The sequence below is a fragment of the Rhodococcus sp. 14-2470-1a genome, from assembly GCF_002259425.1.
Lineage (GTDB): Bacteria > Actinomycetota > Actinomycetes > Mycobacteriales > Mycobacteriaceae > Rhodococcoides > Rhodococcoides fascians_E.
This window is the reverse complement of record NZ_NPFZ01000031.1, coordinates 1-115,343: the sequence shown is the minus strand read 5'-3', so window position 1 is coordinate 115,343 and position 115,343 is coordinate 1. Positions and strand designations below refer to the sequence as shown.

Sequence of the window (115,343 nt, the reverse complement as noted above, 5' to 3'; positions counted from 1 at the left end):
GTAGCTGCAGCCGGCGACGACACCGCGACCGCCTGCTCCGCCGACCAGAACGGGGCGTCCGCGCAAGGTGGGCCGGGTGAGCTGCTCGACCGACGCGAAGAACGCGTCCATGTCGAGATGCAGCACCCATCGCCTACTGCGAGCGTCGGTCACGACCGAAAGATACTCCGGAACGCAGACATCACAGTCCGTGCCTCATGGGATGCCGACACGACGGTCGAAGGCCATGTCACGACGCGTCGCCTCGGCCGGTACCGAGGTCGAAGCCGAGCGCTGCAGCCGCGTGCTCGGGCGTCGGATCGGCCCACAGATCCGCGTACACGTCGTTCGCGGACAGCGACCGCGTCACCGCTCTGTCGATGTACACCGTCCCGTCGAGGTGATCGGTCTCGTGCGCCACGATCCGCGCGGGCCATCCACCGAACTCCTCGTCGACCACGGCGCCGTGCAGGTCGGTGCACCGAAGCCGCACCGACGCCGCCCGAGGGACGACCGCCTGGTAGCCGGGCATGCTCAGGCATCCCTCGTAGAAGCTTCGCCGAGCCGACCCGACGTCGTCGTAGCGCGGGTTGACGATCACTCGGAACGGCAACGGCGTGCGCTCCCGCTGCGTCGCGACCTCCTCGGACACCGGGTACATGTCCTCGATCACCGCGATTCGCAGCGGGACGCCGATCTGCGGCGCAGCGAGACCGACACCGGGCGCGTCGTGCATCGTGGCCCGCATGACCTCGACGAGGTGTTCGAGCGTGCGCGGCTCGAGCTGATCGGTCAACGCGGCTGCCGCTGTGCGCAGCACCGGATCACCGACCGTGACGATCGGAAGGACGCCGTCGTGCGCGTGCGACAGCAGCTCACGGACGGCGCCTTCCATCACCGCGTCGCGGGTCATCGCGAACGGGTGACCGATACGCGGGTACCTTCCCCGAGTTCGACGGCGTCGTCGCCCGGATCACCGTCGACCAAGCTCAGGGCCAGAACCTCGCCGGCGATCAACGAGCGGTGCGTGTCGAGCCATTCGCGGCGTTCGGGCGGAACCTCGATGACGATGTCGATCCGATCGGACACCTCGAGGCCCAGTGTTCGGCGGGCCTCCTGGAGCTCACGGATTCGGTCTTTCGCCCACCCCTCGGCCTCCAGCTCCGCGGTCACCTTGGAATCGAGCACGACCAGACCGGCGTTGCCCGGCAGAGCGGCAGTGGAGTCCGGTTCGGCCGCAACCAGCTTGCGGGTGTACTCCGTCGGGAGCAGTTCGATGCCTGCGGCACTGACCGTGCCCGATGCATCCTCGCTCCACTCCCCTGCTTTGACCGCCTTGATGACCTTCTGGACGTCCTTGCCGATCCGAGGACCTGCCGCACGCGCGTTGACGACCAGTTCGAATTTGCCGTGCACGGCAACATCGTCGGTGAGGTCGACCTTCTTGACGTTGACCTCGTCGGCGATGATGTCGGCGTACGGACGCAGTCGTTCCGCGTCCTCGGCGGCGACGGTCACCTCGGGGAGCGGCAACCGCACCCGAAGGTTCTGGGCCTTCCGAAGTCCGAGTACCGCGCCGCACACCGAACGCACCTCGTCCATCGACTCGACCAACTCCGGATCGGCAGGCAAGTCTGCTGTCGCCGGCCAGTCCGCGAGGTGGACCGACCGTCCACCGGTCACACCGCGCCACACCACTTCGCTGACCAACGGCAACAGCGGCGCAGCAAGTCGCGTCACGACCTCGAGCACCGTGTGCAACGTGTCGATCGCGTCGGAGTCCTCGCTCCAGAACCGCGAACGTGACCGTCGCACATACCAGTTGGTGAGCGCGTCGCAGAACGTACGCAGCTCGTCGCACGCCCCTGCGATGTCGTGGACCTCGAGCGCTTCGGTGATCGCGTCCCGCGTCGCCGCCAGCTTGGCCAGAACGTACCTGTCCAGCACGTTCGGCGAATCCGTTCGCCACGTACCCGGCTTGCCTGCGTACAACTGCAGGAAACTCCACGCATTCCAGATCGGCAGCAACGCCTGGCGGACGCCCTCACGGATGCCTTGCTCGGTGACGATCAGGTTGCCACCGCGCAGGATCGGCGACGACATCAGGAACCAGCGCATCGCATCGCTGCCGTCTCGGTCGAACACCTCCTTGACGTCCGGGTAGTTGCCCTTGGACTTGCTCATCTTGAGACCGTCGTCGCCCAGCACGATGCCGTGCGCCGCAACGGTCTTGAACGCAGGACGATCGAACAACGCGGTCGCGAGCACGTGCAACGTGTAGAACCAGCCACGAGTCTGGCCGTTGTACTCGACGATGAAATCGCCCGGGTTGTGTGCTGTGGCATCCCCCGTCGTTCCGCTCGCCCCGGAAAACCACTCTGCATTCTCGAACGGGAAATGCACCTGCGCGTACGGCATCGACCCGGACTCGAACCAGCAGTCCAGGACCTCGGGAACCCGTCGCATCGTGGACTTGCCCGTCGGATCGTCCGGGTTGGGACGCGTCAGATCGTCGATGTACGGACGGTGGAGATCGTTCGGACGCACGCCGAAGTCACGCTCGAGCTCGTCGAGGCTGCCGTACACGTCGATACGTGGGTACTCGGGATCGTCGGACGTCCACACCGGGATCGGGCTGCCCCAGTATCGGTTTCGACTGATGTTCCAATCGCGTGCGCCTTCGAGCCACTTGCCGAACTGCCCGTCCTTGATGTGCTCGGGCACCCAGGTGATCTCTTGGTTGAGCTCCACCATGCGATCGCGGAACTTCGTCACCGCCACGAACCACGACGGGACCGCCATGTAGATCAGCGGCTGCCCGCTGCGCCAACTGTGCGGGTAGGAGTGCTCGATGGTCTCGTGACGTAGCAACCGACCGGACGCCTTCAGATCCTTGATGATGACGGGGTTGGCGTCGAACACCATCAGGCCCTGGTACGGCGGCACAAGTGCCGTGAACTTGCCACCGGGGTCGAGCGGCTGAACGACCTCGATGCCGTTCGCCGTCGCGACGTCCATGTCCTCTTCACCGAATGCCGGTGCGAGGTGCACGATTCCGGTACCCGAGTCGGTGGTGACGTAGTCCGCCTGCAGAACACGATGCGAATTGGCGTGCCCCAGAAAGAAATCGAACGGCGGAGTGTAAGTGAGGCCGACGAGTTCCGCGCCGGTGTGCTCGGACAACACCTCGGGCTCGTCGCCGAGTTCGCGGGCGTAGTGCGCGAGACGTTCCGCGGCCAACACGTAGCGTTCGCCGTCGGTTCCGCGGACCTGCACATAGCGAACATCGGGATGCACTGCGATCGCCAGGTTCGACGGCAGAGTCCAGGGCGTCGTCGTCCAGATCAGTGCACCTGCACCGTCGAGAGGCGACGCGGGTGCCGTCAGCGGCATCGTGACGGTGACCGCCGGGTCCTGACGCATCTTGTAGGCGTCGTCGAGCCGAGTTTCCTGGTTGGACAACGGGGTCTGTTCGTACCAGGAATACGGAAGGACTCGATAACCCTGATAGATCAGGCCCTTGTCGTACAACTCCTTGAACGCCCACATGACCGATTCCATGAAGTCGACGTCGAGCGTCTTGTAGTCGTTGTCGAAATCCACCCAGCGGGCTTGACGGGTGACGTAGTCGCGCCACTCGTCCGTGTACCGCAGAACCGACTGCCTGCAGTAATCGTTGAACTTGGCGAGACCCATCTCGTCGATCTCGGATTTGTCCTTGATCCCCAACTGCTTCTCGGCTTCGAGCTCCGCGGGCAACCCGTGGCAGTCCCACCCGAACCGACGCTCCACCTTCTTACCGCGCATCGTCTGAAAGCGCGGAACGAGGTCTTTGACGTACCCGGTCAGCAGGTGACCGTAATGGGGAAGACCGTTGGCGAACGGCGGGCCGTCGTAGAAGACGAACTCGTCCGCACCCTCGCGACGGTCGACGCTGGCACGGAACGTTCCGTCCTCGGCCCAGAAATCGAGCACTCTGCGCTCGAGGTCTGGAAACGACACACCCGCGGCTTTCGGACCAACCATGTCGACCAACGGGTACTTGTCACCGTCGGTCCTCGCGACATCGCCGCTCTTCGAATCTTCGGTACTCATGACGGACGCTCCTGCCGTGCCGACGCCGTCGCTTCTGCGACGGCGATAGTTTCCTCGGCACGGGGACGACGATCGACGTGTGGGACGTCGACTACCGCGGTACCACCCCGCTTGCTTCATCGACGCCGGAAAACGATCCCTCGTCGACGAAGCCACTCGCACTGCTGTGACGGGCTTACCCGTTCGGTTCTACTGAGCCGACCCGACCTCGACGGTCGATTCGGCCGTTCTTCCGAATGCTCCCCGGGGATGACCGGATCATCGCGTTTTTCTCGACAGTCGTTGTTCTCGACAGTCGTTGTTCTGTTCTCGATGTTCGTGATGACGACATCGGACACCTCGAGGGTAACCGAAACGTCCACACAATCGATTCTCGGGTGGCGACTACTTCTCGGGTGGCGACCTGCGGCCGGTCAGCGCGCCTGCCAGCAACAAAATCGCGCCGACGATGCAGACACCGATGCACCCGTACGCCCAGACGACCGATCCGGTCGTCAGGGCGATGACCAGCAGCGCGAACCCGACACCCGCTGCGCACAGCGTCAAGACGAGCACTACGCGCCTCGTTCCGCACGAGCCGGCTCACGCCGGGCGGGTTTCACGTCCGCAGCCATGCCGAACAGGCTGGGCGAGAATGCGTCAGTTGTTGCCCTTGGCATACGACTGGCTGTAGCCCGACGACTGCTCGTTCTGGTTGAAGCTGTCCGACCCGTTGTCCACCGGCAGAGCCGAGGAACGGTTCTCGAGCTCTTCGAGCTGGGATTCCAGGTAGGACTTGAGACGGACACGGTACTCGCGCTCGAACGTCTTGAGCTGCTCGATACGACCCTCGAGCACCGAACGCTGCTCGTTGATCGTCGCCATGATCTCGGTGTGCTTGCGCTCGGCGTCCGCCTGAAGAGCATCGGCCTTCTCCTTGGCCTGACGAAGCTGTGTCTCGGACCTCGTCTGAGCGTCGGACAACAGCGATTCCGACTTCTGACGAGCGTCGGTGACCATCGCCTCGGAGCGGGTCCGTGCGTCGGTGACGAGACGCTCTGCATTGGTGCGAGCGTTCCCCAGGAGCTGCTCGGACTCGGTCTTGGCGTCGCTGGTGAGCCTGTCGGCCATCTCCTGCGCGAGTCCGAGAATCTTCGCGGCTTGCATGTTGGAGTCGCCACCCTGCGCCGGCGCAGCCGCAGCCACGGGAGCAGGCGCCACCACCGGGGCGGGCTTGGGTGGCTCGACGGGGCGCTGAGGCTCCGGAGCCTTCTGCTGAACCGGAGCGGGCTGAGCCGGACCGGACTGTCGAGCCGACTTGGCATCCGACAGTTCCTGATCGAGCTCGCCCACGCGCTGGCGCAGGTCTGCATTCTCCTCGATCAGTCGCGACAGCTCTTGCTCGACGAGATCGAGGAAAGCATCCACCTCGTCTTCGTTGTAACCGCGCTTACCGATAGGCGGCTTGCTGAAAGCGACATTGTGCACATCAGCTGGAGTCAGCGGCATGGAAGGATCCCTTCACGCGTCTTGAGGCGGTAGAGCAAGCATTCAGTTATATCCCATTCCGCACTTGCCGGAACAATCAAACTGTAACTGGCGTCCATTCTGTCACATCGGTTGCGCAGGTCGCGCCTGTCCCCGATGTCTTTCATCAAAGTTCGATCAGTTCACGATCCCAGACTCCGCACGACGGACATCAGGATGAAAACGCCGAACAACAACACCATGATCGACAAGTCCAGTCGAACTCCCCCGAGATTCACGGGGGGAATCACTCTTCTCAGCAGCTTGACCGGTGGATCGGTCACGGTGAATATCGCCTCGAGCAAGACAACGACGATTCCCGACGGCCGCCAATCCCTGGCGAACGTCCTGATGAATTCGACGATGATGCGGCCGATGAGAAGAAGCCAGAAAATGAACAGTATGAAGTAGATCACCGCGAACAAGGCCACAGGTCATACTCTGCCCGAAAAGGTCGACTCGATCAAAGCGAGCAGGTCAGAGACCTGTTCGAATCGATCGAGCCGAAGGAACGCACCAGTGCTGTCGATTGTCATTGCTGACTGTAGAAGCCCGTCTCGGCGATGCGACGCCGTTCCTGGGGGGACACGTCGATATCTGCCGGCGAGAGAAGAAATACTTTCGTTGCGACCTTGTCGAACGAGCCGCGAAGGGCGAAGGCGAGCCCTGCGGCGAAATCGACCAGACGCTTGGCGTCGGCATTGCTCATCTCGACGAGATCCATGATGACCGGAGTTCCGTCACGGAAACGCTCGCCGATCGTCCTGGCTTCGCTGTAATCGCGGGGACGCAGGGTGGTGATCTTCGACAACGCGCTGCCGTCGTCCGCCACCGGGCTACGGCGGGTCTCCGCGCGCGTCATCGGCTCACTGCGCAGGCTGCGCTCCTGCGCGTCCATACGGGTGTCCACCGCGAGGTTGCCACGAGTGGACACGCCTCGTCCGGCCCCGGCCGACCGCGACGAGCGACCGCCGATGGGGGCAAGTGTCGGCGCGGAGCGAGGTGCCTCGTACTCGTCGTAGTCGTCGTCGAGGTCCTCGATCTCGGCACGGGACGAGCGCCGCGAGGAGAACGACGGCTTCGCGAACTCCCGGTCGTCGTCCGCGTAGGGATCGCGGCCGCGGACGGAGTGCCGCGATTCCGGCTCGTCGAGGTAGTCGTCTTCGTAGTCCGCAAGAGGAACCATGCCGAAGTACGCCTTGAACTTGTGCAGGGTACTCATTGATGCAGCCTTCCGTGCCGGGTACTTCGTTGCCGGTCTCCAGGTTCGCAAGTGTCAGGTGTGACTGATGTGATCCGTGGACTGTACTGGCGAGGTTATCGGCCGAGGGCCGAGTATTGCGGTACCGACACGCACGCACGTCGATCCGTGTAGAACAGCAGCCTCCAGATCGCCCGTCATCCCCGCGGACAGCTCGACTGCATCCGGGTGCTGCTCGAGCAACTGCTGGTGTACGGCCGACAGATCGGCGAATGCGTGATCCGGATCCGAGTCCAACGGCGGAACGGCCATCACTCCGGACAGGGTGAGCCCGTCGGTGTCGGCCACCTGATCGGCCAGCTCGAGTAGATGCTCTCGCTCGACTCCACCGCGATGGACGTCTCCGTCCAGACTCACCTGAATCAGGACCTCGAGCGGAGTGGACCTGGCCCCGTCGGACTGTGCTGCGTCCACCGCCTTGCCGAGAGCGGACACCAAGCGATCACTGTCGACCGAGTGGATCGACGTGGCCCATCTCGCGACGGATTTGGCCTTGTTACGTTGCAGATGCCCGATCATGTGCCACCGGGCCGGTTCGGTACCGAACGCTCCGGCCAATTCGTCGACCTTCGCCGACGCGTCCTGCTCGCGTGACTCGCCGAAGTCGCGGCATCCGAGACCGTGGAGAATCTCGATGTCCGACGCCGGGAAGAACTTGGTGACCGGAAGCAACATCACGTCGTCCACCGAACGGCCGGCGGCGGCGCACGCGGCGGCGAGCCGAGCCTCCACCGAGCGAAGTGCCTCCGAGATCTCGGATTCTCTGGTCGTCGTCATATCGACAGTCAAGCAGGACCGTCGGTGCGGCCGGCCGAGGTGTCCATCCAGATCACGCTTGCCGATCGTCCCGTCGGCGACCCGCGCCGATGGCTGAACAGGGTTCGGTCTTCGATGGTGCACCGAGGATCGACGGCGATCGACGTCACGCCGAGTCCGTGAAGTTGCCGTCTGATTCCGTCGCGGATGTCGAGGCCGGGCGTCTTTCTGACGGTGGTCGTGGCGCTACCGGGAAGGTGCTTCTCCACGTCGGCCTGCATGTGCGCGGGTACCTCGTACTGACGCCCGCTCGCGGCCGGACCGAGGAAGGCACCGATTCGACGTGTATCGGCTCCGAGCGCCACCATCGCCTCGACCACACGGGGAACGATGCCGATGCGCGCTCCGACCCTTCCGGCGTGTACAGCCGCGATCACACCGGCCTCGTCGTCGGAGAGCAGGACCGGCACGCAGTCCGCGGTGAGGACGACGAGTGCTAGATCACGGCTGGTCGTGACCAACGCGTCGGTGACCGGAACGGGCTCGGGGGTCGGACCGTCGACGACAGTGACGGTCCGTCCGTGGACCTGTTCCATCCACACCAGTCGACCAGCGCCCATGCCGAGCTCACTACCGAGCCGCTCGCGGTTGGCGGCCACGGCCGACGGTTCGTCGCCGACGTGGTCGCCGAGGTTGAAGCTGTCGTACGGCGGCGCCGACACCCCGCCTGCCCGCGAGGTGGTGACCCTACGAACCTTGAAGTCGTTCTCCGCCATCGGCGATCAACGACGCATGAACGACGGCACGTCCACATCGTCTTCGCCGTCGTCCTCGGTGACGGGCACACGCCGACCCGAGTTGTTCGACCCTGACGATCCCGAGTTCGAGGACTGAAGCGGAGGCAGGCTGCTGCCGTTACCTGCACTGCCTGCACCGACCGGGTCACGGAACACGGCACCGGATTCGGTGGAGTCGGACCGAGACGACACCTCGCCGGATCGTGCGGATCCGATGGTGCTGCGTGAGGCGCCCGGAGCTGCTTCGACGGGACGTCTCGTCGGCGTCCCTCCATCGAAACCGGCTGCGATGACGGTGACGCGCACCTCGTCGCCGAGGGAATCGTCGATGACGGTTCCGAAGATGATGTTGGCGTCGATGTGTGCCGCTTCCTGGACGAGCGACGCAGCTTCGTTGATCTCGAAGAGTCCGAGGTCCGAGCCTCCCGCGATCGACAGCAGCACGCCGCGCGCACCTTCCATCGACGCTTCGAGCAACGGCGAGTTGATGGCGGACTCGGCTGCCTTGATGGCGCGACCCTCGCCGCGCGACGAACCGATTCCCATCAGCGCGCTACCTGCCCCCGACATGACGCCCTTGACGTCGGCGAAGTCGACGTTGATCAGGCCAGGCGTGGTGATGAGGTCGGTGATGCCCTGAACGCCGTTCAGAAGCACCTCGTCGGCGCTGCGGAACGCGTCCATCAGGCTGACGGCTGCGTCACCGAGCTGGAGCAGTCGGTCGTTGGGGATGACGATGAGGGTGTCGCAGGACTCGCGCAGTTGCTGGATCCCGGTATCGGCCTGCCCTCCGCGCCGCTTGCCCTCGAAGGAGAACGGGCGCGTGACGACGCCAACGGTGAGAGCGCCGAGCTTGCGAGCGATGTTGGCGACGACGGGTGCGCCACCGGTACCGGTGCCACCTCCCTCGCCTGCGGTGACGAAGACCATGTCGGCGCCCTTGAGCACCTCTTCGATCTCGTCCTTGTGATCGTCGGCTGCCTTGCGGCCGACTTCGGGATCGGCGCCTGCGCCGAGACCACGGGTGAGCTCACGGCCGACATCGAGCTTGACGTCGGCGTCGCTCATCAGCAGCGCTTGAGCATCGGTGTTGACCGCGATGAACTCGACTCCCTTGAGTCCCTGTTCGATCATGCGGTTGACCGCGTTAACGCCGCCGCCGCCGATGCCGACGACCTTGATTACGGCGAGGTAGTTGTGCGGGGGCGTCATTGGCTCTCGCCTTCCGTGGTTGTGTACTGGTCCGTCTTCGTACTCGGCTGATGCGCTTCGACAAAACCCTCAACCTAAACCATAGGCTTAAGGTTATGTCAAGTACTCGACGCTCGGAACGCTATTCACCGCAACGGAGATACGCCATTAGGCGCGCCGAGAAGTCGAGAAAAGAATTTGGGTTTCGTGAAAGTCACTTGGTGGTGGGCAGGTCCGGACTCGACACATCCAGGATTTGCCCCGGTTGAGACAATAGCGCAAGAGCCACAGCGGATTTCCGCTCGGATCTGTCGCGGTCTCCCCACACCACCGTCCTACCGTCGAACAGGATCACGGACACGTCCGACGCCGAACCCGCCCGAATCTCCCCGACCTGCACCCGCAGCGGTTCGGGCAACGAATCGAGCACTGCGAGAGCACTTTCCGTCGGCGGATCGCCTGTCACCGGGTTGTCGGTGACCAGACGAATCACTCCGGGAGGCGGCGGGGCGACGGCGAAATCCACGGCATCGGCGTCGAGCAGGTGGGTTCCGTCCGGTCGGTCGACGAACACGACCGGTACCCGCTCGGTGACGGTGACCCGGATGGTCGACGGGTACATCCGTTGCACCCGAACCGAAGCCAACGACGGAATCGACGCGACGCGCCGAGCGGCCGCGCCGGTGTCGACTCGAACGAGCTTCTCCCCCATCGGCACCGCCAGATCGGCGATCACCTCATCCTCGGAGACCGACACCGCACCGCGTACGTCGATGGTCCGCACCGTCAGCACAGGTGAGAAGTACACGACGGCAAACCCCGCAAGTACGACGGCGACCACGGCGGCCGCGATCGTTCCAGCGCGTCGACGCGATCGCGACACCTTCGCGCGTTCGTCCTCGCGAGCCCGACGACGATCTGCTCGTTCCTGGGATTCGGCGCTCGGACGGGTGGTGTCGCGGTTGTCCCGGCGTGCGTACGCGCCCCGGTCCCGAGCTCCGCCCTTCGATGCACTGCCCGTGTCGACCTTGCCCGGGCCGCTCGGCGTTCCGGTGTCGGTCCGAGCGGCGTCCTCGCCGGAGGACGTGTCCTCGGTCGGACGCTTCGGACGAGACGTCACTGCGACGCCCGGCCGTGCCCGATCCGGAAACTCGTCCTCGAACGCAGCGCGTCGAGGATCGGCCCGGCCAGCATGGTGACGTCCCCGGCACCCATGGTGATGACGACGTCGCCGGGCTCGGCAAGAGACGCCACCTGCTTCGCCACCAGCGACAGGTCCGGTTGATAGATGACGGGCTTGGTCACTGCAGACGCGACGAGAGCTCCCGTCACGCCGGGAAGCGGTTCCTCACGGGCACCGTAGACGTCGAGGACGACCACCTCGTCGGCGATGGACAGAGCCTCACCGAACTCCGCTGCGAACGTCTCCGTACGGGAGTACAGGTGCGGTTGGAACACGACGACGACCCGGCCGCGTTCGCCCGCCCCTGCGGCGCTCGTGACGAGTTGCTGAGCTGCGCCCAGCACGGCACGCACCTCGGTGGGATGGTGCGCATAGTCGTCGAACACGCGGATGCCGTGTTCGCGCCCGCGAATCTGAAAACGTCGGTGCACACCGCCGAAGCCCGCAAGACCTTCCAGCAGATCCGTCGCTGCGGCGCCTGCCTGGGTTCCGGCTGTGAACGCGGCCAGTGCGTTCAGTGCCGTGTGTCGTCCGGGAACGCCGAGTCTCAACGTCCGCGGGCTCTCCTCCCCCGCGATCAACAGTTGGGCGACGCCTCCGACGTCCTCGGGTTCCCACTTCAGCAACCGAACCGCCATGTCCACGTCGCCCGCGTCGGTGTCCTCGGATCCGTATCCCAGCACGCGTACGCCCGGGAGCGCTCGTTCGTGGACGCGCCGAGCCAGAGCGGCCGATCCTGGATCGTCCATGCAGGCAACGAGCACTCCACCCGGTCCGAGCAACGCCGCGAAATCGTCGAAGACCTGCGTGTACGCCTCGGGAGTACCGAAGTAGTCGAGGTGATCGGCCTCGATGTTGGTGACGATGACGACGTTCGGGCTGTACTGCAGGAGCGAACCGTCGCTCTCGTCTGCCTCGGCGACGAACACGTCACCACTGCCGTGGTGCGCGTTGGTGCCGGCCTCGTTCAGTTCTCCACCCACCGCGAACGACGGATCGAAGCCACAGTGCTGCAGCGCGACGATCAACATCGACGTGGTCGAGGTCTTGCCGTGCGTGCCGGACACCAGCAGTGCCCGATAACCCTCCATCAGCGATGCCAACACCGTCGGCCGGAGCACGACGGGAATTCCTCGGCGCCCGGCTTCGACCAGTTCGGGGTTGGTCTTGGGTATCGCGGCGTGCGTGGTGACCACCACCGTCGGACCACCGGAGATCAAGTCGAGAGCCGAGGCATCATGACCGACACGAACCTGTGCACCACGAGCGCGCAGTGCCAGAACCCCCCGGCTTTCCTTCGCATCGGAGCCGGAGACTTCGCCGCCACGAGCGAGCAGAATCCTGGCGATGCCGGACATGCCGGCACCCCCGATTCCGACCATGTGAACCCGTCGGAGATCCTCCGGCAGTTCGGCGGGTAACTCGGGCATGTCCGTCCTTTCGGTACCACCTTGTCGTGCCACGACCGTCACACGCCTCGTCGACGCTGGGAGGCGACGTCGAGCACGATTTTCGCCACGGTCGCCGCGGCGTCGCGGTGGCCCGCGCTCGCGGCGCTCTTCGACATCGCTTCCACTCGTGCAGAGTCTGTGATCAGGTCGATCACCTCAGCGGCGATGTATTCCGGAGTCACCGATCCGTCGGCCACGAGTATGCCTCCCCCGGCGTCGACGACGGGGCGTGCGTTGAGTTCCTGTTCACCGTTCCCGTGCGGCAACGGAACGTACACCGCGGGCAGACCCGTCGCCGACACTTCGGCAACCGTCATGGCGCCCGATCGACAGATGGCCAGGTCCGCAGCGGCGTACGCCAGGTCCATGCGGTCGATGTACGGAACGGCGACGTACGGTGCTGGCGCATCGGCCGTCGGTACCTCGATCGAATTCTTGGGTCCAACGGCATGCAGTACCGACACTCCGGCTTCGGCCAATCGGTCCGCGGCGCCCGACACGGCGTCGTTGAGCGACCTGGCACCCTGCGATCCGCCGAACACCAGCAGTACGGGGCCGCTCCCCGGCAACCCGAAGTACTCGCGAGCCTCGGCGCGCATCGCCGCTCGGTCCAGCCCGGTGATGGTCGGTCGCACTGGAATTCCGACGATGTCCGCGTCCGAGCGGCCACGAGCGGACACGCCGGATCCGGCCACCGCGGCGAGGACACACGTCGCGACCTTCGCACCGACCTTGTTCGCGATCCCGGCACTGGCATTGGCCTCGTGGACGATGACCGGAATCGACCGGCTGCGTCCGAAGGTTCGCCGTGCAGCAAGGTAGGCGGGCAGGGCCACGTAGCCACCGAACCCGATCAGTACGTCGGCGTCGACGGCCGCGAAGACCGCCCGGGTGGCCCGTACCGACCGAATCACACGCCCCGGCAGCCGGACCAGATCCAGGGTGGGCTTACGCGGAAGCGGGACCGGAGGAATCAACTCGAGCTGGTAGCCCCGCGCCGGTACGAGCGTGGTCTCGAGTCCACGCTCGGTTCCCAGAGCGGTGATCCGTACCGAGTCGTCGAGCGCGCGCAGTGCGTCCGCGACAGCCAATGCCGGCTCGATGTGTCCCGCGGTCCCACCGCCCGCGACGACGACGGACAAGTGTGTGGGAGATGCATTCACCGTCGATATCCTCGCGTATCCGAGTGTCCGTGCGCACCGCGGGGTTGAGCGCCTGCGCGCGGTGCTGCGCTGCGGCCTCCAACTGCACCGCTGCGGCCTCCAACTGCACCGCCACGGGGAAGTGCCGCGCCGGTTCTGCGTGGTTCGGAACGACGAGGGGGCTCGCCCGCTCGAGCTCGACCCGCCCTGCCACCGGCGTCCGGTGCACGACGCTGCGACGAACCGCTCTCGATCCGACGGCGAATTTCGCGATCGAGCGCAGGCCGGGTCGACTTGGATCTGGCCGCGGCGGCACGCAACGGAGAGAACGATGCGGGCATCGGGAGTCGCAGCACACGGTCCAACCGCGAGTCCTGCCCGGAGTGCAGAGCCGCGATGGCTTCCGGTTCGTGCCGGGCGGCGTTGGCGATGATGCCGAACATCATCAGCGTGATCGCCGTCGACGAGCCGCCGTAGGACACGAGCGGAAGCTGAAGCCCGGTGACCGGAAGCAGCCCGACCACGTACCCGATGTTGATCATCGCCTGGGCGAAGATCCAGGTCGTCGAACCCGCCGCGAGCAGACGCAGGAACGGATCCACCGAACGCATCGCGATGCGCAGACCGGTGTAGACGAACAACGCGAACAGGCCCAGTACCGCGAGGCAACCGATGAAACCCAGTTCCTCGCCGATGATCGCGAAGATGAAGTCGTTGTGCGCGTTGGGCAGGTAGCTCCACTTGGCGCGACTCTGCCCGAGACCGACACCGAACGGCCCACCGTCGGCGAGCGAGAACTTGGCCTGGTTCGACTGGTAACCAAGACCCTGCGGATCGTCGCCGGGGTTCAGCCAGGCCTTGATTCGGTTCGAGCGATATCCCGCGGTGAACGCGAGCACCGTCGCCGCGGCGATACCGCCGCCGACGATGATCGCGAAGAGCCTGGCGTCGAGACCGGCGAACCACAGCAGCGACACGAGAATGATGCCGATCGCGATGGCGGTACTGAGATTCGGCTGCAGAACGACTAGTCCCGCCATCAGCAGCGCTGCGGGCACGAGCGGAATGAGAAGTGATTTGAGGCTGGCGTGCTCGCTACGGCGCGATGCCAGCAGATGAGCACCCCACAGAACGAGCGTGACTTTCGCCAGCTCCGACGGCTGGAACGAGACGCCGGCGACATTGAACCATCGGCGCGCGCCGTCGGCGCCCTCCGATCCGATACCGGGAATGAGCACCATCATGAGCATGACGACGGAAAGGCAGAACAGCGGGAACGAGACCTTCCGCAGCACGCGCACGGACGTACGCAGCGCGACGTAGAACGCCACGACGCCGAGACCGACACCGATCAGCTGCTGTGTGAACAGGGTGTACGCCGATCCGTCGGTGGCGTACGCCTCGGCTGCCGACGACGACAGCACCATCACCAGGCCGAGAATCGTGAGCAGAGCGGCAACGGTGACGATCAGGTGGAACGACGCCAAAGGACGGCCGAGCCACAATCCGATCCTGGTGCGCGGCGAGTTCGCCGGGGCATTCTCAGGACGGGCCATCAGGATTGCCCGCCCGACCGTGTAGTGCCGAGCGCGTGCACGGCGTCCGCGAAGCTGCGGCCACGGTGGCCGTAGTCGACGAACATGTCGAGCGACGCGGCGGCGGGGGCGAGAAGCACCGTGTCTCCCGGTCCGGCTCGCCGGGCGGCCTCGTCGACCGCGGCGCGCATCACGACTTCAGCATCTTCCGCCACATGAGTCACACCAGCATCGTCTCTCAGCGGGAACTCGACAACGGGAACATCCGGTGCGTGTCGCGCCAAAGCCTCTGCGATCTGCGTCCCATCACGCCCGATCAGCACCGCAGCGACGAGTCTGGGCGCCACTTCGGCCACGAGCTCGTCGACCGATGCTCCCTTGAGGAGACCACCGGCGATCCAGACGACGTGCTCGTGCGCGAGCAACGACGACCTTGCTGCGTGCGGGTTGGTCGCCTTGGAATCGTCGACGAACGTCACACCCCCCACGGTGCGGACGACCGACGCACGGTGTGGCCCCACGTCGTAGGTGCGAATCCCCTCCGCCACGGCCTCTGCCGGGGCGCCGATCGCGCGGGCGAGCGCCGACGCCGCCAACGCGTCCATCGTCCCGGCCGGACCGGACGGGCTGACATCGTCCACCGACATCAAGTGCAGACGCTCGCCGAAAGCGTTGTCCACCAACTGCCCGTCGATCACGCCGAGTTCCCCGGGCGCGGGGTCTCCGAGGCGGAATCCGACCACTCGATCGGCGCGAGCCGAGCCTGCCAGGGCCGCTGCCCGCGCATCGTCGAGACCCACCACCCCGACATCGCCGACGAGCGCTCGTGCTTTGGCGTCGACGTAGCCGTCCATACCACCGTGCCAGTCCAGATGATCCTCGGCGATGTTGAGGACGACACCCGCCGCGGGCCGGACGGACGGAGCCCAGAACAACTGGAACGACGACAACTCGACGGCGAGGACCTCCGGATGCGGGTCCGACTGCAGAGCGTCGAGCACCGGCAGACCGATGTTTCCGCACGCCGCACTCGCCATGCCGGCCGATTCGAGGATGGACGCCAACATCGAGGTGGTCGTGGTCTTCCCGTTCGTTCCCGTGACCACCAGCCATGTCGTCGGCGGGCCGTACACACCCGCGCGGTCGACGTGCCAGGACAGCTCGATGTCTCCCCAGATCGGAATACCGAGTGCGGCGGCACGCGCGAGCACCGGCGCGTCCGGGCGAAAGCCCGGACTGGTGACGACGAGCGCGATCGAATCGAATGCGGAACCGTCCGCGAGAAGGTCGTCCTGCAGGATGCCGTCGGCACCGGCTGCATGCGCCTTGTCCACCGCGGCCGGGTCGGTATCGGTGACGAGTACTCGCGCACCGAGGGCGCGGAGCGGCCCGACGGTCGCCAACCCGGATACCCGTCCCCCGGCGACCAGCACGGTCTTGTCCCTCAGCCACGCCACGTCGTCGGACATCGCACTCCCCTTCACCGGATTCGAGCTCTATCCACCGACAGCGGCGAGGTACTCGCTGTAGAACAAGGCAAGGCCGACGGCCGACGCGATGGCCGCCAGTAGCCAGAACCTGATGATCACCGTGGTTTCTGCCCAGCCTGCGAGCTCGAAGTGGTGATGGAACGGCGCCATACGGAACACACGCCGTCGACTCGATCGGAACACCGCGACCTGGATCACGACGGAGGCTGCCTCGGCGACGAACAGTGCCGCGATGACGACCATGATCAGTTCGGTACGCGTCACGATGGACAAGCCGGCGATGAGTCCACCGAGGGCCAACGACCCGGTGTCGCCCATGAAGATCTTTGCTGGAGCTGCGTTCCACCACAGGAAACCGATGCAGGCACCGGCAGCGGCCGCGCAGATGAGCGCCAGGTCCAGAGGGTCACGCACGTCGTAGCATCCGGGGCCTGGATTGGTGGAGCAGGACTGGCGGTACTGCCAGAAGGTGATGACGGTGTAGGCGCCGAGGACGAGCGTCATCGAACCGGCCGCAAGACCGTCGAGTCCGTCCGTGAGGTTCACGGCATTGGACCATGCCGTGACGAGGAAGTAGCACCACACGATGAACACGAGTGGGCCCAGGCTGACCGTCGCGATATCGCGCACGTAGGAGAGCTGCATGCTAGCTGGAGTGAGCCCGTTCTCACCCTTGAACTGCAGTGCGAGGATGCCGAACAGAACTGCGGCGAACAGCTGGCCGACCAGTTTCGCTGTCTTGTTCAGACCCAGATTGCGCTGCTTGCGAATCTTGATGAAGTCGTCGAGGAAACCGACGAGACCCAGGACCGTGGTCAACCCGAGAACCAGCAACGCGGACGCCGACGGCCCGTCGGCGTCGTAGCCGATTCCGATCAGGTGCGAGCCCCAGTAACCAGCCCAGAGACCGGCGAGGATCGCGACTCCGCCCATCGTCGGCGTGCCACGTTTGGATTGATGACTTGCCGGGCCTTCGACGCGGATCTCCTGGCCGAAGCCTTGTTTGGAGAACGCCTTGATCAGCACCGGTGTCAGCAGAATCGCCACAGCGAGCGCGATGCCTCCGGCGAAGAGGATCTGTCTCACTGCGGTGCCTCCCCGTTGGTTGTCGTGTTCTCCCCGGCGTCCTCGCCGTCCTGCAGCAGTGTGTCGGCGACGGTCCACAGTGCGACGGACTGCGATGCCTTCACCAGCACGATGTCATCCGGTCGAAGTTCTTCCCTCAACACCGCGACGGCAGATTCCCGATCGGGAACCAACATCGATTCGTCGCCCCAGGAGCCTTCCATGACTGCGCCCTGGTGCATGGCTCTGGTCGGGCGGCCCGACTCGACGATGATCAACCTGGACACGTCGAGCCGTACCGCAAGGCGTCCGATCGCGTCGTGTTCGACGACGGAATCCGGCCCCAGCTCGCCCATCTCCCCCAGAACCGCCCATGTTCGACGCGGTGGCCCGGTTCCCGACCTCGACATCGTGACGAGAGCCTTGAGCGCTGCGCGCATGGAGTCGGGGTTGGCGTTGTAGGAGTCGTTGACGACGGTGACGCCGTCCGGTCTCGTCCGAACGTCCATGCGCCGGACGGAAGCCGCGGTGGAACCGGCGAGTGCATCGGCGATCCCGGTGAGGGTGCCGCCGCATTCGAGAGCGACGGCGGCGGCTGCGAGGGCGTTGCCGACCTGGTGCTCACCGTGGACGGCCAATACCACGTCGACGGTTCCGGCCGGGGTGACCATGGTGAAACGGGCTCGCGCTTCGGCGTCGAGTGTGACGTTCTCGGCCCTGATGTCCGCGTCCGGAGACATCCCGACGGTCACCACCCGAGCCGACGTGCGCGTGCGCATGGCCGACACGAGTCGGTCGTCGGCGTTGAGGATGGCCACGCCGCCGTCCGCGGCACTCGGAAGCGCTTCGACCAGTTCACCTTTGGCGACGGCGATGATGTCTCGGGAACCGAATTCACCGAGGTGGGCTGTGCCTACGTTGAGTACGACGCCGATGCGAGGAGGGGCAGCGTGGGCAAGGGCGGCAATATGTCCGACACCCCGCGCGGACAGTTCGAGCACGAGGAAGTCCGAGGACTCGTCGGCGCGCAGGACTGTCCAGGGATGGCCCAGTTCGTTGTTGAACGAGCCCGGCGGCGCGACGACGGATCCGAGTGGTCGCAGCACCGCGGCCAGTAAGTCCTTCGTCGAGGTCTTTCCGGACGAACCCGTCACTCCGACGATCGTCAGCCCGGTATCAGCGGTCAGTTCCACCGCCGAGGCGCGGGCGAGCGCGCTGAGCGCCGCCAGAACCGCGGCACCGGACCCGTCGGAGTCGTGTTCCAGTGCCATCGCCTTGCCATCGTGCGGCTTCGGTGCGACGACGACGGCCGGGACGCCGACCGGCCGCGCCGCCAGCACCACGGCAGCGCCTGCCGCGACTGCTGCAGCCGCATGGTCGTGGCCGTCGACGCGCGCACCGGGGAGCGCCAGGAACAGCCCGCCTGGGCCGATCTTGCGTGAATCGAACTCGACCGAACCGGTGACCAGCACGGACGGGTCTTCCACGTCGTGCATGTCACCCCCGACGATGTCGGCGATCTGTGCGATGGTCAGGTCTTTCACGAACTGGCTCCTGCGTGTTCATCGGTCGCGCGATCGAGGGCATCGGCGAGCACGACGCGGTCGTCGAACGGATACTTCACCCCATCGATCTCCTGACCTGTTTCGTGGCCCTTACCCGCGATCAGCACGACGTCGCCTTCACGCGCCCAGTTCACCGCGTCGGCGATCGCAGCGCCGCGGCCGGCAATGTTCCTGACCTCACCCCGGGCCGACTCGTCGACCGAGAGGGCACCCGCCATCACCGCATCACGAATGAGTGCAGGATCTTCGGATCGCGGATTGTCGTCGGTGATGACGAGAAGATCGGCGCCTCGGGCACCCGCGGCACCCATCAACGGACGTTTGGCGGTGTCACGGTCGCCGCCTGCACCGAGGACAACCGCGATTCTGCCCTGAGTCTGTTCGCGCAGTGTCTCGATCACGGCTTCGACGGCAGCAGGCTTGTGTGCGTAGTCGACGACGGCGAGGAACTTCTGGCCGCGGGAGATGCGCTGCACTCTGCCCGGGACGTCGACGTCGGCCATTCCGGCGACAGCCCGACGCACGTCGACGCCGGCAGCCGCACAGACCGCGGCCGCCAGTGCGGCGTTGGCGACGTTGTATCTGCCCGGTAGTCGGATCGATGCAGCGTGTCGGTCGCCGGCAGTGTCGACGAGGGTGAATCGTTGAGTTCCCGTCGGTTCCTTCGACCACCCGTCGACAGTCCAGTCGGCGTCGCCGAGGACGGACACGGTGAGCAGGGTCGAGCCCGCCGATCGCGCGATGTCGGCCATGCGCTGGCCCCAGGCGTCGTCGACGCACACGGCAGCCGACCGCGTGTGGACGCGCGACTCGGCGGCGAACAGTCTGCTCTTGGCGAGGAAGTACTCCTCCAGCGTGTCGTGGAAGTCGAGGTGATCCTGCGAGAGGTTGGTGAACGCCCCGACCGAGAAGACCGTGCCGTCGACCCGCCCGAGAGACAGTGCGTGGCTGGACACTTCCATGACCACGGTGTCGAGGCCTTGCTCGACCATCGCCGCGAACAGCGCGTGCAGATGCGGCGCCTCCGGTGTGGTGAGGGCACTCGGCACTCGGGTGCCGGCGATCTTGGTCTCGATGGTGCCGATCAGGCCGGTTCGCCGGCCTGCGGCCGACAGTGCCGCTTCCAACAGATACGACGTGGTCGTCTTACCGGACGTCCCGGTGATGCCGATGACGGTCATCTTCTCCGACGGATTGCCGTAGACGAGCGCCGACACGTGTCCCAGCACCTCCCTCGGCCGGTCACGCACGAGGACGGGCACCGGTAGCTGTGGATACTGCGCCGAGACGAGCGCCAGACCTTCGGAGTCGGTGAGGATCGCGGCTGCTCCCCTGTCGATCGCTGTCGCGACGAAGGAGGCGCCGTGCGCGGCGGATCCGGGCAGTGCCGCGAAGAGATCGCCTGCGACGACTCCCTGCGCTCGAAGATCGACTCCCGTGACGAACGGCGACGGCAGCTCGGAGCCGTCTGCTGTGGCCGCGTGAACCAGCCTGGCTTCCGCCGCAGCTGCGATGTCCTCGACCGCGGTACGCGGTGGGTTCGACGGTCTGAGCGACGACGGAGCATCGGTCGACTCTGCTGGCACGGACACTGCGCTCCTTTCTGCTCGACGTACTACTTCAGGCCCACCCGCAGGCCGTGGTGCTGCGCCGAGCGCTGCAGGACGGACTTTCGGTTTCGGGCCGACGAGTCAGGTTACCGGCGCGGCTCGGCCACGCTGACCCCCGACCCTTTCAGCCGAACCACACGCGAGGTGCGCGTCACTGTCAGTCGGCTTGCAGCACCAATTTCGGTCCGGAAGCAGACAGTGGAACGCTGTCGCGCTGGAGCATCCAACTGGCGATGTTGTGGAACAGCGGCGCTGCAGACTGTCCGCCTGATCCGTCTGCACTCCTGGTCGGGGCGTCCAGCATGATGCCGATGACGTACCGGGGGTCGTCGGCCGGGGCGATGCCGGCGAACGTGATCCAGTAGTTCGAGTTGGAGTAGCAGCCGCATTCCGGATCGACCTGCTGCGCAGTGCCGGTCTTCCCGCTGATCTGGTACCCGGGGATCCCCGCTGCGACACCGGTTCCTCGTTGGTTCCCGGTGTCGTCCTGCGTGACGGAACGGAACATGTCGCGAACGGTCGTCGCGGTCTGTGGGCTCACCACATAGACGCCTTCGGGCCTGTCGGTGTCCGTACGATTTCCGTCCGGGTCGACCGTCGACTTGACGATCCGGGGTGGAATCCGCATCCCGTCGTTGGCGATCGCCTGGTACATAGCCGTCATCTGCAGCAACGACATGGACAGACCCTGACCGATGGGGAGGTTGGCGAACGTGCCGCCGGACCACTGATCTCGACTCGGCACGCTGCCTGCACTCTCTCCTGGAAGCCCGACATCGGTGCGTTGACCTAGCCCGAACCTGGAGAGCATGTCTGCGAAGCGATCTTCGCCGACGCGCTGAGCGAGCATGAGTGTGCCGACATTCGAGGACTTTCCGAATACACCGGTCGACGTGTAGGGAACCACGCCGTGATCCCACGCGTCCTTCACCGACACACCGGACATGAAGATGTTGCCGGGAACTTGCAACACCTCGTCGGGCGTCGTGAGGCCGTATTCGATTGCGGCGGCGGCAGTGATGATCTTGTTGACCGAACCGGGCTCGAACGGAGTGGAGACGGCGAGGTTGCCCATCTCCTTGTTGCGGTCGTTGTTGCCGACGCCGATACCCGGGTTGAACGTGTTGTCGTTGGACATCGCCAGAACCTCGCCGGTGTGTGCGTCCTGCACGACTGCGGACGCATTCTTCGCACCGGACAGGTCTTTTGCGAGCTGCACCTGTTGTTGGACGTAGTACTGCAGATCCGCGTCGATGGTCAGCTCCACTCCCGAGCCGTTCACCGCGGTCTGCTTGTCGCGCCAGCTGCCGGGTATGACGGCGCCGTCCGACCCGCGGTCGTAGGTCTGCGATCCGTCGGTTCCGGCCAGCGTCGCGTCGAGCGAATCCTCCAGTCCCAGAAGGCCGTGGCCGTCCCATCCTGTCGCGCCCACCATGTTGGCGGCGAGTGATCCACCCGGGTACTCGCGAATGTCCTGCCGCTCGAGGCCGACTTCTTCGAATTCTTCGCTGATCCGTGTCGCCACGGTCGAGTCGACTCCGCGGACTAGGTAGGCGAACGTGTCGTTGCTCTTCAGCTTGGCGAGAATGTCCTTCTCGTTCGCGATGTCACCCAGTTCGTCGTGGATGCCTGCGGCGATCTCGGCCAGCCTGTCGTCGGTTTGGGGCGCAGAGGGATCCTTGGCGCGTGCCTCGTCCAACTCCTGCCGGACGCGCACGGGTTGGAACGTCAGGGCCTTGGCCTCCATCGTGAATGCGATGGGCTTGCCGTTCCTGTCCGTGATGGAGCCTCGTGCTGCTGCGTCCACCAGGGTGGTGGTGCGCTGCGACGCGGCTTCGACGGACAGGCGAGTTCCGTTGACCCCCATGATCCAGACCAACTGCAGTACGACGACACCGAGAATGCCGAACATGACGATGCGGCCGAAGCCGTTGCGGAAGGTGAACGACGAGGCGTCGAAGCGACTGCCCGCTCTGGGATGCGGGCGACGTGGAGGCACCCCGCCTCGCGCCGGGGCGGGCCTTCGGTCGGACGCAGTGCCGCCGGATGCGTTCCGCCTGGAATCATTCCGCCGGCTCCGCTCGTGCGGCGCTGGTGTACGACGAGTGTTCCCGGATGTCGGCCTGGTCACTGCCGACTACCCGAAGGACTCGCCGACGGGATGCTCATAGGAACCAATTGTTCACCCATGGCTTCGGTTCCCGCGCCATTCGCCGTGTTCGGCGTGGCGGATGTGGCTGATGGTGCGACGCCGGACGGTGTACCTGCGTCGTCGGATGCCGCCCGCGTGCCCGACGGGTCGGAGGCCGAGCGTGGAGCAGTCGAGTCCGATGCCGATCGCGGCGCGGTCGTCTGCGGCTGATTGCGCACCTGCAACGGGTTACGGGCCTCGGAATCGGCCGATTGCGACGTGCCCTGCGAGGTGGGTGGATCGAGTGGTGCAACCGGGTTGCCCTGTGCGGGAGCGGGAGTGCCGACGACTTGAACCGAACCGTCTTCCGCCACCACGATGCGCGCAGCGCCCGCGGCAGGGACCATCCCCAACTCCGCGGCTTTGCGCGCGAGTTCCGGTGCGGAATCCGCCAATTCGACATCACGCTGCAGCGACGCACGTTCCTGAACGAGACGCTCGTTGTGAGCCTTCGCATCGCTCAGTACATAGGAGTCACCGGCAGATCTCGTCGTCAACAGCAGCGTCAAACCGAGACCGAGGGACAGGAGTCCGATCACCAACGCGACGAACGGAACTCGCGCACCGATGGACGCGGACATCGTCCTCGCTGCCGCATGTCCGCTCGATGCAAGCTCCACCCCGCGCGAGGACGCGCGTTGTTGACGACGCTCGTACGCCCGCGATGCCGCGCCGGAGCGACCCGAGCCGGCGCCGCGGCGCTGGCGCCGTGTGGTCGGTGACGAAGTCGAGGTAATGGTCATCTACGATCTCCTCGCAATTCGCTCGGCCGCGCGCAGGCGCACCGGGGCCGAGCGCGGGTTCTCCTCGATTTCTTCTTCCGACGCGCGTTCCGCTCCCTTGGTCAGGAGACGAAACTCGGGTCCCATCCCGGGTAGCTCGACGGGAAGCCCCTCGGGGCTTCGTGATTTCACGCGGGGCGTGAGCTCTTTCTTCACCACGCGATCCTCGAGCGACTGGTAGGACATGAACACGACACGTCCTCCGACGGCCAATGCATCGAGTCCGGCGGGTACGGCAGTCTCGAGCGAATCCAACTCGCCGTTCACCTCGACCCGTAGCGCCTGGAAGGTGCGCTTGGCGGGATGACCTCCCGTTCGCCGCGTCGCGGCCGGAATTGCCGAGTAGAGCAGTTCGACGAGGGCCGCGCTCGTGGTGAACGGGGTGGTTTCGCGACGTTTGACGACAGCCGACGCGATGCGTCCGGCAAATCGTTCTTCACCGTACGTGCTGAGCACGCGGGCGATGTCACCGTGCGAGTAGGTGTTCAAAACGTCCGCCGCAGTCAGCCCGACCGTCGGATCCATCCGCATGTCGAGTGGGGCGTCCACCGAGTAGGCGAATCCGCGGTCCGCTTCGTCGAGCTGCATCGACGACACTCCGAGGTCGAACAGAATGGCGTGGACCGAGTCCTGCGGCGCGAAGCCGGACTGCTCGAGGGCGTCGGCAATTCCGTCGTATGTGGTGTGCACGAACGATGTTCGATCCGAGAACTCCTCCAGCCGCCGGCCGGCACGCGCGAGCGCGTCCGGGTCTCGGTCGAGGCCGATCAGATGCAGCGTCGGATAAGTACGCAGGAAGTGTTCGGAATGTCCGCCGAGGCCGAGCGTCGCATCGATCATCACAGGTGTGAGACCTGACGCGTGAGCTGCGGTGAGGGCGGGTCCCAGAAGTTCGTCCGCGCGTTCGAGGCGAACGGGGATGTGTTTCGGCTGAGGTCGGTCGACGGATTCGTCGCCCTCGGGAGCGCTGTCAGTGGCGGCTGACGATTCGCCTTCCACGATGATTCCTCCCGGTTCGTGCGTCTGCGCGGTGGTGGGTCGAGATCGCGCATCGATCGATGGTGTGGACGAATGCCTCGAGGTCCCTGTCCGATAGGAACCTGACGTCGGGGAAGTACGTCAGGGTCCTGATCTTCGAAACCTGGCGTTGGGGAAGAACGTCAGGGTTCTGATCGGGCAGAGGCCTCGCGGCACTCGGCGGTTGATCCGGGCGGTTACAAGATTCCTGCGGTTACAAGATTCCTGCGGTTACAAGATTCCTGCGGTTACAAGATTCCTTCCAGGGACGCATCCACTGCATCCGAGAAACTCTGCTCACCCTCGGACGAGTAGCGAGCCCAGGCTTCTTCGTTCCAGATCTCGATGAACTCGATGGATCCGTTCACGACGACATTGCGTTCCAGACTCGCGTAACGCCTGTGGTCCGAGCTGAGCATGATGCGGCCCTGACCATCGAGCTTCTGCTCGTCCGTGCCCGCACCGAGCTGCCTGATGTACGAGCGGGCAACCGGATTGGAACGAGATGCTTCGGTGAGCTTTCTTACCTTTTCCGCGAACGCCTCCTGGGTGTAGATCGCAAGGCTGTGGTCTTGACCTTTGCTCACCATCACACCCTCCTTCAGCGCATCCCGGAACTTCGCCGGCAACGTGAGCCGGCCCTTCTCGTCGAGCTTGGGCGTGTAGGTACCGAGGAACACTCGACACCTCCCGCTCTCGCTGCTGCCACCACATTACCCCACTTTCCTCCACTTTCAATCCATCGGGAGGAATATTTTTGGGATGTACCCCAATTACCGCAGGTCAACTTGGTGGTTGATTGTGGGGAAGCGTATCGGCACCGATCGACGATTGTCGACCTACACAGAGCCCCGAACGAGACGATCGAACAAAAGTCCAGGTCAGAAGGTCGCACCCGACAATGGATCGGTCATCGACGATGGTGGTGGTTGAAAGTGGGGATTGCGCAGTTCGCTCCCCCACGCGGTGGGGGGAAGTGGGTGACGAGGTTCTGGTTCGTCCTCGACAGGGCCGGATCGCACCCCCATGCGGGGTGCGGGCCATACACAACCGGGACATACGAAAGCGGTGCCCACCCATTCGGGTGAGCACCGCTTCTGTGGTGTTCCGTTGCCTCTGAATCTATGGCTTTTCCGGCTTCACTGCATCCGACTCCACTGCGTCCGGCTTCACTGCATCCGGCTCAGTGGCGCAGCGCCTGCGACATGGAGACGGAGAGAACTAGTCCTGTTCGAATCGCTTCCGGAAACGATCTTCCATACGGGAAGTGAAACCGCCGCCGCTCTTGCGGCCGGACTTGGGTTTCGGCCCCGAACTCTTGGGTCCGCCCGAGCCAGTCGCTTCGGACTCCTCCTGTGACGCAGCAGCGCCCTTACGAGACCCACCGAGTAGGAACAGCACACCGGCGCCGAACATGAAGACGAAGCCGACGAGACTGATCACCGGGAAACCACCGGGCTTGAACGGCAGCGCCAGCCCGGCGATGAGCAAAACAAGCCCCAAGACGAACAAAGCGGCCGCTTGGAAGCGACGTTTGCTCGAAGCCGTACGCATACGGCCGCTTCTCACGTGAGAAGCGAACTTGGGATCCTCGGCGTAGAGAGCGCTCTCGATCTGATCGAGCATGCGCTGCTCGTGCTCGGAGAGTGGCACGGTACCTCCCCCTGCACAGATATTAGAAGTCATTTCGGGTGCGAAACGACGGGAAGCTGACTCTGGCGGCTACCTGCTATTGATAATACGAGGTGAATCGACTGCTTACCACCTACTCGGTCCATGTGTTCCTGAGAATGTCCGAAGTTTCCCTGCGCAGACCCCCGACAAGTCGCATGCGGACTCGGCAACTCGACTCCTCCGGCGCACCGAACTCCGGCGAACGACACCACGACCGCAACAGAATCAGCCTTCACGCCGACATCGATCGGGGCGGGAGGAGTGCACGATCGAGACGTGAATCCGCACCGATGAAATCCTCCACCACATGCAGGAAACGGCCGACTTCGCGATAGAACGTGTCCGCGGCGTCCTGGTCGATGGAGCGAGACACACCGGCCTGGAGAGCGGCCCGCAACGATGAGTAGCTCGCGAAGTACTCCGCCCAGGCTTCGAGCTCCGGCTCGGCTTTTGCCAGCAGCACCCATGCGCTGCGTGATCTTGCTCGCGTCGCGGGCGCGACTTCCAGGATGGCAGCCGCTCCACGGAGGGCTGCCATGTAGCAGTCCAGAAATTGGTCGGCGACCGACTCGGCGCCGAGGGAACCCGACAGCAAGGCATCTGCCCGGCCCAGTAGTACACGAGCACGCGGCGACACCGGCGGACGCACATCACCACGGAGAACCTTCGTAGCCATACTCGAACACCTCCCGATTTCGTTCGCCGTTCGTGACCGCAATTTCCGAAACGACCGGACGTCGACGACGATCTAAGGTCAGGGATCCAGCGAGCCCCGCTTCCCTCGGGGTCATCGCCGGATCACCGACATCGAACATCCGTTCGACATATTCAATATAGCTGTGCCCACCGACAAGTCGTCAAGGAAAGGTTGAGAACAGTCGCTACCGACGCGGAACCGACCCCGTACCTGGTCGATCTGTCCGCCCGAGAACTCCGTCGTCGCCTTCCCGAAGCGCTGGCGATCTACGTCGAGGCAATGGGTTACCCGCAAGGCACGGAGTATCACCGCGCCCCGATGTGGTCCGAGCACGTCCTCCGACCCGGATGGTGCGCTGTCGGTGCAGTCCTGCCCACGCCCGACTCCCCTCTCGTCGCCGTCGCGTACGGGTACAGGGGTGCTCGGCATCAGTGGTGGCACCAGCAGGTCAGGGACGGTCTGCGCAGATCCGGCGCCGATGACGAGTACGTCGACTCGGTCCTCTCGGACTACTTCGAACTGACCGAGCTGCACGTGTCCCCGCGTGCGCAGGGTCACGGACTGGGCCGTGCCCTGACACGCAGACTCCTTCGCGACCGCCCCGAGCGCACCGTGCTGCTGTCCACTCCGGAAGTGGAGAACGAGAACAACCGCGCATGGCGCCTGTACCGAAGCCTCGGCTTCGGAGACGTACTCCGCGATTTCACCTTCGCGGGCGACCGTCGACCGTTCGCAGTTCTCGGTCACGCACTGCCGTTCGAAATGGACGAACCGCCCAATCGGTGACGATCTATACGCTGGTGCCGTGATCGATGTTCTCGTAGTGGGCTCAGGCCACAATGCCTTGACTTCCGCGTGTTACCTGGCCGACGCCGGCCTGTCCGTCGAAGTCGTGGAGAAGGACACGATCGCAGGTGGTGGTGTGTCGTCCGCCGAGCGCTTTCCCGGACACCGAGTCGACCGTGGCTCGTCTGCTCACATCATGGTTCGGCATACCGGCATCGTCGAGGAACTCGGTCTGGCCGACCATGGTCTCGCCTACGTCGATTGCGATCCGTGGGCGATCGCTCCCGGCGCACCCGGTACCGACGACGAGGCCATTGTGTTTCGTCGCGACCTCGACGCCACCTGTGACTCCATCGCGCGGTCGTGCAGTGCTGCGGATGCGAAAGCGTATCGGACGTTCGTCGCGTCCTGGGGGCCGCGCAGCGCACGCACAATGAAAGCGTTCTCGGCGGCGCCGACGGGAGCCAATCTGGTGCGCTCCTTCTGGGGACTCGATGCGCCGGACGGCGGGAGTGCTCTCTCCCGCGAGTTCCTCACGACCGGCGACGCGCTGCTCGACGCCACGTTCTCGTCGGAGAGGCTGAAAGCTGCCCTCGCATGGTTCGGTGCGCAGTCCGGCCCGCCGATGTCGGAACCGGGCACCGCCCCCATGGTTGGCTTCGCCGCGCTGATGCACACACTTCCACCCGGTCGCGCCGTCGGCGGAAGCGGCGCGTTGACCGAGGCAATGATCTCGAAGCTCGTCGCCACGGGGAGTCGGCTCACCGTCGGTGACGGCGCCGTATCAGTGGCGCGGTCCGGCGACGGGTGGACGACGCACACGGAATCGGGTCGGTCGATTCGCAGTCGCACGGTCGTCGCCGGCTGCCATGTTCTGACGACTCTGGACCTGCTCGACGCCGGAGGATTCGATCGTCGACGAACAGAGGCGTGGCGCCGAGGAATCCGCGTCGGGCCCGGCCTGGGAATGGCGGTCCGACTCGCGACCTCCGCCGTGCCGCAGTATTCCAGTGCACCATCGGTGCAGGACGGTACCTCCGGTCTGCAGTTGCTCGTGCACGATCGTCGGCAACTGCGCCGTGCGCACGGTCACGCCTTGGCAGGAGATCTGCCGCCCGAGCCTGCCGTCCTCGGGATGTCGTTCACTGCAGTCGAACCGAGCGTGGCACCGGAGGGTGAACACCAGGTGTCCCTCTGGTCGCAGTGGCATCCGCACACCCTGTCCGACGGACGGCGATGGCGTGCGTCGGACACCGAGCGCGTGGCGACGGATCTTGCGGAGACCGAAGCCGACCGCATCGTGGACTCGCTCGAGTCGTACGCGCCCGGCTTCCGCGACACGATCCTGCACCGTTACGTCCAGTCCCCCACCGACATCGAGCGCGAACTGGGAATGATCGGCGGGAACATCATGCACGTGGAGATGTCCTTGGACCAGATGATGATCTGGCGTCCCGTCCCCGAACTCGCGGGCCATCGTGTGCCCGGTGCGCAGGGGTTGTACCTGACGGGCGCATCCACCCATCCCGGCGGCGGCGTGTCCGCGGCCAGCGGACGGACGGCGGCGAAGATCGCGTTGTCCGACCACGGCGGCGGCCGTGTCCGAGCGTGGCTGGGACGGAAGCGGCGATGAACAGATTCGTGTGGATCCTCGCCGGAAGTGCAGTGACGGCGCAGATCGTCTATCCGCTCGTGAGCGGCTCGAACCGCGATGTCGTGACTGTCGCCGTCGTCGCGCTCCTCGCGGCGTCCGCTCTCGCGCACGCCGCGATCACCCGGGGCGTCAAGTGGGCGGCAGTACTGTTCGTCACCACGGCCGGGCTCGGTATCGCTGCCGAGATCGTCGGCACCGCAACCGGGTTCCCGTTCGGCTCGTACTTCTACGCCACGAGTCGACTCGGCCCGGACATCCTCGGTGTTCCCGCGGTGGTGCCGTTGGCCTGGACGGCCGGCTTCTACCCCATCTGGTGCGCGGTCTCGCTTCTGCTGCACCGTGTCGGTCCGGATCAGCGAGCGCCGCTGCACCGGATCGTCATGACGGCGGTCGCAATGGTCGGTTGGGACCTCTACCTCGACACCCAGATGGTCACGGACGGGCAGTGGACATGGACCTCGCCCATCGCCGGACTCCCCGGGAGCCCGTCGATTCCGGTGACGAATTATCTGGGCTGGTTCGTCGTGGCACTGTCGATGGCCGTGATCGTGGAGTTCGCCGGAAAGTCGGTGATCCGGACGGATCCGCCTCGTCTCACAGATTCCGCACCCATCGTCCTGTTCATGTGGACGTGGCTGGGCTCCGCCTTCGCGCACGCAGTCTTCCTCTCCGGTCCCGAATTTCGATTCTCCGCGATCTACGGGTTCGTCGTCATGGGGACCGTCGGCGTTCCCCTCGCGTGGACGTGGACCACCCGATCGAGGCGAAGGACGATCGACACGGCGCGGTGATCGTCACCGTGCGTCGTCGACCGGTCTGGTTCTCTGGCACGATGTCGCTGTGCAGTCGACATCACGCGAACGTAGTACTCGTAGACGGAACCGCATCGCGAAGGTGCTCGCGCTCACCCTGTTGCTCGCGCCGCTACTGACCGGGTGCCTCCGCGCCCAGGTGTCGATCGGTGTGTCCGCGGACGATCGGGTGTCCGGTCAGATCGTGGCCGCGACGATTCCCACGTCGGACGCCGACACCGGCCCCCAGTTGGTCGCACCGTCGACTCTTGCCAGCAAGATCCGCATCCAGGAGTACCGCCAGGACGGATACGTGGGCACCGAAGCTCGATTCAACGATCTGTCCTTCGGAGACGTGCAGACCCTCGGCCAGATGTCCGAACAGGCAACGGGCAGCTATCAACTGGTGCTCCAGCGCGCTGGGGACACCGTCACTCTGGACGGCAAGGCCGATCTGCAGAACGTTCCCGCTCAGGGCACGGACGTGCAGTTCACCATCGCGTTCCCGGCTCGAATCGGTACCACCAACGGAACCCGTGAGGGCGACAACATCATCACCTGGAAGTTGCCGGCGGGTGAGGTCACGTCGATGCGCGCCGAGGTCAACTACCCCGACCCGAACACACGCAGTTTCGCAGGATGGGCAGGAATCGTCGGGGGCGTCACCGTCGGCATCGCAGCGATCGTCGGCGCCATGGCGTGGGTGACACGCAATCCTCCCGTGCGACGCACACCGTCGTCCGTGTGACCGATTTCCGCGACGCGGTCAGGCGGGCGACGGCGGCCGGTGCGGCTCTCGCTGGTGTCGGTGCGGCGACGACGCTCGTCAATGCGCTGTCGATGAGGTCGCTGCGGCGGCCCACATCCGATGTTCCCGGCTCGGTCGCCGTCTGCATACCGGCAAGGAACGAGGTCGATCTGGTCTCGGCGGTCGTCACCGATCTACGGCAGCAGGTTCACTGCCCCACCCTCGAGGTGTTCGTTCTCGACGACGGGTCGACCGACGGCACGTTCGGCGCTGCCGTCGCCGCGGCTGATTCCGATCCACGGTTCGACGTACGCCGCTCGACGACGGAACCGCCACCGGGATGGACGGGCAAAGCGGCTGCCTGCCGCACGCTGGCGGCGCGAGCTCTGGCGGGCGAGCCCGACTGGATAGCGTTCGTCGACGCCGACGTGCGCCTGTCGGCCGGGGCGATAGCTGCGGCCGTGACGGAGCTCCGACGCGGGCGTAGCGCCCTCGTCAGTCCGTGGCCACGGCAACGGGCGGACAGCGTCGCCGAGCATCTCGTGCAACCACTCCTGAGTTTCTCCTGGTTGTCGACGCTGCCGGTACGGGTCGCCAACACCTCGACCAGGCCGTCGACCGTCGTCGCGTGCGGTCAGTTCCTGATGTTCGACGCCGCCGCGTATCGAGATGTCGGGGGGCACGAGTCGGTCGCGAGCAGCGCCACGGAGGATCTGGACATCGCCCGGGCGCTACGCAGGGCCGGGCACCGTACGGCCGTGGTGTTGGGTGGTGAGCTGGCCCGGTGCCGGATGTACGACGGTTGGTCCGATCTCCGCGCGGGATACAGCCGCTGGCTGTGGAGTGCGTTCGGCGGTCCGGTCGGTTCGACCGCGGTTCTCGGCGCGGCTGCGCTCGCCTACGTGCTTCCGCCCGTCGCTGCAGTTTTCGGCTCGGGCCGTACTCGTCGGTGGGGGCTCGTGGGGTACGGCGCGGCGGTGGCAGCACGTGTCGTGGCCGCCCGAGCCGAGTCGGGGGTCGTCGGTCCAGGAGCTGTTGCTGCAGCGTCGGTTCACCCGGTGTCCGTGCTGCTGTACGGCGCACTGACGGTCGACTCGTTTCTCAGATCGAGGACCGGCTCGATCACCTGGAAGGGTCGTCCGCTCTGACGAGTTCTCCGGGCACGTGCTACCGACAACCGTTGGGTCCTAGACCCTGGCGGCGCACAATCCGAGGTTGGTGAGCACTTCGCGCGTCGCCTTCGCGAAGTTCAGGGTGATGAAGTGCAACGCCGGTGCGCCTTCGGCGATCAGCCGCTCACCGATCTGCGTCGCGAGTTCGATACCCACTTCGCGCACCGCTGCCCTGTCCTCTTCCCGGCCGGTCCCGGCTGCGGCGGTGAAGCGGTCGTCCAACGCTTTCGGCAGCGCAGACCCGGACAGCGCCAGGGCCCGTCGCACCGTGCGAAGCGACGTGATCGGCATGATCTCCGGGACGATGGGCTTTGCCCCCTGCTCGGGGTCGAACGCGGCCACCCGATCTCGCAGACGGAGGTAGTCGTCGACGTCGAAGAACATCTGGGTGATGGAGTACTCGGCTCCTGCACGGAGCTTGTTCACCAGAACCTGGGTGTCCTGTTCCAGATTCAGCGCACGGTAGTGGCCTTCGGGGAACGACGCGACACCGACGTGGAAGTCGCCCAGCTCCCGCACGAGCGTGACCAGCTCGTCCGCGTATTCGACACCGTCCGGATGCTTTTCCCAGTCGCCGAGCGGATCACCGGGAGGGTCACCACGAAGGACCAGGATGTTGGAGATTCCGCGGTCCGCATAGGAACCGACCATGGATCGCAGCTCGTCCACACTGTGCGAGACGGCGGTCAGGTGCGCCACGGGCAGCAGCGTCGTTTCCTCGGCTATCTGGCCGGTGACACGCACCGTCCGATCCCTGGTGGACCCACCCGCCCCGTAGGTCATGGACACGAACGCAGGCTGCAGCTGCTCGAATTCCCGCACCGCGCGCCACAAACGAGCTTCACCGGCCTCGTCGCGAGGAGGTGAGAACTCGACGGAGAACGGAATCCGTGCCGCGCCGTCACTGCGCAGCCGGTCCACTATCGACGGCGTCCTCGTCACGAATCCGTCGCTCGACCGCCCCCTGACGGAATCAAATGTCACCGAGACATCATAGATTCTCGCCTGAGGTGGTGCGAGGGAAGGTCGCGGAGCGTGCGAATCGGACGCGGACCGCTACTGTTGAAACCGCAGCCTGCACGTTCGGATCGACTGGAGGATCTTCTGTCCGGGAAAACGACCACGCCCAGCACCGTCGACCTGACGACCGTCGACACCTCCGTCGGCGCACCGGTCGACTCGGCCGGTGCCACCGCACCTCGCGAGTTGGTCGAGACCGCTCTCGCGGAGTTCTTCGAATCCCGTCGTGAACAGGTCGCCGCCGTCGGCGGTGGGTACGCCTCCGCCGTGCGCGACCTGACCGAATTCGTTCTCCGGGGCGGCAAGCGCGTCCGCCCGTCGTTCGCGTGGAGTGCCTGGCTCGGCGCAGGCGGGCAGCCGTCGGGCGATGCGGCTGCGGCGGTGATCAAAGCCTGCTCGTCGCTCGAGCTGGTTCAGGCCTGCGCACTGATCCACGACGACATCATCGACTCCTCCACGACGCGTCGCGGTTTCCCGACGGTGCACGTTGCTCTCGCCGATCGCCACCGGTCCGCCGGCTGGGCAGGCTCGTCGGCCAGGTTCGGTGAATCGGCCGCGATTCTGCTGGGAGATCTCGCCCTGTGCTGGGCGGACGACATGCTGCGCGAGTCCGGAATCGATGCGGACGCCTCCGCGCGCGTGTCGCCGGTGTGGTCGTCGATGCGACTCGAAGTGCTCGGTGGACAACTTCTGGACATCGAAGCCGAGGCCGGGTTGGACGAGTCCGTCGAGGCAGCGATGCGCGTCAACCGCTACAAGACCGCGGCGTACACCGTCGAACGTCCTCTGCACCTGGGCGCCGCCCTGGCCGATGCGTCACCCGAGCTGATTGCGGCGTTCCGTTCCTTCGGCACCGACATAGGACTGGCGTTCCAACTCCGCGACGATCTGCTCGGCGTGTTCGGCGATCCGGCGATCACCGGGAAACCGTCGGGCGACGACATCCGCGAGGGTAAGAGGACCGTGCTGATGGCCGTTGCGTTGGCCGATGCGGATGGGCCGTCCGCCGCGTTGATCCGCGAGTCGCTCGGCGATCACGAACTGTCCGAGGAGCGTATCGGCGACGTCCGAACGGCGTTGACCGAGCTGGGTGCCGTCGACGATGTCGAACGCAGGATCTCGGATCTCACCGAACGAGCCTTCGTGGCGCTCGACAACAGCGAGTGCGAGCCAGGTGCGGCCGAACAACTGCGGCGCATGGGCACAGCAGCAACACAGCGCAAGTACTGACGTACACGCTCCGAACACCTGACGAAAGGCTCACGTGCGCGCCATCAATGGACCCACGAACTCGGTGGTCGTCGTAGGAGCCGGATTGGCCGGTCTCTCGGCAGCACTGCGTCTCCTCGGTGCGGGACGGTCGGTGACGGTGCTCGAACGCGAGCAGTCCGTCGGCGGCCGGGTCGGCATCTATCCCGTACAGGACGAGGACGGATCGCACCTGTACGACATCGACAACGGGGCCAGTGTGCTCACGATGCCCGACCTGATCGAATCCGCCCTCGCCGCCGTGGGTGAGACGTTCCAGTCCGTCACCCCGGCGATCGAACTCGAATCGTTGGCGCCGAGCTATCACACGCGCTACGCCGACGGCACGTCCATCGACGTCTTCGCGGACCCGGAAGTGATGGCCGCGGAGGTGGAGAAGAAGTGCGGCGCTGCCGAGGCCGAGGGGTATCGATCGCTGCGCCGCTGGCTCGCTGCGATCTTCGACTCGGAGTTCGATCGGTACATCGACTCCAACTTCGACTCGCCTCTCGATCTCGTGTCGACTCCGGCGGCCTTGCGCGACACCCTCACCCTTGCCCGTCTGGGCGGGTTCGGCAAGCTCGGACCCAAGGTGGATCGCTTCCTGAAGGACGATCGCTTGCGTCGAGTGTTCACTTTCCAAGCCCTGTACGCGGGGATGGCGCCTGCGCGGGCACTCGCGGTCTACGGCGCGATCGCTCACATGGACACTTCGCTCGGGGTGTACTTCCCCGTGGGCGGAATGGCGACGATCGCGGCGGGAATGGCCGATGCAGTCCGCAAGCACGGCGGTTCCGTCGTCACCGGCACCGAGGTCGCGGACATCGTGGTCACCGACGGCCGGGCGACGTCGGTGGTCACGTCCGACGGCACCGAGTTTCCGTGTGACGCACTTGTCCTGACGCCGGATCTCCCCGTCGTCGACGCGCTGTTGGACCGAGCGGACGTCACTTCCGCGGGCCGACGCCGTGGCTACGGCCGGGTGTCGCCGTCGGCGGTGGTCTTCCACGGCACCGTGCCCACGTCCGTGACCGCGACGTGGCCGAGCGAGTCGCACCACACCATCGACTTCGGGGCGGACTGGGCGGCAACTTTCCGCCGTATCACCGCTCGTTCCGGGCGTGGCTCCCTCATGAGCGATCCGTCGCTACTGATCACGCGTCCCTCGGTGTCCGATCGGTCGTTGCTGGTTCATCGGGGTGGAACGGCGTGTGAGCCGGTGTCCGTGCTCGCCCCGTGCCCCAATCTGGACAGCGCACCGCTGGACTGGGCGCGGCTGCGCGACCCTTACGTCCGGGAGCTGGGGATCGAGCTGGAGCGCCGCGGGTACCACGGGATACGGTCGATGACGATCGATCACATCGACACGCCGCAGACGTGGGCCGATCGCGGGATGGTGGAAGGTTCGCCGTTCTCCTCGGCTCATGTCTTCCGTCAGACCGGCCCGTTCCGACGCCGGAATCTCGTGGCCGGGCTCTCGAACGTCGTGTTGGCGGGTTCGGCGACCACGCCGGGTGTCGGCGTGCCGACAGTACTGGTGTCCGGCAAACTGGCCGCCGAGAGAATCGTCGGCGCACCGTGACATCCGCCCGAGTCGCGGGATGGTTCGGATCGTGCGAAATCACCAACTAAACTGACTGCGGCCATCGGCGCGGTGCTTCGTGTTCACCGTCCGGACCACACGCACTTCAAGTCCGCGACACCGAGAGGAGGATGACAGCAACGATGTCCCCGGTTCAGGGTTCGGCCCCATCCGAGAAACCCGGCGACAGCACCGTTTCGAGCACTGCTTCCTCCTCGGGTGCGGCGGGTGATTCCCGGGTTCGACACCTCGCTTCGTTTCTTCGTAGTCCGGAAGGCCACGCTGCCGTCCTCGGAGTCGTGGGCGCGGCGCTCATCACGTTCGGTGGCTTCGGCGCAGGCAGTGTCCGGCGCCGCGATCCGTTGCTCGAAGCCATGCACCTGTCGTGGCTACGGTTCGGCCACGGTCTGATTCTCTCCAGCATCCTCGTGTGGGTCGGTGTCCTTCTGATGATCGTCGCCTGGGTCCGGCTGGGCCGCGCGACGCTCGGTGGCCGCACCTCGCTGCGAGAGTTGCGTTGGGTGGTCCCGGCGTGGACGGCGCCGTTGTTGCTGGCCGTCCCGATGTTCAGCCGGGATGCTTACTCGTACTTGGCGCAGGGGGCGTTGCTACGCGACGGCTTCGACCCGTACGCCGTCGGTCCGGTGGCCAATCCCGGAATGCTGTTGGACAACGTGAGCAATGTCTGGACCACGACGACGGCACCGTACGGGCCGCTGTTCCTCCTGCTGGGTCAGGCCATCACGAGTATCACCGGCGACAACGTCGTGGCGGGGACGATGCTGCTGCGGATCACGATGCTGCCGGGCCTCGTGTTGATGATGTGGGCCGTCCCACGTCTGGCGTCGCACCTCGGCGGCAAGCCCGCTATCGCGCTGTGGCTCGCCGTCCTCAACCCACTCGTACTCATCCATCTGATCGGCGGCGTTCACAACGAGCTCCTGATGGTCGGTCTGATGACCGCTGGAATCGTCCTGGTTCTCGAACGAAAGCACGTTGCGGGCGTCGCGCTGGTCGCGGTGGCGGTCGCGATCAAGGCAACGGCCGGGCTGGCGTTGCCGTTCATGGTGTGGATCTGGATGATTCACGAACGGGAGAAAGCCGTCGCGGAGAATCGTGCACCGTCCTCCCCCATCGTGTCGTTCGCCAAGACAGCGGGAACCGGCGCAGGAGTGTTCGCCGCGGTGTTCGCGATCGCGTCCGTCGTGGCCGGTGTCGGAATCGGGTGGCTGACGGCGTTGTCCGGCTCGGCCAAGATCATCAACTGGCTATCCCTGCCCACGATCCTCGCGCACCTCGTCACCGTCAGCACGTCGTGGTTCCTGGATCTCCGTCTCGGCCCTGTACTCGAAGTGACACGGATGCTGTGTGCGCTCGCGTTGGCGGTCATCATCGTCGGTACCTGGTGGTTGTTCCGCAGAACCGAACGGGACGCGGTGAAGGGCATCGTCATCGCGCTCGTCGCTATCGTCGTTCTCTCCCCCGCCGCTCTGCCGTGGTACTACTCGTGGCCGCTGGCGCTCGCGGCCGGTTTCGCGTTGTCGACCAGGACGTTGATGGTTCTCGTGGGGCTGTCCACCTGGTTGATGCTCGTGTTCCGGCCCGACGGATCGATCGGGCTGTACACGGTTGCGCATGTCGCGCTCGCAACGTTCGCGGCCGTGGTCGCTGCGGTGTCGTTGACTCGGGTGGATCCGCTCCGCCTACGCGGACACCCCGAGAAGAGAAGTCCGAGGAAGACGTCCGAGCTCGACACGACGGACCGCACGAGTACGGCCGACCATGGGTGAACTCGACGCGATCGACCCAGCACTGCACGACGCATACCGCCTGTGCCGGGATCTCAATGCCCGCCACGGTAAGACGTACTTCCTCGCGACGAGGCTTCTTCCGGTCGAGAAGCGCGCTGCCGTGCATGCTCTCTACGGGTTCGCGCGCATGGTGGACGACATCATCGACGTCGACGTCGACGGGTCTCTGACCGAAACGGACACGGCTGCAACGTCTCTGGCGCCCGCGGACGAACGTGCGGCCGCCTCCGTCGACGAGCTCGAACTGCGAGTGACGGCGGCTCTGAACGGCGAGCAACTCGGCACCGGTCCGTCGGACATGGTCCTTCGCGCCTTCGTGGACACCGTGAACCGGTACCACATCGATCACGAGTACTTCCGTGCGTTCTTCCATTCGATGCGCATGGACATCCCGGGCACCGAGTTCTTCAAGGCCCGCTACCGGACCATGCCCGAACTTCGTGAATACATGTACGGGTCCGCGGCCGTCATCGGCCTCGAGATGCTGCCCATTCTGGGCACCGCCGTCGACGGTGCGGAGGAGCCTGCCGCTGCCCTCGGCGAAGCCTTCCAGCTGACCAACTTCATTCGGGACATGGGCGAGGACCTCGACCGAGACCGGATCTACCTGCCCACCGACGAGCTAGCGGCGTTCGGCGTGGACGAGGATCTTCTTCGGTACTGCCGTCGGGAGAAACGAACCGATCCGCGGGTGGACCGCGCGCTTGCCCACTTGATCGTGCACACCCGTGCGATCTACCGGGTCGCGGATCCAGGGATCGATTTTCTCGATCCTCGGGTGCGCCCAGGTATGCGGACCGCGTCGCTCCTCTACAGCGGAATTCTGCGCGAGGTCGAGGAGAACGGCTACCGAGTGCTGTTCGAGCGCGCGCGGGTGTCGCGCGGACGGAGGCTGTCGGTGGCGGCGCCGAGGCTGCTCGCCACCGGGTGGATCAACCTCAGAACGCCATCGCCTGCGCGCGCCTGATCACCTCGCGCATGAGGTGACCGTGCATCGCGTCGATAGGCCGACCCGGGAGGCTGTCGTCGGCCTCGAACAGCCACTTCAGAATCTCCTCGTCCTCGAATCCGCCGTCGTGGAGAACGGCGAGCAGTCCGGGAAGTCCTTTGACGATCTCGCGGCGTTCGGCGTCGAGAAAGACCTCGGGTACGCCGGGGACGCGTTCACGCTTGACTGCCAGGAGCTGGCGGTCGCGAAGCATCTGCTCGACCCTCGACTTCGGAACCTCGAGGATTTTGCTCACGTCCGTCAGCTGTAGCAGCGATTCGGACGGATCGAGGACGTCGCCTGAGTAAGGGATTGTGCTCACTGCAGTAACGTTAACTGCTTCGGTCTCGTATACGAAAAACGCCCGTACCGCGCACGAACGCGGGCCGAGACGACGTCGGTGCTCGGTGCGGCCGAGACGAAGTCGATACCAACCCTGGCTACCATCACGTAGGCAGCGCCCACTTTTTCCACAGGAGGTAGACGAGGTGATGTGGAAAGATCTGCATGGATCCGTTTCGACGGGTTCGTTGCTGGATCGGCGCTACCGGATCGACGCGCCCATCGCACGTGGCGGAATGTCGACCGTGTACCGCGCACTCGACACCCGGCTGGACCGACCGGTCGCAGTCAAGATCATGGACCCCAAGTTCGCCGAGGATCCGCAGTTCGTCGCCCGGTTCGAGTTCGAGGCGAGGGCCGTGGCCAGGCTCAACAATCCGGGCCTCGTCGCTGTGTACGACCACGGCCGAGACGGAGAGTTCGCGTTTCTGGTCATGGAGTTGGTGGAGGGCGGAACCCTACGCGAACTTCTCCGTGAGCGTGGGCCGATGCCGCCGCACGCGGCTGCCGCGGTGGTCCGACCGGTTCTCGACGCCCTGGGTACCGCTCACCGTGCAGGCCTCGTTCACCGCGACATCAAACCCGAGAACATTCTCATCTCGGACGGCGGGGACGTGAAGATCGCCGATTTCGGCCTCGTTCGAGCCGTGGCGGCCTCGAATGCCACGTCGAGTTCCGTCATTCTGGGCACAGCCGCCTATCTCTCGCCCGAACAGGTGACGACCGGGTCCGCCAATGCGGGCAGCGACGTGTACGGCGTGGGTGTCGTCCTGTTCGAGTTGCTGACCGGGCGTACCCCCTTCAACGGTGACACGTCCCTCTCGATCGCGTACCAGCGGATCGACAACGATGTTCCCCATCCCAGCGCGTACATCGCTGGTGTACCGCCGGAATTCGACGAGCTGGTGGCCCGCGCCACCGATCGAGACCCGGCCTCCAGGTTCCAGAACGCCGACGAGATGGCACGTGCGCTCCGCGTGGTGTGTGGACGGTTGGAACTGCCCCCGTACCGCGTGCCTGCGCCGCGGCGTTCGGCCGAACATCGCAGTGCTGCAGCGTTGGGTGCGCCCACCACGTTCGCCGGCGAGCGCCCCGCCGCCGAACCACCCACCCAGGTGGTGTCGTCCACGCCCCCACCGGATGCTGTGGTGCATCACACCCGCGTTCAGACTGCACCGACGTATCGCGGCGACGCTTCGGGACCGACCGTCGACGACGACTCGGCCGATGCCGCACCGTCGCGCGCACCGGGTCGCCGCGAGTACCAGTTCCCCGACTTCGATGCCGACCGGCAGCGTTCGCGCCGAGCCATCGTCATCTGGCTGACCATCGTCGCGCTACTGGCGGTCGCCGTGGGAATCGGAGGTTGGTGGATGGGATCGGGCAGATACACCTCCGTCCCCGAAATCGGCGGATTGGATCTGCAGAGCGCACAGAGCACGCTCGCGGCCGCGGACCTGGAGAACACCGTCCAGGGCACCTACTCGGACACCATGCCGGTCGATGCTCTGATCGGCACCGACCCGGCCTCCGGTTCACGGGTGGCGAAGGGCGACACCGTCGACGTGCTCGTGTCGCTGGGCAAGCCGACCGTTCCGGACATCACGTCGAACATCTCGATCGGTGACATGCAGGATCTGTTGCGTGAGCGAACTTTCGAACCGGTCGACGGCGGTGAGGCTTTCAGCACCACCGCACCCGTCGGCGGGGTCGCGGCGTTGGATCCGGCGCCGGGAACCACACTCGCCGTCGGCGACACCGTCAAGATCCTGCGTTCCAAAGGCGCACCGCCGGTGGATGTTCCGGACGTGAACGGCTTGACGGCCGAGGAGGCGACGGCAGCGCTCGCCGCCGTCGACATCTCGGTGTCAGGCACCCAGGAGCAGTTCGACAAGGACGTCGACGGCGGCCGCGTCGCGGGTACGTCACCGGAGATCGGCACGTCCGTCACCGCGGGAAGCAGTGTGGAACTGCAGATCTCGAACGCGGTGTCGGTGCCGTCACTGCTCGGCCGGTCCGTCGGCTCGGCACGAGAGACGGTTCAGCGGTTGGGCTTGGACGTACAGGTCCGTCAGGTCTTCGACACCGACGGCTCACTCGTGGTGTCGCAGACCCCGGGACCTGGATCCAGAGTGGCCCCGGGGTCGACGGTCACCGTCGTGTCGTTGCCCTGATGCGGCAGTACTTCAGCCGCGCAGCATCTCCGCGACCAGGAAGGCGAGTTCGAGCGACTGCTGAGTGTTGAGCCTGGGGTCGCACGCTGTCTCGTAGCGCCCGGCCAGATCCAGATCCGAGATCTCCTGAGCGCCACCGAGGCACTCGGTGACGTTGTCCCCGGTCAACTCGACGTGCAGTCCACCCGGATGCGTTCCGAGCGCGCGGTGGATCTCGAAGAAGCCCTGAACCTCGTCGACGATTCGGTCGAAGTGTCGCGTCTTGTATCCCGTCGACGCCTCGTGCGTGTTCCCGTGCATGGGGTCGCACTGCCAGATGACCTGGTGTCCGGTGGCCTGCACCTTCTCGATGATGGGCGGCAGTAGCTCACGGACCTTGCCGTTGCCCATCCGCGAGATGAGGGTGAGCCGGCCGGGCTTGTTCGTCGGGTCGAGGCGTTCGACGTATTCCACGGCCATGTCCGGCGTGGTGGACGGCCCGATCTTCAGCCCGATGGGATTGTTGATCAACTCTGCGAGCGCGATGTGCGCCCCGTCGAGCTGACGGGTCCGGTCGCCGATCCACAGGAAGTGCGCGGACAGGTCGTACAGCTTGGGATGCTCGGCGTCAGCGTTGTCCAGCCGCAGCATCGCGCGCTCGTAATCCAGTACCAGTGCCTCGTGACTGGCGAAGATCTGCGCGGTTTCAAGGTTGGGATCCTTGACACCACAGGCGTCCATGAACCGCAGACCACGATCGATCTCCCCCGCCAACGCCTCGTACCGGGCACCGGCAGGCGAGTTCTGGACGAACTCACGGTTCCAATCGTGCACCTTGTGCAGATCTGCCATACCTGCGCCGGTCAGGGCGCGCACGAGGTTCATCGCAGCGCTCGCATTGGCGTACGCGCGCACCAGGCGAGACGGATCGTGCTGGCGGACAGCCTCGTCCGCGACGAGGGAGTTGACCATGTCACCGCGGTAGGACTTGAGGCCCAGCGCGTCGACATCGGCCGACCTGGGCTTGGCGTACTGGCCGGCGATCCTGCCTACCTTGACCACCGGCAGGCTCGCGCCGTACGTCAGAACGACCGCCATCTGCAGCAAGGTGCGGATGTTGCCCTTGATGTGCGGCTCCGTGTTGTCGACGAACGTCTCCGCACAATCACCACCCTGGAGCAGGAAGGCCTCACCCCGCGCGACCGCGGCCAGCTGGTCCGACAAGGACTCGACCTCGCCTGCGACGGTGATCGGGGGAACGCTCTCGAGCACTTTCCGCATGTCGGCTGCCTGGGCCGAATCCCACGACGGCTGCTGCGCCGCCGGCCGTGCGAGCGCGTCGTCGAGTTGCTGGCGCAATGTCGACGGCAAGGGCGGCAGGTCGGGCAAGCGGTCGATGGGTACGTCGACAGTCCAGTTCACCGCTACAGGATATTCGCACCGATACCGGTGCCGGCGTCGGGCTCCCCTGTCTGTCGCCGTGTCAGCTCGAGGCGTCCTCGACGGCCCTGTATTTGGCGAGATTGTGCCGGGCGTCGGCCAATGCGTCGTGTGCATCGTCGGGAGCGGGAGGCAGATATGGACTACCTCGGTCCTCCCAGTGTTGACGAAGCTCGCGAGTGAACCGCGGCAGCGATCGAGGCAGCTCGGTCATCGATCCCCAGAGCTGGCAGAGCGCGACATGGTCGTATGCGGCGACCCAGGCCCACAGCTCCACTTCGGCACCCGGGTACGGCACCAGGAACTCCAGCAGCTCGTCGCGGATTCTCGCGCGGCTCTTCCACAGCGGCGACGAGTACGGTGGCAGCTTGGGAAGGACGTTCCGGCGGACCCACTTGCCCGCCCGCTCGGGATCGAACTCGGAGGACACGGCGTAGAACTCACGTCCGTCCTCGGAGACCACAGCGATCGAGACCAGCTCGATTGTGCGACCATCCTCGATGAACTCGGTGTCGTAGAAGTAGCGCACGCTTCGAAGACTATCGGGCAGCCACAGGGTCGGCGTGAGTGGAGCCTGCGGAATGAATCAGGCTCAGCAGTGAGTGGAGCCTGCGGAATGAATCAGGCTCAGCAGCGAGTGGAGCCTGCGGAATGAATCAGGCTCAGCAGTGAGTGGAGCCTGCGGAATGAATCAGGCTCAGCAGTGAGTGGAGCCTGCGGAATGAATCAGGCTCAGCAGTGAGTGGAGCCTGCGGAAGAATCGGGGTGGGTGGTGCCGCACCGTCGTCAATCGCTATCGAGCACGCAGAAGGAACACGATGCTGGAAACACCCGAGATCGCCGCGGATCCGTCGGCGGGATCGACGCGACGTCGCACGTCGCCGTCGCTCGTCGCCGTGTGCGTGATCATCGCGGCCGCAGCGTTGGCGGGCATCGCGTACAACATTCTCGGCTTGCCCGGTTTGCGTGGGCTGACACCTCTCGGGAACTACTACCGGATCGACCTGGACGTCTACCGAATCGGCGGTGGCGTGTTCGCATCCGGTTCGCCGTTGTACGGGCAGATGCCTCCGACTGCGCTGGGCAACACTCTTCCCTTCACGTACCCGCCCATTGCCGCTGTTCTATTCAGTCCGTTGTCCGCGGTGAGCCTGTACTGGGCGAACATCATCGTGACGAGTGTGTCGCTGGTGTTGCTGTTCGCCACCATCGTGCTGACGTTGAGGTCGCTCGGCGTGGCGTCTTCCCTCGGCGCCTCGGTGTCCGCATGGAGGGAACAGCACCTACCCGGTCCTGTTCTGTTGTGGTCCGCGGCCGGGATCTTCGCCGCTGCGCTTCTGCTCGAGCCCGTGTTCTCGACTCTCGACTACGGGCAGATCAACATCGTGCTGATGGCGTTCGTCGCCGCCGACTGCCTGCTTCGTAAGACTCCGTGGCCGCGCGGACTCCTCATCGGTTTCGTTGCCGCGGTGAAGCTGACACCTGCCGTTTTCGTCCTGTACTTCCTGCTTCGCAAGGACTTTCGTGCTGCCGTCGTGGCCGGTATCAGCTTTGCTGCGTTCACCGCACTCGGATTCCTGATCACGTTCTCGGACTCGGTGACCTACTGGACCGACACATTGATCGATTCCGACCGAATCGGTAGGCCCGCGTACCCCGCGAATCAGAGCATCACCGGTGTGCTCGCGCGATTCGGACTCGACGATTCGCTTCGCTCGGTTCTCTGGATCGCCCTGTCGTGCTGCGTCCTCGCGGTGGCGGCGCTTGCGATGCGCCGAGCTTTCTCGGCCGGGCAAGGCGCCCTGGCCCTGGGAGTGAACGCGATCTTCGGTTTGCTGGTGTCTCCGGTGTCCTGGTCTCACCACTGGGTATGGGTGGTTCCGTTCATGGTGGCACTTACTGCACTCGCCTACCGCAGGCGTAGCTACCTGACGCTGGCGTTCGTCGGCGTCGGCGTCGTCCTGATGCACTTCGCGCCGCACTGGCGGCTGGCACCCGGCCGCTACTCGGGACTCGGGTGGCCGCTGTGGGACCAGGTAGCGGCGTCGTCGTACGTTCTCTGGGGCGCCGCTGCTCTCGTCGTCGTCATCGCGCTGCTTCGCTCGCCCGGAGTCGGTCGAACCCCGTCTTCGTCCTGACGACCCCCGCAGAACACTCAGCTCGCGCGGGTGTCCGGGATTCGCTCGGACCCTGCGACGGCGGAGTCCTCGGGCTTCTTCTTCATCGACGCCGCGTACACGTCCACGTACTCCTGACCGGACAGCAACATCAGGTCGTACATGACTTCGTCGGTGACTGCGCGCTCGACGAAGCGGTTGCCCGCCATGCCGTCGAAGCGCGAGAAGTCGATGGGCTTACCGATCTTGATGGTGATCTTCGCCGGACGCCACATCTTGGAACCGATGGGGTTCATCTTGTCGGTGCCGATCATCGCGACGGGAACCACCTGAACACCGGTCTGCAGAGCAAGCCGCGCCATGCCCGTCTTGCCCTTGTACAACCGACCGTCGGGCGAACGGGTGCCCTCGGGATAGATACCGAGGAGCTTGCCCTTGCCGATGACTCGCGCGCCTGCATTCAACGCGTCCTGCGCCGCATCCGCTCCGGTCCGGTCGATGGGGACCTGACCGACCGCGGTGAAGAACCACTTCTGGAATGCGCCCTTGAGCCCGGGGCCGGTGAAGTACTCGCTCTTCGCGAGGAACGTGATGCGCCGCTGCACTTTCAGCGGCAGGTAGAACGAGTCGAGAACCGCCTGATGGTTGCTGGCGAGGATCATCGGTCCTCGCGCAGGAATGTTCTCGAGGCCCTCTATCGTCGGCCTACCCAGTGCAACCAGGAGCGGACCGATGAGGACGTACTTGAACAGCCAGTACCACATGGCGTCCTTCCTGGTGAGACCAACGATGTCGAGTATCGGGTGCAGAGGAAACTGTACCTACCGTTTATGACGCCAGCCACAGATAGTGCGCACACGGGAGAAGCATCACAGAACCGGACCGTGAGGTCGCGTCCGGACCGTCGGCGCGAGGCCTCGCCTGCGTCAGTGCGACGCCGTCGAGAACGCGCTTCGTGCAAGGTCGGCCGCACCGATCATTCCGGCGGCTTCGCCTAGCTGGGTGGCGCGGATGGTCGCGAGTGGGCGGTGCCCCGCACCCGTCACCAGGCGTGCGCAGTGCTCGGTCGCTTCGTTGAGAAATTGACTGGACGACGTCGCCACTCCGCCGGCGATCACGATCAGATCGGGATCGTAGACATCGCTCACCATGGACAGCCCGACACCGAGCCACCGAGAGAACTCGTGCATGGTGCGGATACCGATCTCGTCGCCGTCCTGAGCCGCCGAGGCGATCCTCCGTCCCGTCAGCGAACCGGGATCGAGAAAGACCTCACGGGCCAGAATTGTCGACGAACCCTGATCTGCGGCAAGAAATTCGACCGCAGTGTCCACCAATGCCGTTCCGCTGCAGTACCGTTCCCAGCATCCTCGCTTGCCACAGGGGCAGGCACGACCGTCGGGGACAACTTGGATATGCCCGAGTTCCGGTGCAACACCGTAACTTCCGCGGTAGATCTTGCCGTCGATCAGAAGCGCGGCACCGATACCCGTTCCGATGGCGACCATCACGACGTTGCGCCCGTCGGCTGCAGCACCGAATCGGTACTCGGCCCACGCCGCCGAGTTCGCGTCGTGCTCCAGCACGACGGGCAACCCGATACGATCGCTCATCCGTTTGGCTACCGGGCTACCCACCCATGGGAGATGCGGGGCGAATCGGACCGACGTTCGATCGGAATCCAGGAAACCTGCGACCGCCAGACCGACTGCCTCCACGGGGTGCCGAGTCGCGAGTTCGCGGACGACACGCTCCAACCCGCGCTCGAGGGCCGCAGCGGTGTGCGGCGTCGGCGACTGGGTGGAATCGATGACCTGACCGGACGCGTCGACAACGGACGCACGCAAACTGGTGCCTCCGACATCGATACCGATCGTGAGTGATTGACGCTGCCGTTTCATTGTCCGACCTTTCTCGGCCGCCCCCAACGGCTATCTCGAGCTTTCGTGCTTCGGCCACCCCAGGAACGGCTGTCCGTCAGTTCCCGGGCTTCTCGGTGGCCGCATCTTTCACGGTAACCGTAATCGGAACGAACTTCGCTCGTCGAACTATCGGGTCTTCCGTGTCGTGCCCGACAGTGCTGTCCCCGCCGTGAGGCATGTCACCGGAGGTGTCTTCCACCGACGACGACGCTGCGGTGTCGCGTGCACCGGCGTAGCCCTCACCAGGAGCAGGGCGGCCCGCGTGCTCGGCCATGATCTGCCTCAGCAACGCCAGAACCGTCGCACCCTCGGAGGCGAGCAGTGTCAACAGGTCGTGCTGCTCCCCGCGCAGCAAGGCAGCCAGCGCGCAGACCGGGCACCAACTGCACCCCTGCTTCGGTCGTTCGCTCTGCTCCTCGACAGCTTGACGGAGAACAGGTTCCAACCTCGTCAGCACCGTCTCCGCGAGCGACCACAATTCAGCCGCGACATCCGAATGGCGCTCGTTCACGTCGAACTCACGCCCCGACGAGCGTCCCGCGCACTGACCTTCATGCCGGCCACACCGCCGGGTCGGGACGGAAACGGATGACGAGGCGCCCGGCGTCGAACTCCGCACCGAGCACGATGCATCGCCTCAGGACGGAAGCGAGCCGAACGCGCCTGCGAACGCCGTCGGCCCCGATGATCACGTCGTCGTCCACGCGTCCGAGAGTGAGGGTCGACGGATCGACGAGCGGCAGAACCATCGTCATCGCGTAGATCGACTCCAACCCTGTTCCTGACTCGTGCGCGACGGTCGGCGTGTCCGTTCCCGGTCGCTCGTCCGTCGTGTCGGTGGTCCGTTGCGTGTCAAGTGCAGCAAGAGAGACCAACCCTACCGGCTCCTGGGACGCCTGTTCCACGACGACGACGGCCGTACCTGCCGCCAGGTCGGACACCTCTCCGAGCACCTCCTGTTGAGCGGACCGCCACCCTTCGAACCAGAAGACGGCGGGGTGCGCTCCGACCAAGCCGATCGACGACGAATTGAGCAGCGGCAGAACTTTGTTGACGACGATCGTGTCCACGGCCAGACCCGTCAGCGCAGCCGCGGACAACGTCCGCCTGGCTTCGGCGACGCCGACTCGGTCCGGGGTGAGCACCACCGTCATCGATGTTCGAGAGTGGTCGAGGAACAGTTCCCTGATACGTTCCGCCGCGGTGACGATGTTCTCCAGCATCGCGACGACGAGGGTCAGTCTCGGGTCCGTGCCGGTTCCGGCGACGATCCGGTCGTGGCGCGGCCAGAGCCGTTCGAGATACCCGGCAACGAGGTCCGGCAGTTGAAGAATGCGCAGTGCGTCCGCGGTGGCCGGAAGGTCGACGAACACTGTGTCCCAACGGGATTGGTCTATGAGATCGACCAACCGATCGAGACCGACGAGTTCCTGCACCCCTGGAGCGCCGATGATCTCCTCGGGATCGACCGCACCGAACCGGACTCCGTGTTCGTGGCCGGCGCCGGCCATGGACAGGATGGAGGTCAACGCGGCGTATTTCGTCGCCACCAGGGCCAGAGTGTCCAGTTCGAGAACGTCCAATCCGGGCTCGACCGCCGCGGGCTCGGCGCCGCCCGCGCGGCCGTTGTTCACGCCGAGCACGTCGGTCACCGAATGCGCTTGATCGAACGAGACGACGAGAGCTCGCGATCCCGCCCGGACGTCGTCGACAGCCGACTTCAGCGCAAACGTCGTTTTGCCCGCACCGCCTTTGCCGACGAACAGCCGGACTGCAGTGCGGGCATCGGAACGGGCCTCGGTCAGCCTTCGACTCGCTTCTTCAGTTCTTTGAGTGCAGTGTCGGTGATGACCTTCTCTGCCTTCCGCTTGAACAGACCGATCATCGGAATGTTCAGGTCCACGGCGAGTTCGTACGTGACCTCGGTACCGCCGGCTGCGTTGTCTTTCAACGTGTACGAGCCGTTCTGCGATTTCTGCATCTCACCCGACACCAGTTCCCAGGACACGGACTTTCCATCCGCCGCCCACTGGTAACTCAGCTCGTAGGTGTCCTTGACCATGCCCGCGTCCAGTACGAACTTCACCCGCTCCGCGCGACCGTCGGATCCGGCCGCGACGACCTCGACGGACTTCGCCGCCGACACCCAGGACGGGTAGGCATCGAAGTCCGCGATCACGTCCATTACCTGCGCGGACGGAGCATCGACTGTGATCGACCTCTGAGTTCTCTCGGCCATCGTGGTTACTCGGTGTCCCTTCTGTTCTCACGCCGCACTTGTTCATGTCATCGGCAGGTACGTACGTCACCCGCGCCGGGAGCACTGCCGTCCTTCATCTCACACGATGGCAGGCGGGTCGCACAACGGCCGCTCACCTGCCGCGCGTCCCGCCTCGAGCTCCCGTTTCACTTCGAACGCCATTGCCTTGCCTGCTACCCGTCGTCGTCGATTCTCCGCGGCGAGGTCGATGGACGTCCGGACGGCCGGCTCCGCGTGCAGAAAGTAATGGAGTACGACGCCGTCGAGCTTCGGAACGGGCTCGAGCCAGACCTCCATCGTTCCCGTGAGGGCGCCTTCGACAGACCACCTGAAGCCTTTGTCGGCGCGATCGTCGGTGACGTCGACGCGGAGGTCCGGCCACCATCGACGCCAACGCCTCGGATGCCCCAGCGACTCCGCCACGGCGGAACCCGGCGCAGCGACGAACGTCTGATCGGCTACTTGGACACTGCTCATGAGATGAGCTTCACACATCGGGACTTCAGCGCGCGCACGAGGCGGTCGAACCGGCCTCGCAACCGGGTCTACAGTGAGACGAATCCGACTACTCGTGAGTAGAGCTAACGTTCATTGGAGGTCACCGTGCGCGAGTTCACATCTCCCGCCGCTTTTGTCGTCGAAGAATCTGCGTCGGTCGTGGACACCGTGTTCGCTCGGGCAGCCTCCGAACCTCGGTCGGTCGCATTTCGCCGGTCCGTCGACGGTTCCTGGTCCGATGTCACCGCCGAGCAGTTCGCCACGGAAGTGAACGCCGTCGCGAAGGGCTTGATCGCCGCGGGAGTCGAACAGGGCGATCGCGTCGGGCTCATGTCGTCGACTCGGTACGAATGGACGGTCGTGGACTACGCGATCTGGGCCTCGGGCGGCGTCACGGTCCCGATCTACGAAACCTCGTCGGCGGGTCAGGTGGAATGGATCCTGTCCGACGCCCGACCTGTTCTGCTGATCCTCGAGACCGAGAAGCACGTCACCGACACAGCGGACGTGGTCGCCGCCGCAGAATCGGTTCGGACGACGTTCCGGATCGACGCAGGCAACGACGAGGACGGAGCCGTTGCTCGGTTGACCGAGCTCGGAGCAACCGTCGAGGACAACGCCGTACGCACGCGTGTCGACGCTCTGCGCTCCTCTGATCCAGCGACGCTCATCTACACCTCCGGCACCACCGGGCGACCCAAAGGTGTGCAGTTGACGCACGCGAACCTCGTCGCCGAGTCGCGTGGAATTCGCGAGACGTCGCTGAAGGAGTTGCTACGTCCCGGCAGCCGGACGTTGATGTTCCTGCCGTTGGCGCACGTTCTCGCTCGCGCGGTCACGATCGCCGCGTTCGACGCCGGCACAGCCGTCGGACACACGAGCGACATCCCCAATCTCGTCGCGACGTTCGGTTCCTTCCGTCCGGACTTCATACTGTCGGTGCCCCGCGTGTTCGAGAAGGTCTACAACACTGCCAAGCAGAAAGCACACGCGGACGGCAAGGGCAAGGTCTTCGATGCAGCCGCGGACACTGCCGTGGCGTGGAGCGAAGCACAGGACACAGGCGCCGGTCTGGTTCTGAGGGTCAAGCACGCTGTGTTCGACAAACTCGTCTACTCGAAGTTGCGGGCCGCGCTGGGCGGACAGTGCCAACTCGCGATCTCCGGTGGCGCGCCGCTCGGTGCACGCCTCGGCCACTTCTACCGAGGTATCGGCATACCGATCTTCGAAGGCTACGGACTCACCGAGACCAGTGCAGCATTCGCGGTCAACACGATCGGCCACCAACGTGTCGGCAGCGTCGGACGACCGCTCCCCGGCAACACGGTCCGTATCGCCGAGGACGGTGAGATCCAACTCCGCGGCCCGGTGGTGTTCGACGGCTATTGGCGCAACGACGAGGCATCGGCCGAGTCCTTGGACGAAGGGTGGTTCCGCACAGGAGATCTGGGTTCGGTGGACGGCGACGGATACATCACGATCACCGGCCGCAAGAAGGAACTCATCGTCACAGCAGGCGGAAAGAACGTGTCGCCGGCAGGGCTCGAGGACCGGTTGCGCGCGCACCCACTCGTCAGTCAGGCCATCGTCGTCGGCGATCAGAAGCCGTTCATCGGCGCCCTCATCACGCTCGACGAGGACGCACTGTCGGGATGGAAGGACGCACACGGCAAGTCCGCCGACGCGAAGGCTGCGGATCTCGCGACCGACCCCGATCTCATCGCCGACCTCGATGCGGCTGTGGCGGACGCGAACACCACCGTCTCGCACGCCGAAGCCATCAAGAAGTACCGAGTACTCCCAGGCGATTTCACCGAGGACGCCGGTGAGATGACACCGACCATGAAGCTCAAGCGCAACGTCATCACGGCGTCGTACGCCAAGGACATCGAGGCCATCTACTCCAAGTGAACGTCGCCTGTGATGGAAGCCTGGACTTTCCCGGCTTCCATCACAGCAAGCGTCGAAGCTTCGCTGCCAATGCGTCCCACTGCCACTCGGCTCGGACCCAGGAGCGACCTGCGTTTCCCATCGACGTCGCGAGCGCTCGATCGGAGAGTATCCGTACGACGGCGTCGGTGATCGCATCGACCGACGTGCCGTCGACCACCAAGCCGGTCTTGCCTTCGAGGACGGTTTCCGGTGCGCCACCGGACATTCCGGCGACGACGGGGACTCCGGTCGCGGACGCTTCGAGGTAGACGATGCCGAGACCTTCGACGTCGAGACCGGCGCCTCGCGTCCGGCTGGGCATCGCGAACACGTCGGCGATCGTGTGATGAGCCGCCAGCTCGGCGGAAGGGACGGTCCCGGTGAAGATCACGTGCTCCTCGACACCGGCCTTGCGTGCCAACGTGCGCAGGGCTCCTTCGTAGGGACCGCCTCCGACGATCACCAGGACCGCGCCGTCCACCTTCGCCCGAATGCCCTCCATCGATCGGATCAGATAGTCCTGCCCCTTCCTCGGTACCAGCCGGGACAGGCACAGAACAGTCGGACGGTCTCCGAGTCCGTATCGAGCCCGCAGCTCGGCTCGCGCACCGGCGTCCGGTGCGAAACGGTCGGTGTCCACTCCGGACGGAACGTGTTCGAGGGCTGCACGTGGACCGAATGCCGCGGCGAATCTGCCTCGGGTGTATTTGCTTACGTAGGTCACCGTATCGACGGTGTTGCCGATGATGCGCAGGGTTCCCCGCCCACCGGGAACCATCGACCACCCCACCTCGTGACCGTGTGTACTAGCGACGACTGTCTCCGCGCCCGCGCGTCGCACCACAGGAGCCATCACCGCGAGCGGTGCCGCCGCGCCGAACCACACCGAATCACATCCGTGCGCCCGCACCAGCTGCGCCGCCCGCCGTGCCACCAACGGAGTGGGAAGCATCAGCGTTGTCGGGTGCCGAACCACCTCGAACGGCTGACGCTCGTCGAACTTCACATGGCTGTCTCCGCGCCACCGCGGCGCGTAGACCACCAGCTCGTCCGCAGGAAACCGTGTGGCAAAGCTGTGCAGGTAGGATTGGATGCCGCCCGGGCGTGGTGGAAAGTCGTTCGTCACCAGCAGAGTCCGAGGCATGTGTTCACCGTAGGTCAGCGGGACTGCTGGAGAACCCACGACCCCCATCGGCTTACGAACTCGTCCAAGCCTGTTCCCAGAGCGGAGGCGACGCCCGCCGCTGTCTCGACTGCAGTCTTGGGGCCGTCGGCGAGTTGCATGTACAACCGGCGCTGTGCCGGCTCGCCGAATTCCGCTGCCACGAAGGCGAAGACCGACCACGCGGACTCGTACGCGAGCGTGGTGCGCACTCCCCCCGCCGCGAAGTCGGAATCCTCCGGAAGCACCGTCGGTGGACCTCCCTGCATCACTACAGCACTCAAAGTCGGTGCGATACGGTCGAACTCGATATTCGATTCGCGGTAGCCCGAATAGTCGGCGAACCCCTCGAGGACCCACATGGGTGAGCCGTCGACGGTGTCGGATCTGGCCGCGACATGGGTGAGCTCGTGGCGCAGAACGGTTCGGGTCGTGACATCGGTGAGCCGAGCAGGCGCTGCGGGCCCGAACACGACTCGTTGCCCGGTCACCGGCCGGTCCTGGCGCACCGCATCCGAGACAGTCACGGCGGCGACGTCGGACTCCGCGGTGGCGTCTCCGGCCGATGCCGCGAATTCCGCTGCCGATCCGGAGGTGAAGATCAACGCCGACTGCGGCCAGTCGTCGCCGTAGAAACTCGTGACGGCATCGACGGCCGAGGGCAGCTCGGCAACGACCGCGTCGACGAGCGCGCTCTGGTCCGGATGGCCGAGCACGACGGAGGTACCACCCGCGGTGGCAACCGATCGGGCAATAACGGGCCCGAAGTCCCACGGCCCGCGCCACGTCGTCCGATCCGTTCCCGGCACCGGTGTGTCCGACACGATGCGCCACTCGTCACCACGCCGCGCCACCACCAGGGAAACCGGTCGCCGTGTCGATTCGGCGTCGGGTCCGGACACTGCGTAGCGCAGCACCACGGACGGCGCCCAGACGTCGGCGGCGTTCAGCGGCGACGCGATCGCCGAGGGAACCGGAACCTCCGGCTCGTCGACCAGTTCGTATCCCCAGTCCGAGAAGGGGACTGCGGACATGTCGTTCGCTCGACGGACCTGGGCCTGCAGAAACTCGGGATCCGCCGCGGGATCGACGACCTGCTCCAACGCGTCGACGTCGTTGGTGCGGAGTGCGTCCGCCCATTTCTGCAGCAGCGCCTCGACGCCGTTCCGCCGACCGTCCTCGTAAGGGTTCGAGACAGTCGTCGACTGCGGTGAGTTCGGCGGTGGAGTCGTGGTTGCTCCGGACGCGCAGGAACCGAGCACGACCACTGCACACAACGACGCGAACGCCGAACGAAGCGCCCGCGTTCGCACGACGAAGATCAGTAGCGACGTGCGCCGTAGTACGGGAACGACGCCATGGACTGCACCTTCACCGGGACGCCGAACGTCGAGGCGTGCAGAACGTTGCCGTTGCCCGCGTACAGGCCGACGTGAGACGCATCGGGGTAGAAGAGCACGACGTCTCCGGGCTGCAGGTCCTTCTGATCGACGGGAGCGCCGCCCGCGGCCTGAGCCTGACTGGACCGCGGCAGGGTCTTTCCCACCTGCTTGTAGGCCCACACGACCAAGCCCGAGCAGTCGAAGCCGTCCGGTCCGGTCGCGCCCCACACGTAGGGCTTACCGATCTGGGTGAGCCCAGCCTGCAGGGCACCGGAACCCGACCCGGGGATGAGGTTGGACAGAATCTTGGACAGATCGAACCCGGGCGGCAGAGGCGAACCCGCAAGCTCGGCCTGCTCCGCTCCGGACAGTGCGTTGAAGCTGGCGATGACCTCCGCCATCTGACTTTGGAGCTCGCTCTGCTTGGCCTGAAGATCGTCGCTGACGACCTTGGCCTGCTCCGCTGCTGCACGCGCGGCGTCGGCCGCGGCACGTGCTGCCTGATCCGCCGCCGCGGCATCGGCACCGGCCTGCTTGAACTGCTCCACCTGACGCGCCGTCTCGGCGGAGATCACGTCGAGTGCGGACATCTGATCGAGGAGCTGCTGTGGAGAGTCGCTGACCATCACGGCGAACAGGCGGTTGGTGCGGCCACCCTGGTAGTTGGCGTTGGCCACCTTGTCCACGGCCGGTTTCACCTGCGCCAGGGCCTCCTGGGCCCGATCCAGCTCGGCCTGGTGCGCACCTACAGCGGCTTCGGCGTCCTGCTGCACGGCCGTCTTCGCATCCAGGTCGATCTGGGCGTTGTGCAGAGCTTCCGTCGTCTGCTCGGACTCCCGGGACAGATCTGCGAGCCGCGTCTGGGCGTCGGACGCACTGTCGACACCCGGTTGCGCGCCGGCCACGGCTGTTGGAGAGACGACGAGGCAGGCCGCGAGAATGGCCGCCGCGAGAATGCCCTTCTTCGAGCGGGTGATGCGCTTGACAGTCGGTGTCGCCACGAAAGGTGACTCTCCGTTCTTGCAGTTCGTAGTCCAAAGGGGTGCGCCGAGATGAAACTTTCGGCGAAGAAACAAACCCTACCCATGAGTAGGTGCCCGCGAGCGTGGAACGAGACCGAAATTTCGGACTTTTTCCGGAACTCGATCCTGCTCCATCGAGGTCGACGGTCTCGAACAGGTTACGGTTCGGCAGCTGACGAGTCCATTCGGCGACCTGCCAGGCTCCACGCACCGGTGCCTGACGAAAAACAGCACCAGGCGAGCCCGTGAGGCTCACTCCTGGTGCTGTCCTTACACACGATCATCGAATCAGTAGCGACGTGCTCCGTCGAACGGCATCGACGAGACGGGCGCGACCTTGACGGGGACACCCGACGTCGACGCATGGATGACGTTGCCGTTGCCCGCGTAGATTCCGGAGTGCGATCCGCCGTAGAAGGAGACGACATCGCCCGGCTGCAGGTCGGACTGCGACACGGGGGTGCCTGCCGCGGCCTGGTCGTAGCTGGTGCGCGGCAGACTGATGCCGGCCTGCTTGTACGCCCACTGAACGAGTCCGGAGCAGTCGAACGAGTCGGGGCCCGAAGCGCCGTAGACGTACGGCGATCCGATCTTCGACTCGGCGGCCTGAACTGCCTTGGCAGCCGGGGTGACCTGTGGTGCGAGCGGTGCGGGAGCCGCAGGCAGACCGGGGATCTCGGTCGGCAGCGGCGGAAGACCTGGGATTTCCGGAATCTCGAAGGTACCGACTCCGGGGATGGTGATGGGGGCCGCCATTGCGGGGGCTGCGGGCAGAACGACCGCACCGGCAGTGATCGCGCCGGCTACGAGGATTCGACGCAATTGGCGGGTTGAAGTATGTGACGCCACGAGAAAGGGTTGCTCCGTTTCTTCCACTCATCCGCCGACCGAGTTAGCTGACGGGTTCGGGCTGGGAAGATCAGCCCTACCCACCCGGACGCTGGTAGCGGCCGAAGCAGGATTCACCCCAATGGAAATCGGGTTCCCGGTACGGGCGCTCTCGCGAGCATCCCGATTAGGCGGTGACTTGCGACGCCGCTCCGGTTTGGATTGGCGAGACTCCGCAAGGTCTCAGGAAGATTACGAAACGGCATACCCCTGTGTCGACCCCAACTCGCCGAAGCGACCCGAAGAAGTCGATTCGACCCTAGATTGCGCGTCGATCCCCGCTTGTGTCACGAGCCGGTAACGAACCCCCGGAAGGGTCCTGTTCCGGGCCGACGACGAGACGTAGTTTCGGCACGAGACCACTCTCGGCAAGAACATCCATGGCCCCCAGTTCTTCCTGGTCGAGCGCTATCCGAGGGCGCGGAATCCCGACGTCCACCGGACGCCCCTCGGCCGTACCGGGCGGTCCGAGCAACACCGTCACGACACAGTCTGCGCACGCGATGTCACGGACCTTGCAATCACTGCAATCGATGATCATGTGATCTCCATCTCTTTCCCGTTTGGTCGACCCTTCACCGCGAAACCTAGCGATCCACTCCGACACGTTCAGCGTCCCGAGCAAGATCGGCATTGCTGTCGGTGCCTGTCGCTACCGTCTGCACTCGTGAGCGTCCCGATTCAGCTGAGCTTCGACGAGCTCGACACTCCGTTGCACGACACGACGTTCGTCGTAGTCGACCTGGAGACCACAGGTGGCAGCCCGGACACCGAAGCGATCACCGAGATCGGGGCGGTGAAGATTCGGGGCGGCGAGGTCATCGCCGAGTTCGCGACGCTGGTGGACCCGGGCCGATCCATTCCGCCGTACATCGTCGAGCTCACCGGGATCACCACTGCCATGCTGATCGGCGCCCCTCGGATCGACCGAGTGCTGCCCAGCTTTCTCGAGTTCGCCCGCGGCTCGGTCCTCGTCGCACACAACGCCCGCTTCGACACTGCTTTCCTCAGGGCGGCCGCGTCACGGCTGGACATCGCCTGGCCCAAGTTCCAGGTGCTCTGCACGGTCAAACTCGCCCGACGAGTACTCACCCGCGACGAGGCACCCTCGGTGAAACTGTCGGCACTGTCCTCGCTCTTCCAGGTCAGCACCGTACCCACCCACCGCGCCCTCGACGATGCACGAGCAACGGTCGACGTACTGCACGCATTGATCGAGCGAGTGGGCAATCAGGGTGTCCACAGCTACGCGGAACTCGTCGACTACCTGCCTGCTGTGTCGGCCGGGCAGAGAGCCAAACGCTCACTCGCCTCTCACCTACCCCGTACCCCGGGCGTCTATCTCTTCAAGGGACCGGGCAACGAGGTGCTGTACGTCGGCACGTCGAACAATCTGCAGCGGCGCGTGCGCAATTACTTCACCGGGTCCGAGACGCGTGGCCGCATGAAGGAAATGGTGGGCCTCGCCGTCGGCGTCGACCACGTCGAATGCGCCCATGCCCTCGAAGCCGGAGTGCGCGAGCTTCGACTTCTGTGCGCCCACATCCCCCCGTACAACCGCCGCTCCAAGTTCCCCAAGAAGGGTTGGTGGATCACGACGACCACGGAGGCGTTTCCACGCCTCTCCGTCGTCCGCTCACCGACGGAGAACTCGATCGGCCCCTTCGGCGCCCGCGGTGATGCCGCCGACGCCGCTGCGCTCGTCTCCGAGGTACTCGGTATCCGTACCTGCACTCGCCGCATCCCCCGCACCTCCCTGCACGCGTGTCCGGGCGAAGCTGTCGGCGGGTGCGCCGCGGGTGGCCCCACGCCACTCACGCCCGACGAGTACGCAATCCTGCCGGGCCGGTTCGTCGAGCTCGCACACGGACGCGACGACTGTGCGCTTCAGGCCGCCCGGGATCGAATCTCCGCGCTGTCCGATGCCGAGCTGTTCGAGTCCGCAGCCAGGCTTCGAGACAGGCTCGCTTCGCTTGCAGACGTTCTACGCCGGATGCACCGGCTCGCAGCCATCGCGGCGATCGCCGAGCTGATCGTCGCCCGACGTGCGCCGGACGGTGGGTGGGAACTGGCCGTGGTCCGCCACGGCCGCCTCGCTGCATCGGCCGTCACCGCGCGCCGAGTGCACCCGATGCCCGTCGTGGAAGCGATCGTGGCAGCCGCGGAAACCGTCGTGCCGGACTCCACGCCCTTTCGAGGCGCATCACCGGAGGAAGTAGCCCTCGTCGGCCGCTGGCTCGAATCCGACGGCGTAAGGATCGTCCGGACCACCGACGGATACGCAGAGCCCGTTCACGGAGCCGGAGGGTGGCGGCAGTGGTGCACCACCGCTCGCACCGTGTCCAGGCACGAACGCGCGATGGCCGTCACACCGGTGGAGGACACCGGCGTCGGCGCCCACCTTCGTGCGGCGCTCTAAACTCGGCAGCATGATCAACGCAATCGTCATGATCGATGCCGAGTCGCACGCCATCCCGGAGACCGCACAGGCGGTCGCGGACGTCGATGGCGTCACCGAGGTCTACTCGTGTGCAGGGGACGTGGACCTCATCGCGATCGTCAAGGTCAGGGACCACGCACAGATCGCCGACGTGATCACGCAGCACATCAACAAGGTGCCCGGTGTCGTGAACACCGCCACCCACATCGCGTTCCAGTCCTACTCCAGCGCGGACATAGATGCGGGCTTCTCCATAGGCGAGTAGTCGGCCGGGCGCAGCGACCCCGTCAATCGAGTTCGTTGGACCGTGCGATCCATCGATCGAGCAGGCCTGCGGTTGCTCCGGAATCGACAGCGGCAGCAGCACGCTCGACACCACGCTTCAGCAGACCGGTCAAGTCGTCGGCGACGATCCCGGACGTGATCCCGTCGTGCGCCGTCAGTGCCGCAGCGGCGTTCAGAAGGACTGCGTCGCGCACCGCACCGTGCTTGCCGGCGAACACCTCCCGAGCCACCTGCGCGTTGAAGGCAGCGTCGCCTCCGCGGAGCGCGTCGATGTCGACGAGATCGAACCCGAAGTCCCTCGGGTCGATCCTGGCCACCGTCACGTCGCCACCCGACACGATGTGCACTGTCGTCGTCGTGGACAGCGTTATCTCGTCGAGGCCGTCGTCACCACGGACGACCAATGCGCTGGTGCCACGACCGGCGAACACCCGGGCCACGACGGGAAGCAACGAGTCGAACGCACAGCCGATCAGACCCGCCCGCGGCCGCCCCGGGTTGGTCAGGGGACCGAGCACGTTGAAGACCGTCGGGATGCCGATCTCCTTCCGCGGAGGGCCCGCGAAACGCAGCGCCGGATGGTAGACAGGCGCGAAACAGAACCCGATTCCCACGTCTCGGACCGTGGTCGCGACACCGTCCGCTCCGAGCCCGAACTTCACTCCGAGGGCCTCGAGCACATCCGTCGTCCCACTTCGCGAAGACGCAGCACGGTTGCCGTGTTTGACCACCGGAGCTCCGGCCGACGCCACGACGAGGGCGGCCATCGTCGAGATGTTGACCGTGTCGGCGCCGTCGCCACCCGTACCGACGACGTCGACGGCATTCGGTTCGCTGTCGACCAAGGTCGCATGGCCCAGCATCGAGTTCGCCAGTCCGCTCACTTCCTCCGGAGTCGGACCCTTCATCTTCAGAGCGACACCGAAGGCCGCGATCTGAGCGGCAGTGGCGTTGTCGGACATGATCTCGTCCATCGCCCAAGCCGTGTCGTCGGCGGAGAGATCGACGTTCGACGTCAGCGCACCGAGTACGGCCTTCCAGGTCCTGCTCGGCACACCGTTGCTCGCATCTGTCATCGACTACTCCCCATACCTTCCTCGGCCGTTCCAGAGCTCGACGCTCTCGATCGGCAGTCCGCGACGTGCGACCGAAAGCCTAGTCAGCACCGGCCGGAGACGCCCCTCCAGGTTGCAGCGCATCCCACCCCTCGACCACACCACCTCGCCGCTGCGCGAGACCGGCCATTCGCGAGCGTTCCTGTGAACAGTGCAACGCGTCGATCACCTGCACCCGCTGCAGCGTCAGGCCGACACCGCCCTCGACACTCGGGCGGTAACCGATGGTCGGAATCTCCGGGCGCGGGCGCGGATCCATCACCGGCTCGTACCCGTCCTGCGCGGCGACGGCCGTCGCGTCCTCGATCTGGTCCGGCGGCAACACCAGGTGATGACGGAACACCGCCTCCGCTGTGTCGACCCATCCCGCAGCCGCTCCGCGACCGAGCGCCGTCGAACACGATTCGACGTCGTCGAAGGAAAATGCCACTACCACCAAATCGTCCCTGGCGGGGTCGAGAGGAACAGTCTTCGCCCCTCCGAACAACCGCCGGAACCATGATGCGCCACCGTTCGTTGCCATGAGGCGAGCCTTGCACGACAACCTATGCGCAGCGTGGTCGATGCGCTTGACCTGGCCATACGCGGGAACCGGCAATCACCCCTGCGTCGGCGACGCGCCAAGACCGGACCCGAGTATGCCTCCGGTACTACGAGCAGTCATACTTCTTTCTGTGACGAGCGCTGTAGGGACTCAAGGATCGGCAATCACCCAACGCGTGCACTCGCTGAACCGTCCCAATATGGTCAGCGTCGGCACCATCGTGTGGCTGTCGAGCGAACTCATGTTCTTCGCTGGACTTTTTGCGATGTACTTCGTCGCGAGGGCGCAGGCAAACGGAAACTGGCCACCGGAACCGACCGAGCTCAACCTCGCGCTCGCCGTTCCGGTCACCGCCGTGCTGATCGCGTCGTCGTTCACCTGCCAGCTCGGGGTCTTCGCCGCCGAGCGCGGTGACGTCTTCGGACTGCGACGCTGGTACGTCATCACCCTGGCGATGGGCATCTTCTTCGTGGCCGGACAGGGCTACGAGTACTACCACATGGTTCACGAAGGCACGACGCTCTCCTCGAGCGTCTACGGATCGGTCTTCTACATCACGACCGGATTCCACGGACTGCACGTCATCGGCGGTCTGATCGCATTCGTCTTCCTCATTACTCGAACGCTTGTCAGTAAGTTCACGCCGGCACAGGCCACCGCCGCGATCGTCGTGTCCTACTACTGGCACTTCGTCGACATCGTGTGGATCGCGTTGTTCGCCACCATTTACTTCATCCGCTAGTAGACATAAAGCAGATCAAGTGTTTTCACTTCGCCAACCGCAGCGAACGACCTGTATCAGCCCCAGGCCGTTCGGTCCGTCCCGACACGACAAGGGATAGAAGATGAGTTCATCTCACCCAGCAGCATCCGATGCCGCAGCCAAGAACAGGCGCAAGCGCAAGACTCGTCGCCGTGTGACCGGTGCGCTCGTGCTGATGATGGGACTCCTGAGTGCAGGATTTCTCGCATCGGCTCTGACCCCCACCCCGCAGGTCGCGACGGCCGATCAGGATTCGGCCGCTCTGATCCGCGAAGGCAAGCAGTTGTACGACACCTCGTGCGTCACGTGCCACGGCGTCAACCTGCAGGGTGTGCAGGACCGCGGCCCGAGCCTCATCGGCGTCGGCGAAGCTGCCGTCTACTTCCAGGTCTCCTCGGGACGTATGCCTGCCGTACGTAACGAAGCTCAGGCGATCCGTAAGCCACCGAAGTTCGACGACAAGCAGATCGACGCTCTCGGCGCGTACATCCAGGAGAACGGTGGAGGCCCCACGGTCATCCGCGACAGCAACGGCGAAATCGCGCAGTCCTCGCTCGCCAGCGGCGACGTCGCTCGCGGTAGCGAACTGTTCCGCTTGAACTGTGCGTCGTGCCACAACTTCACCGGTGAGGGCGGCGCACTGTCCTCCGGTAAGTTCGCTCCCCCGCTCGGACCTGCATCGGAGCAGGAGATCTACGCGGCCATGATCAGCGGCCCACAGAACATGCCGAAATTCTCCGACCGTCAGCTGACGCAGGAAGAGAAGATCGACATCATCTCCTACGTGAAGTCCGCTCAGGAGACCAAGGCTCCCGGTGGATGGGGACTCGGCGGCTTCGGACCCGGTACGGAAATGATTGCTATCTGGGTTGTCGGAATCGCTGCCGTCGTCGGCGCGACGATGTGGATCGGATCACGGTCATGAGCGAAGCCGATCCCGAACGCACAAGCCATGGCCACGATGACAGCGCGAAGGTCGACAAGGTGGATCTGAACAAGAAGTACACCGACGAGGAACTCGCCGGTATGACACGTGAGCAGTTGGTCGAACTCGGCACCAACCTCGACCACGTGGACGTCGCGTACCGCCGCGACCGTTGGGCTGTGAAGGGCACCCGCGCAGAGAAGCGGGCCGAGCGCAGCGTTGCTGCCTGGTTCACTCTCGCCGGCGTGTCCGCGGTCGCGTTCATCGCGATCTACCTGTTCTGGCCCTGGCAGTACGCCGGCATGGGCGAAGAGAACTACGGCGCCTACTCGCTGTACACCCCGTTGATCGGCCTCACCATGGGTCTGGCGATCCTCGGTGTCGGCGTCGGCGCAGTCCAGTTCACCAAGAAGTTCATCCCCGAAGAGGTGTCCATCCAGGACCGCCACGACGGTGGTTCGTCCGAGGTCGACCGCAAGACCGTCGTCGCCGAGCTCGGCGATTCGCTGGAGACGTCGACGATCGGTCGTCGCAAGGTCATCAAGCGTTCACTGTTCTTCGGCGGTGGCGCACTCGGAATCATGGCGCTGATGCCGCTCGGTGGCCTGATCAAGAATCCGTGGGCCGAAGGTGACAAGTCTCCGCTCTGGGTGTCCGGCTGGACGCCGCGCTACCCTGGAGAGACGATCTATCTCAGGCGCGATACCGGACGGCCACACGACGTCGTTCTGGTCCGCCCCGAGGATATGGATGCCGGAGCCATGGAGACTGTGTTCCCGTTCCGCGAGGCCGATCGCGACGACGACCACGCGCTTCTCATGTCGCTGCGTGGAATTCGTAACTCGGTGATGCTCATTCGTCTTCGTACCGAGGACGCGGAGACGGCCATCAAGCGCAAGGGCCAGGAAAGCTTCAACTACGGCGATTACTTCGCCTACTCCAAGATTTGCACGCATTTGGGTTGCCCGACTTCGTTGTTCGAGCAGCAAACGAACCGCATCCTGTGCCCGTGCCACCAGTCGCAGTTCAACGCGCTGGAATACGGCAAGCCGATCTTCGGCCCCGCCGCTCGCGCATTGCCACAGCTGCCGATCACCGTGAACGAAGAAGGCTTCCTCGTTGCCAACGGGGACTTCATAGAAGCCCTCGGACCTGCCTTCTGGGAGCGTCCGAACCGCGAAGCGGAGAGTGAATCATGAGTCCTTCACTGCAGACACTCGCAGCGAAGCAGGCGAACGACGTAGACAGTCGGTACCACCTCGCACCGGGTCTGCGCCGTCAGATCAACAAGGTGTTCCCGACGCACTGGTCGTTCCTTCTCGGCGAGATCGCGCTGTACAGCTTCATCATCCTGTTGCTGTCCGGTGTCTTCCTGACGCTGTTCTTCGACCCCTCGCTCAGCGAGGTCGAGTACAACGGCATCTACGAACCGCTTCGCGGTGTCACCATGTCTCGGGCGTACGCCACGACACTGGACATCTCGTTCGAGGTCCGCGGTGGTCTGTTCATGCGCCAGATCCACCACTGGGCAGCGCTGATGTTCGCCGCGTCGATCATCGTCCACATGATGCGCATTTTCTTCACCGGTGCGTTCCGTCGCCCCCGTGAGGCCAACTGGGTCATCGGCTGCCTGCTGCTGATCCTCGCGATGTTCGAAGGCTTCTTCGGATACTCCCTCCCCGACGACCTGCTCTCCGGCACCGGCCTCCGCGCCGCGTTCTCCGGCATCACGATGAGCGTCCCGATCGTCGGAACGTGGCTGCACTGGCTGATCTTCGACGGCGACTTCCCCGGCACGATCATCATCCCGCGCCTGTACGTCGCCCACGTTCTACTGCTGCCCGCCATCATCCTCGCGCTGATCGCGGCTCACCTGGCACTCGTCTGGTACCAGAAGCACACGCAGTTCCCCGGACCCGGCCGCACCGAGAAGAACGTCGTCGGCGTTCGCATTCTCCCGGTCTTCGCCGTCAAGTCCGGTGCGTTCTTCGCAGTCACGTTCGGTGTACTCGCACTCATGGGCGGTCTGCTGCAGATCAACCCGGTCTGGAACCTCGGCCCGTACAACCCGGCTCAGGTATCCGCCGGCTCGCAGCCCGACTTCTACATGATGTGGACGGACGGACTGGCCCGACTGTGGCCGGCATGGGACATCTACATCGCCAACCGCTACACGATCCCCGCAGTGTTCGCAGTCGCCCTGATCATGGGCCTCGTCTTCACCGTGATGATCGCGTACCCGTGGATCGAGAAGCGCCTCACCGGAGACACTGCTCATCACAACCTGCTGCAGCGTCCCCGCGACGTACCGGTCCGCACCGCGATCGGTGCCATGGCTCTGGCGTTCTACGTGGTGGCAACGCTCTCCTGCATCAACGACATCATTGCGTACAAGCTCGACATCTCCCTGAACGCAATGACGTGGATCGGCCGTATCGGCATACTGGTGTTGCCGCCCATCGCCTACTTCGTGGCCTACCGCTTCTGCATCGGCTTGCAGCGCAGTGACCGCGCAGTACTCGACCACGGAATCGAGACCGGCATCATCAAGCGTCTCCCCCACGGTCAGTACGTGGAGGTGCACCAGCCGCTCGGACCTGTCGACGACCACGGACACCCCATCGCTCTGCCTTACCAGGGCGCAGCTGTCCCGAAGAAGATGAGCAAGCTCGGCTCGGCCGGCAAGCCCGGATCCGGATCGCTCTTCCGTCCCGACCCTGTCTCCGAAAGCAAGGCACTCGAGGAAGCACTGCACCACGGCGAACTCGAGCAGCTGAAAATGCTGAAGGACTACCAGACGTCGCTGTACGGCAACGGTTCCAACGGCAACGGCCACAACGGCCACAACGGCAACGGGGCCAACGGTCACAACGGCAACGGCTCGAACGGCCACGCTTCGAACGGCAACGGTGATCACTCACCCGCACGCCAGGAAAGCGACAGCGAGCACTAGCTACACGCAGAACCACGACGAGGGCGGCACCGATCCGGTGCCGCCCTCGTCGTATGTCGTACCCCCTCCCCTCCCCCACCCTCCTGCATCCGGCACCCTTCACCCGTCTGCCTCCCGGCTCCCTCGCGGACCGAACGTGGCGTTCGGTCACTCCAAGTGACTGAACGTGACGTTCGGTCACCTCGGAAAGTCCACCTGTAGGACCGAATGTGGCGTTCGGTCACTCAGAGTGACTGAACGTGACGTTCGGTGCGGCTACCCAGCGAGGCGGAGGTCTTGGACGGCGTGGGCCGGTATTACTATTGGTGACATGGTTCGTATTCCGTTGTCCCCCGAGGAGCTGTCGAGAGGTCTTCGCTTGGGTGAGTTGCTTCGCTCTACTCGCGGGCCGAGGACGATGACGGATGTTGCAGCGCAGGCGGGGATTTCGGTGGAGACGTTGCGCAAGATCGAGACGGGCCGGATTCCGACGCCTGCGTTCTTCACTGTTGCGGCGCTGTGCCGGACGCTGGGCTTGTCACTCGATCAGGTTGCAGCCACCCTTGCCGACGCCGATCGTCAGGCCGACGCGTCCTGAGGGACTCACTGGACCCACCGTGCGGAGTCCGTCGGGCAAAGACTGTTACGTGGCCGCTGTACGACACGCAGAAACGACTGACGCCGACCCCCAATCGGGAGTCGGCGTCAGTCGTCGTGTGAGCTGTGTGAATTCAGTGCTTCTCTGGTCCGAGGTGGTACTCGAACACCAGTCCGGCGGCTGCCGACAAGACGAGCACGACACCGAAGGCGATGAGCCACCAGAGGAAGAACGCGAATCCGATGGCGGTGACCGATGCGGCGCCGGCGAGCAGAATCGGCCAGAAGCTTCCGGGGCTGAAGAAGCCCAGATCGCCTGCGCCGTCGCTGATCTCTGCATCGTCGAAGTCTTCGGGACGAGTGTCGAGACGACGGGCGACGAATCGGAAGTACGTTCCGATGATGAGTGTCAGACCGACCGACAGTGCGATGGCCGTGACACCTGCCCATTCGACGCCGGTCCGTGAGAATCCGGTGAAGAGGGCGTACACGATCCCGACGAGAAGAAAGAAGACAGTCAGGATCTCGAAGATCTTGGCTTCGATTTTCATTTCAGCATTCTTCCTGGGTCAGTTGCCTTCGGCGACGGATTCGGACTTCTGCGAGCGGTCCGTGGTGAACGGGATGGTGCTGGTGGCGATCGGGGACTGGCCGATTGCTTCCAGCGCCTGAGCGTTGGTGAGGCCTTCTCCGCCGTCGGATTCGGGCTTGCGAAGCTCGATGTATTCCTGGAAGTCGTCCGGGGATACTGCGCGCACCTCGAAGTTCATCATGGCGTGGAATGTGCCGCACATTTCGGTGCAGCGGCCGACGAAGGCGCCTTCGCGTTCGATCTCGGAGATCTGGAAGACGTTGTCCGAGTGGTTTTCCTTCGGGTTCGGGAGGACGTCTCGCTTGAAGAGGAACTCGGGAACCCAGAAACCGTGGATGACGTCCGAGGAGGCAAGAACGAACTCGATGCGCTTGCCGGTCGGGAGGACCAGAACCGGAATCTCGTTGCTGGTGCCGACGGTCTCGATCTTGTTGTAGTGCAGGTAGGACAGATCCTGCGGGCTTGCACCGTGGATTGCGCCGGGAACGAATTCGCCGTCCTCGCTACCTTCGGCACCCTCACCTGGATCGGCGGCGGCTTCGGCTGCAGCCTGCGCTTCGAGGTCGGTGCCGTCGTACTTGACGACGCCGTCCTTCAGGTCCACCGTCTGGTAGCCGAACTTCCAGTTCCACTGGTACGCCGTCACGTCGACGGTCACATCCGGATTCGGTTCCTTCTCGTCGACGTAGTTCTGCACGACGACGGTGAAGTAGAACAGCACCGCGATGATGACGAAGGGAACTGCGGTGTAGAACAGCTCCAGGGGCACGTTGTATGCCGTCTGACGCGGGAACTCGGGCGAGTCCTTCTTCTTGCGGTGGAAGATGACCACCCAGAAGATCAGGGCCCACACGATGATGCCCATGATCAGGGCTGCCACCACGGACCAGGTCCACAATTCTCGAATCGACTTGCCCTGGGGAGTAATGCCCGACGGAAAGCCGAAGCGCAGAACATCGTTGTCGATGGAACAACCCGACAACAGCAACGCGGCCAAGCCGAGAAATACTGTTAGCCCAGCTCGCCGAAGGATCCGACTCTGCGCCACGTTCACGCCTTCCTGATCGCTCACCACTGAAGAATGAGGGCTTCCACATGCGGATGCCCTAGTACTACGCAGCGTAGACCAAAGCCGTCGCATCACCACTCTTGGGTCGCCCGCGTTGCGCGTACCGTGTCTGCGGCATACTCGAGGTTTCCGTGCCGCCTGGGGCGTCAGGATGCTGACGCCGTGGCAGCGGACCAATCCCCAACTGCGAAACGAGGTAGCAGACGCTGTGTGTGGACTACTCGGTGTACTGACGTCGACCGGCACCGATGCTGCGGGAGTCGACCTCGTGTCCTCCGCCATGCACTGCATGCGCCACCGCGGACCGGACGAACCGGGCACCTGGCACGACGACGACATCATCTATGGATTCAATCGTCTGTCGATCATCGACATCGCTCATTCACATCAGCCGCTTCGGTGGGGGCCGCCCGAGAACCCGACGCGTTACGCACTGACGTTCAACGGCGAAATCTACAACTACCTCGAACTGCGGGAGGAACTCTCTCGCGATCACGGCGCCGAGTTCTTCACCGAGGGCGACGGCGAGTCCATCGTGGCGGCTTTCCACTACTGGGGTCCGACGGCTGTGCGACGGCTGCGTGGCATGTTCGGGTTCGCCATCTGGGACACGGAAACGCGCGAGCTGTTTCTGGCGCGTGACCCGTTCGGTATCAAGCCGCTGTTCATGGCGACCGGTCCGGGCGGCACCGCGTTCGGCAGCGAGAAGAAGAGCTTGCTGGAGCTGACGGACCTGGTGGGTATCGGCACTGACCTCGACGCGAGAGCAACCGAGCACTACACGGTGTTGCAGTACGTACCCGAGCCGGAGACGCTGCATCGTGAGATCCGACGCCTCGAGTCCGGTTGCTACGCGACCCTCTCCCCCGGTGGGACTCCGGTGGTCACTCGGTACTTCACGCCGAAGTTCCCGGTGAAGCCGTTCGCGGCGGGTTCCGAGGCGGCTCGCTACAAGGAGATCGCCGAGGCGCTGGAGGATTCGGTCGCCAAGCACATGCGGGCCGATGTCACCGTCGGATCGTTCCTGTCGGGCGGCATCGACTCGACCGCCATCGCGGCTCTGGCGATGCGCCACAATCCGAACCTGATCACGTTCACCACCGGCTTCGAGCGTGAGGGCTACTCGGAGGTCGATGTGGCCGCGGAGTCGGCCGCCGCGATCGGGGCTCGGCATGTCGTCAAGGTCGTCGGCCCCGAGGAGTTCGCAGCGTCGATTCCGGAGATCGTCTGGTACCTCGACGATCCGGTCGCGGATCCGGCTCTGGTGCCGCTCTACTTCGTGGCGAAGGAAGCACGCAAACACGTCAAAGTCGTGTTGTCGGGTGAAGGCGCCGACGAGCTTTTCGGTGGCTACACCATCTATCGGGAGCCGCTGTCGCTCAAACCGTTCGAGTACCTGCCGAGGGGTCTGCGTCGCGCGGCGGGCGCTCTGAGCGAGAGGATTCCCGACGGTACGCGGGGTAAAAGTTTGCTGCACCGCGGATCCATGTCGCTCGAGGAGCGCTATTACGGCAATGCGCGGAGTTTCGGTGACGCTCAGCTCAGGGCGGTACTGCGCGATTTCCGTCCGGAGTGGACGCACACGGACGTGACGGCGCCGATCTATGCACAGTCGCAGGGCTGGGATCCGGTGGCGAGAATGCAGCACCTCGATCTGTTCACGTGGTTGCGCGGCGACATTCTGGTCAAGGCAGACAAGATCACCATGGCGAATTCCCTCGAACTGCGTGTCCCGTTCCTCGACAACGAGGTGTTCGCGGTCGCCGAGAAGCTGCCGTTGGAGCAGAAGATCACGAAGGACACCACCAAGTACGCCCTGCGGCAGGCGCTCGAAGGAATCGTGCCCGGCCATGTTCTGCATCGCGCGAAACTGGGCTTCCCGGTCCCTCTTCGGCACTGGCTACGCGGAACCGAATTGTTCGATTGGGCGCACGAGCAGATCGCTGCGTCGGAGACCGATCACATCTTGAACAAGGCGGCCATCACCGCGATGCTGAACGAGCACCGCGACGGTAAGTCCGATCACAGCCGACGGCTGTGGACCGTGTTGATCTTCATGGTGTGGCACGGGATCTTCGTGGAGAAGCGGATCGTCCCGGAGATCGCGGAGCCGACGTACCCGGTGGACCTCTGACGGGACACAGGCTGACTCTGAATCTCCACCTGAACTTCGATGGCCCGCACGCAACGATCTCGACTGTTGCGTGCGGGCCATCGACGTGAGGACTGCGATACCGAGCGACCTACGACGGCAGGAGTGCGCCGATCTCCTCGGCCGCGACGGAGCCGTAGGCCGCGCCGAGACGTTTCAGTGCGTCGTCGCGCACGAAGGTCCATTCCTGAGTACCGGTGGTCTCGAGCACGAGAACCGCGACGAGCGAGCCGAGCTGGGCGGCGCGCTCGACCGTCGCACCGGCGCGGTGCGCGAGCAGGAATCCAGCGCGGAATCCGTCACCGACGCCGGTCGGGTCGACCTTGCTTGTTTCCGGTACGACCTCGACATGCGTCCTCGTACCGTCGGCGGCGACGATCTCCACACCGGATTTGCCCAGCGTGGTGACTCGCAGTCCGACCTTCGCGGCGATTTCCGCCTCGGACAGTCCGGTCTTCTGACGCAGCAGTCCCCACTCGTATTCGTTCGTGAACAAGTAGGTCGCGCCGTCGACGAGGGCAATTGCCTGCTCGCCGGTCAGTCGCGCCAGCTGCTGCGACGGATCGGCTGCGAACGGAATTCCGCTCGCACGGCATTGGTCGGTGTGCGCGATCATCGCGTCGGGATCGTTGGCACCGATGAGAACGAGTTCGATGGGACTCGAGGACACCAATCCGTCGATCGTGATGTCACGAGCTTCGCTCATCGCACCGGGGTAGAACGAGGCGATCTGAGCCATGTCCTCGTCGGTCGTGCACACGAATCGAGCGGTGTGTGCGGACTCCGAGACTCGCACGCCCCCGCAGTCGACGCCGTTGGCTTCCAACCACGCGCGGTACTCGCCGAAGTCCGGTCCGACGGCTCCCACGAGAAGCGGTGATCCGCCGAGGACACCGAGTGCGTATGCGATGTTCCCGCCGACTCCGCCTTTGCGGATCACCAGATCGTCGACGAGGAAGCTGAGCGAGATGTTCGACAGCTGATCGGCAACGATCTGCTCGGCGAACTTGCCCGGAAATCGCATGAGGTGATCGGTGGCTATCGATCCCGATACCGCGAGTGTCACGTGGGTGGGCCTTTCGGTTGGCGAGACGGGCTATGTGAGTGGAAATGTGCCCCCTGGGCTACATTTTCACTCACGTAGCGATTGGGTGTGAACAGACCTCTGACCGGTACCCGCGAGCGAGTACCGGTCAGAGGTTGTGCTGAAAACTCAGTTGAACGAATCACCGCAGGCGCACGAGCCTGTGGCATTCGGGTTGTCGATCGTGAAGCCCTGCTTCTCGATGGTGTCCACGAAATCGATGGACGCACCCTCGACGTACGGAGCACTCATCCGGTCCACGGCGAGCGTGACGCCGTTGAAGTCGACCGCGAGGTCGCCGTCGAGGCTTCGATCGTCGAAGAAGAGCTGATAGCGCAGACCTGCGCAACCACCGGGCTGCACAGCAATGCGCAGTGCGAGGTCGTCGCGGCCTTCTTGATCCAGCAACGCCTTGGCCTTCGACGACGCGGCTTCTGTCATCGTGACCTTGTGCGTGATGGTCTCGTTCGAGACGGTCATGGGCTCTCCCTGTCAGTCGTACCAAACCCGTGAACGCCTCAACCGTACTCCGCTCCCGCTTATTCCTCACGAGCCACGGGCGTCGAAGACCGATTCGATCGTATGAAACCCCGGACTTCGGACGTGTGCGACGCGGCCGGTGTTCAGGACTTCGTCGTCATCCCATAACCTGGGAGGGTGAAGTTGCTACGCCGCGGAAACTCTGACAATTCGGACGGGGACGATTCGAAGTCCGTCGAGTCCCCCGCCACGGACCAGACGGCTCCTGCCGTCGGCAAGGGTCGCCCGACGCCGAAGCGTCGGGAAGCCGAGGCGCGGCGCCGCGGTCCGGTCGCCCCACCGCCGATGACGAGCAAGGAAGCCCGCGAGCGCAGGAAGGCGAACCGCGGCTCCAAGGACGACCGGAAGAAAGCCGCAGCCGAGCGGCGTGCTGCCTCTGCCGAGCGTCGTGAACGGATGCTGGCCGGTGAGGACAAGTACCTGCTCCCCCGCGACAAGGGTCCGGTTCGGGCCTTTGCGCGCGATCTGGTGGATGCACGACGCAACCTCGTCGGCTTGTTCATGCCGTTGGCGTTACTCCTGATCTTCGCGTTGTTTCTCAGCCCGGCCGTTCAGGCGTTCGTGACTCTCGCGATGTTCGTCATGATGCTGTTCATGGTGATCGAGGGCATCTTCATCGGCCGTCAGATCAACAATCGGGTGCGTGAGCGTTTCCCGGACACCACCGACGGTGGTTTCCGCCTCGGTTGGTACGCGTTCGTCCGCGCGTCGCAGTTGCGCAAGATGCGCGCGCCGAAGCCACGCGTCGAGCGCGGCGCAGCAGTCTGACCGCTGCGGCCCACGTGAGTACCGTGCGGCGCACGCTCGTCCTCGGGGGTACGCGGTCGGGTAAGTCTGCGTACGCGGAATCTCTTGCCGCCGAGGCGCCTGTTGTTCGATATGTCGCGACGGGACGCCGCATCGCCGGCGACGCGGATTGGGATGCTCGTCTGGACGCGCACCGCGCGCGTCGTCCATCGGAGTGGTCCACCGTGGAGTCGTCGGACGGGTTGGTGGAGACGCTGCGCGAAGCACATCCGGGTACGACGATCGTCGACGATCTCGGCACCTGGTTGACCGGCGCCCTCGACGACGCCGGTGCCTGGGATCTGCCGCGAGGAACCGTCGCGCCAGCCACCGACGCGCTGTGTGCGGCCGTGCAGCGGTACCGGGGCGATCTGGTTCTCGTCAGTCCCGAGGTGGGGTGGGGCGTGGTTCCCGCGACTCGCTCGGGCAGGCTGTTCCAGGACGAGATGGGTACCCTCAATTCCCGACTGGCCGCCACGTGCGAGACGGTCGTTCTGGTCGTCGCCGGCCTCCCGCTGCCGCTGAAGTCCGACGACCCGACGACCGACGATGACAGCGGTTCCGATTTTCGATGAAAGGTCGCCTGTGACAGCCCCTTCGGAGTCCGAGGACTTCTCGACGCCCCTGCGCCCCGTGGCACCTCCGTCGGCGGAGTTGCGAGTGCAAGCTTCGGAGCTGCAGCGATCGCTGACCAAGCCCGTGGGCAGCCTCGGGCGGCTCGAGGAGCTCGGCGAGTGGGTGTCCGCCTGCCAGGACCGATGCCCTCCGTCGCCGATCGTCAGGCCACGAGTGGTGGTGTTCGCCGGTGATCACGGTGTGGCTGCGCACGGGGTGTCGGCGTACCCGCCAGAGGTCACCGCGCAGATGGTCGCCAACTTCACTGCCGGCGGCGCTGCGGTCAATGCGCTTGCCGGGGTTGCCGGGGCGTCGGTTCGGGTCGTGGACATCTCGGTCGCGACCGACACCGATCCGACGGTGAGCGCGTACAAGGTTCGCCGGTCCAGCGGTTCCATCGACCAGGAGGATGCGCTGACGTCCGACGAGGTTCTCGCCGCGATCGACGCGGGCCGCGCAGTGGCGGACGAGGAGGTCGACGGCGGTGCCGATCTGCTGATCGCGGGCGACATGGGAATCGGAAACACCACTCCCGCAACAACGTTGATCGCCGCGCTCACCGACACCGAACCCGTCGCCGCGGTCGGGCGGGGAACCGGCGTCGACGACGCAGGTTGGATCAGGAAGACCGCAGCGATCCGTGACGCGATGCGCCGGGCACGGCCCGTCGTGAAGGATCCGGTGGCGTTGCTTCGAGTCGCCGGGGGCGCCGACATCGCGGCCATGGCGGGCTTTCTCGCGCAGGCAGCACACCGTCGTACGCCGGTGATTCTCGACGGCCTCGTCGTCACTGCTGCGGCGTTGGTCGCGGAGGAATCGGCTCGCGGTGGGCGTGAATGGTGGGTTGCCGGTCATCGCTCGACCGAGCCGGCTCATTCGATTGCACTGCGCCACTTGCGTATCGAGCCGGTCCTCGAACTCGACATGCGGCTCGGGGAAGGCTCGGGTGCACTTGTTGCACTCAACGTGGTGCATGCGGCAGTGGCGACCCTCGGTGAGATGTCCACGTTCTCTGCCGCGGGGGTCAGCACCGAGACCACCACCACGTAATGCTCATCGGACCGCGCCTGGCACTGTCGTGGTTGACGGTTGTGCCGGTGCGCGGCCCGGAGACGGTCGGTCGCGACGACGCCCGTGCGGCGATCGGGTGGACACCGCTGGTGGGAGTCGGGCTCGGTGTGTCGGCGGCGGCCGTTCTGTGGATCGGCGTGGTTGCCGCGTCTCTGCCTGCCGTGCTGGCCGGGGCGTTGGGCGTCGTTGCGCTCGCATTGCTGACCCGAGGCATGCACATCGACGGGCTGGCGGACACCGCTGACGGACTGGGGTGCTATGGGCCACCCGAGCGCGCCCGTGAAGTGATGCGGTCCGGAAGCGCAGGCCCGTTCGGCGTCGCGGCCATCGGGTTGGTGATGCTCGTTCAGGCCGCCGGGTTCGGCGCTCTCGCCTCGGCCGAGCAGTGGTGGTCTGTCGTCGTCGCTGTCGCTGCCGGGCGCGTCGCCGTCGTTCTCGCGTGTCGACGCGGCGTCCGGCCCGCGTCGGACACCGGTTTCGGTGCGCTGGTTGCGGATTCGCAGTCCCGCGTCGTGGTGTCCACGTGGGCGGTACTGGCTGTTGCAGCATCGACTCTCGCCGTCGACGGTCGGTGGTGGCAGGGTCCGCTGGTACTCGTCATCGCGTTGGGCGCGGCCGCACTGGGCGTCCGGCATTGTGTCCGACGGTTCGGCGGTGTCAGCGGAGACGTTCTGGGCGCAGCTGTGGAGACGACGACGACGATCGTCGTGGTGGGGTTGCTGGCGGGGCTGCCTTCCGCCTGACCGGACGATCCGCGGAAGGCAGACTGGTCAGCCGAGCTTGGTCATCCAGCCGTGCGTGTCGGCGAAGGTGCCGCGCTGAATTCCGGTCAGCGTGTCCCGGAGCGCGAGGGTCACTTCGCCGGGCTCGCCGTCGGCGATGGCGAATTCACCGTCGGCGGACTTCACGGTTCCGACCGGGGTGATGACGGCGGCGGTTCCGCATGCGAAGACCTCGGTGATCTCGCCCGATTCAGCGCCCTTGCGCCATTCCTCGGTGGAGATCCGGCGTTCCTCGACGGGGATGCCGGAGTCCGTTGCCAGCGTCAGCAACGAGTCGCGCGTGATGCCCGGCAGAAGCGAGCCCGACAAGGACGGGGTGACGAGCCGGGCGTCGGATCCGGAGCCGAAGACGAAGAACAGGTTCATTCCACCCATTTCTTCGACGTAGCGCCGCTCGATGGCGTCGAGCCAGACCACCTGATCGCAGCCTTCGTCGCTGGCCTGGGCCTGTGCGAGGAGCGACGCGGCGTAGTTGCCCGCGAACTTGGCTGCACCGGTGCCTCCTGGCGCGGCCCGAACGTACTCGGTCGAGAGCCACACCTTGACGGGCTTGACGCCACGTGGGAAGTAGGCGCCTGCGGGTGACGCGATGAGCATGTAGCGGTAATCGTCCGCCGGCCGGACTCCGAGGCCTGCCTCGGTGGAGAACATGTACGGACGCAGGTACAGGGCGTCTTCGCCGCCGGCCTCGGGAACCCACTCGTGATCGACAGCGAGCAGTTGCTCGATCGATCCGAGGAAAAGTTCGTCGGGTAGTTCCGGCATCGCGAGCCGCTTCGCCGACGTACGGAAGCGCTCCGCGTTGGACAGCACTCGGAACGACGCGAATTCTCCACTCGGCTGGCGGTACACCTTCAGGCCTTCGAAGATGGCTTGGCCGTAGTGAAGAACCATCGCGGCAGGGTCGAGCTCGATGGGACCGTACGGCGCGATCGTCGGCTGGTACCAGCCCTTCTCGGCGGTGTAGTCGATGATGGCCATGTGGTCGGTGAAGAACTTCCCGAACCCGGGCGCGGCCAGTACTGCTTCTCTGGCTTCCGACGGCGCCGGAGAGGGGTGCTGCACGCGGGTGAATTCGGGAGTGCCTGTCATGTGCGGAATCTTAATCCTCCGCGCACACGGCTATTCACTTGGTGTTGGCGGAGACGAAGGGTGGAGCGACTACCTCGCACGCCAGGGTGCGCCCACGCACGTCGACCTCCACAGTGTCTCCCGGTGTCACCGCGGCGCTCGAATCGAGCAATGCAAGAGCGATTCCGACTCCGAGCGAGGGCGAGAAAGTGCCGGACGTGGTGATTCCGATCGGCTCTCCGCCGTGTGTGACGGTGAGGCCGGGGCGAAGGACACCTCGGTCGAGTGCCTTGACTCCACGGAGCACGCGCACGGGGCCTGCTGCCTTCTCCGCGGCGAGAGCGTTCTTGCCCCAGAACTGTTCCTTCTTCCAGCCGATCGCCCACCCGCAGCGGGCCTGGAGCGGGGATATGTCCAGCGACAGTTCGTGGCCGTGCAGTGGGTAACCCATCTCGGTGCGCAAGGTGTCTCGGGCACCGAGTCCGGCGACCTGCCCGCCGGCGCCTCGAACCTCGTCGGCCAGCGCGCGCAGCAGGGCTTCCGTGTCGGACCACGCGGGGATCAGTTCGTACCCGTGTTCTCCGGTGTAGCCGGTACGGCACACCCTCACCGACTTCCCCTGCCACGTCGCGTCCGCGAAGGCCATGTATTCCATGTTCGCCGGGAGGCCCAGGCTCTCCACGACTGCGCGTGATCCCGGACCCTGGACGGCGAGCACGCCGAAGTCTCGGTGCAGATCGGCGACGGTGACATCGTCGGGTGCCTGCGCCGCCAGCGCCGCGACTACCGCTGCGGTGTTGGCGGCATTCGGAACGAGGAACACCTCTTCGTCGCTCACGTAGTAGGCGATGAGGTCGTCGACGACCCCGCCGGACTCGGTGCAGCACAACGTGTACTGGGCTTTGCCCGGCCGGATGCGGCCGAGATCGTTGGTCAACGTCGCGTCGACGTATGCTGCTGCACCCGGTCCACTGACGATCGCCTTGCCGAGGTGGCTGACGTCGAAGACGCCGACGGATTCTCGAACGGCCTTGTGTTCGGCGACGACCCCGGCGTAGGACACCGGCATCTCCCAACCACCGAACGGTGCGAACGTGGCACCGAGTTCGACGTGAACGGTGTGCGCGGGACCTCGAACGAGCTCGGCTTCACTCATGGTCGCCAACGCTAGCGGACAACAGCCCTCGCGGCGGTGATCATCACCGAGGGGGTCACTACCATCGAAGCCGACCGACACAATCGATCCCTCTGTAGGAGCTGCCACGTGCCCTCGACTTCATCCCGCACTCTCGGACCCGAGCTGGCGCTGGCCGGCCGAATCGGCAAGAACGTCGACGTGCTCGTCGTCGCACTCAGCACGAGTGACGAAGGGCTGGAACTGCACACCGACGAGGACGTCTTCGACGACGCCGTCGCGACGACGTTGTTCGACGCGTTCGACAGCGTCGGCGCAACGGGCAAGGCGGACGAACTCACGCGCATTCCCGCGCCCTCCGCACTGGGTGTCTCCAGTGTTCTCGGTGTGGGCCTCGGCGCGTCGGCGGACATCGACGACGAGCGCATCCGGCGGTCGGCCGGCACCGCGGCTCGCGCACTGAGCGGTACGGGAACCGTTGCCACCACTCTGTCCTCGCTGGATCTCGGTGCGACCGCCGAGGGTTTCTACCTCGGCGCGTACACGTTCACCGAGTTCAAGTCCGCACTGTCCGCACCGGGTCCGGACGCAGGCCCGGTCGCTCGGGTCGAACTTCTCGTGGCGAATCCTCGTGCGCGTGAGCCGAAGTCGGAGCTGGCGCGGTCACTGGCCATTGCCGAGTCCGTCGCGCTCGCGCGTGACTTCGTCAACACTCCCCCGAGCCACCTCTACCCCGAGGAGTTCGCGGCGCGCGCCAAGGAACTGGGCACCGCGGCGGGTCTGAGTGTCCAGATTCTCGACGACAAAGCGCTGGAAAAGGGTGGGTACGGCGGCATCCACGGCGTCGGCAAGGGCTCGTCGAGGCTGCCGCGGCTTGTTCGGCTGAGCCATTCGGGAGGCAAGCGAAAGTCGAAGAAGGTCGCGCTCGTCGGCAAGGGCATCACGTTCGACACCGGCGGCATCTCCATCAAGCCTGCCGCGGGCATGGAGAACATGACGTCCGACATGGCCGGCGCCGCCGCCGTCATCGCGACGGTCATCCTCGCCGCCAAAGTCGGTCTCGCGCTCGACGTCGTCGCTACCGTTCCGATGGCCGAGAACATGCCGTCCGGGACCGCGCAGCGTCCCGGTGACGTGTTGACCCAGTACGGCGGCATCACCGTCGAGGTCATCAACACCGACGCCGAAGGACGTCTTGTTCTCGCCGACGCCATCGTGCGTGCCTGTGAGGACGACCCGGATTACCTGATCGACACGGCGACGCTGACCGGCGCGCAGGTCGTCGCGCTCGGCAACCGCACGCCTGGCGTCATGGGCACGGACGCGTTCCGTGACCGCGTCGCGGCGCTGTCGCAGGCCGTCGGCGAGGACGGTTGGGCTATGCCGTTGCCGAAGGAGATTCGCCGCGAACTGGATTCCAAGGTCGCGGATCTGGCGAACGTCACCAACGGTCGTGCGGGCGGAATGTTGGCGGCGGCACTGTTCCTGAAGGAGTTCGTCGCCGAGGGTGTCGAGTGGGCGCACATCGACGTCGCCGGTCCTGCCTACAACACGGGTGGGCCGTTCGGTTACATCGGCAAGGGCGGCACGGGTGTGCCGGTGCGGACGATGTTCGCAGTACTCGAAGACATCGTCGAGAACGGCTAGCCCCCCCGGCTATGTGAGTGGAAATGTAGGCCAGGGCCTACATTTCCACTCACATACCTTCGGCTCGCTTGCGCAGGATCTTCTGACGCGCGTCGTAGTCACGCATGCGCTGGGGGTAGCGGGTCTTGCGGACGTCGTAGACGGGAATCTTCAGGTCCGGGCCGATCTTTCGGATATCACGCTCGTCGACGGCACGGCGCGTCCACTCGCCGTCGTTGGCTACCAGAACCACAGTGACAGGAGTCACTGTCGTCTTCGGTTCCACGTACGCCTCGACGCCGATCCTGGCCGCGGTCCAGTCCGCGAGGTACTGCGCGGTCGAGCCCTCCTTGGCTCGTCTACCTCCAGTGCCGCGTCGAGAGAAACGATCGAACAAGCCCACTGCTTGACTCCTGTCATCGGTGCGTCAATCTGTCGTCGCGGATCACGCACTTCGTGTTACTCACCAGTTTGCCAGTCCGAGATCAGCCCTCGGGGAACATGCGACGCCGAGGGATGGAAGGATGAAGGTAGAGGGTTCAACTCTCTCGTTGTCGAGAAAGATTGCCGATCGCGGATGGAAGGGCGTAGAGGTGCCAGCTGGAGTCAGCCGATCGTCTTCGGCCAACCGTCTCGCCACATCCGGTTCGGGCGCCCTGGCGCGGACGTCCGTCGACCACCTCGTCGCAATTAACGCAAGTATCGTCCGCGAACCTTGCAGCGCCAGCACAATAGTTTCAGCACTGGTTTCCACACACTGTTCTGCGACCACAAGTCGTAGGAACTGAATTTACCCGCATACAACTGTCGAGGAGTCAACAGACATGGCCTTCTCCGTCCAGATGCCAGCTCTTGGTGAGAGCGTCACCGAGGGAACTGTCACGAGGTGGCTCAAGCAGGAGGGCGACACCGTCGAGGTCGACGAACCGTTGCTCGAAGTATCGACGGACAAAGTCGATACCGAAATCCCGTCCCCCGCTGCTGGCGTTCTGACGAAGATCGTGGCTCAGGAAGACGACACCGTCGAGATCGGTGGCGAGCTCGCGCAGATCGGCGACGCAGGCGAAGAGTCCGCGCCCGCTGCAGAGCCCGAGGCAGCCGAGGAAGAGCCCACACCGGCCGCCGAGCCCGAGCCTCAGGCCGAGGAAGAGGCACCGGCAGAGGACGCGGCTCCCGCTGCGAAGTCCGACCCGAGCGGCTCCGGCACCCCGGTGAAGATGCCCGAGCTGGGCGAGTCCGTGACCGAAGGAACCGTCACGCGGTGGCTGAAGGCGGTCGGCGACGAGGTTGCGGTCGACGAGCCACTGCTCGAGGTCTCCACCGACAAGGTCGACACCGAGATTCCGTCCCCCGTCGCAGGCACGCTGCTCGAGATCAACGCCGAGGAAGACGACACCGTCGAGATCGGTGGTCAGCTCGCGGTGATCGGGTCCGGTGCACCGGCTGAGAAGGCCCCCGAGCCCGAGAAGGCTCCCGAGCCGGAGAAGAAGCCCGAGCCGGTCGCGGAAGCACCCAAGCAGGAAGCACCCAAGGAAGCCCCAAAGCAGGAAGCTCCCAAGCAGGAAGCCCCGAAGGCAGAAGCTCCCAAGCAGGAAGCTCCGAAGAAGCAGGAGTCCGCACCGTCCGGTGACGCGACTCCGTACGTGACTCCTCTCGTGCGCAAGCTCGCCGCGGACAACGATGTCGACCTCTCCGAGGTCAAGGGCACCGGTGTCGGCGGGCGTATCCGCAAGCAGGATGTGCTCGCCGCAGCGGAAGCGAAGAAGGCTCCCGCTCAGGCCGAGGCGCCGGCCGCGGCTCCCGCTGCCGCGTCCGCTCCGGCGGCTCCGGCTACCGCAGGCGTTCGCCCCGAGCTCGCTCACCTTCGCGGTACGACTCAGAAGATCAACCGCATCCGTCAGATCACGGCGAAGAAGACGCGTGAGTCGCTGCAGACCACGGCTCAGCTCACGCAGACGTTCGAGGTCGATGTCACGACGATCGCTGCGCTGCGCACGAAGGCGAAGTCGACGTTCTCCAAGAACGAGGGTGTCAACCTGACGTACCTGCCGTTCTTCGCGAAGGCGGTCGTCGAGGCACTCAAGGCGCACCCGAACGTCAATGCCAGCATCGACGAGGACAAGAAGGAGATCACGTACCACGCCGATGTCCACCTCGGTATCGCCGTGGACACCGATCAGGGTCTGCTCTCGCCCGTCATTCACAACGCGGGCGATCTGTCGCTGGCCGGCTTGGCTCGCGCCATCGCCGACATCGCGTCGCGTGCACGCTCCGGTGGCCTCAAGCCCGACGAGCTGTCCGGTGGCACGTTCACCATCACCAACATCGGTAGCCAGGGCGCGTTGTTCGACACGCCGATTCTGGTTCCGCCGCAGGCTGCGATGCTCGGTACCGGCGCGATCGTCAAGCGTCCGGTCGTCGTGAAGGATGCGGCGGGCAACGAGTCCATCGGTGTTCGTTCGATGGTCTACCTGCCGCTGACCTACGATCACCGCCTGGTCGACGGTGCGGATGCCGGTCGTTTCCTGACGACGATCAAGCAGCGTCTGGAAGATGCTTCGTTCGAGGCGGACCTGGGTATCTGATCCGACACGAGCGCGGCTGTGTCTGTATCGTGAGGTACCAGACATTCCGGACGTGATCGTCCTCGAACAATCGGGGTAGACCACACAATCGGGGCGCCACTCGCACTGCGGGTGGCGCCCCGAAACCGTCGAGAGGGGCGTCGAACACCATGCGCGTCGTCATTGCAGGTTCTTCGGGATTGATCGGTACCGCCCTGGTGGCGTCGTTGCGCGGACGAGGTCACGAGGTGTCCCGCCTCGTGCGTCGCGCACCGGCAGGGCCGGACGAATTCCAGTGGGATCCTCCGGCGGGAACGGTCGACGAGCGTGCACTTCGCTCGTGTGACGCCGTGGTGAATCTTTGCGGAGTCGGCATCGGTGACAAGCGGTGGTCCGGTGCGTACAAGCAGGAGGTCCGCGACAGCCGGATCACGCCCACCGAGGTGTTGGCGGGTGCCTGTGCGGAGCACGGGATCCCGACTCTCGTCAACGCCAGTGGCATCAACTTCTACGGCGACACCGGCGATCGCATCGTCGACGAATCGGACGGTGTCGGCGAGGGGTTCCTCGCCGAAGTGTGCCGCGACTGGGAACTCGCGACGGCCGATGCCGTCGCCGGCGGGGTACGGACGGTGATGCTCCGGAGCGGAGTGGTCCTGTCGCGCCGCGGCGGGATGATGGGCAAACTGCGCCCGCTGTATCTGCTCGCGCTCGGCGGTCGTCTGGGTAGCGGGCGTCAGTACTTTCCGTGGATCTCGTTGAAGGACGAGATCGGCGGGATCATCCACAGCATCGAGAACGACGCCGTGCGCGGTCCGGTGAACATGGTGGGTCCGGCTCCGGTCACCAATGCTCAGTTCAACAGCGCCTTTGCGCGAGCGATCAAGCGACCGGCACCCTGGGTGGTTCCCGGATTCGCGCTTCGTCTGGTGATCGGCGAGTTCGCCGAGGAAGCTATCCTCACCGGCCCGCGAGCCATCCCGAAGGTCCTCGAGGACACCGGGTTCACGTTCGAACACAACACTGTCGGCGAGGCGCTGCGCGCGGCCGTCGGGAGCTGATTCCGTTCGCGCGCAGGGTCGGCGTAACGTCGACGGTTATGACCGAAGGTGTTGTGTCCGCACGCGAAAGTTCCGACTCCATCGAGGTGTCCCGGCTCGGAACGGTCGATTATCTCGACGCGTGGGATCGCCAGCGCGCACTCGCGGACATGCGCGCCGAGGGTGTCGGACGCGACACGTTGCTGCTGCTGGAACATCCGTCGGTGTACACCGCGGGACGGCGCACGTCGCCCGAGGATCGCCCGAAAGACGGTACGCCGGTCATCGAGGTCGACCGCGGCGGCAAGATCACCTGGCACGGCCCGGGCCAACTCGTCGGCTATCCGATCGTGAAGTTGGCGCAGCCGATCGACGTCGTGCGGTACGTCCGTCGTGTCGAGGAGGCTCTGATCGCCGTGTGCACGGATCTGGGCATCGACTGCGGACGCATCGACGGGCGATCGGGTGTGTGGCTCGCCTCCGAGGTCCGAGACGGAATTCTTCTGCCCGAGCGCAAGATCGCGGCCATCGGCGTTCGCGTGCAGCGCGGCGTCACGCTGCACGGGTTCTCGTTGAACTGCAATTCCTCGACGTCCGGGTTCGACGCCATCGTCCCGTGTGGCATTGCCGACGCGGGCGTCACGTCCCTCACGAGCGAGCTGGGCCGCGAGGTAACCGTCGACGACGTGATTGCTGCTGTCGTGGACGCGGTCACCGCTGCTCTCGACGGGTCTCTGCTGGTCAGCGAACACCCAGTAGCGCGCCCCGATGTGGTACAAGTCTCCACCAACCCGCAGTTCACCACCGTGAAGTTCGGCGCGTAGCATCGAAACCGTGACTGTGGCCCCAGAAGGACGCAAATTACTCCGCCTCGAGATCCGAAACGCGGAGACCCCGATCGAGCGCAAGCCCAACTGGATCAAGACCAAGGCCAAGATGGGTCCGGAGTATTCCGAACTCAAGGGGCTGGTCAAACGCGAGGGCTTGCACACGGTGTGCGAGGAAGCCGGATGCCCCAACATCTACGAATGCTGGGAAGACCGCGAGGCGACGTTCCTGATCGGCGGTGAGCAGTGCACCCGCCGCTGCGACTTCTGCCAGATCGACACCGGCAAGCCGGAGGATCTCGACCGCGACGAACCCCGCCGCGTCGCGGAAAGTGTCCAGGCGATGGGTCTGCGGTACTCGACCATCACCGGCGTCGCTCGTGACGATCTGGCCGACGGCGGCGCATGGCTGTACGCGGAGACGGTCCGCTACATCAAGAAGCTGAACCCGAACACCGGCGTCGAGCTCTTGATTCCGGATTTCAACGCTCGCCCCGAGCAGTTGGCCGAGGTGTTCTCCTCACGTCCCGAGGTGCTCGCGCACAACGTCGAGACGGTCCCCCGCATCTTCAAGCGAATCCGGCCCGCGTTCCGGTACCAGCGGTCGATGGACGTCATCACCGCGGCGCGCAACGACGGCCTCGTCACCAAGTCCAACCTGATCCTCGGCATGGGTGAGACCCCGGAAGAGGTCCAGGAAGCGATCCGCGACCTCCACGAGGCCGGATGCGACATCCTGACGATCACGCAGTACCTGCGTCCCTCCCCGCGGCACCACCCGGTCGAGCGTTGGGTCAAGCCGGAGGAGTTCGTCGAGCACTCCGATTACGCCACCGAGATCGGTTTCGCCGGTGTTCTCGCCGGTCCGTTGGTCCGTTCGTCGTACCGCGCCGGGCGTCTGTACGCGCAGGCCATGCAGCACCATGGACGTGAGCTGCCGGCGAGCATGGCGCACCTGGTCGAGGGCGGCGAAGCGTCGCAGGAAGCCAGTTCTCTGATGGCGCGCCTGGCGGCTCGCTGATCCACTCCCGGCGCGATGCATGACGACGGGATGTCGGGACGTATCCTGTGAAGCATGGCGAACGGCAGTAAAGCGGGCAAAGCAGGTAAGCCCAGCAAAGAAGCGAAAGCAGCAGCGAAGGCCGCTCGGAAGCAGGCGTCGAAAGAACGTCGCAGTCAGTTGTGGCAGGCGTTCCAGATGCAGCGGAAGGAAGACAAGGCTCTTCTTCCGCTGATGATCGGCGCGATCGTGGGAATCACGGTCATCGCGTTTCTGATCGGTTTGATCATCGGTATCGAATGGTTCCTGCTGCCGTTCGGTCTGCTCCTCGGCGTGCTCGCCGCGTTCATCATCTTCGGGCGTCGTGTCCAGAAGTCGGTGTACAAGAAGGCCGACGGCCAGGCCGGTGCGGCTGCCTGGGCGCTCGACAACCTTCGTGGCTCGTGGCGCGTCACCAACGCGATCGCCGGGACCACCCAGCTGGACGCTGTCCACCGGGTGATCGGCAAGCCGGGTGTCATTCTCGTCGCCGAAGGCGCCCCTCAGCGCGTGAAGTCACTTCTCGCTCAGGAGAAGAAGAAGACTGCCCGCCTCGTCGGTGACACCCCGATCTACGACATCGTCATCGGCAACGGGGACAATCAGATTCCGCTGTCGGGCCTGCAGAAGTACCTGGCGAAGCTTCCCAACAACATCGACAGCAAGCGCATGGACACCATCGAATCGCGTCTGTCGGCGTTGGGAACGAAGGGTGGGCCGGCGATGCCGAAGGGCCCGATTCCCGGTGGAGCGAAGATGAAGGGCGTTCAGCGCACCATCAAGCGCCGCTGACGATCGAACAATATCTCCAAGACGATGCTGCGCGGTCACCGACCGCGCAGCATCGCTGTTCCGGTGGCGCGATCATGCATGCCCCGGCCGTCGTGGTCGGAGATGATGGCCGGGAACACGAACAGGAGAAAGAACGTGCGGACGAGGGCTCGGACGAAGCCGACTCGAGCAGAGGCGTCGACGCGGGCCACCTGAATCCCGACGATCAACTGTCCCGGTGTGAACGAGAAGATGCTGACGGACGCAACACCGAGGACGAACCACACCAGAAGCGTGATGGTGGACATCGACTGTCCGATACCGGTGACGCTGATGATCAGTGCGGAAATGCCCATCGACATGAACCAGTCGACCAGGAGCGCGAGAGTTCGTCGACCGAGTCCCGCAACCGCACCCGGTCCGTCCTGCGGGAGACCGAGGCGTTCCCCGGGGAAGTTCTGTTCGGTTCCGTCGTCGGGCATCGCCGCGTTCGGGCCGGACAACCAGGAACCTGTCATTCGTGCCATGCACTCCAGGATAGGCGCCGCGCGGGACCGACCCGGACACCGTCACCGTAGTGTGTTCGGGAGAGCACGACGCAGTGCGTCGTCGCTCACGGTTACATGCAGAGAGCACGACGTGTAACACGGGCGAAACACAGCCTTGACTGGTGGGCAACACCAGGTCCATAACGTGCAGGTCGACGGAATTCGACAAAGGAGTAAAAGCGTGGCGTTCACCACGGCCGAAGAGGTCATCAAGTTCATCGCCGACGAGAACATCGAGTACGTGGACATCCGTTTCACGGATCTCCCCGGCACCCAGCAGCACTTCTCCATCCCGGCGTCGGCGTTCAACAAGGATGTCTTCGAAGACGGTCTGGCCTTCGACGGTTCGTCCGTCCGCGGCTTCCAGTCCATCCACGAGTCGGACATGATGCTTCTCCCCGACGTGACGACCGCGCAGGTCGATCCGTTCCGCGCCGCGAAGACTCTGAACATCGACTTCTTCGTGCACGACCCGTTCACGCGTGAGAGCTACAGCCGCGACCCGCGCAACGTCGCACGCAAGGCCGAGGAGTACTTGGTCTCCACCGGCATCGCCGACACCGCCTACTTCGGCGCCGAGGCCGAGTTCTACATCTTCGACTCGGTTCGCTACGACTCCGGCATCAACGGTGCGTTCTACGAGCTCGATTCGGTGTCGGGCTCCTGGAACACCGGTGTCGAGGCCAACGCCGACGGCAGCCCCAACCTCGGCTACAAGGTTCGCCCCAAGGGCGGATACTTCCCCGTTGCACCGTACGACCACTACGTCGACCTGCGCGACGAGATCTCGACCAACCTGCAGAACGCAGGCTTCGAACTCGAGCGCGGTCACCACGAGGTCGGCACCGGTGGCCAGGCCGAGATCAACTACAAGTTCAACACGCTGCTCGCAGCCGCGGACGACCTGCAGCTGTTCAAGTACATCGTGAAGAACACCGCATGGAAGCACGGCAAGTCGGCGACGTTCATGCCGAAGCCTCTCTTCGGTGACAACGGCTCGGGCATGCACGTTCACCAGTCGCTGTGGAAGGACGGCAAGCCGCTGTTCCACGACGAGGCCGGATACGCCGGACTGTCGGACCTGGCTCGCCACTACATCGGCGGCATCCTGCACCACGCTCCGTCGCTGTTGGCCTTCACCAACCCGACGATCAACTCCTACCACCGCCTGGTGCCGGGCTACGAGGCTCCCATCAACCTCGTGTACAGCCAGCGCAACCGCTCCGCCGCCGTGCGTATCCCGATCACGGGCAACAACCCGAAGGCCAAGCGCCTCGAGTTCCGTGCACCGGACAGCTCGGGCAACCCGTACCTCAACTTCGCCGCGCAGATGATGGCCGGTCTCGACGGAATCAAGAACAAGATCGAGCCGCTCGCTCCCGTCGACAAGGATCTCTACGAGTTGCCGCCCGAGGAGGCCAAGAACATTCCTCAGGCACCGACGTCGCTGAACGCCGTCATCGATCGCCTCGAGTCCGATCACGAGTACCTGACCGAGGGTGGCGTCTTCACCACCGACCTCATCGAGACCTGGATCTCGCTCAAGCGTGAGCAGGAAATTGCTCCGGTCAACCTGCGTCCGCACCCGTACGAGTTCCAGCTCTACTACGACGTGTGATCTGAGCGTAAGCGCTCGTCCAGAACACCGAACCGCCCGTCCTGCGTTCACGCAGGGCGGGCGGTTTCGTGTGTACGGAAGGTAACGACTTTCTGAAAAAAGGTTTGCCATCACGCTCGTCAAGCCATTCTCGATGGGTCGGATTGTCCGTCATGGCTTCCGGGGGAGGTTGGGGGCGAAGCCCCCGACTGTCGGTGAACGGGAAAAGAGGGTGGCAGCACCACAATGGACACGCTCTGGAATTTCGTATCGGTCAGGCGGCAACAATTGCTGACCGACTCGTACCTTCACGTCTCGGCGGTGGTGCAATCCATCGTCATCGCAACGATTCTTGCGGTCGCGATCGGTGTGCTCGTGTACCGCTCCCCTGCAGGCTCGGCAATCGCCACAGCACTGGCGAGCACCGTGCTCACCATTCCTTCGTTCGCCCTCCTGGGCCTGTTGATTCCTATCCTGGGTCTCGGCGTCGCGCCGACGATCACCGCACTGGTGCTGTACGCACTGCTTCCCATCATCAGGAACACCATCATCGGGCTCGCTTCGGTGGACCCGGCGGTCACGGACGCCGCCAAGGGCGTCGGATTGAACCGAGGGCGAGTTCTGGCACGAATCGAGATGCCACTGGCCTGGCCGTCGATCCTCGCGGGTATGCGCGTGAGCACCCAGATGATCTTCGGCATCCTCGCGATCGCTGCGTACGCGAAGGGCCCGGGGCTCGGGAACCTCATCTTCTCCGGACTTTCGCGCGTCGGCAGCCCCAACGCTGTCCCGCAAGCACTGGTCGGAACAGTTCTGATCGTCATCCTTGCTCTGATCCTCGACGGCATCCTCGTCCTGGTCGGCAAGCTCACCACCTCGAGGGGTCTTCGTGTCTAACTCAACCAACCAGCACGTCTCGGGAGTCGACATCGTGCTCGACTCGGTCAGCAAGCGATACCCCGGTCAGGACACGGCCGCCGTCGACAACGTGTCGCTGACGGTTCCCGCCGGCGAGACCGTCGTGTTCGTCGGTCCGTCGGGATGCGGTAAGACGACGACCATGCGGATGATCAACCGCTTGATCGAGCCGTCGTCGGGAACCATCACCATCGACGGCAAGGACGCCTTGAGCATCGACGCCGACGAACTGCGACGCGGAATCGGCTATTCGATCCAGCAGGCCGGTCTCTTTCCACACATGACCATCGCGAAGAACGTTGCGACAGTCCCTGGCCTGATCGGCTGGGACAAGAAACGCATCTCCGAGCGCACCGACGAGATGCTGGATCTCGTGGGACTCGACCCGGACACGTACCGAAACAGGTACCCGCGGCAGTTGTCCGGTGGCCAGCAGCAACGTGTCGGCGTCGCACGCGCGTTGGCCGCCGATCCCCCGGTACTGCTCATGGACGAACCGTTCGGTGCGGTAGACCCCATCACCCGTGGTCTGTTGCAGGACGAGTTGATGCGTTTGCAGAGTGAGCTGGGCAAGACCATCGTGTTCGTCACGCACGACTTCAACGAGGCGGTCAAGCTCGGCGACAGGATCGCGGTACTCGGAAACCAGTCGTCGATCATGCAGTACGACACGCCCGAGGCCATTCTCGCCAACCCTGCGAACGACACGGTCGCCGGATTCGTCGGTGCGGATGCTTCCCTGAAACAGTTGACGCTGACCAGAATTCGTGACGTCCGCTTGCTGCAATGCCCGACGGCCAGGGAATCCGATCCGGTCGACGACATTCGCACCAAGATCTCGTCACGAAAGTGGCAGTGGGGATTGATTCTCGACGACCGGAACCGCCCGCTCCGGTGGGTCTCCCCCGGTCATCTGGCGACGGCATCGTCGCTGCGCGGCGTCGGCGTTCCGATCGGCGAACTCGTCTCCATCCAGTCGACGTTGCAGGACGGACTGGAAGCACTGCTCGCCGAGAGCACGGCGTCCACGGTGGTCACCGGCCCACGCGGGGAATACGTCGGTCTGATCTCCATCGACACGCTCGTCGGGCATCTGCAGAAGATGCGCGAAGCGCACGAGCACGATCACGACGACCAGGAAGAACAGGTCAGCCAGTCATGACCACGGCAGAACGGACGACGTCCACGCCCGAGGCGCCGGACATGGAAACGGAACCCGACGAGGGTGCCTCGGAGCGCGGCGCATCCAAACGCGCCGAGCGCATTCGGCTGCTGGTCCAACCGGCGCTCGTCGTGGTGCTGGTCGCGGGCGTGCTGATCTGGGCCTTCAGTCGTGATCTCACGGCGACGCAGCAGGGCAGTATCAGCGTCTCGAACATTCTCACTCTGACCTGGCAGCACATCCTGATCACGGCGGCCGTGGTCGTCATCGTCGTTGCGTTGGCAGTTCCGTTGGGCACGGTACTCACTCGACCGGGGTACACCAAGCTTGCCCCGTTCTTCGTCGGCATCGCCAACATCGGTGCCGCCGCTCCTGCCATCGGCCTGCTCGTCCTGTTCTATCTCGCCACGCGACAGACCGGATTCTGGATCGGTGTGCTGCCCATCGCCTTCTATTCGTTGCTTCCGGTGCTGCGCAACACGATTCTGGGTTATCAGGAAGTGGACCGGACGTTGATCGACGCCGGTCGAGGCCAGGGCATGTCGCCGATGACGGTGCTGCGCAGAATCGAGTTCCCGTTGGCCGTCCCCTACATTCTGGCTGGTCTTCGTACGTCGCTGGTCCTGGCGGTCGGCACCGCGACGCTGTGTTTCCTCGTCAGCGCAGGTGGGTTGGGAATTCTCATCGACACCGGATACAAGTTGCGCGACAACGTGACTCTCGTCGTCGGTGCAGTGCTGGCGGTATCGCTCGCGTTGTTCATCGACTGGCTGGGCGCATTGGCGGAGCAGTTCCTCGGACCTCGGGGACTGCGATGAGAAGAACGACGAGCATGAGACGGACCGCCGTTGCCGTCGCCCTGTGCGGCGCACTGATGACCGGGTGCGGCCTCGAATCCGGAGGCGCTCTGCCTCTGGCCGTCGGCCCCGGCAGTATCGAGCCCGTCCCGGAGCTGGACGGCGTCAAGGTCACTGTGGGATCCAAGGACTTCACGGAGCAGATCACCCTCGGCTACATCATCGAATTCGCACTGTCCGCGGCAGGCGCCGATGTCCGTGACCTCACCAACATCCAAGGGTCCAACAGCACCCGGGAGGCGCAGCTCGCCGGTCAGATCGATCTGACGTACGAGTACACGGGAACGGGGTGGATCAACTACCTGGGCAACGAAACTCCGCTTCCCGACTCGCAGCAGCAGTACGAAGCAGTCCGCGATGCCGACTTGGAAGCGAACGACATGGTGTGGGCCGTGCCCGCCCCGATGAACAACACCTATGCCCTCGCGATGAACAGGCAGACAGCCGAGCAGACCGGGATCCGCACCCTGTCGGATTACGCGGAGTTGGTCCGCACCGACCCGGCAGCGGCAACCACGTGCGTCGAAACCGAATTCAACGTCCGTCAGGACGGATATCCGGGCATGGCCGCGAAGTACGAGTTCGACCCCGGTGCCGCGCCGCGCCAGATCCTGCAGACCGGCATCATCTACCAGGCCACCGCAGACGGAACACAGTGCAAGTTCGGTGAAGTGTTCACCACCGACGGGCGCATCATCGCCCTCGATCTGGTTCTGCTCGAGGACGATCGAGCGTTCTTCCCCAAGTACAATCCGGCCCTGGTGATGAAAAAGGCCTTCGCCGACGCGCACCCACAGGTCGCCGAGGTCATGGCACCGATCTCGGAGAAATTGACCGATCAGGTGATGACCGAACTCAACCGGCAGGTCGACGTCGAGGGCATCGAGCCCGCCGACGCCGCCCGCGACTGGTTGGTGTCGGAGGGCTTCGTCACCGCGCAGTGACGGACGGGCGGGCCTTCACGCTCCGAAGGTCCGCTCCACCACTGCCTTGGCGCGACGCGTCACTCGCAGGTAGTTGTCGAGGAAGGCTCCGGCGTCGCCGTTGTCCCAGCCGGCGACCTTGGCCACCGCGGAGAGCACGTGGCCCGGTCGAGGCAGCTGGTCGGTCGGTTTGCCACGGACGAGGACGAGCGCGTTGCGGGCCTTCGTCGCGAGAATCCATGCTTCGCGCAGCAATTCGACATCGGTTTCGCTCATCAGCTCTGCTGCACCGATGGCGTCCAGGCTCTGCAGCGTGGACGTGTTGTGCAATGACTTGACGTCGTGTGCATGTCGCAGCTGGATCAGCTGCACGGTCCACTCGATGTCTGCCAGCCCGCCGCGGCCCAGTTTGGTGTGTGTGGCAGGGTCGGCGCCCTTGGGCAGTCTCTCGGAGTCGATGCGCGCCTTGATCCGTCGGATCTCGCGGACAGCGTCCTGAGACACCCCGCCTTCCGGGTAGCGAATCCTGTCCACCATCAGCAGGAACCGGATGCCGAGGTCCTCGTCACCCGCGACCTGGTGAGCACGCAGAAGCGCCTGAACTTCCCATGCCTGCGCCCACTGGGCGTAGTACGCCTCGTAGGAGGCGAGCGTACGAACCACGGGGCCGTTGCGACCTTCGGGACGAAGGCCGGTGTCGACCTCGAGCGGCGGGTCGGTGCTCGGCGCTCCGAGCAGCTTGCGGATCTTGTCGGCAATACCGTTGGCCCACTTGACTGCAGCGCTGTCGTCGGCGCCTTCCGCCGGCTCGCACACGAACAACACGTCGGCGTCGCTGCCGTAGCCGAGTTCACCGCCGCCGAGTCGCCCCATTCCGATGACCGCGAGCGTTGCCGGTGCCGGCTCACCCCGCTCGGCGACGCTGGACCGAACGGCCGCGGCGAGAGCCGCGTTGATGACTGCTGCCCACACCGACGACAGTGCCCGGCAGACCTGCGGCACGTCGAGCATGCCGAGGATGTCCGCGGAGGCGACGCGAGCGAGTTCGTGACGGCGCAGAGCGCGTGCGGCGTTGATTGCACGGACCGGGTCCTCGTAGCGTCCCGACGACGACAGGATCGCGCGATACGTCTCCTCGGGTTCGGCGTCGAGCAGACGTGGTCCGCTGGGACCGTCCGCGTACAGACGGATGACCTCGGGCGCCTTGATCAGCAGTTCCGGGACGTATGCGGACGAACCGAGCACGATCATCAGACGCTGCGCCACAGCACCCTCGTCGCGCAGAGTGCGCAGGAACCACGTCTGCTCGCTCGCCGCCTCGGACAGTCGACGATAGTTGAGCAACCCAGCGTCCGGGTCCGGGGTGTCGGCGAGCCACTCCAACAACGTCGGCAACAGCACCGCTTGGATCTGACCGCGCCGCGCTCCCCCACCGACCAGCGCGCGAAGGTGCCCGAGTGCATTTTCCGGTGCCGCGTATCCGAGCGCTGCGAGCTGCCGAATCGCGGCGTCGGGCGTCAACCGCACCGTGTCGGAGTCGAATCGGACCACCGAGTCGAGCAACGGCCGGTAGAACAGTTTCGCGTGGAGCCTGCGGATCCGCTGCGCGTTGCGCTTGATCTCCGCGGCCAGCACACCGAGCGCATCTCTGTTGCCGTCGGGCCGCATGTGTGCGGCCCGTGCCAGCCACCTCAATGCTTCCTCGTCGTCGGGCGGAGGCAAGGTGTGCGTTCGCTTCATCCGCTGCAGCTGCAGGCGATGCTCGATGAGGCGCAGGAACTCGTAGGACGCAGTGAGATTGGCCGCATCGTCGCGGCCGATGTACCCGCCGTCGGTCAACGCCGTCAGCGCATCGGTCGTCCCCAGCACGCGCAACGACTCGTCGGTGCGGCCGTGCACGAGTTGGAGCAACTGCACGGCGAACTCGACATCGCGAAGGCTGCCACGTCCGAGTTTGATCTCTCGTTCGCGCAGTTCCGGTGGGACCATTTCCTCGACCCGACGGCGCATCGCCCGAACCTCGGGAACGAAGTCCTCTCGCTGCGACGCCAGCCAGACCATCGGATTCAACGCGGCGACGTAGCTGTGCCCGAGTTCCATGTCTCCGGTCATCGGACGTGCCTTGAGCAACGCCTGGAACTCCCACGTCTTGGCCCAGCGCTTGTAGTAGGCGACGTGCGAATCCAGTGTCCGCACCAGTTCGCCGCGTTTACCCTCGGGGCGCAGCGCAGCGTCGACCTCGAAGAACGCGGACGAGCCGATTCGCATCATTTCGCCTGCGATCCGGCTGGCGGTTGCATCCGCGGGTTCGGCGACGAACACGACGTCGACGTCGGAGACGTAGTTCAGTTCTCGGGCACCGCATTTGCCCATCGCGATGACGGCGATGCGGCTGGGGCACGGTTTGTCCGGGCAGGCGGTGGCGATGGCCACGGCGAGAGCTGCGGTGAGGGCGGCGTCGGCCATGTCCGAAAGTTGATTGCCGACGAGCTGGTACGGCAGAACCGGTTCGTTCTCGACGGTGGCGGCCAGATCGGCGGCCGCCAGCACCATCACCTGGTCGCGGTAGGTCTTCCTCAGCGCGACAACGGCTTCCGGTCCGGTGACGGACGCTCGATACAGTTCGGAGGACGCATGTTCCCCGGTCTCCGGGCTAGCCTGCACCGCTGCGAGCAACTGTTCGGTGAGCTGCTGCTTGCTCGGCAGGTCTATCCGACCGGTGGACTTGCCGTCGGGCGAGGCGAGCAGGCGCCACGCCTGCGGATCGGAGACGAGGTGGTCCGCGAGGGCGCTCGACGCACCCACCAACCCGAAGAGCCGACCGCGAAGACCCTTGTCCGTCCGCAGTGCGGAGTCCAACTCGGCGAACTTGTCACCGAGTGCATCGTTCAACCGGACGACGGTGCGGAGCGCGAGGTCGGCGTTGGCTGCCCGCGAGAGCGACCACAACAGTTCGAGGCTGTCCTCGTCCACCCATCCGAGCGTGCGAAGGTCGGTGGGCGCGGTGGATTCGACCAGTCCCAGCCGTCCTGCGCCGGGAACAACCGAACGTGACGTCGGTGGACGCACCATCAGCGAACACCTCGACTCTGGCGTGACACCTGATTCACCTCACCGCGGGGGAAACTACCTCGAACGGGTAAAACCTAGCCCATCGGCGCCCGTCCGATTCACAACCCCAGGTACGCCTTCAATTCGTACGGGGTGACATGACTGCGGTATTCCTCCCACTCGCGACGTTTGTTGCGGAGGAAGAAGTCGAAGACGTGCTCGCCGAGAGCCTCGGCGACGAGCTCCGAGTTCTCCATCGCGTTGAGGGCCTGATCGAGATTGCCCGGAAGCTCCTTGTAGCCCATCGCACGCCGTTCGGCGGACGTCAGTGCCCACACGTCTTCCTCGGCCTCGGGGGGCAACGTGTAGCCCTTCTCGATGCCGCGCAGACCGGCAGCGAGCAACACCGCGAAGGCCAGGTACGGGTTGCACGCAGAATCAGGGCTTCGGATCTCGACGCGACGCGAGGACGCCTTGTTGGGCGTGTACATCGGGACGCGAATGAGAGCGGATCGGTTCGCCGGGCCCCACGACGCCGCCGTCGGTGCCTCACCGCCGCGGACCAGACGCTTGTAGGAGTTGACCCACTGGTTGGTCACGGCACTGATCTCGTTGGCGTGCTCGAGAATGCCTGCGATGAACGACTTGCCGGTCTCCGACAACTGCATCGGATCGTCCGGGTTGTGGAACGCGTTGGCGTCTCCCTCGAAGAGACTCATGTGAGTGTGCATCGCCGAGCCGGCCTGGTCGCTGAACGGCTTGGGCATGAACGTCGCGCGGACGCCCTCTTCGATCGCGACCTCTTTGACCACGTAGCGGAACGTCATGATGTTGTCGGCCATCGACAGCGCGTCGGCGTAGCGGAGATCGATCTCCTGCTGACCGGGCGCTGCCTCGTGGTGGCTGAACTCGACCGAGATACCCATCGACTCGAGCGCGTCGATGGCGTGGCGACGAAAGTTCGGCGCCGAGTCGTGCACGGCCTGGTCGAAGTAGCCGCCGTTGTCCGCAGGCGTGGGCGGAGACCCGTCTTCGGGGCTGTCCTTGAGGAGGAAGAACTCGATCTCGGGGTGCACGTAGCAACTGAACCCGAGGTCGGCGGCCTTGCTCAGCTGACGGCGCAGCACGTGGCGCGAATCGGCCCAGGACGGCGAACCGTCGGGCATCGCGATGTCGCAGAACATGCGCGCGGAGTGCTGGTGACCCTTGCTCGTGGACCACGGCAGGATCTGGAACGTCGACGGATCCGGCTTGGCGACGGTGTCGGCCTCCGAGACGCGTGCGAAGCCTTCGATGGCGCTGCCGTCGAAGCCGATGCCTTCGTCGAACGCTCCTTCGAGTTCCGCCGGCGCGATCGCGACGGATTTCAGGTACCCCAGAACGTCGGTGAACCACAGGCGGACGAAACGGATGTCCCGCTCCTCCAGTGTCCGGAGCACGAATTCCTTTTGGCGATCCATGTCCGCGAGACTAAGCAAACCGCGTTAAATCTGTGTTACATCGTGAATTCGGTCTCACTTCGGATAGCTCTCACCTGGGGAAGAACACCCGTGAAGTTCCGTCAGCACACCAAATCGTTACCTGGTTGGGTCAGATCGACGAGGTAGTCGACCACCGGTTCGTCGACGCAGTTCTCGCCGGAGAACGCAACCGTGTGCTGGGCCCCGTCGAACGTGATCAGGTCCGCGTCCAGTTGACGGGCAAGTTCGACGCCTGCCTGGTACGGCGTCGCCGGGTCGAAGGTCGTCGAGATCACGACCAGTTTCGGAAGTCCCTCGGCCGAGATCGTGTAGGGAGTGCTGGTGTTGGGGACGGGCCAGAACGCGCAGACATCGAGCGGTGCGTTTCCGGTTCCGCGTCCGTCGTCGAGGAAAGGAGCAGCTTCCCGATACCGTCGGTCTGCTTCTCCGGCCTCGGCGCGGTCGGTGGTCGGTGGATCGTCGACGCAGCGGATGGCGTTGAACGCGTCGTCCAGATTGGAGTAGGTGCCGTCGTCGAGACGGCCACTGTAGGTGTCGGCAAGGCGGAGCAAGGTGTCTCCCCTGCCCTCCTGCAGTTCCGCCAGGCCCACACGCAGGATCCGCCACAGGCTCTGCGAGTACAGGGCTTGCTGCGTTCCGGTGATCGCGTCGTCGTAACCGAGTCCGCGCGGATCCGTGGTGGCGGCGGGCGTCTGGATCAGTGGGTCGACGAGCTCCCTGAACGTCCGGTCCCCGGCGGCCGGGTCCGGCCCGAGAGGGCACGCCTCGCTCTGTGCGCAGTCCTCGGCGAACGCCTCGAATGCGCCTTGGAACGCAGCTCCTTGCTCGACGGCCTCGTCGACGGGGCTCTGCTCGGGATCGAGTGCACCGTCGAGAACCATGGCGCGGACTCTGTCCGGGAACGCTTCCGCGTAGGCGGCGCCGATCCGCGTTCCGTACGAATAGCCGAGGTAGGTGAGCTTCTCGTCGCCCAGAACCGATCGGATGACGTCCATGTCCTGCACGACCTCACGGGTACCGACGTGTTCGAGTACGTCGGCACCTGTTCGCTCGACGCATTTCGCGGCGTACTCGCGATGATCGTTCTCCACTGCGGCGATGCCTTCGGGCGAGACGTCGACGTCCGGCTCGGCGCGTTCGAGGTCGGTTTCTTCCGCGGTGAGGCACCGAACTGCGGGCGTCGACGCGCCGATTCCGCGGGGGTCGAAGCCGATTCGGTCGAAGTTCTCCGCGAGTGCGGTGTCCTCGGCCTGGGTGGCGAGGTACAAACCGGACGACCCGGGTCCGCCCGGGTTGAACAGTATGGATCCGGTGCGCTCCCCCGACGCCTGCACGCGGGACACCGCGATCTGTGCTGTCGGGCCGTCCGGGTCCTGGTAGTCGAGCGGAACGGTCACACGGGCGCACTCGACGGAACTTCCGAGCACGGTTCCATCGGTGTTGTAGTCGTCGCACGACCCCCAGTCGAGTTCCTGCGTGTAATAACGCTCGAGACCTGCTGGGATCACGCCGGCACCTGGCGACGCCGACGCAGTGTTCTCCGGCAGCGGCGTGCCCGACTCGACGTCGGCGCTCCCGCAGCCGGCAGCCACCGTCACCGCGACAGCACCGAGGGCTGTCGCCACCGTTAGTCCGTGACGCCGTCCGTGGCGGGTACGTGCTGTCGGATCCGAGGAGACGCTCATGAGGTGAAATCGTGCCAGAGCGGGCGAGGTGCAGTCTGCGGCACTAGTGTTTCCAGTCGTGCAGGCACTGCGAACAGCCCTTGCCCAGATCAACCCGACAGTCGGTGACCTCACCGCGAATTCCGAGCTGATCGTGGATTGGACGTCGCGCGCCGCCCAGGAAGGCGCCCAGGTCGTGGTGTTTCCGGAGATGGCCCTGACCGGTTATCCGGTGGAGGACCTCGCGCTTCGCCCGGAGTTCGCGCACGCGTCGCGCGACGCTCTGCGCGACCTCGCCGATGCACTCGACCGAGCCGGATGCGGTGACGTCGTCGCCGTCGTCGGGTACCTCGACCGCGACGCGGTGGGATCGAGAAACAGCGCCGCCGTTCTGTTCCGTGGCGACGTCGTGTCGCGGTACGACAAGCACGCGCTTCCCACCTACCGAGTCTTCGACGAGCTCCGATACTTCGCCCCCGGAACGCGGTTGAGCATCACCGAGGTGAACGATGTTCGCCTGGGAATCGTTGTCTGCGAAGACATCTGGAAGCCCGGCGGGCCGGTTCCCGCGTACGCGGCGGCCGGAGTCGACGTGCTGCTGTGCCTGAATGCGAGTCCGTTCGAGCGCGGCAAGGCGGAGGTCCGCCTGTCGGTGGTCCAGCGGCGGGCAGCCGAGGCTGGGGTACCCGTCGTCTACGCCAATCTGGTCGGTGGTCAGGACGAGCTCGTGTTCGACGGCGGCAGCATGGTCGTCGCCGCCGATGGAGCCATCCTCGGCCGTGCCCCGGCGTTCACCGAACACCTGCTGTGCGTGGACCTCGACGTCTCCGACGCGCGACGTCCCGACGGCGGCCCACCGCCGGGATGGTCCATCGACCGGAACACCGTGCCGGATCTCCTCGTCCGCGGGTGGGATCGGCTACCTCGATCGGTGGCAGAACCCTCGGACGACCTGGCGTCGACGTGGGCGGCACTCGTCACCGGGTTGCGCGACTACGTCCACAAGAACGGGTTCGCCTCGGTGGCGCTCGGCCTGTCCGGTGGCATCGACTCCGCTGTGGTCGCGGCGATCGCCGTGGACGCTCTCGGAGCGGAGTCCGTGTACGGCGTCGCGATGCCTTCGCAGTACTCCTCGGACCACTCGCTCGCGGACGCGAACGATCTTGCGTCGCGCACCGGGCTGCATTTCGGCATCGAGTCGATCGTCGACATGGTGCGGTCGGTGACGGACCAGCTCGGCCTCTCCGGCGTCGCGGAGGAGAACGTTCAGGCGCGGTGCCGCGGCATCGTTCTGATGGCGCTCTCCAACTCGGCCGGACATCTCATTCTCGCCACCGGCAACAAATCCGAACTTGCCGTTGGCTATTCGACCATCTACGGCGACGCCGTCGGCGGGTTCGCCCCCATCAAGGACGTACCGAAATCCATGGTGTGGGAGCTGGCGCGGTGGCGTAACGACGCAGCGGTCGGACGCGGCGAGGTGCCCCCGATTCCGGAGGCAAGCATCGACAAGCCTCCGTCGGCAGAGTTGCGCCCGGATCAACTCGACACCGATTCGCTCCCGGAGTACGACCGGCTCGACGCGATCCTGTTCCGCTACGTCGACTGCGATCAGGGTGAGGACGACATCGTGGCGGCAGGCTTCGATCCCGTGGACGTCGCCGACATCGTGGCCAAGGTCGACGCGGCCGAACACAAACGGAGGCAGTATCCGATCGGAACCAAGGTGACGTCGAAGGCGTTCGGTCGGGATCGACGCATGCCGATCACCGACGGCAGACGGAGAGTGTGACGAATTGCACGTCCGGGTGCGCTTCGGCGTCGGTCGTGTCGGTGGCAGACTGAGGTCGTCATCAACCCCATCCCGGGGACCCGCACGGCGGGCCTCGAGGAACCGAAAGGGACAAAGATGTCCAACGATTCTGTGTACGGCTCGTCCGATGCGTCCGTCTCCGGTTTGACCCGCAAGACTCGCACCCATCACCTGCTGCAAATGAAAGCCGACGGCGAGCGGTGGGCCATGCTCACCGCGTACGACTACTCGAGCGCCCGCATCTTCGAGGAAGCGGGCATCCCGGTCCTCCTCGTCGGCGACTCGGCAGCGAACGTCGTCTACGGCTACGACACGACGGTGCCGATCACCATCGACGAACTGCTGCCTCTGGTTCGGGGCGTCGTCCGCGGAGCTCCCAACGCACTCGTCGTCGCCGACCTCCCGTTCGGCACCTACGAGTCCTCGCCTCAGCAGGCACTCGCGACGGCCACCCGATTCATGAAGGAGGGCCTCGCGCACGCCGTGAAGCTCGAGGGCGGCGAACGCGTCGCAGATCAGATCGCCGCGATCTCCGCGGCCGGCATCCCGGTCATGGCGCACATCGGCTTCACACCGCAGAGCGTGAACGGCCTCGGCGGCTTCCGCGTGCAGGGCCGCGGTGACGGTTCCGAGCAGCTCGTCGCCGACGCCATCGCCGTCCAGGAGGCAGGAGCATTCTCCGTCGTCATGGAGATGGTGCCCGCCGACATCGCGGGCCAGGTGACCCGCAAGCTCACCATCCCGACCATCGGCATCGGAGCGGGCAACGAAACCGACGCCCAGGTGCTGGTCTGGCAGGACATGGCGGGCTACACCAACGGCAAGACCGCCAAGTTCGTCAAGAAGTTCGGCAACGTCGGAGACGAACTGCGGACCGCCGCTGCGACGTATCTCGCCGAGGTTCGCGGCGGAGTCTTCCCCGGTCCCGAGCACAGCTACTGATCGGTCACCTGCAGGTGGCACACTCGGTGCCATGAAACCTGGTCTTCGTAGTTCTCGCCGTGCAGCCGCCGCCGTCCTGGGGGCGGCTGCCGTCGTCGGTCTGGCAGCGTGCGGCACCGACTCCGCCAATACCGGATCGTCCGCGTCGCTGACCACCACGACCACGGCCCCGGTCACCACCACCGATGCGGCTGCTGCCGGTGACACGATCACCGACCAGCAGAAGCAGCAGCTGTGCACCGATCTCGGTGAGCAACTGCAGGAATGGCGAATCCAGGGGCCGACGCTCGGCCGCGGTGGGCTCAACATCGTCGTGCAGACATGGGCGGCGCAGAGCGGAGTCATCAACCTGCAGGTGGTGCAGAACCGCTCGATCATCGACGACATCACCATCGACAACTGCTCCGACGTCCGTGACGAAGCCCTGCGATCACTCGACATCCCCGACTTGGCATCGGGACTGGTGGGCTTCTGACGTGGCACGTGATCTCTACCCGGCCATCGAGCCCTACGCCAGTGGCCACCTCGACGTCGGTGACGGCCAACAGATCTACTGGGAGACCAGCGGTAATCCGGACGGACTCCCCGTCCTGTTCGTCCACGGAGGGCCCGGCGGTGGAACCGGACCTGCGCAGCGCCGCTACTTCGACCCCGAAAAGTATCGAATCGTGCTGTTCGACCAGCGTGGCTGTGGCAAGTCCCGACCTCATATCGCGGACAGGAGTGGAGCCGGCGGAACGACCAAGGGGTGGGACATGAGGGTCGACTGGGCGGTGAACACGACTGGAAAGCTTGTCGGCGACATCGAGAAGTTGCGGACTCATCTCGGCGTCGACACCTGGCTCGTGTTCGGTGGTTCGTGGGGTTCGACGCTGTCCCTCGTCTACGCACAGACCCACCGCGACCGGGTCACCGGCCTGATCCTGCGCGGCATCTTTCTGCTCCGCCGCAGTGAGATCGACTGGTACTACAACGGCGGCGCGGGCCATCTCTTCCCCGAACAGTGGGAGAAGTTCCTGGCACCTGTCCCGGATGCAGAACGACACTTGGATCTGGTCGAGGTCTACCACCGGCTGCTGAACTCCGACGACCGCGACGTCGCCACCGCGGCGGCCATCGCCTGGTCGTCGTGGGAGGCCGCGACGAGTTATCTCATTCCCCGCCCGGAGCAGATCGCCTCCAACGAGGACCCGCGATTCGCCCTGGCCTTCGCAGGGATCGAGAACCATTACTTCCGCAACGACGGATTCCTGCGCGAGAACCAGTTGCTGGAGGACGCGCACCTCCTGGCCGGAATCCCCGGCGTCATCGTTCAGGGCCGGTACGACGTGGTGTGCCCGGCCACGAGTGCCTGGGCCCTTCATCGGTCGTGGCCGGATGCGGAATTGACGATCGTGGACGATGCCGGGCATTCCGCGTCCGAGCCCGGCATCATCCATCATCTCGTCGAGGCGACCGACCGTTTCGCCTCGACAGCGTCACCCGGCGCCGTGCCACCGTCCGCCTCGTAAGCGAACTCGACACGGCGGGAGGCGGTGTCGGCGACGGTCAACGTCACCGACACCGCTTGCCCTTCCGGCGGATCCCCCACGCATTTGCCGATGACGATCGGATCGGCCACGAACACCTCGGCGGTCTTCTTTCCTTCCGCCCCACGCAGAACGAGAGCGGAGAACGCCTCGCCGACGCGGTCGTTCAGAACGTGCGCTTCGGTCAGGTCGATGCACGCTCGATCCACTTTGGACGCAACGGAATCCGATCCGCGCATGATCGCGGGCAGATCAGGGAGCGCAGTCCGCGCCCACTCGGGGATGTCCGTGCCAGCAACCACCGCGAGGCATACTTCGGTGGCGAACCTGTCCGACAGCCGGCGAAGCGGCGCCGTGACGTGAGCGTAGGATGCTGCGATTCCGGCGTGCTCGGGCGATTCGGGGATTTCCCCGTCGAACGCCACGTAATCCGAGCCTCGCAGCAGACTCGTTGCCTGAGTCATCATGGCCAGCGTCGTAGGTTCGTCACCCGGTAGCCCGGCGAGCACGGCTCCAGCCGATGCACCTGCGGGCCATTCGATTCCGAGCATCTCCGCTGTCTTCTTCAACGAGTCGACGGCGTCCTCCGGGGCCGGCGGCAAAGTGCTGAGCAGTCCGATTCCGGCGTCGAGCATGATCGACGCTGCGCACATCCCCGTCAGCAGCGACACCTCGGCGTTCCACGCGTCCACGGCGGTCCGCGCCTGCAATTCGATGCGCCACCCTGCGCCGTCGGCTACCACGTCCTGCTCCGGCAAGGTGATGTCCAGTGCACCTCGGCGCAACGCGGCCTGCGCACGCAGGCGACCGAAGTCGCCGAGAGCGGCGATCGACGGATGCGGGGAACCTGCATCGAAGTCGGCTTGGACACCCGCGTAATCGAAGCGGGCAACGGATTTGACCGTCGCTCTCGACACCGTCCACGCGACTGCGTCACCGGATTCGTCGAGTTCGATCCGCCACAGCGCTGCCGGGCGAATCTCGTTCGGCAGCAGACTGGCCGAGCCTTCCGACAGCACCCGCGGGTGAAGCGGTACCGAACCGTCGGGCAGGTAGAACGTCTGCCCGCGCTGACGAGTCTCGGTGTCGAGCCGGCCCGCAGGCGTCACGATGGACCCGACATCCGCGATCGCGTAATGCACGACGAATCCACTGGCGAGTTTCTCGACGTGCACCGCCTGATCCAGATCCATCGAACCGGGCGGATCGATGGTCACCAAGGCAAGGTCGGTGCGGTCTTCCCTCTCGGACGCGTATCTGTCCTGGGCGGACTCGGCCTCGGCGAGTGCGTCCGCCGAGAAGTGCTCGGGCAGGTCGAACTCGGAACGGATGGGGTCGAAGTCGAAGGCGGTCGCGGACAGTCGCGCCGAGACCACCGTCAGTTGTTCCAGTCGTCGTCGGCCTTGTCCGCAGCTTTGTTGCGCTCGGCTGCGATCTGAATGGCGCGCTCGGCAGTGGCACGGTCCGGATACGGGCCCATCCGGTCGAGTGCCCCGGATTCCTTGCCCTGCGAAACCGTCTTGGTGCGTACGTCGTAGTACCAGGCGTCGTCTTCTGTACTCATGAGAGCAAGCCTAGGTGCGAACGAGTCGGCATGTAAGCCGGATCCTGTGAACCGGCCCGCCGAAACGGGACGGAACGACGACCATCCATCTGGGCACACCGTCGCCGGGTACCTCGAGCAGTCCACCCGCAGGCTCGGGCGAGCAGCCCTCGAACACCTGCGCAGTCGCACTCCCGAGGGAATGCGACCTTCGACCTTGCTCCGGGCGGGGTTTACCTAGCCACCCCAGTCACCTGGGGTGCTGGTGCGCTCTTACCGCACCGTTTCACCCTGACCCGCGTCGTGCTGCCCGAAGACAGAACGAGCGCGGGCGGTCTGTTTTCTGTGGCACTGTCCCGCGAGTCACCTCGGGTTGCCGTTAGCAACCGCCCTGCTCTGTGGAGTCCGGACTTTCCTCGGCTCGAAGCTTGGCGGAATCGCTCCGCCAGTTCCCCGTGCCGCAGCCGTCCAACCGACTCGTTCGCAGGATGGAACTCTACCCGGTCGTACGGCTGGAACTAGAGTTCACCTCATGGATCACGTCGTCCTGCTGCGCGGAATCAACGTCGGCGGAATCAACATCAAGATGGTCGACCTTCGCCAGGCGCTCTCGCAGGCCGGGTTCGAGCCGGTGCGCACGGTCCTCGCGACCGGCAACGTGCTGCTGTCGTCGCCGCTGTCCCCCACGGAACTGAAGCCCGCGATCGAGAAGACCCTCGCCGACACATTCGGATACGAGGCGTGGGTGATCGTCCTCGATCCGGCCACCCTGAGCGCCATCGTCGACGACTATCCGTTCGACGCCGAACGCGACGGTTGGCACCCGTACGTGATCTTCGGCAACAACGACGAGCATCTCGCGGAACTGGCGCGGACGGCCGAAACGCTCGATCCGCAGCTCGAGCGCGTCTCCCTCGGCCGGGGCGTCGTCTACTGGGAGGTCGTGAAAGGAAACACCACCGACAGCATCGTCGGAAAGTTCACGGCGAAAGCAAAGTACAAGCCCACCACCACTACCCGGAACCTACGCACCCTCGTCAAGATGCTGGCGTGAGCGTCGTAGCGGCCGCACTCGTTGCGGCAGTGCTGATCTTCGCGATCGTCCGGCCCCGCGGTCTGCCGGAGATCGTCGCGGCACTCCCGGCCGCAGTGGCGGCACTACTGCTCGGGCTCGTCACCCTGTCCGACGCACGCTCGCAGGTGCTGGAACTGCTCCCGACCGTCGTGTTCCTGGCGTTCATCCTCGTTCTCGCCCATCTCGCCGACGCACTGGGTGTCTTCCGGTGGACGGCTTCGATCATGGGCAGATCTGCCCGCGGCAATCCGCATCGGCTTCTCGGTTCGGTGTTCGTGGCCGCCGCCGTCACCACAGCCGTGCTGAGCCTCGACGCGACTGTCGTGCTGTTGACGCCGGCGGTGATCGGCGCGGCGCGGGCTCTGCGTATGTCGCCTCGGCCGCACAGTTATGCGACAGCGCACCTGTCGAACTCCGCGTCGACGTTGCTGCCGGTGTCGAACCTGACGAACCTTCTGGCGTTCACCGCGACGGGCCTGACGTTCGTGCATTTCGCCGCGCTGATGGCGCTGCCGTGGATCGTGTCGATCGTGATCGAGTTCGCGGTGTTCTGGGTGTTCTTCCGCGCCGACCTTCGGCACGGTGCCACGCGATCCGAGCAGCACTCGGTGACGGAACCCATCGTCGCGCCCACGGCGGCGCTGGTGGTTCTGGGCGCAACATTGCTGGGCTTCGCCGTGGCCGGGTTCTTCCACGTCGAACCGTTCTGGGTCGCGGCCGTGGGCGCGTGCGCTCTCGCCGTGCCCGCACTGAAGCAGGGCTACACCGTGCCGTCGCGCATGCTGCGGGCCGCCGACCTCACATTCTGCGGATTCGTGCTCTTGCTGGGAATTGTCGTCGAGGGCGTCACGGCGGGCCCCATCGGCGACTGGCTCGCGAGCATCCTGCCCGGCGAGGCGTCGTTCCTCGGCCTGTTGACGACCGCCGCCATCGCAGCGGTCGCGTCGAACGTCGTCAACAATCTGCCCGCGACGCTGATGCTGCTCGCCGCGTTCGGCTCGTCCGCTCCCCCCGGTCTGCTTCTCGCGATGGTCGTGGGCGTCAACCTCGGGCCCAACCTGACCTACGTGGGCTCGCTCGCGATCATGTTGTGGCGCAAGGTCGGCGCGGCACACGACGAACCGGCGTCGTTGCGCACCTTCACCGTCCTCGGTCTGATCAGCACACCGCTGACGATCCTCGGTGCCGTCGCCGCCCTCTGGCTCGCCCTACAGATATGACGTGTCGTTGACGAGTCGGACCGAGGCACCGCCGTCGGGATAGAACTCGGCGATGCTGAGCGACGCGAGATCCAGATGCAGCCGGTACAGCAACGACGGCCCGACATCGAGAGCGAGCTGCAGCAGCATCTTGATCGGGGTCACGTGGCTGACCACGACGACCGTCGACCCCGCGTACGACGCGACCAGCTTGTCGCGGGCCACGGTGACCCGCTCCAGGACGGTGTCGAAGCTTTCGCCTCCCGGTGCGGCGACCGAGGTGTCACCGCGCCACTTCTGGTGGACATCCGGGTACTTCTCGAACGCTTCCTTGAACGTGAGGCCTTCCCAGTCACCGAAGTCGGTCTCGGTCAGTTCGTCCAGCGTGGAGACCTCGAGGCCTACCTTCCGGGCGAGCGCGCCTGCCGTCTGCTGCGCCCGGCCCAGCGGCGAGGCGACGATGGCCGCGATGTCGTCTCGCTGCGCCAGACGGGCGGCCGCTGCGGCCGCCTGACCCTCGCCGATCTCGGTCAGTGGCGGGTTTCCTCGGCCCGAGTAGCGACGCTCCACCGACAGCGGAGTCTGTCCGTGCCGCAGCAGAAGCAGCCGCGTGGGCTCACCCGTCGCTCCGGTCCATCCGGGTGCGGCCGGCTTGACATCGCGGTCCTTCGGGGGCTCCAGTTCCCGACCGTCGGCCGCGGCATCCATCGCCTCGTTCGCCAACCTGTCCGCGTGCGAATTCTGTGCCCGTGGAATCCACTGGAACGTGACGCGGTCGAAACCGCGGACCAGGTCGGCGGCCTCACGGTTGAGCGGAATCATGTCCGGGTGCTTGACCTTCCAGCGCCCGGACATCTGCTCGACGACGAGCTTGGAATCCATCCGCACGTCGACCTCACGCGCACCGACCTCGCCTGCAGCAGTCAACCCGGCGACGAGGCCGCGGTACTCGGCGACGTTGTTGGTCGCGACGCCCAACGCGAGACGGCGTTCTGCGAGCACCTCGGAGCGGTCGGCGGACAGCACCACGGCGCCGTACCCTGCCGGGCCCGGGTTGCCCCGAGATCCACCGTCCGCCTCGACGACAACCCTCACAGACCGGATTCCTTGGTGCGCACCAGAATGGCGTTGCACTCCGAGCATCGCACCAGCTCGTCGGCGGGCTTCGCCGCGATGCGCGAGATCTCGCCTCGATCGAGTTCGATCCGGCAGGCGCCGCAGCGTCGGGCCTGCAGTAGCGCGGCGCCGCGGCCGGTGAGAGCGCGCTGCTTCTCGTAGACCGCCAACAGCTCGTCCGGGAACGTGCTCGCCAGTTCCGATCGCCGTGCGGTGGCGCGCTGCTCCGCGGAATCGACATCGGCCACGGCGTCGTCTCGCCGACGTCCGGCGTCGACGAGCTCGTCCTCGATCTGGGTCAGCTGCGCCCCGGCGTGGTTGTAATCGGTCTCCGACGCCTCGCGCCGCTCCATGACCTCGAGAAGTTCCTCTTCGAGGATTCCCTGCCGACGTTCGAGGCTGGCGAGTTCGTGCTGGAGCTCGGACATCTGTTTCGCTGCGACGGTGCCGCTGTCGAGGAGCGAGCGGTCGCGGTCTTCACGTTGGCGGACCGCGTCGACCTCGCCTTCGAGCTTCTTGATGTCACGGTCGAGGTCGTCCATCGCCATCTGGACCGTGACGGCTGCGTCCTTGCGGGCGATGCGCTCGGCCTCGAGCTTCTCCACCTCGGCCTGCTCGGGAAGACTTTTACGACGGTGCGAGATCTGCGTCAGCTCGGTGTCCACTGCGGCCAGTTCGAGAAGTGAGGCCTGCACTCGGGGATCGACGTTCACGCGTGATGACTCCTGCGACTATGGAAGAAATATTCGGCCAAGCCTACCGGCTCCGATCGTCCACCGAACCCACTGTCCACGGATCGGTCCTGCGGGTACTGACGCGGCTGCTCCATCCCCCCTCGTCGCCGAACTCTGCGTCGACGATGTGTCGGGCCTGCTCGCACCACGGCCACTCCGACGCCCAGTGCGCGACGTCGACCACGGCTGCGCCTCCGGCGCGAAGGTGCTCGTCGACGACGTGATGCCGCAGGTCCGAGGTGACGTAGACGTCGGCTCCGAGGGATGTCACTGCACTCAGATAGCCGTCGCCCGCTCCCCCGCACAGCGCGACCGTGCGGATCTCGGTGTCGGGATCGCCTGCCGCCCGTACGCCCCACACCGTCTCCGGCAACACCGCGCGCACTGTTCGTGTGAACTCGCGCAAGGTGGTGGGTCTGTCCAGCACCCCGATCCGTCCGAGGCCCGTGCAGCTCGGGAGCCTGACTTCCTCGAACACGTCGATCGCCGGTTCCTCGTAGGGGTGTGCTCGCGTCACGGCGTCCAGAATGTCCGCCCGCTTCGACGCAGGCGCCACCACCTCTATGCGGTCCTCGTCGACTTTCTCGAGCACACCGTGGTCGCCGATCGTCGGCGTCGATCCGACGCCGGGCAGGAACTGGCCGAGCCCTCGGGTGCTCCAACTGCAACGGCTGTACTGTCCGATCGCTCCTGCGCCGGCGTCGAACAGCGCGTCCCTGACGGCGTCGCTGTGCGACGTCGGAGTGAACACGACCCACTTGTCCACTCGCGGTCCGTCGATCGGATCGAGGGGGCGCGTGTCGGTCACGCCGAGCGCATCCGCCAGGGCGTCGGACACGCCTGGGTTGGCGCTGTCGGCATTGGTGTGCGCGGTGAACAGTGCGCACCCGGCCTTGACGAGACGGTGGATGAGTGCGCCCTTGGGTGTGTTCGCGGCGACGGTGTCCACGCCGCGGAGCAGGAGTGGATGGTGCACCACCAGTAGGTCGGCGCCCATGTCGATGGCTTCGGCGACGACCTCCTCGGTCGCGTCGACGGCGTAGAGAACTGTGCCGACGCGATCGGCCGGGTCACCGCACACCAATCCGACCGAATCCCAGCTCTCGGCGAGCCGCGGCGGATAATGCGCCTCGAGTACCGCGATGACGTCGGCGAGAAGGACTGTCACTGTTCACCTTTCGATCGTGCGTGCTGTGGCGGTGAATTCTTCGGCAAAGATTTCGTCAGGGCATCGACGAGGACATCCACCTGCGCGGACGGGCGAACGGCCACCCGCAGGTGACCCGGCGCCAGTCCCGGGAAGGTGTCGCACCGGCGAACCGCGACACCGTGGTCACGCAACCGCCGACGCACCCCCTCCGCGTCCGGAACGGACAGAAGCAGGAACGGTCCGCGCGCGGGCCCGTGCACATCGATCCCGAGCGCGGTCAGACGTCGCGTCATGTCCTCGCGTTCGGCTGCGATGACCGATGCCCTGGCTTCGGCCGACGCAACGGCGTCCGGTTCGCTGCACGCTTCGATGGCCTCGATCTGCAGACTTCCGAGCGGCCAGTGCGCCCGCCCGACGGTGAGTTCGGCGAGGACGTCCGGATGCCCCAGCGCGTATCCGCACCGCAGTCCGGCGAGCGCCCATGTCTTGGTGAGACTGCGCAGCACCAGCACATCGTCGAGGGAGTCGGAGGCAACGGACTCGGCTTCACCGGGCACTGCGTCGGCGAAGGCTTCGTCGACGACGACGATGCGTCCGGGGCGACGCAGACCCAGAATCGAGTGTCGCTCGTGCAGCACCGAGGTCGGGTTGGTCGGGTTACCGACGACCACCATGTCTGCGTCCTCGGGAACCGCGCTGGGATCCAGCTGGAACGGCGGAGCCGACACGACGTGTCGGACGGGTATGCCTGCTTGGCGCAACGCGAGTTCGGGCTCGGTGAACGACGGATGGATCAGTGCAGCCAGCCGTGGTTTCAGCTGTGGCAGCATCGCGAACCCCTCCGCACCTCCGGCGAGCAGAAGGACTTCTTCCGGGGCTCGGCCGTGTCTGTGCGCGACGGCTTCCCGCGCGCGCAGGTCGGCGTCGGCGGACGGGTAGGAGCCGAGCGAATCCAGCGATCGGCTCAGCCGTTCGCTGAGCCAGCGAGGTGGGCCTGTTCCTTGGACGTTGACTGCGAAATCGATCAGTCCAGCTCCCACTTCGGCGTCACCGTGGTGACGGAGAAGCGACATCGCGTCCAATTCTTCCCTGTCCTTTCGTTACCTACGAGCGTATCCCGCCCCGGCCGCGAGTGGAGCATGCGAAGGCCCGGCCACCAACCGATATGGTTTTGTCATGACAAATCTCGACGCCGCGCGCAGTCCGCGAGCCACGGTGGTGCTGTTCGACCTCGACGGCACGCTCACCGATTCCGCACCGGGCATCCTCGCGGGCTTCCGGCACGCACTCGCCGCGGTCGACGGACCCGAGCCGACGGAGGAGCAACTCGCCCTGGTCATCGGGCCACCGTTGATCGACACTTTCGGCGCGATGGGGCTTCCCGACGACGTCGCCCAGAGGGCGCTTGCCGCGTACTTCGAACGATACGACGCCAGGGGCTGGGCGGAGAACACGGTGTTCGAGGGTATCGAGCCGGTGTTGGCAGAGTTGAAGAGTCGAGGGGTTCGACTCGGAGTGGCCACGTCCAAGTCCGAGCGGTTCGCGCACCGGATTCTGGATCACTTCGGACTGGCCGAGTACTTCGAGTTCATCGGAGGGGCGAGCAACGACGGCACCCGTCGCGCCAAGCCCGACGTGATCGCGCATTCGCTGCGCAACCTGGGCATCACGGCGACCGAGGCGTCGGCCGGCGGGACCCAGGGCGTCCTCATGGTCGGGGATCGTGATCACGACGTGCACGGCGCCGCTCGATTCGGCATTCCGGCGATCTACGTGGACTGGGGTTACGGAATCGCGGGTGAGAACGACGACGCCGCGTTCACCGTGACGACCATGGACGAACTGGCGAAGGTGCTCGGTGACAACACGTAAGCCCACCCTCCACGTGACGTTCGTCTGCACCGGCAACATCTGCCGGTCACCGATGGCGGAGAAGATCTTCGAGCAGCACCTGCGGGAGGCGGGGCTGGATTCGGTACGGGTGTCGAGTGCAGGCATCGACGGGTGGCACGAGGGCGAGGGCGCCGACCCGCGCACCGTTGCCGAGCTCGACGCGCACGGTTACGACAGCGACCACGAAGCCGCACAGGTCAACGACGATCACCTCGGCGCCGATCTGCTGGTCGCCCTCGACACCGGTCACGTTCGCGAACTACTGCGTCTCGGTGCGCCCGCCGACCGGATCGCACTGCTCAGATCCTTCGACGACGATGCGGACGACGAGTCCGTCGCAGACCCGTACTACTCGTCCGACGACGCGTTCACCACCGTCCGCGAACAGATCGAATCGGCCATGCCCGGGTTGGTGAGTTGGACCGAGAACGCCGTCTCCGACGAGGCGTCGTAGATCGATGTCGGGCGAGCCGCTACCGTAGTTGTCGTGCGAAGGCTCCGATTTCTGCTGCGTCCGGGTTGGTTGGCGGTTGCTGCTGTCGTCGCCCTGTTCGCTTACCTGTGCTTCACGGTGCTGGCGCCGTGGCAGCTCGGCAAGAACACGTCGACGTCGCACCGAAACGATCTGATCAACCAGTCCGTGGACGCCGAGCCCGTAGCGCTCGAGGAGCTGCTGACACCCACGGGCTTCGCCGACGACGACGAATGGCGTCGAGTCGTCGCCACCGGCGCCTACGAATCGGACAAGGAAGTGCTGGTCCGACTGCGCAGCATTCGCGAACAACCTGCGTACGAGGTGATCACCCCGTTCCGCCTGGACAGCGGGGAGACGATCCTCGTCAACCGGGGGTACGTGCTGCCGGTCCAGGGAACTCAGCCACCGACGATCGAGCCGGCTCCGACCGGTGAGGTGACGCTCGACGCACGCATCAGACGAGCCGAGGGAACCTCCCGTGAGCCCATCGAGGAAGCCGGGCACATCCAGGTCTACAACATCAACCCGGACCAGATCGGGACCGCCCTTTCCGTCACTCCCGTGCAGGGATACCTGCAGCTCGACGACGCCCAACCGGGCGGCTTGGGCGTGATCGAACTGCCGCAGACCGATTCCGGCCCCTACCTGTCCTACGGCCTCCAATGGCTGGCGTTCGGAATCATGGCACCACTGGGCCTCGCCTATTTCGTCCGAGCCGAGTGGCGTGAACGCCGCAAGGCGACGAACCGTGATCTCGCGGACCCGACGGACGACGATCGGCTGGTTCCCGAACCGGACAGTCCTCTGCCTGATTCCACCGTGCGTGACTACCCAGCGCCCGACTCCCCTGCGCCTGACTCCTCAGCACCGACGGTGGCGGATCCGGAGCCCGAGTTCACCCTCCCGACGCGCCGGGAACGGAAGTCGCGAGCGAAGTCCGCGTCATCGACGAGGACCGCGCAGGATGCCCGCCTTGCCGATCGCTACGGCAAGGGCCGCTGACACAGCCGTCGCACCGATCTGGACCAGAGTAGACAGGCGCGCCGCGCGGTCCAGGTCCGCCGGTAGCGGATGTCTGCCGTCGCCGAGGGTCGGGCGGATCTCGACGCCGTGCGTGTACTCGGTTCGCCCGCCCAAACTGATTCCGAGTGCGCCCGCTGCCGTGGCTTCCGCCACGCCCGCGTTCGGGCTCGGGTGACGCGAGGCGTCAAACCGCCAGGCCCGCACGGCGTCGGCTGTTCGTCCGCCGACGAGCGGGGCGAGAACGGCCGTCACCACCCCGGTCACTCGCGCCGGCGCGAGGTTGATCACGTCGTCGAGGCGTGCGGCGAACCATCCGAACCGCTGATACCGCGGTGAGCGATAGCCGATCATCGCGTCCAGTGTGTTGACCGCGCGGTACCCGAGGATTCCGGGGACTCCGGCGACCGCACCCCAGAACACCACTCCCACAGTCGCATCCGAAGTGTTCTCGGCTACGGATTCGACCGAGGCACGTGTGAGACCGTCGGCGTCGAGGACACTGGGATCGCGCCCGCACAACGACGGAAGCAGGGCCCGCGCCTGATCGATCCGGTCGTGGCGGAGGTGCTCGGACATCGCGGAACCCGTCCGTGCCAACGATGTTCCACCCAGTGCGGTCCACGTCGCCACGGCCGTCAGTGCGACCTCCGCGAGAACGCCACGCCGGGCAGCAGCCGTCGTCGCCACCGACCCGGCGGCGACGACGGCACTCACAAGGAGGACTGTGTGGACTGCACCGGCTGCTCGGGCGTCACGGTAGGTGTGCCGTTCGAGCGCCGCTGCCGCACTACCGAACCCGGCGACCGGGTGATACCGACGAGGATCGGCCAGCGCCAGGTCGAGACCGAGCCCGAGCACCAAGCCGGCACCGCGACTGTCCCATCGCGTCCAGCGGAAGGTCATGGAAGCGACGGTAGCGAAGCTCTCGCCCCATCCGCGCGCCCGGGTGCGGGAATTGTCAGGCCCAGCGCGACCTGTACACGCTTGCCATCTGGCGATTGTTGAACTCGAGATCGCGACCCGAGTGAAGCATCGCAGCTGCGATGCCGACGAAACCGACCGTTGCCATCAAGATCATTGCCATGGTGTCCCCCAAGGATCGCCGAGAGAGCCCGCTGTCGGGCCCTGATGATCTTGATTGTTACCGACGGGTAGGGAGAAGAAAATGCAGATGAGGGGGCCGTCACATGTGTCAACGGTCACCGAACAGAACCGAGGCTAGGATCGACCACATGACCGTAGAAGGCGGATTCCCGAGCGAGTCCACACCAGCAGCGACCACCACGGGGCGACCGAGTTGGGTCAACAAGGCAATCGTCGTCGCGGTCGCGGTGGTCGCGCTCGTGATCGCCTACCTCGTCCTGTCCGCATTCCTCCCGAGATGGTGGAGCATCAGGGTTGCCAACCTGTCGGATCAGGCGTTCAGCAAAGGCATCTTCTGGGGCCTCGTCTTCGGGATCCTGTCCACTCTCGTGCCGCTGCTGTTCTTCACCGCGGCGTGGCGCGTCAGGAAGAAGCGCGGCGGCAAGGTCACCGCGATCGTCTCGATAGTTCTGGCCGTCGCCGCTGCTGTGCCGAACCTGCTGACACTGTCCATCGTGCTCGGAAGCAGCAATGCTGCACATGCAGGAGAGCGCACCCTCGACACCGAGGCTCCCGGCTTCCGTGGAGCCACCGCACTCGGCGCGATCATCGCAGTCGTCCTGTTCGCTGCCTTGGTGTTCTTGATCGTTCGCGGACGCAGGCGTCGCGCGCAGAAGCGAAGTGCTGCCCAGGCTGCATCGCCCCAGGTCTGATCTGTCAGGGCACCACGGGCGCTTTTCCACCGTCGTAGGGCTCGACGGTGACCTGCTCTTCGGGAGTGAGGGACACAACGGCCGGGCCGGCCTCCTCGGTCACCGTGAGCACCACCGACAAGCCCTCCTGCGCTACGGACTCGATCCGTCCGCGCTGCTCTCCGGTTTCGTCCACGAGTGCGTAATCTCCGACCAGAACCAGCAATTCCTCGGCGGACAGTGTGCGGCGGCCACCGAAATCTTCCACAGTCATGCCTACACCGTAGGCGAAACGGCGCGGTGCGCGCCGCTGAAGTCACTCGTGCCCGGGTGGAGGATCGGTGACCAGCACGTCGTCGATCGGCAGATGCAACGCCAGTTCCACCCTCCGCTCGTCCCAGCTGGGATACGCGGGGCGAATCCAGACGCGGGTGTCGTCGAGCTGAACCAGCAGGAACCGTCGCCACGTCCAGGTCTCGGCCGGATCGAGGAGGTCGGTGTGAGCGAGCACCGGCACGGGCGCGCGGCCCCACACCGGATTCGACAACGACGAAAGGCCTTGCTCCAGCAATACATCCGCGGCGTCGTCGACCGGGAGGCTCTGTGCGAGAAGGTGGCCGACGGGATTGACTGCGTCGACACAGCTCTCGTCGTAGTTCTCCGAGACTGTCCAGCCCACGATCTCACCGTCGGACGGACGCCTCACCGGAAGTCGGCTGCGCCACCGCGTGATATCCACTGCAACCACCTTACCGACCGCCTGCTCACCACAGATGCGTGTGATGAACCAGCGCATCGATCACGAGGACCGAGCCGATCACCGCGAACACCACTCGCACGGCCGCGGGGCCATTGGCCGTCAGAGCGCGCACCACGGATCGATAGCGTCGACGAGCAGACGGACTGCGCCCCATCGACAATGCGAGGACCGCCGCCGGAATACCGAGCGCGAGGAGGCAATAGAGCACGATGACGACGGGCCACGCGGCCGGCAACGGGTCGGACGCGGATATCATCGCGAGGCCGGCCAGATACGGTACGGCAGTAGGAGCCTGGACGATTCCGATGGCAAATCCCGTCGTCGCCAGGAGCGGCACACTCGCCCGGAAGCGAGCCGTCCACGCCGGCGGCGGACGCGAGGATCGTGGCATACACGCCAGAACGATCAAGGTGGCACCGATCGCAGCCTCGCCCCAGTACCGAACGGTCGGGGTGAGCTCGAAATCGACGATGCGGGAGAGAAAATCCATCCCGAGCACAGCCAGTATTCCGAAGGCAGTCGTGGCGGCGAAGACTCCGCCGAGAAAAGCCGATCCGGTTCGAAGCGGTGAACGCCTGTGCATCCGGGCGTCGTACGCGATCGCGGCGGTCAGACCGATCAGAAGAACATCCAGAGAATCGAGAAGTGCAAACCCGGTCAGCGCAGCGAACAACGTGATCATGTCGGTCTCAGCCTATACACGCTCACCCGTCCGATCGGAGATGAGGCGCGTCCGCCACGACCGCACGAAGCAGTTCGTCGACGGCTTTGACTCTCGCCAGCCCTGCCAGTTCGCGCGGTACTGCGACCCAGTACGTCCGGTCGATCGAGAACTGTTCTCCGGCCACGCGGACGAGGGTGTCGTCCGGTTCTCCGATGTAGCTGGGCAACGGCGCGATCCCGAGACCGCTGCGCGCGGCGAGCCAGTGACCGGTGATGTTGTTGGTCTGAATCTGCGCTCGTCCGTCGGTCAGAAACGAATCGAGTATCCGCAGCGGAGCCACGTCGAGGAGGGCGCCGACGTACCAGATGAGCGTGTGCTCTCGCAGATCGTCGCTCGTGGAGATTCTCGGATGGGACTGCAGGTACTCCTCGGTCGCGTACAGATACAACGAGTACGTCGCGAGCTTCCGATACACGACGAACCGCGGCGACGGTTGTTCCAACGTGATCGCGACGTCGAATTCCCTTGTGTTCAATGTGTTGTGCTCCGTCGCCGTGACCAGTTCGACGTCGAGGTCGGGATGCTTCCGGCGCAGCGTGGTGAGGTTGGGCGTCAACACGAACGCACCGAATCCGTCCGGTGCGGCGATACGAACCGACCCGCTGAGCGAGCCGACGCTGGACGTCTGATCCTCGAATGCAGCGATCAAGGTCGACTCGACGGATTCCGCGTACCCGACCAGTCGTCGGCCGGCTTCGGTGAGACGCCATCCCGCAGGAGTGCGATCGAACAGTCGCTGACCGACCGATTTCTCGAGGCTCGTGATCCGTCGACCGACGGTGGTGTGGTCGACCCCCAGCGCCTTCGCGGCCTCGTTGAGGCGGCCGTGACGGGACACTTCGAGGAAGTAGAGCAGGTGGTCGGCAGTGAACATCCGACGAGGCTATCAGCGTCGTGCATTTTTGCACGCGCCACTGCGATATTGGCCTTTGACTAGCGCAAACTTGCGAGACAAGGTGGATGTCACAACGCCGAGACGAAGGAACCTTTTCGTGAGCACAATTTCGCACTGGTACGACAACAAGCCGTTCGCTGGTACCTCCACCACCACCGCACCGGTCACCAACCCCGCCACCGGCGAGGTCACCGGCCAGCTCGCACTCGCCAACCTCGGCGACGCA

General features: G+C 65.2%; 108 protein-coding genes, 1 other RNA gene and 1 riboswitch (1 of these 110 running past the window's edge). Of the genes, 45 read left to right on the top strand and 64 right to left on the bottom strand.

Annotated elements, in window-relative coordinates:
* From CH292_RS20325 to CH292_RS20215, 24 genes are all read right to left on the bottom strand, one after another.
* Positions 1-126, bottom strand: partial view of a DNA polymerase IV gene (locus CH292_RS20325; RefSeq protein ID WP_033188570.1) — the 5' portion only. 1,185 nt of this gene lie to the left of the window's left edge; 126 of the gene's 1,311 nt are visible here — the first part of the coding sequence; its start codon is at positions 124-126; its stop codon lies beyond the left edge, outside the window.
* A 103-nt stretch (positions 127-229) separates the two neighbouring features.
* The gene (locus CH292_RS20320; protein ID WP_019665910.1) at positions 230-892 is read right to left on the bottom strand and encodes a peptide deformylase; all 663 of its coding nucleotides are present in this window, start codon (positions 890-892) and stop codon (positions 230-232) included.
* On the bottom strand, positions 889-4,074 hold the full coding sequence (ileS, locus tag CH292_RS20315) for an isoleucine--tRNA ligase (protein ID WP_094655578.1): 3,186 nt from the start codon (positions 4,072-4,074) through the stop codon (positions 889-891). Before ileS ends, CH292_RS20320 begins: the two co-directional genes overlap by 4 nt.
* A gap of 384 nt (positions 4,075-4,458) precedes the next feature.
* A complete protein-coding gene (locus CH292_RS28980; RefSeq protein ID WP_019665913.1) occupies positions 4,459-4,629 on the bottom strand; it encodes a hypothetical protein in 171 nt (56 codons plus the stop codon).
* 84 nt (positions 4,630-4,713) lie between these two features.
* Entirely contained in the window at positions 4,714-5,562 is an 849-nt protein-coding gene (locus tag CH292_RS20310; protein WP_026347909.1) for a DivIVA domain-containing protein, read from the bottom strand.
* A gap of 161 nt (positions 5,563-5,723) precedes the next feature.
* Positions 5,724-6,011 carry a YggT family protein gene (locus tag CH292_RS20305; RefSeq protein ID WP_019665915.1) on the bottom strand — a complete coding sequence of 96 codons (288 nt, stop codon included), beginning with the start codon at positions 6,009-6,011 and terminating at the stop codon, positions 5,724-5,726.
* A gap of 101 nt (positions 6,012-6,112) precedes the next feature.
* On the bottom strand, positions 6,113-6,802 hold the full coding sequence (locus tag CH292_RS20300) for a cell division protein SepF (protein ID WP_019665917.1): 690 nt from the start codon (positions 6,800-6,802) through the stop codon (positions 6,113-6,115).
* A 54-nt stretch (positions 6,803-6,856) separates the two neighbouring features.
* Entirely contained in the window at positions 6,857-7,618 is a 762-nt protein-coding gene (locus CH292_RS20295; protein ID WP_019665918.1) for a YggS family pyridoxal phosphate-dependent enzyme, read from the bottom strand.
* An 8-nt stretch (positions 7,619-7,626) separates the two neighbouring features.
* Positions 7,627-8,373 (bottom strand): peptidoglycan editing factor PgeF, encoded by a 747-nt coding sequence (pgeF, locus tag CH292_RS20290; protein WP_020111979.1) that lies wholly within the window; start codon positions 8,371-8,373, stop codon positions 7,627-7,629.
* A 6-nt stretch (positions 8,374-8,379) separates the two neighbouring features.
* Positions 8,380-9,606, bottom strand: a complete 1,227-nt coding sequence (gene ftsZ, locus CH292_RS20285) for a cell division protein FtsZ (RefSeq protein WP_019665920.1) — start codon at positions 9,604-9,606, stop codon at positions 8,380-8,382.
* A gap of 193 nt (positions 9,607-9,799) precedes the next feature.
* Positions 9,800-10,705, bottom strand: coding sequence for a cell division protein FtsQ/DivIB (locus CH292_RS20280; RefSeq protein ID WP_080737932.1), 906 nt, complete (start codon positions 10,703-10,705; stop codon positions 9,800-9,802).
* On the bottom strand, positions 10,702-12,198 hold the full coding sequence (gene murC, locus CH292_RS20275; protein ID WP_026347911.1) for a UDP-N-acetylmuramate--L-alanine ligase: 1,497 nt from the start codon (positions 12,196-12,198) through the stop codon (positions 10,702-10,704). Before murC ends, CH292_RS20280 begins: the two co-directional genes overlap by 4 nt.
* A 38-nt stretch (positions 12,199-12,236) precedes the next feature.
* Positions 12,237-13,382 carry an undecaprenyldiphospho-muramoylpentapeptide beta-N-acetylglucosaminyltransferase gene (gene murG, locus CH292_RS20270; protein WP_026347912.1) on the bottom strand — a complete coding sequence of 382 codons (1,146 nt, stop codon included), beginning with the start codon at positions 13,380-13,382 and terminating at the stop codon, positions 12,237-12,239.
* Positions 13,379-14,917 (bottom strand): putative lipid II flippase FtsW, encoded by a 1,539-nt coding sequence (ftsW, locus tag CH292_RS20265; RefSeq protein WP_094655577.1) that lies wholly within the window; start codon positions 14,915-14,917, stop codon positions 13,379-13,381. The genes murG and ftsW overlap by 4 nt, the downstream gene beginning before the upstream one ends.
* Positions 14,917-16,365 (bottom strand): UDP-N-acetylmuramoyl-L-alanine--D-glutamate ligase, encoded by a 1,449-nt coding sequence (gene murD / locus CH292_RS20260; RefSeq protein WP_037141915.1) that lies wholly within the window; start codon positions 16,363-16,365, stop codon positions 14,917-14,919. The genes ftsW and murD overlap by 1 nt, the downstream gene beginning before the upstream one ends.
* A gap of 27 nt (positions 16,366-16,392) precedes the next feature.
* Entirely contained in the window at positions 16,393-17,472 is a 1,080-nt protein-coding gene (mraY, locus tag CH292_RS20255) for a phospho-N-acetylmuramoyl-pentapeptide-transferase (RefSeq protein WP_019665926.1), read from the bottom strand.
* Positions 17,469-18,995 (bottom strand): UDP-N-acetylmuramoyl-tripeptide--D-alanyl-D-alanine ligase, encoded by a 1,527-nt coding sequence (gene murF / locus CH292_RS20250; RefSeq protein ID WP_094628945.1) that lies wholly within the window; start codon positions 18,993-18,995, stop codon positions 17,469-17,471. Before murF ends, mraY begins: the two co-directional genes overlap by 4 nt.
* Positions 18,992-20,608 carry a UDP-N-acetylmuramoyl-L-alanyl-D-glutamate--2,6-diaminopimelate ligase gene (locus CH292_RS20245; RefSeq protein WP_037141913.1) on the bottom strand — a complete coding sequence of 539 codons (1,617 nt, stop codon included), beginning with the start codon at positions 20,606-20,608 and terminating at the stop codon, positions 18,992-18,994. The genes murF and CH292_RS20245 overlap by 4 nt, the downstream gene beginning before the upstream one ends.
* A gap of 175 nt (positions 20,609-20,783) precedes the next feature.
* Complete coding sequence (locus CH292_RS20240) at positions 20,784-22,625, bottom strand: penicillin-binding protein 2 (protein WP_037160298.1); 1,842 nt, start codon at positions 22,623-22,625, stop codon at positions 20,784-20,786.
* Between the two features lie 128 nt (positions 22,626-22,753).
* Entirely contained in the window at positions 22,754-23,560 is an 807-nt protein-coding gene (locus CH292_RS20235) for a hypothetical protein (protein WP_373454690.1), read from the bottom strand.
* Positions 23,561-24,520, bottom strand: coding sequence for a 16S rRNA (cytosine(1402)-N(4))-methyltransferase RsmH (gene rsmH / locus CH292_RS20230; protein ID WP_170945324.1), 960 nt, complete (start codon positions 24,518-24,520; stop codon positions 23,561-23,563).
* Positions 24,521-24,864: 344 nt separating this feature from the next.
* On the bottom strand, positions 24,865-25,296 hold the full coding sequence (gene mraZ, locus CH292_RS20225; RefSeq protein WP_019665932.1) for a division/cell wall cluster transcriptional repressor MraZ: 432 nt from the start codon (positions 25,294-25,296) through the stop codon (positions 24,865-24,867).
* Positions 25,297-25,837: 541 nt separating this feature from the next.
* Positions 25,838-26,269, bottom strand: a complete 432-nt coding sequence (locus tag CH292_RS20220; protein WP_019665933.1) for a DUF3040 domain-containing protein — start codon at positions 26,267-26,269, stop codon at positions 25,838-25,840.
* Positions 26,270-26,522: 253 nt separating this feature from the next.
* Positions 26,523-26,966 (bottom strand): SAV_6107 family HEPN domain-containing protein, encoded by a 444-nt coding sequence (locus CH292_RS20215; protein ID WP_027498848.1) that lies wholly within the window; start codon positions 26,964-26,966, stop codon positions 26,523-26,525.
* A gap of 192 nt (positions 26,967-27,158) precedes the next feature.
* Between CH292_RS20215 and CH292_RS20210 the strand changes: the two genes are divergently transcribed.
* From CH292_RS20210 to CH292_RS20190, 5 genes are read left to right on the top strand one after another with little or no spacing between them, the layout of a single operon-like run.
* Positions 27,159-27,773: an N-acetyltransferase gene (locus CH292_RS20210; protein ID WP_094655576.1), complete on the top strand. Its 615-nt coding sequence runs from the start codon at positions 27,159-27,161 to the stop codon at positions 27,771-27,773.
* Between the two features lie 19 nt (positions 27,774-27,792).
* Positions 27,793-29,406, top strand: a complete 1,614-nt coding sequence (locus tag CH292_RS20205; protein WP_094655575.1) for an NAD(P)/FAD-dependent oxidoreductase — start codon at positions 27,793-27,795, stop codon at positions 29,404-29,406.
* Entirely contained in the window at positions 29,403-30,218 is an 816-nt protein-coding gene (locus tag CH292_RS20200) for a carotenoid biosynthesis protein (RefSeq protein WP_179278025.1), read from the top strand. Before CH292_RS20205 ends, CH292_RS20200 begins: the two co-directional genes overlap by 4 nt.
* 49 nt (positions 30,219-30,267) lie before the next feature.
* Positions 30,268-30,966 carry a DUF3153 domain-containing protein gene (locus CH292_RS20195; RefSeq protein ID WP_019665939.1) on the top strand — a complete coding sequence of 233 codons (699 nt, stop codon included), beginning with the start codon at positions 30,268-30,270 and terminating at the stop codon, positions 30,964-30,966.
* On the top strand, positions 30,963-32,114 hold the full coding sequence (locus CH292_RS20190; protein ID WP_094655602.1) for a glycosyltransferase family 2 protein: 1,152 nt from the start codon (positions 30,963-30,965) through the stop codon (positions 32,112-32,114). Before CH292_RS20195 ends, CH292_RS20190 begins: the two co-directional genes overlap by 4 nt.
* 39 nt (positions 32,115-32,153) lie before the next feature.
* Here CH292_RS20190 and metF read toward each other — a convergent pair whose 3' ends face one another.
* Complete coding sequence (gene metF, locus CH292_RS20185) at positions 32,154-33,080, bottom strand: methylenetetrahydrofolate reductase [NAD(P)H] (RefSeq protein WP_170947570.1); 927 nt, start codon at positions 33,078-33,080, stop codon at positions 32,154-32,156.
* Positions 33,081-33,200: 120 nt separating this feature from the next.
* On the opposite strand from metF, the gene CH292_RS20180 reads away from it, so the two are divergent.
* From CH292_RS20180 to CH292_RS20165, 4 genes are all read left to right on the top strand, one after another.
* Positions 33,201-34,388: a polyprenyl synthetase family protein gene (locus tag CH292_RS20180; RefSeq protein WP_037160390.1), complete on the top strand. Its 1,188-nt coding sequence runs from the start codon at positions 33,201-33,203 to the stop codon at positions 34,386-34,388.
* Between the two features lie 34 nt (positions 34,389-34,422).
* Entirely contained in the window at positions 34,423-35,988 is a 1,566-nt protein-coding gene (gene crtI / locus CH292_RS20175) for a phytoene desaturase family protein (RefSeq protein WP_094628957.1), read from the top strand.
* 143 nt (positions 35,989-36,131) lie between these two features.
* Positions 36,132-37,778 carry an alpha-(1->6)-mannopyranosyltransferase A gene (locus tag CH292_RS20170; protein WP_033188558.1) on the top strand — a complete coding sequence of 549 codons (1,647 nt, stop codon included), beginning with the start codon at positions 36,132-36,134 and terminating at the stop codon, positions 37,776-37,778.
* Positions 37,771-38,766 (top strand): phytoene/squalene synthase family protein, encoded by a 996-nt coding sequence (locus CH292_RS20165; protein ID WP_037109153.1) that lies wholly within the window; start codon positions 37,771-37,773, stop codon positions 38,764-38,766. Before CH292_RS20170 ends, CH292_RS20165 begins: the two co-directional genes overlap by 8 nt.
* Here CH292_RS20165 and CH292_RS20160 read toward each other — a convergent pair.
* On the bottom strand, positions 38,738-39,109 hold the full coding sequence (locus CH292_RS20160; RefSeq protein ID WP_019665946.1) for an Rv2175c family DNA-binding protein: 372 nt from the start codon (positions 39,107-39,109) through the stop codon (positions 38,738-38,740). The genes CH292_RS20165 and CH292_RS20160 overlap by 29 nt on opposite strands.
* A 169-nt stretch (positions 39,110-39,278) precedes the next feature.
* Here CH292_RS20160 and pknB point away from each other — a divergent pair, with 169 nt between their 5' ends.
* Positions 39,279-41,303: a Stk1 family PASTA domain-containing Ser/Thr kinase gene (gene pknB, locus CH292_RS20155; protein ID WP_019665947.1), complete on the top strand. Its 2,025-nt coding sequence runs from the start codon at positions 39,279-39,281 to the stop codon at positions 41,301-41,303.
* A 12-nt stretch (positions 41,304-41,315) separates the two neighbouring features.
* Here the strand turns inward: pknB and CH292_RS20150 are convergent, their stop codons facing one another.
* Positions 41,316-42,704, bottom strand: coding sequence for a class II 3-deoxy-7-phosphoheptulonate synthase (locus CH292_RS20150; protein ID WP_019665948.1), 1,389 nt, complete (start codon positions 42,702-42,704; stop codon positions 41,316-41,318).
* A gap of 61 nt (positions 42,705-42,765) precedes the next feature.
* The gene (locus CH292_RS20145) at positions 42,766-43,251 is read right to left on the bottom strand and encodes a polyadenylate-specific 3'-exoribonuclease AS (RefSeq protein ID WP_019665949.1); all 486 of its coding nucleotides are present in this window, start codon (positions 43,249-43,251) and stop codon (positions 42,766-42,768) included.
* A 289-nt stretch (positions 43,252-43,540) separates the two neighbouring features.
* On the opposite strand from CH292_RS20145, the gene CH292_RS20140 reads away from it, so the two are divergent.
* Positions 43,541-44,860 (top strand): glycosyltransferase 87 family protein, encoded by a 1,320-nt coding sequence (locus tag CH292_RS20140; protein ID WP_094628959.1) that lies wholly within the window; start codon positions 43,541-43,543, stop codon positions 44,858-44,860.
* A gap of 17 nt (positions 44,861-44,877) precedes the next feature.
* On the opposite strand, the gene CH292_RS20135 is transcribed toward CH292_RS20140, so the two are convergent.
* From CH292_RS20135 to CH292_RS20110, 6 genes are all read right to left on the bottom strand, one after another.
* Positions 44,878-45,603 carry a 1-acyl-sn-glycerol-3-phosphate acyltransferase gene (locus CH292_RS20135; protein ID WP_019665951.1) on the bottom strand — a complete coding sequence of 242 codons (726 nt, stop codon included), beginning with the start codon at positions 45,601-45,603 and terminating at the stop codon, positions 44,878-44,880.
* Positions 45,604-45,765: 162 nt separating this feature from the next.
* Positions 45,766-46,740 (bottom strand): ROK family protein, encoded by a 975-nt coding sequence (locus CH292_RS20130; RefSeq protein WP_019665952.1) that lies wholly within the window; start codon positions 46,738-46,740, stop codon positions 45,766-45,768.
* 76 nt (positions 46,741-46,816) lie between these two features.
* A complete protein-coding gene (locus CH292_RS20125; RefSeq protein WP_019665953.1) occupies positions 46,817-47,272 on the bottom strand; it encodes a hypothetical protein in 456 nt (151 codons plus the stop codon).
* A gap of 40 nt (positions 47,273-47,312) precedes the next feature.
* Entirely contained in the window at positions 47,313-48,527 is a 1,215-nt protein-coding gene (locus CH292_RS20120; RefSeq protein ID WP_094655573.1) for an ArsA family ATPase, read from the bottom strand.
* A gap of 35 nt (positions 48,528-48,562) precedes the next feature.
* A complete protein-coding gene (locus tag CH292_RS20115) occupies positions 48,563-49,000 on the bottom strand; it encodes an SRPBCC family protein (protein ID WP_019665955.1) in 438 nt (145 codons plus the stop codon).
* A gap of 99 nt (positions 49,001-49,099) precedes the next feature.
* Positions 49,100-49,498, bottom strand: coding sequence for a hypothetical protein (locus CH292_RS20110; protein ID WP_026347917.1), 399 nt, complete (start codon positions 49,496-49,498; stop codon positions 49,100-49,102).
* A 126-nt stretch (positions 49,499-49,624) separates the two neighbouring features.
* Between CH292_RS20110 and CH292_RS20105 the strand changes: the two genes are divergently transcribed.
* Positions 49,625-51,430: a long-chain fatty acid--CoA ligase gene (locus CH292_RS20105; RefSeq protein WP_179278024.1), complete on the top strand. Its 1,806-nt coding sequence runs from the start codon at positions 49,625-49,627 to the stop codon at positions 51,428-51,430.
* A 40-nt stretch (positions 51,431-51,470) separates the two neighbouring features.
* On the opposite strand, the gene CH292_RS20100 is transcribed toward CH292_RS20105, so the two are convergent.
* The 5 genes from CH292_RS20100 to CH292_RS20080 form a co-directional block, all read right to left on the bottom strand.
* A complete protein-coding gene (locus tag CH292_RS20100; RefSeq protein WP_179278023.1) occupies positions 51,471-52,595 on the bottom strand; it encodes a glycosyltransferase family 4 protein in 1,125 nt (374 codons plus the stop codon).
* A gap of 14 nt (positions 52,596-52,609) precedes the next feature.
* Positions 52,610-53,926 (bottom strand): hypothetical protein, encoded by a 1,317-nt coding sequence (locus CH292_RS20095; RefSeq protein ID WP_019665959.1) that lies wholly within the window; start codon positions 53,924-53,926, stop codon positions 52,610-52,612.
* A gap of 8 nt (positions 53,927-53,934) precedes the next feature.
* Entirely contained in the window at positions 53,935-54,996 is a 1,062-nt protein-coding gene (locus tag CH292_RS20090) for a C40 family peptidase (RefSeq protein WP_094628965.1), read from the bottom strand.
* Between the two features lie 309 nt (positions 54,997-55,305).
* Positions 55,306-55,866, bottom strand: coding sequence for a C40 family peptidase (locus tag CH292_RS20085; protein ID WP_027498846.1), 561 nt, complete (start codon positions 55,864-55,866; stop codon positions 55,306-55,308).
* A gap of 19 nt (positions 55,867-55,885) precedes the next feature.
* Positions 55,886-56,049: riboswitch (cyclic di-AMP (ydaO/yuaA leader) on the bottom strand.
* 115 nt (positions 56,050-56,164) lie between these two features.
* On the bottom strand, positions 56,165-56,446 hold the full coding sequence (locus tag CH292_RS20080; RefSeq protein ID WP_019665962.1) for a hypothetical protein: 282 nt from the start codon (positions 56,444-56,446) through the stop codon (positions 56,165-56,167).
* A gap of 126 nt (positions 56,447-56,572) precedes the next feature.
* Between CH292_RS20080 and CH292_RS20075 the strand changes: the two genes are divergently transcribed.
* A complete protein-coding gene (locus CH292_RS20075) occupies positions 56,573-58,324 on the top strand; it encodes a DEDD exonuclease domain-containing protein (protein ID WP_019665963.1) in 1,752 nt (583 codons plus the stop codon).
* 10 nt (positions 58,325-58,334) lie between these two features.
* Complete coding sequence (locus tag CH292_RS20070; RefSeq protein ID WP_094655570.1) at positions 58,335-58,610, top strand: Lrp/AsnC family transcriptional regulator; 276 nt, start codon at positions 58,335-58,337, stop codon at positions 58,608-58,610.
* Positions 58,611-58,632: 22 nt separating this feature from the next.
* On the opposite strand, the gene trpD is transcribed toward CH292_RS20070, so the two are convergent.
* Complete coding sequence (gene trpD / locus CH292_RS20065; protein WP_179275389.1) at positions 58,633-59,706, bottom strand: anthranilate phosphoribosyltransferase; 1,074 nt, start codon at positions 59,704-59,706, stop codon at positions 58,633-58,635.
* Positions 59,707-59,785: 79 nt separating this feature from the next.
* A complete protein-coding gene (locus CH292_RS20060) occupies positions 59,786-60,268 on the bottom strand; it encodes a hypothetical protein (protein WP_179278022.1) in 483 nt (160 codons plus the stop codon).
* Between the two features lie 151 nt (positions 60,269-60,419).
* Between CH292_RS20060 and CH292_RS20055 the strand changes: the two genes are divergently transcribed.
* The 5 genes from CH292_RS20055 to CH292_RS20035 all read left to right on the top strand — a co-directional run bounded on the left by CH292_RS20055 (position 60,420) and on the right by CH292_RS20035 (position 65,507).
* Positions 60,420-61,031 carry a heme-copper oxidase subunit III gene (locus CH292_RS20055; protein ID WP_026347923.1) on the top strand — a complete coding sequence of 204 codons (612 nt, stop codon included), beginning with the start codon at positions 60,420-60,422 and terminating at the stop codon, positions 61,029-61,031.
* Positions 61,032-61,134: 103 nt separating this feature from the next.
* Complete coding sequence (locus CH292_RS20050; RefSeq protein WP_094655568.1) at positions 61,135-61,977, top strand: c-type cytochrome; 843 nt, start codon at positions 61,135-61,137, stop codon at positions 61,975-61,977.
* Positions 61,974-63,176: a ubiquinol-cytochrome c reductase iron-sulfur subunit gene (locus CH292_RS20045; protein WP_371828572.1), complete on the top strand. Its 1,203-nt coding sequence runs from the start codon at positions 61,974-61,976 to the stop codon at positions 63,174-63,176. Before CH292_RS20050 ends, CH292_RS20045 begins: the two co-directional genes overlap by 4 nt.
* Entirely contained in the window at positions 63,173-64,930 is a 1,758-nt protein-coding gene (locus CH292_RS20040; RefSeq protein WP_094655567.1) for a cytochrome bc complex cytochrome b subunit, read from the top strand. The genes CH292_RS20045 and CH292_RS20040 overlap by 4 nt, the downstream gene beginning before the upstream one ends.
* Positions 64,931-65,240: 310 nt before the next feature.
* Positions 65,241-65,507 (top strand): helix-turn-helix transcriptional regulator, encoded by a 267-nt coding sequence (locus tag CH292_RS20035; RefSeq protein WP_027498845.1) that lies wholly within the window; start codon positions 65,241-65,243, stop codon positions 65,505-65,507.
* A gap of 133 nt (positions 65,508-65,640) precedes the next feature.
* Here CH292_RS20035 and CH292_RS20030 read toward each other — a convergent pair whose 3' ends face one another.
* Positions 65,641-66,057, bottom strand: coding sequence for a cytochrome c oxidase subunit 4 (locus CH292_RS20030; protein ID WP_019665972.1), 417 nt, complete (start codon positions 66,055-66,057; stop codon positions 65,641-65,643).
* Between the two features lie 18 nt (positions 66,058-66,075).
* Positions 66,076-67,152: a cytochrome c oxidase subunit II gene (locus tag CH292_RS20025; protein ID WP_026347926.1), complete on the bottom strand. Its 1,077-nt coding sequence runs from the start codon at positions 67,150-67,152 to the stop codon at positions 66,076-66,078.
* A 223-nt stretch (positions 67,153-67,375) separates the two neighbouring features.
* On the opposite strand from CH292_RS20025, the gene asnB reads away from it, so the two are divergent.
* Positions 67,376-69,301 (top strand): asparagine synthase (glutamine-hydrolyzing), encoded by a 1,926-nt coding sequence (gene asnB / locus CH292_RS20020; protein ID WP_027498844.1) that lies wholly within the window; start codon positions 67,376-67,378, stop codon positions 69,299-69,301.
* Between the two features lie 109 nt (positions 69,302-69,410).
* On the opposite strand, the gene CH292_RS20015 is transcribed toward asnB, so the two are convergent.
* Together CH292_RS20015 and CH292_RS20010 are read right to left on the bottom strand one after the other, a co-directional pair.
* Positions 69,411-70,385: a carbohydrate kinase family protein gene (locus tag CH292_RS20015; RefSeq protein ID WP_019665975.1), complete on the bottom strand. Its 975-nt coding sequence runs from the start codon at positions 70,383-70,385 to the stop codon at positions 69,411-69,413.
* A gap of 147 nt (positions 70,386-70,532) precedes the next feature.
* A complete protein-coding gene (locus CH292_RS20010) occupies positions 70,533-70,883 on the bottom strand; it encodes an iron-sulfur cluster assembly accessory protein (protein WP_019665976.1) in 351 nt (116 codons plus the stop codon).
* Positions 70,884-71,060: 177 nt separating this feature from the next.
* Between CH292_RS20010 and CH292_RS20005 the strand changes: the two genes are divergently transcribed.
* Genes CH292_RS20005 through CH292_RS19990 form a run of 4 tightly spaced genes read left to right on the top strand, consistent with a single transcriptional unit; the run spans position 71,061 to position 74,158 of the window.
* A complete protein-coding gene (locus tag CH292_RS20005; protein ID WP_019665977.1) occupies positions 71,061-71,711 on the top strand; it encodes a DUF3043 domain-containing protein in 651 nt (216 codons plus the stop codon).
* Between the two features lie 14 nt (positions 71,712-71,725).
* The gene (gene cobU, locus CH292_RS20000) at positions 71,726-72,304 is read left to right on the top strand and encodes a bifunctional adenosylcobinamide kinase/adenosylcobinamide-phosphate guanylyltransferase (protein ID WP_033188546.1); all 579 of its coding nucleotides are present in this window, start codon (positions 71,726-71,728) and stop codon (positions 72,302-72,304) included.
* Positions 72,279-73,394, top strand: a complete 1,116-nt coding sequence (cobT, locus tag CH292_RS19995) for a nicotinate-nucleotide--dimethylbenzimidazole phosphoribosyltransferase (protein WP_373454689.1) — start codon at positions 72,279-72,281, stop codon at positions 73,392-73,394. Before cobU ends, cobT begins: the two co-directional genes overlap by 26 nt.
* Entirely contained in the window at positions 73,394-74,158 is a 765-nt protein-coding gene (locus CH292_RS19990; RefSeq protein WP_033188544.1) for an adenosylcobinamide-GDP ribazoletransferase, read from the top strand. Before cobT ends, CH292_RS19990 begins: the two co-directional genes overlap by 1 nt.
* Before the next feature lie 27 nt (positions 74,159-74,185).
* Here CH292_RS19990 and CH292_RS19985 read toward each other — a convergent pair whose 3' ends face one another.
* Together CH292_RS19985 and gcvT are read right to left on the bottom strand one after the other, a co-directional pair.
* Complete coding sequence (locus tag CH292_RS19985) at positions 74,186-75,289, bottom strand: branched-chain amino acid aminotransferase (protein WP_033188543.1); 1,104 nt, start codon at positions 75,287-75,289, stop codon at positions 74,186-74,188.
* Positions 75,290-75,323: 34 nt separating this feature from the next.
* Complete coding sequence (gene gcvT / locus CH292_RS19980) at positions 75,324-76,424, bottom strand: glycine cleavage system aminomethyltransferase GcvT (protein ID WP_179275390.1); 1,101 nt, start codon at positions 76,422-76,424, stop codon at positions 75,324-75,326.
* A gap of 108 nt (positions 76,425-76,532) precedes the next feature.
* On the opposite strand from gcvT, the gene CH292_RS19975 reads away from it, so the two are divergent.
* Positions 76,533-78,050 (top strand): leucyl aminopeptidase, encoded by a 1,518-nt coding sequence (locus CH292_RS19975; RefSeq protein WP_019665983.1) that lies wholly within the window; start codon positions 76,533-76,535, stop codon positions 78,048-78,050.
* Between the two features lie 49 nt (positions 78,051-78,099).
* On the opposite strand, the gene CH292_RS19970 is transcribed toward CH292_RS19975, so the two are convergent.
* Positions 78,100-78,432: a hypothetical protein gene (locus tag CH292_RS19970; RefSeq protein ID WP_019665984.1), complete on the bottom strand. Its 333-nt coding sequence runs from the start codon at positions 78,430-78,432 to the stop codon at positions 78,100-78,102.
* Positions 78,433-78,853: 421 nt separating this feature from the next.
* Between CH292_RS19970 and sucB the strand changes: the two genes are divergently transcribed.
* The 5 genes from sucB (at position 78,854) to CH292_RS19945 (ending at position 84,291) form a co-directional block, all read left to right on the top strand.
* Positions 78,854-80,614: a 2-oxoglutarate dehydrogenase, E2 component, dihydrolipoamide succinyltransferase gene (gene sucB, locus CH292_RS19965; RefSeq protein WP_094655565.1), complete on the top strand. Its 1,761-nt coding sequence runs from the start codon at positions 78,854-78,856 to the stop codon at positions 80,612-80,614.
* A 149-nt stretch (positions 80,615-80,763) separates the two neighbouring features.
* On the top strand, positions 80,764-81,654 hold the full coding sequence (locus CH292_RS19960) for a TIGR01777 family oxidoreductase (protein WP_019665986.1): 891 nt from the start codon (positions 80,764-80,766) through the stop codon (positions 81,652-81,654).
* Between the two features lie 38 nt (positions 81,655-81,692).
* Positions 81,693-82,457, top strand: coding sequence for a lipoyl(octanoyl) transferase LipB (gene lipB / locus CH292_RS19955; protein WP_020111959.1), 765 nt, complete (start codon positions 81,693-81,695; stop codon positions 82,455-82,457).
* A gap of 10 nt (positions 82,458-82,467) precedes the next feature.
* Positions 82,468-83,481, top strand: coding sequence for a lipoyl synthase (gene lipA, locus CH292_RS19950; protein WP_026347929.1), 1,014 nt, complete (start codon positions 82,468-82,470; stop codon positions 83,479-83,481).
* A gap of 54 nt (positions 83,482-83,535) precedes the next feature.
* A complete protein-coding gene (locus CH292_RS19945; RefSeq protein WP_019665989.1) occupies positions 83,536-84,291 on the top strand; it encodes a DUF4191 domain-containing protein in 756 nt (251 codons plus the stop codon).
* A 35-nt stretch (positions 84,292-84,326) separates the two neighbouring features.
* Here the strand turns inward: CH292_RS19945 and CH292_RS19940 are convergent, their stop codons facing one another.
* Positions 84,327-84,797 (bottom strand): RDD family protein, encoded by a 471-nt coding sequence (locus tag CH292_RS19940; protein WP_019665990.1) that lies wholly within the window; start codon positions 84,795-84,797, stop codon positions 84,327-84,329.
* A gap of 202 nt (positions 84,798-84,999) precedes the next feature.
* Here CH292_RS19940 and glnA (CH292_RS19935) point away from each other — a divergent pair, with 202 nt between their 5' ends.
* The 5 genes from glnA (CH292_RS19935) to CH292_RS19915 all read left to right on the top strand — a co-directional run bounded on the left by glnA (CH292_RS19935) (position 85,000) and on the right by CH292_RS19915 (position 90,296).
* Positions 85,000-86,436: a type I glutamate--ammonia ligase gene (glnA, locus tag CH292_RS19935; protein ID WP_019665991.1), complete on the top strand. Its 1,437-nt coding sequence runs from the start codon at positions 85,000-85,002 to the stop codon at positions 86,434-86,436.
* A 225-nt stretch (positions 86,437-86,661) separates the two neighbouring features.
* On the top strand, positions 86,662-87,312 hold the full coding sequence (locus CH292_RS19930; RefSeq protein WP_019665992.1) for an ABC transporter permease: 651 nt from the start codon (positions 86,662-86,664) through the stop codon (positions 87,310-87,312).
* Positions 87,305-88,495, top strand: a complete 1,191-nt coding sequence (locus CH292_RS19925; RefSeq protein WP_027498843.1) for an ABC transporter ATP-binding protein — start codon at positions 87,305-87,307, stop codon at positions 88,493-88,495. The genes CH292_RS19930 and CH292_RS19925 overlap by 8 nt, the downstream gene beginning before the upstream one ends.
* 41 nt (positions 88,496-88,536) lie before the next feature.
* Entirely contained in the window at positions 88,537-89,313 is a 777-nt protein-coding gene (locus CH292_RS19920; RefSeq protein ID WP_051104930.1) for an ABC transporter permease, read from the top strand.
* A 14-nt stretch (positions 89,314-89,327) separates the two neighbouring features.
* Entirely contained in the window at positions 89,328-90,296 is a 969-nt protein-coding gene (locus CH292_RS19915) for a glycine betaine ABC transporter substrate-binding protein (protein ID WP_037160278.1), read from the top strand.
* Between the two features lie 15 nt (positions 90,297-90,311).
* Here CH292_RS19915 and CH292_RS19910 read toward each other — a convergent pair whose 3' ends face one another.
* The 3 genes from CH292_RS19910 to CH292_RS19900 form a co-directional block, all read right to left on the bottom strand.
* Complete coding sequence (locus CH292_RS19910; protein WP_094655564.1) at positions 90,312-93,347, bottom strand: bifunctional [glutamine synthetase] adenylyltransferase/[glutamine synthetase]-adenylyl-L-tyrosine phosphorylase; 3,036 nt, start codon at positions 93,345-93,347, stop codon at positions 90,312-90,314.
* Between the two features lie 98 nt (positions 93,348-93,445).
* A complete protein-coding gene (gene glnA, locus CH292_RS19905; protein ID WP_019665997.1) occupies positions 93,446-94,786 on the bottom strand; it encodes a type I glutamate--ammonia ligase in 1,341 nt (446 codons plus the stop codon).
* Between the two features lie 101 nt (positions 94,787-94,887).
* Positions 94,888-96,492 (bottom strand): alpha/beta hydrolase, encoded by a 1,605-nt coding sequence (locus tag CH292_RS19900; protein WP_179278021.1) that lies wholly within the window; start codon positions 96,490-96,492, stop codon positions 94,888-94,890.
* Between the two features lie 58 nt (positions 96,493-96,550).
* Between CH292_RS19900 and CH292_RS19895 the strand changes: the two genes are divergently transcribed.
* The 4 genes from CH292_RS19895 to pip all read left to right on the top strand — a co-directional run bounded on the left by CH292_RS19895 (position 96,551) and on the right by pip (position 100,737).
* A complete protein-coding gene (locus tag CH292_RS19895) occupies positions 96,551-98,263 on the top strand; it encodes an NAD+ synthase (protein WP_256978346.1) in 1,713 nt (570 codons plus the stop codon).
* 117 nt (positions 98,264-98,380) lie between these two features.
* Positions 98,381-99,226 (top strand): 3-methyl-2-oxobutanoate hydroxymethyltransferase, encoded by an 846-nt coding sequence (gene panB, locus CH292_RS19890; RefSeq protein WP_019666000.1) that lies wholly within the window; start codon positions 98,381-98,383, stop codon positions 99,224-99,226.
* A gap of 31 nt (positions 99,227-99,257) precedes the next feature.
* A complete protein-coding gene (locus CH292_RS19885) occupies positions 99,258-99,701 on the top strand; it encodes a hypothetical protein (protein ID WP_019666001.1) in 444 nt (147 codons plus the stop codon).
* Between the two features lies 1 nt (position 99,702).
* The gene (gene pip / locus CH292_RS19880; RefSeq protein WP_019666002.1) at positions 99,703-100,737 is read left to right on the top strand and encodes a prolyl aminopeptidase; all 1,035 of its coding nucleotides are present in this window, start codon (positions 99,703-99,705) and stop codon (positions 100,735-100,737) included.
* Here pip and CH292_RS19875 read toward each other — a convergent pair.
* The 3 genes from CH292_RS19875 to rnpB all read right to left on the bottom strand — a co-directional run bounded on the left by CH292_RS19875 (position 100,665) and on the right by rnpB (position 102,778).
* Positions 100,665-102,131 (bottom strand): RNB domain-containing ribonuclease, encoded by a 1,467-nt coding sequence (locus CH292_RS19875; RefSeq protein WP_094655561.1) that lies wholly within the window; start codon positions 102,129-102,131, stop codon positions 100,665-100,667. The two genes, pip and CH292_RS19875, sit on opposite strands and share 73 nt — an antisense overlap.
* 2 nt (positions 102,132-102,133) lie before the next feature.
* Positions 102,134-102,319 (bottom strand): hypothetical protein, encoded by a 186-nt coding sequence (locus CH292_RS19870; protein WP_019666004.1) that lies wholly within the window; start codon positions 102,317-102,319, stop codon positions 102,134-102,136.
* A gap of 17 nt (positions 102,320-102,336) precedes the next feature.
* Positions 102,337-102,778, bottom strand: an RNA gene (gene rnpB, locus CH292_RS19865) — RNase P RNA component class A.
* Between the two features lie 52 nt (positions 102,779-102,830).
* Between rnpB and CH292_RS19860 the strand changes: the two genes are divergently transcribed.
* Positions 102,831-103,352, top strand: a complete 522-nt coding sequence (locus tag CH292_RS19860; protein WP_094655560.1) for a DUF1697 domain-containing protein — start codon at positions 102,831-102,833, stop codon at positions 103,350-103,352.
* Positions 103,349-104,593, top strand: a complete 1,245-nt coding sequence (locus CH292_RS19855) for an SLC13 family permease (protein ID WP_019666006.1) — start codon at positions 103,349-103,351, stop codon at positions 104,591-104,593. Before CH292_RS19860 ends, CH292_RS19855 begins: the two co-directional genes overlap by 4 nt.
* Here CH292_RS19855 and CH292_RS19850 read toward each other — a convergent pair.
* The 4 genes from CH292_RS19850 to cobC are packed head-to-tail and all read right to left on the bottom strand — an operon-like array spanning position 104,582 to position 108,645.
* Positions 104,582-105,676, bottom strand: a complete 1,095-nt coding sequence (locus CH292_RS19850) for a bifunctional RNase H/acid phosphatase (RefSeq protein ID WP_026347931.1) — start codon at positions 105,674-105,676, stop codon at positions 104,582-104,584. The genes CH292_RS19855 and CH292_RS19850 overlap by 12 nt on opposite strands.
* Entirely contained in the window at positions 105,664-106,401 is a 738-nt protein-coding gene (locus CH292_RS19845) for a zinc ribbon domain-containing protein (protein WP_026347932.1), read from the bottom strand. The genes CH292_RS19850 and CH292_RS19845 overlap by 13 nt, the downstream gene beginning before the upstream one ends.
* A gap of 43 nt (positions 106,402-106,444) precedes the next feature.
* Positions 106,445-107,590, bottom strand: coding sequence for a Nif3-like dinuclear metal center hexameric protein (locus CH292_RS19840; protein WP_094628987.1), 1,146 nt, complete (start codon positions 107,588-107,590; stop codon positions 106,445-106,447).
* Entirely contained in the window at positions 107,587-108,645 is a 1,059-nt protein-coding gene (gene cobC, locus CH292_RS19835) for an Rv2231c family pyridoxal phosphate-dependent protein CobC (RefSeq protein ID WP_020111949.1), read from the bottom strand. The genes CH292_RS19840 and cobC overlap by 4 nt, the downstream gene beginning before the upstream one ends.
* Positions 108,646-108,748: 103 nt before the next feature.
* Between cobC and CH292_RS19830 the strand changes: the two genes are divergently transcribed.
* From CH292_RS19830 to CH292_RS19820, 3 genes are read left to right on the top strand one after another with little or no spacing between them, the layout of a single operon-like run.
* The gene (locus CH292_RS19830; RefSeq protein WP_094655559.1) at positions 108,749-109,444 is read left to right on the top strand and encodes an HAD-IA family hydrolase; all 696 of its coding nucleotides are present in this window, start codon (positions 108,749-108,751) and stop codon (positions 109,442-109,444) included.
* Positions 109,431-109,919, top strand: a complete 489-nt coding sequence (locus tag CH292_RS19825) for a low molecular weight protein-tyrosine-phosphatase (protein WP_255183008.1) — start codon at positions 109,431-109,433, stop codon at positions 109,917-109,919. The genes CH292_RS19830 and CH292_RS19825 overlap by 14 nt, the downstream gene beginning before the upstream one ends.
* A 33-nt stretch (positions 109,920-109,952) precedes the next feature.
* The gene (locus tag CH292_RS19820) at positions 109,953-110,942 is read left to right on the top strand and encodes an SURF1 family protein (RefSeq protein WP_020111948.1); all 990 of its coding nucleotides are present in this window, start codon (positions 109,953-109,955) and stop codon (positions 110,940-110,942) included.
* Here CH292_RS19820 and CH292_RS19815 read toward each other — a convergent pair.
* Positions 110,883-111,866: a cobalamin biosynthesis protein gene (locus CH292_RS19815; RefSeq protein WP_020111947.1), complete on the bottom strand. Its 984-nt coding sequence runs from the start codon at positions 111,864-111,866 to the stop codon at positions 110,883-110,885. The two genes, CH292_RS19820 and CH292_RS19815, sit on opposite strands and share 60 nt — an antisense overlap.
* Before the next feature lie 329 nt (positions 111,867-112,195).
* On the opposite strand from CH292_RS19815, the gene CH292_RS19810 reads away from it, so the two are divergent.
* Positions 112,196-112,759: a hypothetical protein gene (locus CH292_RS19810; protein ID WP_019666016.1), complete on the top strand. Its 564-nt coding sequence runs from the start codon at positions 112,196-112,198 to the stop codon at positions 112,757-112,759.
* 4 nt (positions 112,760-112,763) lie between these two features.
* Here the strand turns inward: CH292_RS19810 and CH292_RS19805 are convergent, their stop codons facing one another.
* The 4 genes from CH292_RS19805 to CH292_RS19790 are packed head-to-tail and all read right to left on the bottom strand — an operon-like array spanning position 112,764 to position 115,096.
* A complete protein-coding gene (locus CH292_RS19805) occupies positions 112,764-113,012 on the bottom strand; it encodes a hypothetical protein (RefSeq protein WP_019666017.1) in 249 nt (82 codons plus the stop codon).
* 42 nt (positions 113,013-113,054) lie between these two features.
* A complete protein-coding gene (locus CH292_RS19800) occupies positions 113,055-113,477 on the bottom strand; it encodes a hypothetical protein (RefSeq protein WP_230594089.1) in 423 nt (140 codons plus the stop codon).
* Positions 113,478-113,502: 25 nt separating this feature from the next.
* Positions 113,503-114,180: a GAP family protein gene (locus CH292_RS19795; protein ID WP_094655557.1), complete on the bottom strand. Its 678-nt coding sequence runs from the start codon at positions 114,178-114,180 to the stop codon at positions 113,503-113,505.
* Positions 114,181-114,202: 22 nt separating this feature from the next.
* Positions 114,203-115,096 carry a LysR family transcriptional regulator gene (locus tag CH292_RS19790; protein ID WP_019666020.1) on the bottom strand — a complete coding sequence of 298 codons (894 nt, stop codon included), beginning with the start codon at positions 115,094-115,096 and terminating at the stop codon, positions 114,203-114,205.
* Positions 115,097-115,343 lie beyond the last annotated feature (247 nt).

Bases quoted from the DNA above. Each gene is read 5' to 3' on its own strand.
- CH292_RS20320 (WP_019665910.1), bottom strand. From the start codon at position 892: ATGACCCGCGACGCGGTGATGGAAGGCGCCGTCCGTGAGCTGCTGTCG.
- CH292_RS20300 (WP_019665917.1), bottom strand. From the start codon at position 6,802: ATGAGTACCCTGCACAAGTTCAAGGCGTACTTCGGCATGGTTCCTCTT.
- CH292_RS19815 (WP_020111947.1), bottom strand. From the start codon at position 111,866: ATGACCTTCCGCTGGACGCGATGGGACAGTCGCGGTGCCGGCTTGGTG.
- CH292_RS20130 (WP_019665952.1), bottom strand. From the start codon at position 46,740: ATGAAACGGCAGCGTCAATCACTCACGATCGGTATCGATGTCGGAGGC.
- CH292_RS20310 (WP_026347909.1), bottom strand. From the start codon at position 5,562: ATGCCGCTGACTCCAGCTGATGTGCACAATGTCGCTTTCAGCAAGCCG.
- CH292_RS19945 (WP_019665989.1), top strand. From the start codon at position 83,536: ATGGCGAACGGCAGTAAAGCGGGCAAAGCAGGTAAGCCCAGCAAAGAA.
- CH292_RS20135 (WP_019665951.1), bottom strand. From the start codon at position 45,603: ATGTGGTACTGGCTGTTCAAGTACGTCCTCATCGGTCCGCTCCTGGTT.
- ftsZ (WP_019665920.1), bottom strand. From the start codon at position 9,606: ATGACGCCCCCGCACAACTACCTCGCCGTAATCAAGGTCGTCGGCATC.
- CH292_RS20070 (WP_094655570.1), top strand. From the start codon at position 58,335: ATGATCAACGCAATCGTCATGATCGATGCCGAGTCGCACGCCATCCCG.
- CH292_RS19810 (WP_019666016.1), top strand. From the start codon at position 112,196: ATGACCGTAGAAGGCGGATTCCCGAGCGAGTCCACACCAGCAGCGACC.
- CH292_RS20030 (WP_019665972.1), bottom strand. From the start codon at position 66,057: ATGAAAATCGAAGCCAAGATCTTCGAGATCCTGACTGTCTTCTTTCTT.
- CH292_RS20100 (WP_179278023.1), bottom strand. From the start codon at position 52,595: ATGCCTCGGACTCTGCTGGTGACGAACGACTTTCCACCACGCCCGGGC.
- lipB (WP_020111959.1), top strand. From the start codon at position 81,693: ATGACCGAAGGTGTTGTGTCCGCACGCGAAAGTTCCGACTCCATCGAG.
- CH292_RS20080 (WP_019665962.1), bottom strand. From the start codon at position 56,446: ATGATCATCGATTGCAGTGATTGCAAGGTCCGTGACATCGCGTGCGCA.
- CH292_RS20110 (WP_026347917.1), bottom strand. From the start codon at position 49,498: ATGAGCAGTGTCCAAGTAGCCGATCAGACGTTCGTCGCTGCGCCGGGT.
- CH292_RS19830 (WP_094655559.1), top strand. From the start codon at position 108,749: ATGACAAATCTCGACGCCGCGCGCAGTCCGCGAGCCACGGTGGTGCTG.
- CH292_RS20035 (WP_027498845.1), top strand. From the start codon at position 65,241: ATGGTTCGTATTCCGTTGTCCCCCGAGGAGCTGTCGAGAGGTCTTCGC.
- CH292_RS20295 (WP_019665918.1), bottom strand. From the start codon at position 7,618: ATGACGACGACCAGAGAATCCGAGATCTCGGAGGCACTTCGCTCGGTG.
- CH292_RS19960 (WP_019665986.1), top strand. From the start codon at position 80,764: ATGCGCGTCGTCATTGCAGGTTCTTCGGGATTGATCGGTACCGCCCTG.
- CH292_RS19985 (WP_033188543.1), bottom strand. From the start codon at position 75,289: ATGACAGGCACTCCCGAATTCACCCGCGTGCAGCACCCCTCTCCGGCG.
- CH292_RS19930 (WP_019665992.1), top strand. From the start codon at position 86,662: ATGGACACGCTCTGGAATTTCGTATCGGTCAGGCGGCAACAATTGCTG.
- CH292_RS20200 (WP_179278025.1), top strand. From the start codon at position 29,403: ATGAACAGATTCGTGTGGATCCTCGCCGGAAGTGCAGTGACGGCGCAG.
- CH292_RS19910 (WP_094655564.1), bottom strand. From the start codon at position 93,347: ATGGTGCGTCCACCGACGTCACGTTCGGTTGTTCCCGGCGCAGGACGG.
- gcvT (WP_179275390.1), bottom strand. From the start codon at position 76,424: ATGAGTGAAGCCGAGCTCGTTCGAGGTCCCGCGCACACCGTTCACGTC.
- pknB (WP_019665947.1), top strand. From the start codon at position 39,279: ATGTGGAAAGATCTGCATGGATCCGTTTCGACGGGTTCGTTGCTGGAT.
- CH292_RS20170 (WP_033188558.1), top strand. From the start codon at position 36,132: ATGTCCCCGGTTCAGGGTTCGGCCCCATCCGAGAAACCCGGCGACAGC.
- murD (WP_037141915.1), bottom strand. From the start codon at position 16,365: ATGTCCGACGACGTGGCGTGGCTGAGGGACAAGACCGTGCTGGTCGCC.
- ileS (WP_094655578.1), bottom strand. From the start codon at position 4,074: ATGAGTACCGAAGATTCGAAGAGCGGCGATGTCGCGAGGACCGACGGT.
- cobT (WP_373454689.1), top strand. From the start codon at position 72,279: ATGACAGCGGTTCCGATTTTCGATGAAAGGTCGCCTGTGACAGCCCCT.
- CH292_RS19920 (WP_051104930.1), top strand. From the start codon at position 88,537: ATGGAAACGGAACCCGACGAGGGTGCCTCGGAGCGCGGCGCATCCAAA.
- CH292_RS20235 (WP_373454690.1), bottom strand. From the start codon at position 23,560: ATGACCATTACCTCGACTTCGTCACCGACCACACGGCGCCAGCGCCGC.
- CH292_RS20060 (WP_179278022.1), bottom strand. From the start codon at position 60,268: ATGGCAACGAACGGTGGCGCATCATGGTTCCGGCGGTTGTTCGGAGGG.
- CH292_RS19860 (WP_094655560.1), top strand. From the start codon at position 102,831: ATGGATCACGTCGTCCTGCTGCGCGGAATCAACGTCGGCGGAATCAAC.
- CH292_RS20040 (WP_094655567.1), top strand. From the start codon at position 63,173: ATGAGTCCTTCACTGCAGACACTCGCAGCGAAGCAGGCGAACGACGTA.
- CH292_RS19805 (WP_019666017.1), bottom strand. From the start codon at position 113,012: ATGACTGTGGAAGATTTCGGTGGCCGCCGCACACTGTCCGCCGAGGAA.
- CH292_RS19900 (WP_179278021.1), bottom strand. From the start codon at position 96,492: ATGAGCGTCTCCTCGGATCCGACAGCACGTACCCGCCACGGACGGCGT.
- CH292_RS20165 (WP_037109153.1), top strand. From the start codon at position 37,771: ATGGGTGAACTCGACGCGATCGACCCAGCACTGCACGACGCATACCGC.
- glnA (WP_019665997.1), bottom strand. From the start codon at position 94,786: ATGGATCGCCAAAAGGAATTCGTGCTCCGGACACTGGAGGAGCGGGAC.
- CH292_RS19790 (WP_019666020.1), bottom strand. From the start codon at position 115,096: ATGTTCACTGCCGACCACCTGCTCTACTTCCTCGAAGTGTCCCGTCAC.
- CH292_RS20115 (WP_019665955.1), bottom strand. From the start codon at position 49,000: ATGGCCGAGAGAACTCAGAGGTCGATCACAGTCGATGCTCCGTCCGCG.
- cobC (WP_020111949.1), bottom strand. From the start codon at position 108,645: ATGTCGCTTCTCCGTCACCACGGTGACGCCGAAGTGGGAGCTGGACTG.
- trpD (WP_179275389.1), bottom strand. From the start codon at position 59,706: ATGACAGATGCGAGCAACGGTGTGCCGAGCAGGACCTGGAAGGCCGTA.
- panB (WP_019666000.1), top strand. From the start codon at position 98,381: ATGTCCAACGATTCTGTGTACGGCTCGTCCGATGCGTCCGTCTCCGGT.
- CH292_RS20010 (WP_019665976.1), bottom strand. From the start codon at position 70,883: ATGACCGTCTCGAACGAGACCATCACGCACAAGGTCACGATGACAGAA.
- CH292_RS19915 (WP_037160278.1), top strand. From the start codon at position 89,328: ATGAGACGGACCGCCGTTGCCGTCGCCCTGTGCGGCGCACTGATGACC.
- sucB (WP_094655565.1), top strand. From the start codon at position 78,854: ATGGCCTTCTCCGTCCAGATGCCAGCTCTTGGTGAGAGCGTCACCGAG.
- CH292_RS20140 (WP_094628959.1), top strand. From the start codon at position 43,541: ATGCTGGAAACACCCGAGATCGCCGCGGATCCGTCGGCGGGATCGACG.
- murC (WP_026347911.1), bottom strand. From the start codon at position 12,198: ATGCCCGAGTTACCCGCCGAACTGCCGGAGGATCTCCGACGGGTTCAC.
- CH292_RS20215 (WP_027498848.1), bottom strand. From the start codon at position 26,966: ATGGCTACGAAGGTTCTCCGTGGTGATGTGCGTCCGCCGGTGTCGCCG.
- CH292_RS20050 (WP_094655568.1), top strand. From the start codon at position 61,135: ATGAGTTCATCTCACCCAGCAGCATCCGATGCCGCAGCCAAGAACAGG.
- CH292_RS19885 (WP_019666001.1), top strand. From the start codon at position 99,258: ATGAAACCTGGTCTTCGTAGTTCTCGCCGTGCAGCCGCCGCCGTCCTG.
- CH292_RS19940 (WP_019665990.1), bottom strand. From the start codon at position 84,797: ATGGCACGAATGACAGGTTCCTGGTTGTCCGGCCCGAACGCGGCGATG.
- CH292_RS19990 (WP_033188544.1), top strand. From the start codon at position 73,394: ATGCTCATCGGACCGCGCCTGGCACTGTCGTGGTTGACGGTTGTGCCG.
- CH292_RS19795 (WP_094655557.1), bottom strand. From the start codon at position 114,180: ATGATCACGTTGTTCGCTGCGCTGACCGGGTTTGCACTTCTCGATTCT.
- ftsW (WP_094655577.1), bottom strand. From the start codon at position 14,917: ATGGCCCGTCCTGAGAATGCCCCGGCGAACTCGCCGCGCACCAGGATC.
- CH292_RS20045 (WP_371828572.1), top strand. From the start codon at position 61,974: ATGAGCGAAGCCGATCCCGAACGCACAAGCCATGGCCACGATGACAGC.
- pgeF (WP_020111979.1), bottom strand. From the start codon at position 8,373: ATGGCGGAGAACGACTTCAAGGTTCGTAGGGTCACCACCTCGCGGGCA.
- CH292_RS19870 (WP_019666004.1), bottom strand. From the start codon at position 102,319: ATGAGTACAGAAGACGACGCCTGGTACTACGACGTACGCACCAAGACG.